Raw genomic sequence first — 115,343 nt, 5'->3', positions numbered from 1 at the left:
ACTCAATATTCTCTTTCAGAAAATCGTATCCAATCAGAATCACATCTTTTTTAGAGCTTTCAATAAAATGCGCGACCTTAGAGACTCTTGAATTAGTTACAAAAACGATCCTGATATCCTTGTTTTCATTAAAAGTATTGCTCAAATACTTCTCAATAGATTTAAGATCAGTATCTCTGATATCAATTTTCAAAATATTATCAGACTTTTTATGCTTGTCGAAATAAGCCCTGAATCCTTCTTCCTTTTTCAAAAGATGATGATGATTGTCGATCTCCCTCGATATATTTACTATTAGTATTTTTTCACCGTTTTTGACCAAATAACTCACCAGATGGGCAGCAAGATAGCCGCTGTGATACAGATTTGGACCGATATAACTCAGGCTGCCACCATTGGGAAGGTCTGAATCAATCAGAACATAAGGAATATTCAATTCCCTGCATTTATCTGTAAACCTGACTGACTCTTCAATAAATGAGGGTGCAAGTAAAATGCCATCAGGGTTACTTTCCAGAATAATTTTTGTTTGCTCTACAAAAGATTCAATCTTATTCTGATCGTAGAAATATTTATCAATTATAATTCCAAACTGCTTGATTTCTTTATCAGCCTGCTCTATTCCTTTCAAGGGGGCATCCCAAAAACTGGTTTCCTTTGAAATTTCGGGTATCAGGGTAGCTAAACGAAGAATTTTTCTGGAAGCAAGCCTTTGCGCAAGCAGGTTAGGCTCATAATTTAATTCCTCAATTATGCTGAGAATTTTTTCTTTGGTTTGTTTGGAAACCCCTTTTCTGTTATGAAGTACACGGTCGACGGTAGCAATTGAAACATTCGCTCTTCTGGCAATTTCTTTTACTCCCGTAAGTTCATTCACTCGTTTTTTCATAACAAATTTCAAAAATATTTTTTAGTGTATCTCTTACACAATAATAACTTTTATCCCTGGCTTTTCAAATCAAATTATTGGAAACATTTCATTTTTTTAATATATTCGTTAACGTACCCGTGAATCAGATATTAAAAAATATTAGCTTTTAAATCCTTCAAAAAAATATTGACTGAAATGAAAAACATATTCACTATTTCTCTCGTGTTAATTATACCATTTGGAGTTTCCGGAATTAAGATAAGTTCAGAAATCAAAATGAACTCAGGTTACAGGACAGATTCAATTGAAGTATCCAGAGCCAGGGCAGATATGCTGATCTCTAAGCTTCCTGAATCAGATCCATGGGATGCCAGACCGGATGGCAGTGCTTTGGCCTGGGGCGAAGCTGCTACACTTGAAACGCTCGTAGATATGTATGAGGCTACAGATGATCCGGCTTATCTGAAGGAGGTTGCACGCAGAGGTGATCGTATGATGACCCATCGTGATGATATTCGGGGTGTAAGTGATGGTTCAGGAAAAATCAGGCCTGCCTGGAGCATGGGATTAAAATATGTTGTTGCAAAAGGAGAATTGCTCAATGCAAGTGGCAATGTTGCAGTAAATATTCGCTCCACCACCTATGCAAACAATAACCTGACCATAGTTGAGTTGGTTCCGGATTCTAAAACTGGTCGTTTTAGTCTTAAGATAACTAACAGTTTTTGGAAAAGAAATGAGACCTATTCTAATCTGAGTATAAATCCGAATGATGAAAGATTCATTGAAAAAATAGTTAATGATCCATTGTCACCATATTCTACCCGTGCGGGAGATTTTTCAGGGGTTAAATCAAACCTGATCAGAGTTAAAGTCACGGGATCAACTTTACCTGTTGCACAAAATATTAGCTTAGAGCCTATAACACTAGCTTATTCAGGCTACCTGGGTATCATTTACCATCCCCTTCTCAGATTGGCTGAACTCGCAAGACAAAAAAGCGAATTGGCTGATCTCCGGCCCGCTGCTGAACGCTTTATAAAAGCTGCCGAAGAATCTTACCTTGATGCATCGGCCCACTTATGGCGAAATGGCCCAAATCAGGGTGAAGGTTATTATTTAACCTGCGAAAGAGGAGAATCATTTCCGGCGGACAATGTAGGACAACCTATCAATTTCCTGGGTATGCATACCAGCTCTCAACTTGTATTATATCGTTTAACTGGGAAAAAGGAATATCTGGAACGTTCTGAAAAGATGGCAAGACTGTTGAAAAATCGTTTGCAGTATAATCAGGATTCAAATCTTTATGTATGGACCTACTGGTATGAACCTATGACTACCGTCGGATGGAAACCCGAGGATATGCTTTCTTCAAATGTTATGATTTATAAAGGCTCCCCAAATGTGGAGGACAGTTCACATGGAGTACTTGATATTGCCATGGTAACTGCTGCCAACCGCGCCGGAATAGTATTTACAAAGGAGGATGTCCTGAGATTTTCAAATACCCTGTTAAAGAATGTGATTCTTCCCGACAGAAGCGGGATTCGCAGGGCTGTTGATGGAAAAGGTGGGGATCATGCTGCCTACTTCCCTATTCTTCATGGATGGCTGGAACTGGCAGCTTATAATCCGGAAGTGTATCAGGAGATCCGCAAAACCTATTTGAACAGGGCTGAAGAAAATCTTGCATTTACAGCAGAATTATTAAGGTGGGAACGCAAAATGAAAGCGATTTCATCAGCTTCTAAATAAGTCAGGAATAGCTTTTAACTCAGATATTTATTAAATTCAATTTTATCATTGATAATTATGGCTGCAAAAGATACATCAAGACGCGATTTTATTAAAAAAAGCTCATTGGGAGGACTGGGAACCGCATTAGGAATTGGAACAACGATTCCTGCAATTGCAGAACAAAGTCTGAATACATCTGAACATTCAATCAGTGATGAAAAGCTTCATGTTAAACCCAGATTTCATAACTGGATTGTGGATGAAGGTGAAGAATGGCTAGAACTTAATACCAAACAGGCAAATCTTAACTGGAATATTCCGGTTTCTCAATGTGCACTTGTTTTACTTGATGTATGGCAGCGGCATTATCTCAAGGAACCAGAAGAAAGGGCAGAAAAAATTATTAATGAGAAATATGTTCCATTGCTAAAGAGTTGCAGAGAATACGGAATGGAAGTAATTCATTGTCCTTCACCCCCAGTCGCAAAAACACATCCTAACTGGGTTAAACTGATGGCAGAGGCTGAACTAAAACCAGTTCCTGATAGCTGGCCACCAAAAGAATTCCGTAATTTAAGTGGTCCATATAATGCTTACAGACGTCCTTTTACACCAAAAGAAGCTGAACGTAATGCCCTCACGCCGCTGACCTTTCACCCCAAGGTTGTTCCCCAGAATAATGAGGCAGTTATTGCATATGGTGAAGAATTACATCGTTATTGTAAACAAAAAGGTATACTGTTCCTGTTCTTTGCCGGATTTAACACAAATGCCTGTCTGATTACCAGAGATTACGGTGCATTACAAATGAATTATCGGGGATATCAGGTGAGTGTAATCCGTGATTGCACAACTGGAATGGAATCCAGAGAGACTCAGGCTGGTTTGCTGCAAACCAATGGAGCCTTGCTCTTTTTCGAAATGTATGGTCAGTACACAGTGACTTCAAATGAAATAATCAGTGGATTTTCCAGAAAAGCCTGATTCATTTCAGTTGCCAGTTATCTATTACCTATTGTCAGTAATTTAGTTCATTGAAAATCAGATAATCATAGTACTCTATGATCAGTTAGTTGCTTTTAGCTTTTAGCTTCCTTCCCTCCGGAAGTTTCAATGACCAAACATCATTAACCAATGGAGGTGTCATACCCCCTGCTATCCATATTTTATCCTGAAAAACAAAGGCTGATTGCTCATGCCGGCCTTTCCATATATTTTCTGATTTAAACTCTTCCCAGGTAATTCCATCCTTGCTGCTCCAAACATCTGAATGATTTTTATATGGATTATTTGACCATCCGGCCATTACCCATATCCGGTCGCGATAGACTACAGACGAAAACCATAAACGCTCATGCCAGGGTGCAGCACTGCTAAGTTTCGTCCAGTGAATACCATCTTCAGAGCTCCAGACATCATTTTTGGCCTGATACTCAGGAGCATAATTTCCTCCCCCAAAGACGTAAATTTTTCCGTTCAAAACGGCAGTCTGGTGATATGCCCTGGGCGACCAGCCTGCATCTGCAGTAGCTAATTTCCAGTCCCGGCCATTTGAAGAATACCAGACATCATTCTTAAGACTGGTTTTGTCTCCAAAATAGTAGTTCTCAGTACCTCCAAGCAACCATAGTTTTCCCTTAAATTCTACTACAGCAGAGGCAATTCTCGGTGACCATGCCGCCTGATTGGTTTCAAGCTTCCAGTCCCTTCCATTTTTGGAGGTCCATACCTTATTACTTGCAGAATGGCCCTTAAGACGTCCATTATACCAGCCCCCCATCATAAACATTTTATTTTTGAAGCTAATGGACATCGACAGGTCGCTGTGTATCCATGGGGCTGAATTAGTCTGCAGTTTCCAGCTTTTACCATCCGAGGAGCTCCAGACATCACGTGGTGGTGCTTCCTGTGAATTAAACCAGCCTCCAAATATCCAGAGCTGGTTTTTGTATACCAGCTCTCCCTGCGAATCCCTGGCCTGCCATGCGGCATTTGGAGTTTCCATAACCCAGTCCCCAATCCTTTCTTGTGCCTGCACAATCGGAGTCATCTGAACAGAGAATAAGAATATTAAAACACTGATAACTCTCACAATATTTTGATCTTTAAAAATCATTTTATATAAATAATTAATTTAATTAAATAAGTATAATTTATTGATAAACAATTAAATAGATAGTGTTTTTTTAGCATTCCCAGACCTTAGCATTTCCTTAATTGTTTCATCAGCTTCTCCCGGACTTAATGATTCTATTCGCAGTAATCCGGTCAGATAATCCAGAATGGGTGAATGAGTCCCAAATGCAAACTTATCGGATCCATAGTTTTTCAAAAAGTCAGACATATTTGTTATCGTCCTGCCCGAAGTATCAAATAACAAATCAGTATTCTGAATCAGCGCCATTTCCTCAACATTCAATGTTGCTGCGTTGGCAAAGTTCAGAATCATATATTTTGCATCGGGAACAGCTTTTATTATCGGCAGAATATTCTTGAGATTCCATTCTCTGATCACATTATCCTCAACGTAAGCCGTATCAATCCAGGAACGCTGCCGGCTGTCGACCATCCTGAAATTAAAAGCAACTGGTAAACCATAATCACGAACCCGTTTTACAAGTTCAATACATGGCGGGTCCAGGATTTCGAAATCATGATATTTAGGATAGATTCTAACACCTTTAAACCCATATTTGTTAATACAAACCTCCAGGTCATTACGCCAGCCCGCATAAATCGGGTTGATGACAGCAAAAGGAATAAAACGATCGCGGAACTTGGCTTTTGATTTGATCCCTTCGAATAATTCTTCGTTTGCCGACTGGGTATTTTTATAAAAAATCCCATTTAGATTACTGATTACCGAAATATCCACACCAAATTTATTCATTCGTTCGTGTAGGGCATCACAAGTATTATGCTTTAGCTGCATAAATGGCCAGTGACCAACGTATGCATTAATATCAATCAACATTTCTTCCTGATTTTTTTAAAATAGTATTGTAATTATCAAAAAAGACCTTTTTCTTCTGGTTTTCAGTGAGATTTGAAGCCAGGATCTTTCCAACGCTCTGGTAATAGCAATTATCAGATCCAAAGAAAAGGCGGTCTTCTCCCAGGCATTTCACCGCAAAATCAATCATGTTCTCTGCATTATTACTCCCTGATGTATCCACGTAGATATTGGGATATTTTGCAAACATTTTACAGGCATATTCCCAGTCGCCCCCTCCCCCAATATGTGCATACTGAAACATTGCTTCAGGATACTTCTGAGCTATTTCTACAAAATCTTCCGGTATCGATGTTTGTGGTCTGATGCCGATATTATACTTCATCCTGTAACCACCCAGGCCAAGTTGAGCATAAGCATGCATATGAATGATCATCTTTAGGTCAATCATCTTTTCTATGATTGGATAAAACAATGGATCATTGATTTTTAACTGGGTATATACTTTTAACCCCACCATACCCAGATCCACACAGCGTTTTATTTCTTCCAATGACTCTTTTTTAAAAATGGCATTCAGGGTAAACTGTCCGACTAAACGATCGGGATATTGTTTCATACACTTAAGCATTAAATCATTGTAAGACCTGAATTCTTTGGGCGTTCCTTCTCCGCTGTAAGCCGGTAGGGAAATATACATCTTATCTATTCCCAAACGGTCGGCAAAGGAAACATTTCCTTCTGGTCCCCCATCAAATAGGTGGGCATGTACATGTGAGTCCAGTTTTCGGTATTTCATCACATCTTTCATCAGATTGTAAGATGAGACCGGAGTTTCAAAACTCATGGTATCCTCTGAGCTACCAGACCGGGATATGCCCATAATCTTCTCAGATACGAGAAGCCCGGCAGCAGATAATGCTGTTCTGCTAACAAATTTTCTGCGGTTGATATAGTCTGACATAAATGATTTTTACGGGAATTAAATTCAATAATCCAAGTTAATATTTTATACGGTTACGTACACGGGTAAACTTTCATTTTGCATAAATTAAATTCAATTAAATAGTATCCCATCAGCTCTATATAAAATGAATAAATGATAGGTTTTTGGCAAAAATGTATGATAAATGATGCTATTTTAAGGACAAATGATGTTGACTGAAATATTCGTATTATTGACATTATAAACCAGCAACAAAATCATAAAAGGGATATTGGAACATCCTTAAAATAAATATGACAAGAATTACTGAAGAATCATCAAATTACAGGCATTTGGAGAAGATGTCTGTTGAAGAACTTACATCAAACCTGAATAAAGAAGATAAAACTGTTGCATTGGCTATTGAAAAGGCTTTGCCCGAACTTAATACCCTGATTAAAACAATTGTATCTAAGATTGAACATGGTGGAAGATTGTTTTATGTTGGTGCAGGTAGCGGCGGGCGCCTATCCGTTCTTGACGTGATTGAACTGCCAACTACCTTTGGGGTTTCTCCCGATCTTTTTAATGTAATTCTTGCAGGAGGTAAAGAGCATCTGATAGAAGCTCTGGAAGAAAAAGAAGATGACGTGAATGCTGCCTGGTTGATGCTTCATGAAAAAAAAGTATCAGCAAAAGATATTGTCATTGGTATTTCGGCCAGTGGTACTACCCCATTCGTATTGTCCGGATTAAAGGAATGTAGAAAACAGGGAATCACCACTGCCTGCATTGTCAGTAATCCCGGATCTATAATCGCAGCAGAGTCTGATATTCCAGTGGAAGTAATCACCGGTCCTGAATTTGTTACCGGAAGTACCCGAATGAAATGCGGAACAGCTCAAAAAATGATCTTTGATATGATAAGTACCAGCACCATGGTTAAACTTGGTCGGGTGCTGGACAATCAAATGGTTAATGTTAAGTTAATCAATGATAAAATTGTGGACAGAGCCGTAAAAATGCTTATGAGCAATACTGGAATTACAGTTTACCATGAAGCTAAACAATTGCTTATTGAACATGGCAGTGTAAAACTAGCATTAGATCATTTTAGAGGTAAGAGGTTTTAGGTATGTGGTATCAGGTACAGCTAATTACTCATACCTGATACCTGACTACTAATGCACAGGTGATTTCGCGAGTCAGTAAAACGAAGACTTACGAATTTACTTAGACATCATGCAAGTTAAATTCGTCAGTCGCTGATCCGGATTGAAGACTAACCCAAATTTATAATTTCCAGGAGTGACTCGAAATCGACTTTCCGCTCGCCAATGTGATTTCACAAGTCGGAAACAGCCAATACCTCACTTATCGAAGTAAAGATAAAACACCTCAGCAAGCTGTTTTCCAAGGAGTTCCCAATCCTTACCCATGGGTGCTTTATTCAGACCGGCTATCCATTCATAGTTCAGTTCATATACAAAAGCATCAATTCCATACCGTTTAGCAAGTCCCTCACCAAATGAGCCCGGATTTTTTACATGAGATGGCCCTTCAGTAAACCAGGTATGTTTGTATAATAGATTTTCAATTCTTTTCATATTTGATACATACTGGCTATTCGCTGCAGAAGGAAGGTTAACATGAATATTCCCCCCCTGATCATTATGCAGATCAATTGCCAATTGGGGCTTCTTACCTTTAATGATCATCATTTCCAGCCAGCTCTCAAAAGCATATTTCTCAGGAGTTATAATCCCGTCTGCCGGACGATCCCACTCCCTGTTAAGGTCCTTACCATTGGTATTGAAACGGGTTCTGCCCCGTGCTACTCCATCTTTATTGGTCATTGGCATGATATACACAGAATAACGTTTCAAAAAAAGTGCAGCATCCTTTTCGAGCAGAGTGCGGATCAAACCCTGAACTACCCAGTTCCCGCCGGGTTCCCAGGAATGAGCCCTTGCCCTAAGAAATACACTAAATGGGGCATCCGGGTTTCCAATTCTGATTATTTCAAGAGGACGCCCTTCAGCTGTATTACCCACCTTCATAATTTCGACCTGTGGCTTCCCCTTGATTTCAATTAATAGTTTATCAAGATCACTGATTCTATATGGCTCAACACTGGCCACATAGATTTGATCACTATTCATCCAGACTTTGAACTTTAATCGATTTCCTGATATAAAGTCAGCCGGAATAACAGTCCAGTTTTTACCATCTTTTGAAATCAGACAATTCGTTTTTTCAGATACAGGAACACCTTTCATACCATTCCAAACATTCTCAAAATTTTTCAGGATTACAGTTACTTCAGAGCCGGAATCCGCCTCAAGTTTAAAATGCCAGTGCCCATTGGCACGATTCGGGGATGCGCGTTCATGGTCATAAATAAGACTCACATTAACAATACCCAAAGAGTCTACTTCCCATTCAAGTTGTGAAGCGTTTTCAAAATTTGTACTGATATATTTTAAACTGCTTTTCAGTGTGTCCGAAGACTGAGAATGGGAATTGCCATGTATATTAATCAGAGTAAATTCAGCAGCTGAACTATTTGGTGCAGAGATAAACAGGGATACTCCGAACAATAAAAAAGCAGTGATTTTTTTTCTCATCTTAAAATTCAATTAGTATTCTCAGGCACATTTACAGCCTATTTCTTAATTAATAGAGGAAGATTTCAATTTATTCAGGGTATAACATATCAGTTTATTATTCAGCGAATTACCTGTTGAAGTTTTAATGTCTCCCAAATTTAATTCATAAACGTAACCGGACTTTAGGGTTGCCAGAGTCAGTGATACTTTCTTACGGTCATTAGAAATTTTGATATCGGTAACAGGAACATTTTGAATATCAAACTGATCAGAACCATATTTACTTTGGTACTTATAATAGTAGTGTCTGAATTTAAAATTTTCAGAATTTGTAGCCGCCGATACCTCCAGGGGCTCTGTAAAGGTCAGATCAAAGCCCTTTTCAGTCAGATTCATACTATAGATATCTGCAGGCGTTTTGCCAGTAAAAATGATCCGCTGTATACCCTGATCACCGAGCCATCCGTGAGAATTTTGACCAATCCATAAACTGCCATCCGGAGCAAATACCAATCTGTTATTCCCCTTTCGCAGACCATTTCCTTCAAGAAAGGGAATACATGCACCCTGTAACTCACCACCAACACGCTCAAGCATTACCCTAACAATCCTTTCCTTATTCATCTCACCGATGATCAACTGTCCCGAGAAAGGGCCAAATTTACCTGCAGTGTTATCGCAGACAGGCTGGGTTGGTGAGTTTGCAATAATACCATGCGGAAATAAGACGGCTCCTCTGGTTCGCATACTATCCAAAACCGGTATTGGTAACAAAAATGGATTACCTCTATTCCATCCCTTTTGCCAAACCAGACTTCCGGGGTGACCATAGAACTTCCCTTCCTGTACATGATGCAAGGGACTGGTACCAACCCAATCGCCCTGATTATCGGTAGCAAACAAATTACCTTCAAGATCGAATCCTATTCCATTTGGAGAACGGAAACCAGAGGCAAAAGGTTGCAATTTACCATCCTTGCCTAACTTCATCATCCACCCACGATAAGGTAAATTCGAAAACATCTGCCCTTTGCTGCCACTCTCACGGCCGAGGGGATTTATCTGACCACGAACTTCTGACCTGATGTTTCCTCCGCCTGAAGAAGAATTCAGGGCGATGAACAGATTACCGTCTTTATCCTTAACCGGACCGTAATTGAATTCATGGTAATTACCCGAAAGCCCGAAATCATCCGTAACTTTTTCATACAGATCAGCAGTTCCATCACCATCAGTATCCTTTACTCTTGTCAATTCGGGACGTTGCATTATTAATAATTCAGAATTACTGATTACCAGAATCCCTAATGGATCATGGAGGCCTTCAGCGAATAATTTCCATTCCCTTGTTAAGGTATTGTAGATCATTACCTCACCTCTGGTAAAAGATGCAACAAGTCGGCCGTCTGGCAAAAATTCAACAGCACCGGTCTCACTTGTTAATCCATCAGGCATTTTGATGGTTTCAACCCTGTAAGAATCATTTGTTATCTGGGCAATAATGGATTCAAGGCAAGTAAAAAGCAACATTCCTGTCATGTAAATGGAAATCACTTTATATTTCATAATATTCCCCCCTCCTTAACACTCATAATAATGCTGAATCTTCTGGCCTCTTTTGATGTTAATTTCAATCTATTCCCTTCCCATGATCCTTTTAAAGCTTCATATTTAACTCCATCAGATTGATCGGTATTAAACCAGACAGTGCTTTTAACATTAGGGATCCTGAAGGTCCTGTTCAGACCTTTGCCATCAGCTTTAGGTAGAATCAGTTCATAAACATCAATTCCGTTTAGTGTGTAATGAAATTCAGGATAGCGGTTAATGAGTTTATATCCTTTGTAATCTAATTTTGGCACTTTGTTATCGGCACTAAATGAGAATGGAAATTGAGTTTTATCCCTAAAAAACACATTTCCTACAACTTTCGCCGATACATCGCCCTTACCTTTCCATAATTCAGAATTATCCAGGAAGCCACCGCTCCATGCAAAACGTAACTTACAGGTACCAGCATCCCAGCAATAGGATAAATCACCAGGGAGACTAACTGCAATTGCTGCAGGACTTGCCCCATAGATAAAAACCCGGTAAATATATGGCGATACAGGGGTGTAAGGATGTAAAGGTTTGATTTTTACCGGCTGAGGTTCTCCATTTAAGGGATGATTACTATGCTGATTACTTAACATAGTATTATCCTCTGCTTTTCGATTTGGAGGGATATTAGGATCATCTTTTAATTCAGGCATTCGACCATCTGCATTAACATACATTGCACCAAACATGATAAAGCCATGCCCCGGGATTGTACACACATAAGGATAAACTCCCTCCTGCTTAGGTGCTGTAAAACTTAGTGTTCTGAATTGATTGGGATTAACAACCGGGATTGACCATAAAACGGATAAGGAATTTGGAATATAGTCCATTTCTGGACCTTTTTGACCTAATTTAAGGGCCTCATTTACAACTTCCAGTCTTGTTCCGGGTTTTGTGATGAGAAGATTATGACTCATGTCATCACTGTTACTGAAAATCAGATTCAATTTTTCACCCGGCCTCACATTAAACCTCACCAGATCGAATTGAAGACCAACAAGTACATCAATTTTTATGGTTCTGACCGTATCTGTATTATTCTGTGCATACAGTTGTACAATTGATAGAAGAGCCAGCATCAAGGAAAATATCTTTTTAACAGGCTTCATCGATGCAAAAATTACAGAGTTATAAATTTAAAACATGGATTGATAATGATCTGAGGGATCAAATATACCCCCGCTCCTTTCATAAAAATCAGGACTCAGTTCAAAAACCCCATTTTGGGGAATCATCCAGGGAGCATGTGCGGCAGGATGATAATTAACCATGTTTTTCCAGTTTACGTAGTTCATATCCCCGTTTGTCTCCATCATGCCCATATTAATAACAGGAAATGGAGCAAGATGGGCTGCTAGATTTTTATTCCAATCAATTAAGATGGGATTAACTGTCAGATCAGCACACATGCACGGAACATTTCTATCTGCGGCAAGTTTGGCAATCTTTATCGACAGACTGAGTGTTTTTGCAATACCTTTCAGTACCATGACCTTATATCCCTGATCCAGACGCCTTATTGCAGATTGTTCATCATGTACGCTTTCGTCTGCACCGATCCTGAGATCAATATCTGCGACACTTTCTTCATTATTTTCATTCAAAGGCTCTTCAATTAGCAGAATCTGATCAAAAGCACCAATCTTACGCGCATGATCAAGATATTTTAAAAGGGTTTCCTTCTTCTCATACCGGGCATTGGCATCCATTGTATAGATCAATTTCCCGTTTTTGGTCTGTTCAGTACGAAAATCCTTAAGAGTTTGATGAATCAGACTTAATCTGTCAATATCTGCCTGAATCATCTCCGATTGAGAACCTGGCGCTCCTGTCTTAATCTTAAAAACAAAATATCCTTGTTTTACAGCATTTTTCAAATCCTCCATAGGCATGCCATATGGGATTTGGTACATGATGGCAATTTTTTTATTCCTGTGCGATAAAGCCTTTTTATATTGCTCCGGGATCATCGCCTCAAAAGTGCTGAACTTATTTTCAGCGGCATAGGTAAGCCAGGCAGCATTATCCACACCAACAAGGGCATTATAGACAAAATTGATGTTCAGATCCTGTTTTTGGGTAATTTTTTTTCCGTCCCGAATAACCCCTGGCAGAATTTTATCCAATAATTCGGGAGGTGTTCTGAATGGAGTGTTTTTTACATGTTCAAGAGATTTGTTGACCAAATCGTACATCATCGCATTCCCCTCCGTTTCTGAATGACGCGAAAATAAATCTGCGTCACCATAAAGTACACTTTGGGTCGCAATTCCGATTCGTGAAATATCCGATTCAGATTGCATTCTGGATGCAACCTGCCATAATTCAGTCAGATACCCGCCCTTAAATCCGAACGGACGAATGAGCTTTTCGCGTTCAAAATCCGACTGGGTCCGGACAATATTAATCAGCTTTAAAGTAGCAGGATCAGCAGCCAGAAGGTCAGAGAGATTCATAGAACTTAAGGCAGCCAAAGCGCCGGCACTTTTAACAAATCTTCTTCTGTCCATCTTGAAAATTATAAAAATTAATTAATCCCTGAAAAGCTATTTAGACAGAAATTCTGCCAGAAGAAGTTCTTTAACAAACTGATCATCAATAAGATGTGGGTAAGCTTTACATACTCGATCAATCTCTTCCATCTGACCATCTGATAATTCTTCTTTAGGATTCAGACACCAGCGACCTTCCAATAAACCCTGTCTCCGCAAAACCTCATGAATACCCGGAATGCATCCGTGGAAATTATTTGCGGGATCAAAGATTGCAGCATTCATATCCGTCACCTCAATTCCTTTCGTCAGTAATTCTGCAATACCCTTATTGCCATTGGCTTTGCAGGCTTTTATTTCTTCAAGCAATTTAACAGCGGCTCTTGTCCATACGGCCCAATGGCCAAGCAAGCCACCAACAAACTCCTTCTCAACCCTTTTACCGTTTATAGCGAAACTGTATTTGGTCAAAATATCAGGTATAATATTATCATCATTACCAGTGTATAGATCGATTTCATTGCATCTTGAGGATGCACACACGGCTCTGACTACATCGAGGGTCTGGTAACGGTTAAATGCGGCTACTTTAATTGCCTCTATATTTTTGATTTCGGCAAACTCCTGCCAGAAATCATACGTATAAATACGGCCACCAACAGAAGGCTGAAGATAAAATCCAATAACAGGCATAACAGCCGCCACATCACGTACTCGCTGTAGAATGGCTTTTTCAGTCCAAGTCTGAAGTCCGCCCATACTGAGCAGTCCAAGATCAAAACCATATTTACATGCTGTTTCAGCTTCCTTTACTGCCTGAGCAGTTGGTCCGCAAATTCCGGCAATTTTAATAAATGGTCTATCCGGATTTGAATTATCTATCTCTTCTGAGACGACCCTCAAAACGGTTTCAAATAAGTTAATTTCCGGATCCCTGATCTCAAACTGCGTTGAATGCACTGCAACAGCAAGACCACCGGCCCCTGTAGCAACATAATATCTGGCAAGCCCTCTTTGACGGGCCTCATCAAACTGCCGGGAAGAGTTTAAAGCCAGAGGAATTGCAGGTAAAACTGTTCCGCTTTGCAATAAACTTTTAAGTACCGGATCTAATGTTTTGGTTGACATATTTTTAATCAATTTATCTTCAAAAAATCTATTTAAAACTGACCTTTTCTTTCCTGGAAATGAGTAGGCTTATTAATCATTTTTCCCCCACCCTGAAGCCATGCTACGGTCATTTCAATCATATCACGTACTGTTACTCTTGGATAGCCAAATAGCTTGTGTGCTTTAGATGCGTTACTTAATAATGCATTTGGTTGAGAATCATTAGCAAACAATGGCTCTTTGTCCATTAAAAGTCCAAACTGCTCTGCTACCCATTTAACTGATAATGTCTCCGGCCCGGTTACATTCAGAATATTCGCCGGAACTTCGCAATGCAGCAATGAACGAATTGCAATCTCATTGGCATCACCCTGCCAGATCACATTCACACTGCCGGTTGTAAGATCAATCGCTCTTCCTTCATTTACAGATTTTGCTATCTCGAGCAAAACTCCGTAACGCAGGTCAATAGCATAGTTTAAACGGTAAATCAAGGTTGGAATCTGGTATCTTTCAGAGAAATACTGAAAAATACGTTCTCTGCCTAAACATGACTGACCATATTCACCTACTGGCGCCGGAACATGATCCTCAGAAAGACCACCTGAGCCAATTGGTGTGAAAGGGTAAACATTTCCTGTTGAAAAGGCTACAATGCGTGAGTTTTTATATCTTTCAGCAACACGACCCGGCAGATAAGAATTCATCGCCCATGTAAAAGGTTCTTTTCCTGTTGTTCCGAACTTGGTACCGGCAAGATAGATTATATTGGGTGCATCAGGTAAAGCAGCAAGGTCCTTTTCATTCAACAGGTCGGCAGATATCGTTTCAATACCATCAGCTTCAAGTTCTTCACGTGTACCTGCTTCCGAGAAACGCGAAATTCCAATAACTTTTTTATTGATTCCCGCCTGAGTTATAGCTCTGCGAGCTAATTTCGCCATACTCGGCCCCATTTTTCCACCTACACCCAACAGAATTATGTCCCCATCGATCTTTGCAATATCATTAATCAAAGCATCTGTCGGCTTTAATAATTCTTGTTCTAATACTTCTAAATCAGTCATTTTAAATCTTAATTATAAAACAATTCATTAACACCATCATCATTCCAGTGTGATGGTCAGGCAAAAAGAGTTTAGCTCCAGCCAGTGCTGAAAAATACAAAACTATTTTTGTAACCTATATTCTATCTCAATAAAGCTCTTCGGCTCAATTAAACCCTGTTAATATTCCTAATTTACTTTTTTGAAGCCATTTCTGCTGCCTTTGTAGTTGTGTAATATTTAGCAAGCATATTGGGTACTTCCCAGGCTGGAAGTTCTGTTCCTTTTAAATAAGTCAGGTAATTTTTTACAACTTCAGCAAAATGTTCTTCATGAGGTACTTTAAGCTTTTCAGGTATGATTAACTCCCATTCTTTGCCGGCTTTCTTCACAGCAAGGCCTGGATATAAAGCTTGCAACCTTCCTATTGCATCCATTAGTTGCTTTTCAGAATTTGGTCCTGAATTCAGTAATTCAAGATAAACTACCGGCTTATAGTTCTGTTCCTTACCCTGTCTGATTAATATATTGGCTTTGGTTCCCCTCATTTTTGAAAAATGTGTATCTCCCGATCCTTCAGGTGCTTCATAATTCCATTTTATCCCAACACGGGCATGAACACCTTTAATTGTATAATTCATTTCACCGTTTGACATTACATTCAATATTCCATTTTTGATGTATTTCTGAAGGTAATCAGGGAACTGGTCTTTTTTAGTTGATTTCTGAAACTGTTCCAGGTTGAGTTGAGTGGCCCATTCCTTTGCCGAAAGCATATTGATATCCTTCTTATAATCAAGAACTACATCAGGAAAACATTCCCACTGAATAAGATCTACCATATGTGTAGTTATATCCACCAATCCGCGACCCTCCTGTTCCACATCAAAGAACCATGCCGGTCTTACCAGGGGCTTACCGGAAACATTCTTATAGAAATGATGAACACTTTCCTGCATCACTGCCGGATTATCAGGAGTCCCATTTTCCAGGGAGCCAAAAAATACGGTATCCTGACTTAATGCACGCTGAAGAACATAATAAATATTATAGCGTTCTGTCATGATATCGTACAGAACAACGTTTTTCTCCTTTGCTTTTGCAAACGCATTTTCAAGGGACCTGAATCCATCCTGATTAATTGCCAATGGCTTATCAGCAAGTACGTTCATACCTGAATCAATTGCCCGGCTGATATAATTCGTCTTTAATTTATTGTTACCAGATATAATAACCACATTTCCCGCCTTATCACTGAACATTTTTTCGAGGTAATCAGGACCACGGTAAATTTCATGCTTCCATGATGTTGGATTCTCCTCCCTTGAATTATAACTATCCACCAGTTTCATGTGATTATCTAATTCTGATCCGTCAGGAGCATAGACGTGAACGACTGAATCAATTTCTTCATACATCGATTTTTGCAATAAGGCTGCATGGAAATGACCGGGGTCAAGAGTGATAATGCGAATTTTCTCCTCTTTCAGATCACTCGTAACCTGTTTATTGCCACAACTGCTACCTGTGAGCAAAATAGCTGTTCCAAGTACCAGGAACGAATTCCTGGCAAATGAGAAAGTTTGTTTGTTCTTCATAGATCTTTTTTTTAATGTTCAATTATTATAATTCCCTTATTTCAATATTCTTAAAGTATGCCTTATTTCCATGATCCTGAAGTCCTATCTTACCTTCCGGAGATAATCCATAATCGGGATATTCTTTCCATTTACCTTCAGATCTAAGCTTATTCCAGGTCTTAGTCCATGCTTTAAATTTAACAATCCTGATACCGTTGAGCCAATGCTCCACACGCCCCTTATTAAAGATAATTCGGGAAGTATTCCATTCCCCTACCGGTTTAAGTATCTTATTTTTACCTGCTGAATACATTGCATAATCGGCGCCGGCCTTTTGTGAATCTTCCAATTTAGCAGGGAAATTTACATCATCAATAATCTGATATTCAGGGGAAGTCTCTATTGCTCTTTTGTATTTTGGATCCTCCACAATATGATAGAAAACACCACTATTGCTGCCTTTGTCAACTTTCCACTCCCATCTTAGCTCAAAATTCCGGAATGAGCGATCGGTGATAATATCTCCGGATCCACTGGGGCCTTTTGCTCCCAAACATACCAGAGAGCCCTTTTCTATCTTCCAGTTTTTAATTTCTTTGGTATTGTTAAAGTGGTGCCAGCCATACAGACTCTTCCCATCAAAGAGACTGATCCATCCTTTCCCTGGATCAGCTATAGAAGTGTAAGTGATAAAAAAGAAGGCTAAAAGCAGCATTTTTTTTTCATTAAATTTTCCGTTTACGTACACGTAAATATAGGAGATTTCATTCTGAATTCTTAACCAAGAGTAATATAGTGCCTCGAAATAATAAAACAAGGATTTTGAATTATATGACCCGCTACCTGTTGACCCTTTTCTATTTCCTATTCCCTACTATCTATTCCCTATTCCATCCCTACTTACCATTTTTAATCAGACCGTTCTTCTCAGACAATTTAATTACCTCATTCAATATCCTTGTTTCGATACCTACCTGCCATTTGGAAGGCAGACCATAAACAGTGTGAGATTCTCCTTCGTAAGAGCCTTCCTTTAGCACAAGTGATGAAGGGACATAGGCCATTACATCGTTTGAATATCCATATACAAATGCATCAGCACCCAGCATTTGTTTAATTTTTATAGCATATTCAATGAGAAGTTCACCTCCGAGGCTCACAATGGGCTGATCACCAATGGACCATACCTGAACAGGATATGGGTAAGATCTTATTAATTTTTCTCCTGATCTGATCTTCCCCCTCATACGTTCGGCCCATCTCTTTTGGTAAGGAACAGTAGTAGAGCTTATGAATTTTGTATATTCTGCCTCAGTTGGTGGAGTTGCCAGCGGAAGGTCCAATTCTGAATAACTTGTAATCAAACCTGAAGGCAATTTTCTCATATCTTCTTCCAGTACCCGCTCCACTGCTGCAGCCAGTTCCTTTCCATATTGCTTAGCCAAAGGGACAGTATGTCTTGGCAAAGGATTCTGATCAGCGCCTGCACTTTGGAAAAAAAGCGCAGTGGCTCCCGGATAAGCTTTTTCAAGCTCTATCTGGGTAAATCCCGGATAATCACCCGACCAGTCATAACCACTTAAAACTGTTGGATGACAGGCATATCCAAAAGCAATTGCCTTGATATCCCCTTTTGCATTCATAACTTTGATAACCGGTACGGCATAATCATTAGGGCCTTGCAGTTCAGTAAGCTGAGTAAGTAAATTTGCTGCATTGTTCCGGCGGTTTACCTGAAATCGTGTAACCCCATTCTGAGCATAAAGCCCTGCAGGTTCCATATTCTTCAGAGCCTCACCAACCATATTTACAATCTGATCCTCCAAAATTTTGGTGTATTGTTTAATACTTTCAATCTGCTGATTATCAAGAACATAAATATCCATCAGAGCATCCCCAATTACAGGTCCTGAATGGGTATGGGAACTGTTAAGTAAAATTTGAGCACGATCTAATCCATATTTTGATTTTATCCGGTCTCTGATCCTGTCGGATACATCTTTAGGAAAACCCAAAAGATCAGAACTGATCATTACAGCCTTATTTCCTTTTGAATCTTCGAGAGCCAGAGCCTTTGCCCACAGCGGATGCAAAGTACCTTCTGATGAGTGGGTACGGGAAGCAAAACCTGCCATAGGCATTGCCATCTTCGGGGTAATATCTGCCTTGCCAACACCGGCTTTCCATTCAAGGCTAGCAGTATTTTGTGCCTGAACCGGATTTATGAGTGTCAATATAACTATAAGCAGATTAATGATTGAAATTTTCATTCTGAATGTTTTAAGGTATTTAGTAATTAAGAATTAACGTAAGCTTATGAAAGTTTGAATAGTTTTTGGGCGTTCCCGTAAAGAATTTTTCGCTCGATAGCTTTATTGGGAGCTAATTTACGGATAGCAAGTATGATATTAGCCCCAAGGCAGGATTTTCCGGTACCCTCTGAATCAGAGCAATCACTTCCAAAAAGCAATTTATCCTGATGACGTTCTAAAAATCCACGGGCATGATCCTCATCTCTGGTCAGAGAGCCTAATCCGGAACCTGCTGAAAAATCACCAAACATATTTGGATATTCAGTAAGCAGACGATCTGTAAGTCCGCCCCTGCTGACATTACCCTTAGGATATAAAATATTCTGATCGATGTGATTCTTATCGATATCTGCCCACCAGGTTTGCGCATGACCTATAAAATTCACTTTTGGATATTTCTTCAGCATGGTATGGAAACGTTCAATACCCCTATTATACATATTGTGCTGCCAGTGCATCAGAACAGGAACATTATAAGAAGTTGCCAGTTCATAAATACTTTGCATTGCCGGAGAATCACAATCGAGTCCGAATTTGAGCTCTCCGATAACAGGAGCACCAAGCTTCAGATATTTTTCAATTTCCTGTAATGCACCCGGCATATCCGGAACTTCATTTGCCCCGAAAATAAATTCATCAGAATGAGCTTTTGCAAATTGATAGCATACTTCATTACCGGTAGCTTTAGCCTGCAGTCCATTGCTATAGCCATAATAGGTCGAGCCATAACTAAGCGGACGACCTGCAGGCAATAGAATTGTTTTAGTTACTCCCATTGCACGCTGATGAGGTATCAGCAGATCATTTGATCTTCCACTATAATCTGTATGCTGGTGTATATCAATAATTGGCTCCGCAGCATTTCTAAGATCCAAAACCGCATTCTGATCCAGAGTATTTGCAATCAGGGAAGGAACATATCCCATAGTTAGGGCTGCACCGAGTCCAGCAAGTGAATTTTTGATTATAAATTCACGTCTTGAGTATTCTTTTTTAAGCATTCCGGAAGCTGATTATATTATTTAAATTCAGTATATCTGGGTGTATGACCCAGTATTTTATCAATAAAAGCATAGGCTTCTTTACGATTTTCGAGAGGAAAATCGTGTTCATCATCAGGATATCGTACCTGCAGTTTATCTAATGAATTGAGATTGCGGTAAATCGGTTCTACCAATGCAATTCCTGCCTGAACTCCTTTATAATCAAAATTAGCGTCCCTGCTTGGAGAAACTGAAAAGAATGCCCTTGGGGCTATTGCTGAAATCATCAGATTGAAATCGAAAGGAACCTTTTTATTTTCGAGATTATACTTTGTTCTCAATAATGGCATATAGCGGGTTTGAGCCCAGGGGCCAAGTCTTCCCCCATATTTCTTTTCAGCCTCGGCTCCAATATTGTAAAAATCAAGTTGTGTCCATCCGCAGCTGCTAACAGACACTTTTATGCGCTCATCCATGGCAGCCAGGAATATGGAATTATGTCCGCCAAGAGAATGCCCTAACACTCCAATATTATCGGAATCCACATCAGCTCTGCTTTGAAGCAAATCAATACAACGCATGTGGTTAAAAATACCTTTCATGGTACCTGATTTATAACGATCAGTATCGAAATTATAATCTTTAGTATCACCAAAGCTTGGGAAATCAGGAGCGATAACAATGTATCCCCGCTGAACAAGTTCTCTGGCATGTGAGCGATTAGCTTTATTTCCCTGTCCATCAACAGCCTTTCTTCCCAATGGATCAGTCTCATGTAAAACCAGCATAGCCGGCAATTTTTTTGGAGTACCTGTTTGTATCGGAACATACAGATATAAAGGAAGAACCTCATTATTTTCGACAGTAAAAAGGATATTATAACGAATGAAACTCGCCTCCTTAATACTGTCAATTACCTGGATATCAGAACGTTTAAAAGCTGTCCGCTTGGGTAATTTACCCATTACCTTCTGCATATTATGCAGTATTTCCTTTCTATACTTTTGATGATCTCCATGAACAATGTTTTCCTGAGCAATTGTTAAGGCAGGAAAGAGTAAAAAGAGAATGATAAAAATTGGTCTGATACCTGCAATTTGACGGCTTTTCGATTTTATCATAGGATGGAAATAATTTTAATAAATATATAATCAAAAAATTAGAAACTAATTACTTTACAGGGGCATATAATGGCGTATGTCCAAGCGTTCTATCTAAAAAGCCATAAACCTCTTTGCGATTTTCAACCGGAAAATCGTGACCAGCATCCGGATAACGCACCTGAAGCATATTCACTACTCCCAAATTATTGTAAACTTTTTCAGCCAGTGAAATACCCTCTCTCACCCCATTTACATCAAAGTTTGCATCCTTGAGAGGTGATACAGAGAAAAATACCCTTGGAGCAATAGCTGTTATAATATCATCAAAATTGAAGGGAATCAGTTTAGCATCCAGTTTATATTTTGTGCGTATGAGCGGCATATACCTTGTTTGAGCCCAGGGACCAAGTCTTCCACCATACTTCTTAGAACCTTCTTCTCCAATATAATAGTATTCAAACTGTGTCCAGCCACTGCTTGAAACAGCTACCTTTAAACGGTTATCAAATGCGGCAACAAACATGGCATTATGTCCACCTAGTGAATGACCGATGACACCGATATTTTCTGGATCTACATCCGGCCTGCTTTGCAGAAGATCAACACAACGCATATGATTAAATATGGCCTGCATCGTGGCTGATTCATATCTGTCGGTATCAAAATTATGATCCTTCAAATCACCAAAACTCGGGTAATCCGGTGCAATAACAACATAGCCACGTTCTGCAAGTTCACGGGCGTGTGCCCGGTTTGGGAGAGGCCCCTGACCATCTACAACACCTTTTCCTAGTATACTTGTTCCATGCAAAACAAGCATAGCCGGAATTCTTTGGATACTACCTCTTTGTTTTGGCACATACAGATAAACAGGTAATCGTTCCTTTTCGGCAACGACAAAACTAAGTGTATACCGGATAAATCTATTCTCCATTACACTGTCAATGATCTGAATATCAAAAGCGGGTAAATTTGAACGATCAGGAAGCTTGCCCATCGCCTTTTCCATATTTCGCAAGATCTGCTGTCTTATCTTTTCATGCGAAGCAGAACTTTTAGCTGGCAGATCCCTTATTTCTTTTACAAAATTTAATTCCTGCCAAGCCTGAGCTCGCCAAAAATTAAAAGTTAAAAACAGGATCAAAAGAAATTTTGAGATCAAAGTCATATCCTCTGATTTTAAATTTTCGGGATGTATTATAAAAATAAAAGGATTAACCCACAAATGCGGATTAATCCTTTTATCTGATTTAAATCAAATTAAGGAGTTATTGTAATTGTAATCTCCTTGGTTATAACTTTTTGCTGATCTATATTACCGTTAGCGGCAACAAAGGTAGCTTTATATGTACCGGCCTTTGCATAAGCATAACGGAACTCTGTTAAAACAGGATTGGTTAGACCTTTGATAGCTGATGACCAATCAGGTCCAAGATCAACCTTATCAATACTTATAGCTTTACTAACAGCCCAATGCTCACTTTCAGGATCATTGTTCGGACTTGCCGGATCAAAAGGCACAAATGGCTTAAAGACAGCAGTCGGTTGATATGCAGGATCGCGAGGATCATAGATTGGATTCTTAGGATCAAAAATTGGATTAGCCGGATCAAATTGAGGTAAACCTGCATGCAGATAAGTATTGGCCTGAAGGGTTAATCTGGTCGCTGTTATTGAAGATAAAGCAGGAGCTTTGTCTTTCAAATCGTCCACAATTCTAAATCCTGTGCTTGCCTGGTCTGCAATAGTCAAAGCAAGGGTATTATCAAGCAATTTTTTACTACTTAAAGTAAAAGACTGAATGAACCACTGACGGGCGATACCATTGATAGCCTGCTTCTTGGTATTATAGCGAAAAGCAAAATAGATTGGTTTACCTGCTACAATAAGATCAGATACATCAACTGTTCCTGAAGCAAGAAAAGCTGTTGTTGTACCAAGCTTAAATCGACTCGTAATATCAACCCAGGTTGCAGCCTTTAATTTAGCCACACTACTATAATCACCATTAAAATTTGTGGAAGCAAGAAGCGTGACCTGATTAGCCTGAGTTCCTAACTGCACACTGCTGGTAAAAGCCAGGGTTGCACCAGCTCCAGCTACATCAGCTACTCTGCCTGTTCTCGAAGCATAGTCTTTCAACAGTTCTCCAGAATAGAAGGATATAGTTTGAGCCTCACCTCCGGTAATCATAAATTTAACAGATTCACCAGCTTTATAGGTAGTTTTTTCGGCAGTTACATCAAATGCCGGCGCGTCTGCCTCAATTGCTGGCTTTTCACAGGACGCCATAATAAGCGCCACCGCGAGTATACTATATATTTTTAGTTTCATAATTTCTATTTTATATTAAATTATTCCCAACCCGGATTTTGAGTCATTTTTAAATTTGAAGACATCTCATTAATTGGAATTGGCATCAAAAGATCACGGGAGCTAACATTTGAGTAATACTTAACGAAAAATTGTCCCGGGCTTTGCTGTTGTAATTTATTACCCATATCCTGATGAACTTTCAGGAATATGCCCCAACGAAGCAGATCAGCCTTTCTTGTATTTTCAAAGTTAAATTCTCTCATTCTTTCATCCTGAATTGCAGCCAAGAATGCTTCCTTCGACGCAGGATTTAGATTTCCATCAGTTGCTCTGTTGATTGTTGCAGTTGCAGTTGCACCAGAGCCACCACCACCACTGATGGTAATTGTAGGAACTGTTGTGTATTTCCCTTCGTTAAAGAAAGTAACTGCCATAGGGTCACGGTCAAGGTTAATTGCAGTCACTCTGCCTCCTGCAATTGTTGCGGTTGCAGTAGCACCACCTCCTCCACTGAATGTAACGGTTGGAGCGGTGGTATAACCTGAACCTCCATTGGTTACTGCAATCGTTTTGATACCTGTTGACCAGGCTCTTCTTCTAACCTTATTGAATTGTTCAATTGCATCAGCAGTTGGACCTTTTAATTCATTCTCAGCTTCTGCATACATTAACAAAATATCAGAATATCTTAATAGAACCATATTGATTGGGGTAGTCGTCGGGCTTTTTGGTAATAAGGTCTCGTATTCCCTTCTCCATTTTCCAGGTTTCATAAGATTCATCGCATTTTCATTAACTGGCAATAGGCTCATCGTTTTAGCACCAGTCGCAGTATGAGTATAATGAGCGATACTAAACCATTTACGATTATCTCCAGGCTCAAATACATTATAAAACTCAGAAGTGATATTCATGTAAGCATCTGCTCTTCCTGTTGAAGAAGCGACTCCTGCAGCAGGACCGTTGATCCAGCCAATATTTCCGGTTTCAACATACTGGTCGGTACGGTTACCATAAAATTCAACTTCCCAAATACTTTCTTTGATATCATATTTATCACCAGCAAGTTTCATGAAGATGTCAGGATAACTTGGATTTAATGAGTGACCAGCTTCTGCATCATCAATTACCATTTTGGCCCATTTGCTTGCTTCTGCATAACGGGTTTTATCTTTAACCGGCTCACCTGCCATGTGCAAGTTTACTCTTGCCAAAAGACCGCGAACCGCTGATTTATTAACTGCTCCGCCAAAACCCAAAGTTTTGATGCCTGGAACAAGTTTCTCAGCGGCTTCCATATCTTTAAGGATTTGCACATATACATCTTTAGCAGATGCTCTTGTCGCATCTACATCAATAACAGATGAAGTTGGTTCAAGTTTCAAAGGAACACCACCGAAATATTGCACCAAAGTAAAGTAATAGTATCCTCTTAAGAATAAGCACTCCCCTTTGATAGCATCGCGCTTTGCTTGTGCAATCGCAGTATTCTTATCCACATTTTTGATTAAAACGTTAGCCTTATTTATTCCTGACCAAAGGTTATTCCATAATCCTGCATTATATTGATCTGCAGAAGAATAGAAATAGTTCCATGGACCAGTGGTCAATGTAGCTCTGTTCATATAACCTTCATCTGCGGTCCATGCCAGTAAATAACTTGCATAAGTACCATGTAAACCACCAGCACCCAGGTGATCATAGACACCTGCACGGGCAAATTGTAATTGGGCTTCAGTCTGATAATAATTATCCGGATTCAGGAAATCCGTTGGTTCTGTCGCCAGATATTTCTTACATGAGCCCAGACTCATTAAGAACAATGTTGCGAGTATATAGTGTTTAATTTTCATTTTTCTTTCAATTAATTTCGTTAAAATCCAGCTTTAATACCAAATGCAATGGTCGGTGATCTCGGGTAGGATGAATAGTCAAAACCCGGTGTTAGAGTATTATTACGGGTAGAAACTTCAGGATCCATTCCAGAATAATTTGTCCATGTAATCAGGTTCTGGGCAGAGACATTCACACTTAAATTACTCATATAGGCGGCCTTAATTAACTTTGCCGGTATGTTATAATTTAAAGAAACTGTCTTCATACGCAGGAAAGAACCATCTTCTACAACTCTGGAAGAGTGGAAACCAATTGGACCTTGTCCGCGGGTACGATAATTTTCATTTGTTGGATTGGTAGGCGACCAGCGATTTGAATAGCTTGCGAACTGATTGATATTCGCCCAACCATTACTGTTACCTTCAAGAATCAGCCTGTTGGCATTATAAATATCATTTCCATAAGACCACTGAAAGAACACATTCAGGTTGAAAGCCTTATAGGTGAAATTATTTGAAAAACCACCTGTGTGAATTGGCTGACCTCTTCCGATAAACGTTAAATCAGCGTCATTCATGATACCATCGCCGTTCATATCTCTGTATTTGATATCGCCAGGCAGAATTGTATTACGAACAGCACCATTAGTAGGAATAGAAGGCTTCAGGATGTAAACACCAGGAGAAGGATTGTCAAAATCCTCATACTGATAATTTCCTTCCCATATAAACCCGATCATCATTCCTGCTGGTTTTCCAATCTCTGCAACATACAATGGCTTATTAAACTGAGATACGTAAGAAGAATTACTATTCAGTGAACGCTGACCACGGGTAAGTTCCATTACTTTGTTTCTGTTGAAACTAATATTGAAATTACTTTCCCAGATAAAGTTCTTTGATTGAACATTTACCGTGTTCAAGGTTAATTCAAGACCATCATTTCTCAATTTACCAATATTTTTAACGGCAGAGGTAAATCCGGTTGATGGAGGCAAAATAGCGTTAAGTAACAGATCCTCAGTTGTTTTACGATATAAATCAACTTCGAATGTGATCCTGTCTTTCAATACACCAATTTCATATCCTAAATCGATAGTATTCACTTTTTCCCATTGAAGATCAGGGTTACCAACAGCAGAAACATAATTTGAAGCAATTGGAGTTGAATTATTAAATGAATAACCATTGATATTTTGTAATAAACGAGCATAGGTATCAAAATCACCTACCCTGTTATTACCATTACTACCGTAGCTGGTTCTAAGCTTGGAAGTTGAAATACCAGGGAATATCTTAGCAAAGAAGCCTTCCTTATGCATATTCCAGGCCAATGCTGCTCCAGGGAAATATCCCCAGTGATTGATGAACTTGGAAGAGCCATCTGCTCTGAAGGTACCGGTAACAATGTATTTTGATTTATAATTGTAATCTAAACGACCGGCATAAGATGCCATGGTGTTACGGCTTGAAGATGAATTCTGATTAAAAGCCAATCCTTCATCCAATCCATCCATTCCCAGATTTTCATTTGGTAATAACCTGCCGCCGTATCCCTTTCTGCTTGAATTTATACTATTAATTGCAAATAAGCCAAGTCCGGTTATGGTATGATCCTGCTTAAATGTTTTCTTATAATTCAGGGTTGTTTCGTTTGAGAAACTATTTGAGAAAATATTATCGATCGAACCATTAACACCATTTACATTATTCGGACTCGGTCCGCCCTGAGCTGTTTTTGAATTATAGAATCGTTCAAGGGTTAATTTATTATGACGAATACCTGCGGTTGATTTTAAGGTCAGGTCTTTATTGATATCATAACTGACATAACCATTTCCTTCAATAAGGTTAGTGATGTTGTATGAATACTGATTTTCAAGATCAATAAGCGGATTCACCCTGAAATCTGATGCATTCATGGCCTCATCATCCACTGCATCCTCCAAAAGATTATCATTTGGATTAGGTGTAATCGGACGATATAACCAGGCTCTTGCTAAGGCGAAGGCAGTTGGGTTACCATCTGTTAATGCCCCCTGGTTGATAATCTGACCATTCTGTTTAATTCCGCTGTAATTTGCAGTAACACCAGCCTTAATTTTATTACTGATGGTCTGATCTAGAGTTACCCGACCAGAATAACGATTAAAACCAGTATTGATAATTGAACCTGTCTGATCAAATAAAGATCCTGAAATTGAATACTTGGTCTGCTCTGTTCCTCCTCTTAATGCCAGATTATAGTTCTGAACATTACCCTGTTGCATCACATAATCCTGGAAATTAATTCCTTCAACATTTCTGTAATCTTCAAGAGTTTTGCCACCAGCGAAATATGCAGTAGTTGTAGCTGAGTTTGGATTTAATTCAGTCTGGTATTTAATAAACTCATATGGACTCATCACATCAACAAATTTCGGAACGGTCTGAATACCATAAGAGCTGGAAAAATTCACAGTCGATTTTCCAACTTTTCCACGTTTTGTCTGGATCAGGATTACTCCGTTTGCAGCTCTTGATCCGTAGATCGCTGTTGAAGAAGCATCCTTTAATATGGTCATCGATTCGATCTCCTCAGGATTGATAGATGCAGGATCCGGATCTTCTACCGGAAATCCATCAATAACGTATAAAGGAGATGTACTTTGAGTTAAAGAACCCGCTCCCCTGATTACGATATTAATACCACCACCCGGCTGACCATCGGCTGCATTAACCTTAACACCGGCCACACGACCAGCTAAAGCCTCAGCGAATGTTCCAACCGGAGCTTTCATCATATCATCCATTGGAACAACTCCAACTGATCCGGTAAGATCGGGCTTTGCAACTGTACCATAACCAATGACAACCACTTCACTTAAAGAAGAACTGGAAGCGAGTAATGTAACATCGATTGTACTGCGGTTACCTACAACAAGTTCCCTGGTTTCCATGCCAAGAAATGCGAAGACAAGTGTTTCAGTGCTTGCGGCCTGAATGCTGTATTTTCCATTTGCCAGAGTTGTTGTACCTCTGGTTGATCCTTTAACCCGTACTGTCACCCCGGGTAATGGCTGGCCTGCTTCGAGAACTGTGCCAGTTACAGTTTTTAATTGCTGGGAAAAAACCTGCTCAGAAAAACTGAGGAAAAGCATCAGCAGCATTACTATCCCTGCTCCGGAGGGATAATACCTTTGTTTTTTAAACTTCATCATGTAAATTTTTAGCATAGTTTATAATTAATAGTAAATAAATAGGTAATTAAACATAACGGGTGCGTACCCGAAAATATAAAAATCAAAAAAAATGTATTATAATCTTTAAAATAAGATAAGACGGTTAATAGTAGTTAGTTCAAGTAAAATCAACTATAAATTGATGTGGTAAAGTCTATAAAAATGAATAGCAAAAATTATAAAAAATGCAATTAATGTCGAAATAAGCAATTTAAAATAAATACATTTTCTGGTGCTGCAACAAGAGAAAACTACGGAACGGTTACGTACACTAATATATAAATAAATATAAAATTAGAGTATAATTTTTTAAGTTTTTTGAATCCGATCAATTAAATATTACAGTATAGACCTTTTAAAAGGATTAGCAATTTTTATGAGGTCGGTTCGTGTAATTCCATTTTCTGTAATCCTGGCTAGCGCATAAACTTCACCTCCCTTGCCAACGGCAATGGAATTTACGTATAAAGGACGATCTCCATTAGGATAAAAGATAGGACCATGATCCTGATATTTACCTTCCGGTATGTTATACGTGATTAAATGCAGATTTTCAAGGCCCTTTGCCGCACCTTTAGCAATTTCAGACTGACCCGCAACACGCTTACCATCAACATAAACCGGACCGCCTGTCAGGTAATAAATAGTCTTCCCATCAGGTCCAAGTTGAAAACCAAGGTAACCATAACTAAACTGATCGAACATACCGCTTTTAGCTGAAGGCTCTGAAGTAATGCGTCTGACAAGTTCAATTTTAGATTTTTTAGGATCGAACCGAAATAAATAACCGGAATTTCCATGAACTCCGTAAGCTAAACCCTCCAGATTATACCAGAAAATTTTCCTCCAGTTGTAACCCATACTACCAGGTCTGGTTGGATCGTATTTACCAAAATAATCAAGCCTGAGGTTTATATCTTCAAGTTTATTGATTCGGCCCTCTTCAGGATTATAGCTAAATATATCACCCTCTGAAGTAGAAAAATGCACAGTCCCGTCAGAAGGATCTACCACAAGAGAGCGGCATAATGAACGGAAATCGTCACCTGGCTCCCCTCCTTCACCATTTCCTGACGTCCGGCCCAGGTCTTTTAATTCCTTTTTATCGATATCATAATGAATAAAATTTCCTTTGGGCCAGGATATACCAAAAATTTGCCCACGGTCCCGATCCATTGTCATCGAAACCATACCTTCTCCATTGGGAACCAAAGCAAGGTTTTCGAACTTTCGGCTTTGCATATCATAAGAAAGAATTCGTCCACCCGGGTATAATTTATATCCGGAAGGAGGATTAACCGGAAGCCGATCCATTCCATTGATGAGTTCATAATAACCCACATGAGTTGAGAAGTAAAGTTTGCCATTCCTTTCAAAGAACCTTGCATGACTTTTACCCTGAGGGACGAACATCTGATCTTTTTCACCACATATTTCAGTCAGATCTCCCAGAAATTCTGTCTTATCAGTCCTGGGGTCATAGAGATACATTTTACCTCCTACATGGATCTGGTCTGAAGATAATACATAATAAATTTTACCATCACTGGCAGCTGATAATGCATTATAAGTATCGTGGGCTTCTTGAAATCCCGAATTATAAGTAGTTGCGGTCAGATGATTCTCTTCATCGTTTCCATTTATATACGTATCAGTCTTTAATTGATTCAACTCAACAATTCCATCTAATTTGTCCATGCAATATTATTTTGTAACAAAATATTCTCAACAAGACCATTGGTCTATATGTTTTTAAAATTTTATTTTTCCAATGATTTTTTTACTGTTTCTGCACTAGCCTGTATCTTGCTGATTGCATAAGCAATTGAATCCATATCTTCCCGACTGCCAAGAAGCAGATTCTGAGTGAACCATACCATTTCTGTACATAAAAGATCATTCTCAGGGCACTGATTTCGCTCCATATATTTATCATAATCGAGCATATCCTTGTGATACATCCTTTTAAAATTCTTTGTGGCAAAAGCTTCCTTCAAAAATTCCTGTTTGTTTAATGGCGTATAACCTCCAGAGCAAGGCACTCCCTCGGCACGCAAAGCTTGCAAAAATGCATTTCTGGATAAACCTTTAAAGTCCTCTTTCTTATATCTGAATGAAAACAAATGGAATGAAACCCTGGTTGCACTATCATATAATTTATAAGGTACTATTCCAGGAATATCCTGAATCTTTGATTTCAAATACTTCGCATTCTCTTCACGCACAGTAGTTTGTGCATCCAGCCTTTGTAACTGTGCTAAACCAATAGCAGCCTGATATTCAGTAATACGAACCTTGGTACCAATCCTTATGCTCCCAGCATTAAAAGTTCCAACCGCGGTACCAAAAGGCAAGCCGAGATTCTGAAAAGAAACGCAGCGATCCATAAAGGCAACATCATTACTCACAATTGCACCTCCTTCACCAATCGGAATATTTTTTGAGTTTTGAAAACTGAAACAACCCGCATTACCAATTGTACCTACCTTTTGATGATTGACTTCAGTTAATGGGGCCTGACAGGCATCTTCAACCACAAACAAATTGTGCTTTTTAGCAATTTCCATTATTCTCGGCATATCTGCCGGCATTCCTAAAATATGGACGGGCAAAATGGCTTTTGTTCGCGGTGTTATCTTTGCTTCTATTTTTGCAGGATCAATCTGATATGTTTCCGGATCGATGTCCACAAACACTGGCATAGCCCCATTCATAAGAATAGCCTGAACAGTCGATATAAAGGTATAAGGCGGAACAAGCACTTCATCACCACCTTTTATGTCTAGTTGATTTAATGCGACGATCAAAGCATTGGTACCGTTGTTTACAACCAAACAACGTTTAGCTCCATTGGCATTAGCCCAGGCTGCTTCAAACTCATTAACTACACCAGCACGCGACCAAACTCCGCTTCTGAGCACTTCTAGAACACGCTTTTCATCCGTTTCGGGTATCCAGATAGGCCATTTGACCCATTTGGCTTTATCCCACGCTGATGGGCCGCCTAAAATCGCCGGTCTTGCTGCGCTGTTTAAATCCCCGGCTAGCAGAGAAGGTGATAAACCCATCGTCAGCACAGTGCCCACTCCAGCCAGAGAGCTCTGCTTTAAAAACTTGCGTCTCGATGAATCAGTGTTTTTATTTTTCATGGCTATTTTTTTCAATTCAAATTTTGGCCTTGATATAAGGTTATTCAGCTATAATTTATGTTTAAAATTACAAGAGCGGTCCACATAATACCTGTCCGGAATCCTCCTGCTTTGATACCAGTCCGTCAGGCAGAAAAGATATAAGTGTACATTAACGTTTACGTACCCGAATATATAAATTATTTTTATTAAAACAATAGATTACGGTTAGAATTATTAAGGTAAATGAATCGGTAAAATAGAAATTGCCTACCTGATCACAACCCCGATCATATCAATAGAAACTCCGGCCTGAGGCTTGCCAACTTCTTTAACCATAGCCTTTGAGGCCGCTGGCGGACGAAGCGGGTCATAATATTTAGGGCGGATTTCATTTAATTTCGCACTATGAACATCATTGCCAACATAATAGGTTGCTTTGACAAGATGCCTGAAATCACTGCCCGTATTTTTCAATATGGTACCCATTAGATTGAAGATAGATGCCAGTTCAGAATCTGCATTGCCAGTTACTTGTCCGTATAATCCTGATATATAGACCTTTTGACCATAATTAATCCGGGTAACCTTACAATAAACAGGTGAAGCTGTCATTCCCGAAGGAGTAATAAAATCAAGCTGTTGGTTTGATTTAGATCCTGTATTTGGAGATGAAGCAATCAGTTCTATTTCGATTACCGGATCTTTGCTCGTCCATTCAACATTAACCATTGGTGGAATAGTACCACCTTTAAAGAATTTAGTGAACTCCTCCTCTACTACTTTCAGGTCAGACATTGGCCTTATAAAGGATTTAATCTGAACAATATCTTTTTTATCCAAACCCAACGAGACCAGTGTAGCCAGAAGTTGCTCTAAGGTACCTCGAGTTGCTTCAGCTAGTTCACCTTTCACAGCCTGACCTGAAACATAAACCACCGGACCCGCAGGTAAAATTGCAGCCCGGGCGACACCCTGAACCGAGGATAAATTCGCGGGCATCAAATAATTAACACCTTCCATTTTGCTTTTAGCTGAAACAGCAATAGCGTCCATTGAAATCAATGCATCAGAATGAGCAAGATCCCCGGCAACGAAACTTAAGGCAGGATTTTTACCTGATTTAAACCGTTTATTGATTTGTTCCCGAACTGCAGAGATCAGGCTTGAATTCCTGATATAGATATTAAGTTTAACGATCTGATCTGGTTTTGAACCAGCCATTTTCAAAGCAGAAGAAATATTCAGGAAAATCTGATTGATCTGTGCATTGATATCACCGGATCCAACAATATTACCGGATTTATCCAAAGGCAGAAATTGGTTGGTATGAACAAGCGGTACATCATCAACAATTACTGCATCCGAAACTCCCGGAAGATTCGAAGACCCTGAATATTGAATGTGTTGCCCTTTCTGAGCAAAACTGGAATAACCCAGAGATAAGAAAAAAATGCAGATCAGAGCTTTCATGTTTAGTTGTCTGTTGTTAGTTATCAGTTGTCTGATGTCTGATGTCAGGAATATCCTGCTAAATTTAAAATGAACAGGTAACAGTCATTATTCATTATTCCAGAAGATCATTTTTCAACGAAGTAAGATTTAGTCTTGATACTCAATACTCACTACTCTATACTCCCCTAATTATTAATCGGTGCCCAATATGCACAATATCCTTCGGCGCGGACAGGCCCTTTAAACAACATACAACCACCGCAAGGCTTGTCTTTAGCCGGCGGAAGGTAAAGTCCGCAATTACTGCAATGGCTATCTGGAATTGGCGTTTTGTTTACGTATGCGAGCTTTTTACGTTTTGCAATTTCATCTGCACTAACCCCGGTAAGATCGTCACAAGGATTTTTTTGTGCAGGCTGGGGAGCTTTTGGCTGTTGTTCTGAATCCTCTTCCTTAGCCATACTGTTAGCTGAACTGCCAGCAATCAATATTCCCGTTCCTAATGCAACTGAACCTGCAAGAATATACTTACCTATGAACCTTCTTCTTGAATATTTTTGCTTTTCCATCTTTCTAATTTTAACCGGGCAATTTTTATCTCAGAGTATCTTTAGTTTTTTCTAAGCAGTTGAAATCCTTCTTTCACTTCCTCAATTGAGCCCGCATTTAATTGCGCTGCAAGTTCTTTTGTGGACTCGTTTTTATTCAGTCCTGCCTTAAGCCCCTTTAAGGCTGCTTGCTGCACATTTGCAGCAGATAATGACTCAAGAGCTAGCGTATTCAAATACGCTGAAAACTGTTCCTTATTATACCTGGCTCCAATAATGTTTGACAAATCCTGAATAAAACTAAGTTTCCAGCTTTCTTCTTTGCCGAAAAATGCATTATCCTGTATTAGTGAATTTAAAATTTCAACTGAAGAACCGGCCTCTGAGCTTATAACTGCACTCCTGAACCAATCATTCTGTCCGTAATTCCTGATCACTTCAGCCAATGCAGCAATCACTTTTTTTCCTTTAAACTGTCCCAGACTAAGTGCAGCTTGCAAAGCAACGCGCTTAGATGGATCATTAACCATCGGAATTAACAGTTTACTGGTTTTAGGATATCTTTCTGCAAGTATGATGCCATTTTCCCGAACTCCAGGTTCAGAATCAAGCAATGATTTTTTAACGATTTTTTCAGTTAATGCATTCAAACCTTCAAGTACATAAAGTGCATGTAGTCTTGTTCTTGCGTCCTGGCTGTTTGAAAACAATGAAATCACAGCAGGAATAACAGTTTTATCCTGGCGTTCAAGTAGCAAACGCTGCGCATTACTGCGATACCAGCCATTTTTGTGCGACAGATAATCTACCAACTGAAGTCCGGTAGCATTCTTCAGGTCTACTTTTACTCCCTGATAAGTACCATTTTCAGGCAAAAGGCGATAAATCCTGCCCATATCACTGCCTGCCATAAAATCCATTTCGGCTTTAAGATCATCAGGAATTGAAACCGGTGTTTCAATATGCTGTCTGTAATAATCCAAAATATACAAATATCCGTCAGGGCCAATAGAAAAGGTTACCGGACGGAACCAGGTATCAGTGGAGTAGATAAATTCTCTGTTTTTTTCGGATTCAGCACGTTTTGCAACCAATACCGGACTTGTTTCACTTGGACTTAAAATATCTCTGTGAATCAGGCTTCCTGACACATCGGTTGTAAAAATATTACCATAAAATTCCTGTGGCAGGGCATCACCATTATAAATAGTACCTCCTGATGCTCCAGTAAAGTGATCTTCTGCCCATTCTATCCGATTAAGATTTGCTTCTTTGAACATCCTGTTTCTACGGGCACTCCTTTCAGATCTCCAATAGGCCGGCGGAATTTCCTGAAACATGATCTCTTCATGATCTGTAATAGTTACATTAAACTTGCTGCTTGGCATGAATGCATGCCGGTGAGTATATCTCCAGGGAATAACTGCCTGCTGTAAGTGAATTGAATTTTCAGTAAAGAAACGATGCCCCCAGTCGTCAATTGTTTGTCCAAACTGTCCCGGACCAGTCTCGAGTTCGAAAACATCACGGTCTAATCTGAAACGAAAATCAGCTCCCCTAACCTCAACAGGTGCTGCATCAGGAGACTTACTGTGAATTACTTTACCACTCTGACCACGATTATTTGCGTAAATCCAATTATCAATTCCTAATTTCAGACTGGTAACCTGAGCCTCAGAATTATTCTGAAAAAATCCAGAAAACAAAATTTCCCGGGTGTCTGATTTTCCATCCCCATTGGTATCCTTCAGATAAAGAATATTGGGTGCAGCAGTCACAATAAGTCCGCCTTTCCATGGCAACATACTGGTTGCTTCGGTTACATTTTCGGCAAAAATGATCGATTGATCGATCTTACCATCACCGTCGGTATCTTTCAATATCCTGATGCGGCCATGGCCTTTTCCGGGTTCAACCTCATAAGGATAATCAGGCATTTCAATCACATATGCATTTCCCTGCTCGTCAAATTCTAGCGATACCGGGTCAAAAACATGCGGCTCTGATGCAAACAAGGAAACTTTATAACCTTTTGCCACATTAAGTTTCTTCATTGACTCTTCCGGACTTAAAGGCCCGGGATAGCGCTGAGCCATGCTGTTTGCTGCTAATAAAATAAATGGCAATAATAATATGGCTGAGCGGCCATTGAAATTAGTCTTCATTCCCTGCTTGATTATGTATGATCTGGTAATTTATACATCCTCTTTCCTGATCAGATTGAGAAAGGCTGTTATTAAAATAATTATTTATCTTAATATTCTGATTTATCAACAGAATAATATTTTCCATTTACAAGAGTACGTATTAATTAAAAAAATCTTTCCGGGTACCGATAAATTTACATAACGGTAACGTACCCGAAAATTAGATATAAAATCGCAATATCCAAATTTTATTTATTCCCATTATGAAAATGATATGCTTTCATTTCAAAATGAACAAGCAGTTTCCAAATGAAGAAGAAAAATTATTTACTGGATTTATTGAAAACAGTATAACATACAGGTTCTGAATATTCATTAAGTGGGAAGGTATAAAAACGAACTTTTCCATCTTTATCCATTGAAAAACCAGGATCATTAACCAGTTCAATCACATTCCCTGAAATATGCTCAGCCGGAAAATACAAGCTCGATTTATCTGGAAAATCTAAACGAACGTGAGAAATATCTGGGTGAATAGAATCCAGTTCCAAATTCCACTTTCCGGCCAGGTTTTGAATACCTTTTAATAATCCGGATTGAGCTCTTCCTTTATCATACTTCCATCCGGCATCTGAAAGCAGACTGATTTCATCCCATTTCATGGTAATCTGGTCTTGAATATTTTTACCATTCAATTCATAATCAATCAGATAGGTATCACCATCAGCACGAACTGATTTTATCCATGGCTTGCTTTGAAAAGGTTCGTGAATGGAAACAAAACTCGATTTGCCACCGGTATGCCTTTGCATAATTCCAAGACGCATGAAATTCTCCAGTTTATTGTCATCTTCGGCCGCGAGCCTGACCGATGGTGCACGAAAACTGAATATCTCAGTATCTTTTTGGGGTATATGATGAGTACGCAAGCCTGAACTCTGATAATTCCATGTTGCAGTCCATGGTTTTGTGGCTGTGCCTGCCTTAATATCTTTCATATAAGAATATGCATGAATTTTCTTTCCAATAATATCCGAATCATACTGGTTCATGGGTACAGCAGTCCCTCCCCATTCAGGTACCAGCGTTTTAACCGCCCGATCCATAGAAATACTGGTCTCCAGTTTTCCTTCTTCTTCACACATGCCATGCAGAAACCAGTCATGTGTCTCCCCACCTTCTACATCAAAACGGTCAATTACATAATCCTTGCCTTCAGCTGCATGTACAAATATCAGTCTTCTCCTATATTCATTCGATGTAGAATAAGCTGGGGACGCATCAAGATCGACAACCTTAACATGAGGATTCTGATCATCGAAATACATTAAGCGGCCTGTTACAGGTTTTGCTACAGTTCCATGATCCTGTGCTTTCTGGTCTATAACAACCGTATTGTGCGATGCTGTATGTAAGGTCCATCCACGATACCTGGAATGTGTATAACCAATATCCGAAAGCAATTCTTCACCATTCGCAAATAAGATAATCGAAGCATTGTCATAATGCGAATGACCGTAATTACCGCTCCAGTTTACATTGAGCATCGTTTGATCTTTTCCGGTACCGGCAGCCAAAGCTGTATTCCCGAGCGATGGCCATAGGCGTGAAACAGCAATGCCATCGGTTTTTACTGGTTTTGCTCTATTTGCCCAGGTATCATTGAGCGGCAGTTTATGACCATTTGGAAATATTGCCTGCTGGCTTACATTTAAAGCACTTTTATAAAAAGGCATTGCATTGGTCAAATCAAGATTTTCAAAACGCTCACCCTTCCAGTCCGCTGGATCTGTATAACCCTTTGCCGCCTTTGCCACACTCTCCAGGCCCCCAATTGTCTGATCATGGTAAGAAACAGTACCCTCTTTCCACCAGCCATCTGCAAAAAAACCGAGTTTTAAAAATTCCCTGAAGCGATTCACTCCATCGTGTACAATGTCCGGCCTGTTAAGTATCCGGCCCACCCTCACCATATCCCTGTACATACCGGGAGACATATTGGTATAAATTTCCGGATTAGCGGCAGTAAATTCATAGCCCGAAATCAAAAGATCTTTTACGATTCTTTGATCTGTATCCTTGCCTATCTGCGAATCCATTCTGCTCCAGTTATAAGCTCCTTCCTGCAAGTTTTCATAAGCTATGGCAATCTGTACCGGAATATCACCATAAGCCCACCAATTCCATTTGGCTCCACGATAAGGAACCAGACCTTCGTAAGGCCATTTCTGATTTGCAGGAAAAAACTTTTTGGGAGCACTTGGATAATCGTATCGTATCGCATAATCAGGGAATAGCTCCGCAAAACGACCTGCAATCATTGCCGCCCTGTCGCCATAAGCAGGATCTTTTGTCTGGAACCATACCTGAGACAACTGGACAGCCATTTGCTGAATCCATTTCCAGCGATCAAACCAGGCATGTGCCTCATAATAATATTGAGTCCCCTGGGCATTCTGAAAATAACGGTAAACTTGTTTTGCGCCACTTGGTGCTATAATTACTTTTTCGCCGTTATGAGGATATTTTTCATTTGGGAAGGTCATACTGCAGAACTTACATTTTACCTGATCTCCCATACCAGGCTCCCAGTTTAATATCCCCATCTCCTGGGCACCCCCATTGCAATTCGGGCAACCGATAAAGAAAATACCAGATCCCGGTGGCACCAGGTTCTTCACATCCGTCAGAGACATTTTCATCAAGGGTTCTACAGATGCAATATGAGCTTCTAAGTTTTCAGCTTTCTGTTGTGCATTAACTAATGCAGGCATAAGAAATGCCAGATATAAAAATGCTTTGAATAATCTGTTAATCATGATCTGCCTTTATGTTGGGATTAAATAAGAATCGTGTACGTACCCGAATTTAACTATAATATTATGGATTTTGAAATCAGATCAATAAAATTTAAAGTAAAAAGTGATTGAGTTCATTCATCCTAAAAAAAACACTGTCCAATAAGCTCTAAAACAATGATTTAAATAAAAATTAAAAAAAAGAAATCCATCCTCTAAAACACTTCGTAATTCAGCCCAAATAACAAAAAGACAAATGAAAAAAATAATAATTCTGGCTGTTGCATTAGTAGCTTCTGTAATCAGCACAACAGGTTTTGCACAAGGAACCAAAATGGTAGGTGGTGCTGAGATGTACCCAGGTAAAGACATTGTTGACAATGCGGTAAATTCAAAAGATCACACCACATTGGTAGCAGCGGTAAAGGCTGCAGGACTTGTAGAAACATTAAAAAGCGATGGTCCGTTTACGGTGTTCGCCCCAACAAACGATGCCTTCAACAAACTTCCTGAAGGAACGGTTGGTACTCTTGTTAAACCTGAAAACAAAGCAATGCTGACAAAAATCTTAACCTATCATGTCATTTCAGGCAAATTTTCTGCCGGGGATGTTGTGAAAGCAATCAAAGCAGGTAACGGAACTGCAGTATTTACAACAGTAAGTGGTGGAAAATTATCTGCAATGATGAATGGTAAAAATGTAGTATTAAAAGATGAGAATGGTGGCACTGCTACAGTGACTATTGCCGATGTCAATCAAAAGAATGGGGTTATTCATGTTATTGACTCTGTTGTTCTGCCTAAGTAAATAATCAGCTAAATGTCAAAATATCCCCGGATATGTTCCGGGGATATTGTTTTTATATATTTGTCATACAGGTTTAAAACTGTGGTGAACATATCTGAACATTGAGCCCGAGAACAAAAATATCCTTATCTGAAGATGAACTAGTGCTGGCTCTCCGTAACAAGGAAAAAGCCGGAGCAGAAGCGTTATACGATATGTACTCATCTTCACTTTACGGTATAATTTTCAGAATTGTTCAGCATGAAGAAATCGCTGAAGATTTGCTGCAGGATACCTTCGTCAGAATCTGGAATTCCTTTTCATCATACGATGCCTCGAAGGGAAGATTATTCACCTGGATGGTTAATATTGCTCGAAATATTTCAATAGACAAAACCCGCTCAAAAGATTTTCGTAACAGTTCGAAAACCGAAGACATAGAAAATAACGTATTATCATTAGAAATGCAGTCAGGTAATGCTTTGAATCCTGAAACTATGGGATTAAAGGAACTTGTTGCTAAATTGAAGCCCGAACAGAAAATAATTCTTGACATGGTTTATTTCCGGGGATTTACTCATGCAGAAGTTTCGGAGGAACTTGAAATTCCATTAGGAACAGTCAAAACCAGATTAAGAAACGGGATAATCAGTTTAAGAAAGGTATTTAATTAAGTGGAAAACCTCAAATCATATTTAGAAAGTGGTATCCTTGAACAGTATGTTCTTGGTGACTTAAGCATTGAAGAGAGGCTTGAAGTAGAAAAAAACGCTCTAAAATATCCTGAGATCAAAGCAGAATTAATTGAAATTGAATCTGCTCTTTTAAGTTATGCGATGTCAAACGCTATTGAGCCTGCAGAAGCATTACGAAATAAGGTATTGAATTCCCTTGAAAAAGATGAAGCTGATGTACGTCCCATATATGCTGCATCACCAAAACCGGGACAATTTTATAAATATGCATTCGCTGCATCTCTCGCCCTGCTTTTCATTAGTGTTGTTTTACTGATTAACCTGAACAATAAACTAAATGATTCATACACCGAGATTGCAGTACTGCAAACTGGAAATCAGCGCTTTTCAAATCAGGTCAACTATATTGATGAAGAATTAAGGGATACCCGTAATGCTTTACACTTTTATCAAAATCAAGCTGCCTACAAGCTTGTAACACTCAAAGGCTCAGCTAAAGCTCCGGAAGCAAGCATGCTTGTTGCCTTCAACCCTAAAGAAGAAGAAGTCATGATTGATCTTTCTTCTCTTAAAATGCCTTCCAACGATAAAGAGCATCAATATCAATTATGGGCAATGGTAGATGGTAAGCCAGTAGATCTTGGAGTATTCGACTCAGAGGGCGACAGTACCGGAATGAAGAAAATGAAGTCTGTAAAAAATGCCCAGGCATTTGCTGTTACTCTCGAACTACGTGGAGGAAGTGCCAATCCAACTATGGATCAGATGATGGCTATCGGAAGTATCTGATAATCTGACCCCTCATACCATAATATCAGTATATTATTCTTTCAGAAAGCCGGGGATTTGTTTTGCAAAAAACGCAATTCAAAATTTTAGTCAATCCCAAAAAAAGGGCCGAATAACTAGTATTCGACCCTACATCTACCTATGAAAAACATGCCCTTTGGGGGGCAATTATTTAATACAATTTATATGCCATTTGGCGAACAATGCCAATCCCTCAAAATCAATGCCTTTACGGGACTGACATTCCCAAATTGAAGAGAAAATACCCCAATGTGTAGATATATTTCCCCGTAATGATGTTTTTTAAATCCTAAACTAGAGATACTTGCATTTGAGATTTTCAAAAAAAAGAAGGTGGCGGATGCTGAACCTATTTTTTAGGATCATACTTTATTTTCTTCTTGACCATGTTATAAAAGATCACAGCCAGTCGTCGCGCAACTGCTTTAATCGCTTTTTTACTTCCTTTACCTGCTGAGGGTCTTCTATACAAATGGCCAAGTATTCCTTTGTTTTGCCACATGGTTTGGGCTGCCATTCGGAAAGCCTGCGTCGCTGGGTTATTCGTAAAGCGCTTTTGATGACCAAGTACTTTTCCACCGGATATTTTTGGTCGTGCGGCCAGATTAAGCCAACTTGAAATGTTCTGCTGTCGGCCATTTTTCCATATTCAGACCCGTTATTGCAATAATGGTAAGACCCGTGTTTTCAGAGCTGTATTTGATATGTTCTAAGGTATTTCTAACAGCGAACAAAAGGAAACGGTTAGAAGCACCATGTTTTCGTTTTGCTATGCAGGTAAAGACAATAAAATTTTTCTATTTCTAAAGCGATTCAGCATATTCCGGATCCTACTGGTTCAGAATATGCAATTCAGGGAAGCTTACAATTGGGTACATTGCTTTAGACCCAGATCAGATGCTTAATGCTTAATTTAACTAGTGTAAGTTTAAAATATAAAAAAAAAAAACCTGATTGCGTGTAAAATATCTTTCAATAATTATACTTTACTCTCATTTTTAAACGTTCAATACTTTTTATTGCTTAATTTGCCATTAAACTCAGCTAAATGATAAATGAAGTTACCTGAAAGAATTTTAATACTTTCCCGGAACATAAAATCAACAATAGGATTTTCATTGATTTTTGTGTTTTTAGGATTGGGCTCTTGCCCGGTTAAAAAAGCCTTTCATGCATTTTTGGAAGAATTGTCCGGCAAAGAGCAAAATCAGGATATATTTAGCAGGACCAAGATTTCAGTAAATGTCAAGTGTAGTGCTGATGACAGTTTAACTCAAAAATTAAGTTTGCCAGAATGTGAGTTTACTCTTTCACATTCACCTTACTTTTTTCTACCCACCTTTCTAAGGTTTGACTTTCCCTCTTTTATAAAAGGATATAATTTAAAATATGATCTTGAAATAACTTCCAGTTATCCTGATGCTGTTCCTGTTTATTTAAGGAACAGAATCCTTCTTATTTGATCACCCATTTACCTTCCTCTTCCATGTTTCATGCTATTCCAAAATATAGCATGAGCATTCTTAACCATTTATATCTCAAACGCAAATTGAAAGGATAAAAAGTCTTTCTAATGAAATCGTCATGAGCTCTTTCGTTAACTGGCAAACCAGAATGAATATCTGACTCAATATAGCCTTGCTTATAGCAGGCGGGTTCATTATCATTTAAAAAATAAAATTAACAATGAAAAATAAAATTATTTCCACATCAGGTATTACACTTGGAGTTGTAATTCTCCTTGGATCTATACTTTTCATAAGTCCTGATGCTAAATCATTTATCATAAGTAATTTACCCGAAATTAATTTAATTAAACCGGATAAGAGAGAAGCGAAATCATTATCTGAAAAATCATCCTCCCAAGAAATGACCGATAGCAAAATGGCGAAGCCTGAATCCAAACTGGCACCTTCTGTTTTATTTAAAGACGGCGACGGAAAAACCATTGACATCTCAAAACAGAAAGGCAAAGTGCTGTTCATCAATTTTTGGGCTACCTGGTGTCCTCCATGCATAGCCGAAATGCCTTCAATTGCAAAATTACGGTCTGAGATTGGTGATAAGGATATTCTCTTTTTAATGGTAGATGTTGATAATAATTATAAAAAATCAAAAAAATTCATGGATAACCACAAGTATAACTTACCGGTTTATTCACCCGCTGGTTTAATCCCTTCCGATCTTCTTTCCGGGTCTATACCTACTACGGTCATTATAGATAAAGAGGGAAGAGTTGTTGGAAGACACGAAGGTGGCGGAGATTACTCCCGTCCGGAGGTAGTCAAATTCTTTAAAGAGTTAATCAATAACTAAATGATGTTTAGATATACCTGCAAAATTTAGCAGGTATATAATTATTACAAATACAAATCACATGAAAAAGCTAATTTTCCAGCAAAAGGTAAGTTTTTCAGAAGCTCCTGTAATGGTGAAGGGAAATATCGAATATATGGCATGTAATGATAAACAATGATGATGAAATGTTAACCAAGCCCCAGGGTGCGAATTATGATCCTGAAGCATTTGGAATATTTCTGAATTCAGGAAAAGAGCAGTTTCAATTGAATAATAAAAAATAATATGGACAATATAAATATTTTAATTCCGACCGATTTCTCCCCTCTGAGTGAACAGGCATTATTGATGGCCGATAAGCTTTCAGAAAAACTTCCTGTTAAAATTCATCTGGCAGCATCTGAAATCGAAGCTGATTTGGTAATCATGGGTACAAAGGCCAGCGATGATTTTACCAAATTCATATCAGGATGGGAAGCACAGCCTGTAATCGGAAATTATAAGGTACCGGTTATTAGGTTGAGGCCCGGAACTGATAACATGAAATTGAAATTGAAAAATATTCTCTTGATAACAGATTTTGAATATTTTGGTAAAGGCGTACAAATCAACCTTGTTAAAAGAATCGCAGAAGCTTTTAACGGTACCATCCACTTATTGCAAATAATAAAAGAATCAGATGAACGCTACATTGATATTATAGAAGCTCAAATGAAATTCTTTGCAGAAGAACATCATTTTGAACGCTTTGAAATACACCTTTATCGGGATTATCCAGTTTCGGGCAGTATTGAAAATTTTAGCAAAGAAGCGGAAATGGATATGGTCTGCATCAGAACTCAGGGCAGAAAAGGAATCGGGCATTTACTTTTTGGAAATATTGCCGAACGCATTGTCAATCATACATGTAGCCCCATATTAACATTTAGATTAAAACAATATGCTTGAACTATTTATTAGACAGCCTTAGGGAGGTATGCCTTTAATGGAATAGAGGCTTACAGTAAAAATCAATTTCACCGTAATACAGTCGAACCAAAAGAAAATATAATGGACTCTGGTTCTGTCATTCAAATTTTTGCTTTTAAAAACCTTAGCATTAAGAATGAATAATAGAAAATCTTATCCTTAAAAAAACAAAAAATATGAAAAAGTTATCAATCCTCTTAATTTTAGTTGTTTTAGCGATCCTGATTAAACCAGCTATAGCTCAACAACTGGCCACCCCTTTCACCGGAGCAAAAGCTTCGCTAAAGAATTACAAAGCCCTTTACGTCTTAAATAACGGGGATGAAAAAAAGATTTCTGGAACCTTGCGTAATATAAAAAATGCACTTGAAGATCCGCGTTTGAAAGGGAAGCTTGAAATAGAATTAATTGTATTCGGCGATGGAGTAAAGGTTTACGAAAAAACCGGTACTTTTGAACAGACTTTGAAAGATCTGCAGGCAAAGGGTGTAATTCTCGCTCAATGCGAAAATACCCTCAAGGAACGGCATATAGATAAATCTACTTTATTCCCCTTTATTTCTTTTGTTCCCAGTGCTAACGGAGAAATTATTATCCGGCAGTACCAGGGCTGGGCCATTGTACATCCTTAGTGGCTGTAATAAAAATTAAAGTTTATTTAAAAAATAGATCATGAAACATATACTTGAAAAATTATTTCTATCGTTAACATTCATCCTTATGACCATAACTGCTAAAGCGCAGGATCATCGCTATGATCCGCCCTGGAACAAACCGCCTGAAAGTAAGGTTCAGTTTACCGTACCCGGAGTTGATAATGTACCTGATCTGTACGGAGATATCAATAATCCTCAACTGGTGATATTTTTAGGGGGAAATCCATTTATGTTGTTGGATGACCTGCTTGCTGCTTTTAAAAAAGAACATCCGCAGTATCAACGGATTTTTGTTGAAACCCTTCCACCCGGAATTCTGGCTAAGCAAATTGAAAGCGGAAGTTTAGTCATCGGAAATATGAGAATAACTCTGAAGCCGGACATATACATTGCCGGCAAGGGAAGGATTGAGGAAACACCACAATGGTTTAGCAGAACCGAGATGTTCATGAAAAACCGCTTATCTATCATGGTGCAAAAAGGCAATCCCAAAAACATAAAAGGTTTAAAAGATTTGGGACGTAATGATGTAAGGGTAAGTATGCCTAACCCCAAATGGGAAGGAATTGGCAATCGTATTGAGGATTCATATATTAAAGCAGGCGGCGAAAGCCTAAAGAAAATGGTTATGGAAACCAAGGTAAAAGACAGTACTACATTTCTTACCCAGATTCATCACCGTCAATCGCCCATGCGGATTTTATATGATCAATCTGATGCGGCACCTGTATGGTACACTGAAGTACATTATCAGAAAATGATCGGAAATCCGGTAGAAGAAGTTGAGATCCCGGCCAGCGAAAATGTGGTCTCTCAAAATGTAGCAGGCCAATTAAAAAAGGCACCCAATGCCGTTGCTGCAAAGCATTTCATGAATTTTTTAATAAGCCCTGCGGCGAAAGCTGTTTATGAAAAATATGGATTTATCACTAATTAGAATATTTACTATGAAAACCTTAATTATCATCCTGATTGGCATTCTCCCCGCATTTGTTCAGGCCCAATCAAAACAAGACACCTTATATGTTTATGGCCCTGGTGGTCCGGGCGCCGCTATGGAGGAATGTGCCAAAGTGTTTTCTATGAAAAATTCCATACCCGTTAAGGTAACAGCAGGGCCGGAAGCAAAATGGATAGAACAAGCAAAACAAAATGCAGATTTAGTTTTCGGCGGGGCCGAATATATGCTTACCCAGTTTACTGCAGATCATCCTGAATTGATTGATGCTTCCGCCCGCACCGAGCTCTACAAAAGAGCCGCTGCTATTTTGGTGCGACCCGGAAATCCTAAAAATATCCGAAATATAAAAGATCTCACCAAACCCGGCATTAAACTTTTAGATGTAAACGGTGCAGGTCAATTTGGTATGTGGGAAGATATTGCAGGTAAACAGAACCTGATTGCTGAAATTCAACAAAATATAGGAAGGTCTTATGCCAATACTGCTTTAGGAATTGAAGCCTGGAAATCGGATAATTCATATGATGCCTGGATCTGTTATGCTTCCTGGTACAATAGTTTAAGGGATGTAACATATCTGGTTAAAATTCCGAAAAAACAAACGGTATACCGCGGTACACCCGTTGCTATAAGTGCCATTACAGATCAGAAAGAAGTCGCATCGGCTTTTATAACGTTCATGAAATCTCCCGCTGGTCATACTGTTTTTAAAAAGTGGGGCTGGGAATAACCTAATCTTATGAAATTATCAATCGCTTATTTAAATGATGTACATGGTTACATGGAGCCTCATCCTGAAGTTTTTTTTAATGCAGAAAATCGGGATATAAAAACAGCGGGCGGATACTCCCGGATCTACAGCATGATAAAGAGGATCCGAAAGCAGAATCCAAACACACTGGTTTTTGACGGTGGCGATACGTTTCATGGAACATTACCATTAGTCGAGTCAAAAGGCGAAGCTATTATACCGGTCTTAAACAAAATTGGATTTAATGCCATGGCTGGACACTGGGACTTTGCTTACGGCCCTGATCAACTGTTAAATCTGAACAACCAGCTTAGTTATCCGGTTTTAGGCATTAACGTTTATGGGACAGAAGGAAAACTTTTTCTTAAGCCCTATATTATAGTGGAAGTTGAAAATATCAAGATTGCTGTTATTGGGATATGCTCCAATATTATTGATAAAACAATGCCAGAACGGTTCAGTAAGGGATTAAAAATAACTGAGGGAACAGAAGAACTGCCTAAGTACATAGAGGAAGTTAAGGGCAAAGGAGCCAATCTCGTTTTTTTACTTTCTCACAACGGATATCCCCAGGATGTTAAAATGCTTTCCGGGATTAAAGGAATTGATGTTTGCCTTAGCGCGCATACCCATAATCGATTATTTGAACCCACTATGGTTAGTGGCACCATCCTTATTCAATGCGGATGCCATGGTTCATTTTTAGGTCATTTACAGCTTGAAATTTCAGACAATCGTATTCAAAACCATCAATACGAACTTATTCCGGTTTCGGAATCTGTTGAGCCCGATAAGGAAATGGATGAAATGATCGCGGTAATCATGAAACCTTATCGGGATTTACAGGCAGAAACAATAGGTCAAACTGGTATTTTATTAGACCGTTATAATACGCTTAACTCCTCAATGGATGATCTTTTATTGCATGCGATAAAGGATGTCGCCTCCGCTGAGCTTGCATTTTCAAATGGATGGCGATATGGAGTTCCGATCCCCCCGGGGCCCATCAGTAAATGGGACTTGTTTAATATAATACCCATGAATCCACCCGTTTCTATTGTGAAACTTACAGGAAGTGAAATCCTCAATATGCTTGAAGAAAACCTGGAACGCACCTTTTCTGCGGATCCAATGAAGCAAATGGGAGGTTATGTAAAAAGATGCATGGGTCTAACTGCTTATATCAGGATTGAAAATCCAAAAGAGCACCGAATACAGGATATCTATATTGGGAAGGAACGTTTGAAATCTGATAAAATTTACAAGGCTGCTTTTGTCACCCAACAGGGGGTACCAGCTAATTCAGGTGCTAACCGGATTGATTTACCTTTTACAGTAGTTGAAGCCTTAACACATTTTTTGCGAAAAAGTAATCCTTACCATCCGGATATGTCGCAGGTCTTCTCTTTAATTTAATAAGGATTAATAAGGAACCTGTTTTATGAAACAGAGGACTTACCCTTATAATTACTATCTTTACCCGGATTATTAATATGAATAACATGCCAATAAAAAAAGCAACATATCATTTCAATGCCAAACCGGCTTTGCTATGTCTGTTGCTATCGTTTTTTTTATTGACTGACTGTACCGTAAAAAAGAGCATTCAGGCTTTAGTTGACGGAAACAATTCTATTGAAAACACCAACCCTAATGCAAAAAGACAACTCGTAGTAAGTTCACAAACTTGTTTAAATCTTGCTCCATCCATTTTAGATGAAGTAGATTTACAGATTACACAATTTGCAAAGCCGGTTTTACCTTTAATCCCGATATTACTTTCCCATATACCGGCTTTTTCTTTTCAGAACCAGTATTATACCCCTACATCTTATTTCTCTAGAGCCGCTTTTTTACAGACGGGCACCCCTCTTTATCTCAGGAACAGAATCCTGTTGATCTGATTTTCTTTCCCGCTTAAACTACCTAAGCTATTTCATTTCCTCTTCTTTTAACAAAGAAGCATGGAGATCTCATTGAAAGAATTTTTTACAAATTAATAATCTAGAATTTTATGATAAAGTATCAGCTTTATCTGGCGATGACATTTTTACTGCTCGTCAGTACAAGATCTTACTCTCAAAACGATAAGCATATTTCTATTTCAGAGGCCTGGGATGCAGCATTTGCGAACTATCCGGGTTTAACAGAAAAGAAAGCACAAATCCGGGAATCTGAGTACCGGAAAACAGAAGTTAAAAACGGTTTTTTACCCCAGGTACAGGTTCAGTTACAAAATACGTACGGCAGCTATGCCGGTAGTTCCGGCGCTTTTTTCCCTCTGCCAGGCATTTTCAATGTAAGCGGAAATAACAGGTTGAACGGGCAGCCTGATGCTGCGGCCAACAGCTATGGTTCTGTCCTGATGGACTGGAAACTATATGAATTTGGAAAACAAAGAAAAGAGGTTGAAGCAGCAAAATATGCAGTAGAAGAAGCCGGAAGCAATTTCAATGTAGCAAAGCTTCAATTGCAAACAAAAGTTACAAAGTTATATATCAATATCCTGTATAACCAATCTAAGCTGGAGTGGGCAAAAGAGAATGTAACAAGGGTTAAGGAAATCCTCAATCTCTCTAAAAGCCTTTCCGAAGCTGGATTAAAGCCAGGAGCTGATACCTTACTCGCTTCTTCTTCGTACCTGCAAACACTGGCTGAACTGGATGACTGGAACGGAAAACTCTCTTCCAGCAGGATACAATTAACGGAGGTAGTACCATTACTGCCTGAAAGTATACTGCTTAGCACTAACCGTTTTTTAACAACCCTTGCGGGAATTACAGGAACGGATTCGGTAAGCAATGCACATCCTTATTTAGATGTAATAGGCACTCGAATACTGTATGACCGCACCCAGGAACAGATTGCTGCCCGTAAAATATTTCCCTCTGTTTCCCTTCTTGGCGGATTATCAAGCCGCGGCAGCGGTATTGGAAAAGATGGTACTGCAAGTACTGGTTGGTCATCCGGCTTTAATAATACGAGTAATAATTACCTGGTTGGTGTTGGGCTTACCTGGAATATAAGCAGTGCCTATAACAGTACTGTTGAAAGAAAAAGGGCCGGACAGAAACTTCTTGCCACCCGGTCGAGATATGATTTACAAGCCTTAGAACTAAATACCGGGTTCCAATCAGTTTCTACAAGAATTGATGAGCAGTTAAAGCAGGTTATGAAAACCACACAGGCTGTTCAGAATGCACGGAATGCTTATGATCTGTATTTATCCAGGTATGAAAGCGGTTTGATCAATCTCACCGAATTACTTCAGATCCAGCTTTTACTCCAACAATCAGAAAAAATAAATATAGAAGCTTATCAGCAATTATGGGAGCAGGAAATATTAAGGTCTGAACTTTCAGGCGATTTCAATAAAATCTCCAATCAATTTAAATAAAAAATTATACAATGAATATGATACGGTTTGCTTTACGAAAGCCCATCACGATAATGGTAGCGGTGCTGGCCATCGCTTATTTCTCATTTACAGCAGTCAGAAAAATCAACATCGATGTTTTTCCGTCCATTGAATCCCCTGCAATTTATATAGCTATGCCTTATGGCGGTCTTACGCCTGCTTTAATGGACGGCTTTATGGCCAATGAGTTTCAAAAGGTTTTAGTGTTTGTTAGTGGAGTAAAGGATATTGACTTCAAAAGCATTCAGGGATTTAGCCTGATGAAGTTAACTTTTTACCCCGGAACCGACATGGCGCAGGCAGCCGCTGAGGTTTCTACTCAGGTATCGAAGGCGATGGGATTTCTCCCAGCCGGGGCAGTTCCCCCGCAAGTTGTACGCTTTGACGGCAGTTCACTGCCTGTCGGACAACTGGTCTTCGAAAGCCCAAAAAGATCGATTACAGAATTGCAGAATCTGGCCATGACCCGAATCAGGCCCATGTTTGTGAATATAGAAGGAATCACGGCACCGGGTCCGTTTGGAGCAAATATCCGGACGATGGTTATAAAGGTTAATCCCGAACTAATGCAATCCTACGGTTTATCTGCTGAGGAAGTGACTACTGCAATAGCTCAAAACAATTTCCCTTCTCCTGCCGGGAATATACGTATCGGGGATCAGAACCTGATGAGCCCGGTAAATTCCATTGCTAAAGGTCCGGAAGAGTTCCTGAACATTCCTGTGCGTACAGGTTCGGGCACTACCGTCTTTGTTAGAGACATTGGAACCGTGGAGGATGCTTCTGATGCCACTACAGGCTATGCAATTATCAATGGTAAAAGGTCAGTTTATCTGCCGGTGATTAAGAAGTCAGATGCCTCGACACTCAAGGCTGTGGATAATCTGAAAAAAGCGTTACCGATGCTTAAAGATGCTTTACCAGAGGATGTAACTGTAAAATATGTATTTGATCAATCGGCATATATTAAAAGATCCCTTGATAACCTGATCCATGAAGGAATACTTGGAGCCTTGCTCACCGGATTAATGGTGCTGTTGTTTCTGGGAGATAAGCGGGGAGCATTGATTGTTGTGCTAACTATACCTATAGCTATACTTGCTGCTATCATCATGCTTTATATGTTTGGTCAGACCATCAACATTATGACGCTGAGTGGCCTGGCACTCGCAATCGGTGTTCTGGTTGATGAAGCCACCGTTACCATTGAAAATATCCATCAGCATTTTGAAATGGAAAAACCTAAAGAAAGAGCTATCCTGGATGCCCTTTTAGAAATATCCATCCCAAAGCTGCTCATATTACTATGTATCCTGGCTGTCCTCATCCCTTCATTTCTGATGACCGGGATCCCTAAAGATATGTTCCTCCCACTTTCATTAGCAGTTGCTTTCGCGATGATAGCGTCGTTCATTGCTTCCCAAACCTTTGTTCCCATCATGGCAAACTGGCTGATGAAAACGGATAAATTTCATCATCATCACACAAGTTTTCAAAAAAAGAAGCTTAACCGCTTTGAAAAATTCAAGCGCAGATATTTACTGTTCACCCGTAAGGCAAATAATAATAAGGGGAAAGTATTAAGCATTTATGCGATCGCTGTGGTTGCTATAGTTTTATGGGGAAGTTTGAAAATTGGTACTGATATTCTCCCGGCCGGGAACAGCGGTGATATACAGTTAAGAATTGCCGCCCCGCAGGGAACCCGCTTAGAAAAAACAGAAAAATACCTGAAGGATGTAACTGCACTTATTCAAAAAGAACTTCCTGACAGTGCGATTAATATCACCTCTGCCTTTGTAGGATTACAACCATCTGCCCTGGCCATTAACCCTATATTTTTATTTACAAGTGCATCGCACGAAGCTGTTCTCCAAATTTCAATAGACCAGGATATATATGACCGGCCTATTGATGAACTAAAAGAGCAGATCAGGAAAAAGGTGAATCAGCAATTCCCGGAACTCCAATTGACATTTGAACCTATGGAAATGGTTGAAAAGATTATGAGCCAGGGTGCAACAACTCCTATCCAGATTAATGTAGCAGCCGGGCCTCTAAAAGTAGCGGGGCAATATGCCGCTAAAATTGAAAAAGAACTTAAAAAGAACGCATTCTTAAAAGATGTCCATATCGCAGAGCCCCTTCAATACCCTGGTGTTCAAATAAATATTGATCGTGAACTTGCGGCACAATTTGGATTAACCATGCAGGATGTATCCAAAGCATTAACCATAGCAACCTCATCTACAAGGTTTACCAATAAAAATTTGTGGATGGACCCTAAATCCGGGCTGGTATTCCAGACACAGGTACAGATACCTGAGAAAGACATGCAGTCGCTGGATAACTTGCGGTCTTTACCTCTAAAAGCAGGCTCTGCACGACCGGTACTTGAAGATGTAGCCACTTTACAGTTGACGAAACTTCCGGGTCAGGTTAATCGGCAGGGCCCTAACCGGTATGTTACTGTTCTTGCCAACACTTATAAAAAAGACTTGGGGGCGGCATCAAAGGCAGTGAAAGAGGCTCTTAAGAACGCCGGGGAACCTCCCCGTGGGGTATTAGTGAAAACCGAAGGAACCCTGCAATTGCTGGATGAGACTTTAAGTGGTTTACAGACCGGCTTGCTTGTAGCTATCATCGTTATATTTTTAATGTTAGCAGGATTCTATCAATCATTTGCTTTATCAGCGGTTATCTTATCAGTAGTTCCGGCTGTACTTGGCGGCAGCTTACTCATGTTACTTTTATTTGGAAGTACCCTGAACCTGCAATCGTATATGGGGATCATTATGTCGGTGGGCGTTTCGGTCTCTAATGCTGTACTCATGATCAATCAGGCAGAATACAATCGTCTGAATAGAGGTTTAGATACCCCTATAGCTGCATTCTTAGCAGCCTCATCCAGATTACGTCCGATAATAATGACCACGCTGGCCATGATTGCCGGCATGATTCCTATGGCATCAGGTATCGGTGAGGGAGCAGAACAGGTTGCCCCTCTGGCCCAGGCTGTAATCGGCGGTTTAATTCTGTCTTCATTAACTACATTATTGGTTTTGCCCCATTTATTTGCGGCTGTTCGTAAAAAAACAGGCCGCCAAAGCAATTCCTTAGATCCTGATGATCCGGAAAGCCGTTTTGCCATTGATAAAAGCTTATTAGAATTACCTGTACTTAACAATTAATATAACCATGAAATTTCAAACAATATTTATTCTTACTACAACTGTCAGTTTAATTTTTTCAATAGCAGCCTGTTCCCCTAATGAAAAAGCGAAAGCAAATCAGGCACAGCCTTCTGCTAAAACGCCGGTTGTAGAAACTATCAGGGCTGTAAAGGACCGTCCTGTATATTCCCTTAGCTTACCTGGTGAATTAAAGCCTTATGAACAGGTAGACATATTTCCAAAAGCAAAAGGTTTTATTAAGAAGATTTACGTTGACCGCGGCAGCAAAGTAAAGAAAGGGCAATTGCTGGCTGCACTGGAAGCCCCTGAAGTTAGTCAGCAATATTTATCGGTTCAATCAGATCAGCGAAAGCTTTATGAAGATTATCAGTATAGCAGGCAGGCTTTTCAACGGTTAAAAAAGGCAGCTTTAAAAAATGGGGCGGTAGCTGAAATTGAGCTTGATAAAGTCAGGGCACAATTCCGAAGTGACAGTGCGGCCTATATTGCAGCAAAAGCTAAAACAAATGCATCCGGACAATTAGAGAAGTACCTTCGCATCCTATCGCCTTTCGACGGGACAATAACAGACCGGAATGTTTCTGTTGGGGCTCTGGTGGGAGAAAATAATCAAAAGCCATTGTTTTCAATAGCACAGCAGGAACACCTCCGTTTAACAGTAGCCATTCCAGAGAAGCATGCGCATTCTGTCAACGCCAATACCCCGGTTACTTTTACCGTTAGCGGACGGCCTGGTAAAGTTTACAACTCCAGATTATCCCGTAACGGCGGCCTTCTGAATCAAACAACCAGATCGGTAATGACGGAATTTGATGTAGAAAACAGCGCAGGATCCTTAAGCGGAGGGGAATATGCCCATGCAAAATTAAAACTGCAAAGGCCCGACTCTACATTATGGGTTCCGGTTACGAGTTTGATCCATACCCAATCCGGCATTTTTATTCTGAAGCTTAACAACGGCACGGTACAGCGTGTTCCGGTTATTGAAGGCAGCCGGAAAGATTCTTTTATAGAAGTGTTTGGCGATATTACTACAAAAGACCAGATCATAAAAAAGGGATCGGAAGAACTTGAAGAAGGCACCCCGGTAACAATCAAAAAGTAAAATAATTTTTATCCATTTTAAACCAAATAATCATGAACATTATAAAATCTATCAAATCCAATATTGGATTCATCATCGCACTTATTTTCTTTGCTATTATTGTCATTAATCCGGATGCTAAGGCGCTTTTAATGCGTGGCCTGATGAAAACGGGATTGTTTGCACCAGATGTAAGCAACCTGCAGCCCAAACCGGCCGGCACAACTACAGAGCCGGCGGGACCAGTGGCCCCGCCCGTTAGTTTTACTTCATTGGATGGAAAAACCTTAGACCTTGCCAGTTTAAAAGGCAAAGTGGTTTTCATCAATTTTTGGGCTACCTGGTGTCCCCCTTGTGTTGCAGAAATGCCCTCTGTCAATTCCCTATTTAACAAGATGAAGAACAACGATAATGTGGTCTTTATAATGGTGGATGTGGAAAATAAGTTAAAAAGCTCTGAAGCTTTTATGAAGAAAAATAAGTACGATCTTCCTGTTTATGCCCCGGCTGCTTACCTGCCTGAAGAATTATTTACGGGAAGTCTGCCCACTACCGTAATTATTAATAAAAACGGAGAAATTATATTTAAGCACGAAGGGATGGCAGATTACAATTCGGGGGAAACCGAGAAGTTACTGAATGACCTGTCTAAGTAAGTCCCTATTTGAAATCATAAAAAAAAGGATTTCCCATCATTCTTAAAATTGGTTGGCAGTTTTTACAATTATCCCAGTTGTTACGAAAGTTCCGTGGGAGTATCCGCATCTCGGATCTTATGGATAATGATTCGATTCCATTAGTACGTGCAGAGAAACTTTCGTACATTTCACTCGTTCCAATGATTTACAATTACAAATGATCCCATTTTTTATTTTTAAGTTAGCAAAAGCAAACCTAATGTACTTTAGTGTAAAATGAAAGACAGGCACTTGAAATGGGCAACAGCGTTAAGCCTGAACCTGTTATCGGTCATTGTAGCAGACGACAAAACCAAACGAAAAACTTTGATGGCTTAGGAGAATATTTCGACACCTTAATACATTCCCGGCTGAATGAAAATTTTAAAATCTATTATTAATCACTTTCGGACAAAATCATTTCGGCAATTGGTTGCTAATTTTAGAAACGAATATATCTCTAATGGCATCAATGAAGCCGACCTAAAAAGCAATCCAATTGACCAGTTTGAAAATTGGTTTAATGAAGCAGTTGACAATAAATTAAACGAGCCAAATGTAATGCACCTATCAACAGCAACGGCTGACGGAAAGCCATCTGGTAGGATAATGCTTTTAAAGGGATTTGATGAAAGGGGATTTATCTTTTTTACAAACTATGACAGCAGGAAAGGAAATGAATTAACCGAAAATAGTTTTGCTGCTATGACCTTTTTGTGGCTGGAATTATATAAACAAGTTAGAATCGAGGGAACTGTTCAACCTGTTTCGACCATAGAATCAGACAATTATTTTAACAGCAGACCGAGGGGAAGTCAAATCAGTGCTTGGATTTCATCTCAAAGCAAACCCGTAACAGACAGAATAGAGTTGGAAAAGAAAATTGACGAAATAGAAAAACAATTTCACAACAAACCTGTTCCACGACCTGGAAATTGGGGCGGATTTTGTTTATCGCCGGCTCTAATTGAATTCTGGCAAGGACGGGCAAATAGATTACACGACCGCATTCAGTATAAAATTGGAAAAGATAATATCTGGACAAAACAACGATTATCCCCATAAATTTAAACTGATCTACGGTAAGCGATGCTTACAACTGCATCTATAAGATTAATAACAAGTTAGACCCAAATAAAACGGGGCAAAATCCTTCTAAAAAGACTTTGCCCCGTGAAGGGTGGATGACGGTGCGGAATTCGAACCGTTTTGTGGGCGAATTGATTGAAATAGGCGATTTTTCAAAAATTCTTGAAGAATGATTAATCATACATTAGAGAGAATTTTACAATATCTACAGTAATAAGAATGGCGATGAATTGAAGTTTGAGATCTGGAAGGCTAATTTTGTATACCCAGTTGTATTTCAAGATATATTTTTAATGGATAGAATTAATACATTTTAATCCTTCAACTCTTTCGAAGTCACTTAAATTCCGAGTATAAATTTCAAGACTATGAACTAATGCTGTAGCAGCAATGAGACTGTCTCCTAATTTTAAGTTATATTTCTGACGAATCTCAATAGCGCGATCAAAAATATCCTGATCGGGAAGAATTATGGGTGCATACTCAAAAATATCCTCAAAATACTTTTCTTCCTCTTTCTTTAATCCATGATAGCCAAGTATTTCAACTCTGGAAATTTCTGATAATATGCAGGATTCATTAATAATTAACTCCCTTAAATATTCGTACTCATTTGAGTAAGAGTAAATGATAATATTACTATCTAGAAGAAAAGCCATTCCTATGAAAAAGGTAACTCACGATCAGAACGTTGGCGTTGCTCCCATTCTGCTGCATCACCAAAAGAAGAAGACCCTGAGGCTTTGAAATTAAGAATGCGGTTTTTGAGATTAACCCTGGCAGTCTTATTAAAGTCAGTATTCTTTCTTTCAATCACCACATTTAACTTCTTAGCTAAAGCAATAATCTTCGCAAGACTCTCCTCGTTATTTGATTTTAAAATGAGCTCCATAGTAGTTTGCTAATGTGGTATATACAAAAATAATGAAAATAAATAGCTTTCAGGAATGGATAAAACAAAAAGCAGCCCATTTTCAGAACTGCTTTTAAAACGGGTGGATGGCGGTGCAGAATTCGAACCGTTTTGTTGAAGAATTGATTGGGATTGGGAGATTTTGCAAAAATTATTGAGAATAGTAGAATAATGAGATCCTATTTTTTCAAAAGTTCAAATAGTTCCGTGTTGATATACAACGTCTCTTTCCAGATTTTTTTTGATTGCAATATTCCTACCTTTTCGAGACCGTTAAGGTATTTTGATGCTGTTACTCTAGATATCTTAAGTCTGTCTACTACAAATTCTATTTTACAGTAAGGCTGTTCGAACAACAGTTCTAATAATTCCTTATTATAAAGCTTAACTGCATTCTTTTTTATTTTATCCTGTAATTCCAAAAACAGTTTATTAATCGACCTAATTTGATCAGTAGTTTGTTTGGAAGTTTCCTCTACAGCCTTTAGTATAAATAATACCCATTCTTCCCAATTGCCTCTTGTCTTCACTTCTCCGAGTAGTCTGTAGTAGTCGGCTTTATGCTTTATAATGTAGTCGCTTAGATAAAGTACAGGGTTATCTAAAAGTCCATGCAAGCATAGATAAAGAACGTTAATAATTCTTCCTGTCCTTCCGTTACCGTCGTAAAACGGATGTATGCTTTCAAACTGATAATGTTGAACAGCCAATTTAATTAACGGGGAAAGTATATCAGTTTTGTTAATATATACTTCCAGATTCTTCATTAATTGAAGAATGGTATCATAGTCATCTGGAGGTGTATAAATAACTTCTCCCGTAGCAGCGTTTTTCAATGACGTTCCAGGCAATCTCCTCAAACCGGCTTTATTCTCTTCCAGAATTTCTTGTATCGTTACTATTCCATTTGTATTAAGAAACCCATTTTTTGTAATCATAGCAAATCCAGCAAGCATAGCTTCTCTATATCGCAGAACCTCTTTAGTATCATGATCTATTTGCGATCCCGTTGCAGATAAGGCCTGATAGAGTTTATCATGAGTCGTAATCACATTTTCAATCTCTGAACTCACTCGTGCTTCTTTAAGTATAACTGCATTTAGAAGTATCGAGGGATTGGGGAGTGTATATGCTATTCCTTTTAATTCTGCCAAGGCGATTGAAGAATGCACAACTTGTCTTAACACAGCTATTGTTTCTATTATTGCTTGATCAGGAGGTAATAGCGGCAATTCATTAAAAGGTATGTTGTTCTTATGCCCGGCTTGTTTTTTCATACAAAGTTTATTTACATGAGATGCTTATCATGTAAAGATAACTAATTTTTATTTACATGATAACTTAATCATGCAAAGAATGTTTATATGAGATTTCATAAGAGTATGATTGGAGATGACCTGGCTGGAAACAAAAAAAGCAGCCCATTTCAGAACTGCTTTTGATCCCTTTCGGGAGGGTGGCTGATGGGGCTCGAACCCACGACCCTCGGCACCACAAACCAATACTCTAACCAGCTGAGCTACAGCCACCATTTTATTTCTGCAAAACTAAGCATTTCGACAGAGATTGCAAATTTTTTATATTAAATTTCAATGCTGATAATCAGCATGATGACGTTCCAGAATCGATTGAGCTCATTTTACCTCTAATCATAACATGATGTTCCTGTCATATTTAGAACATTATATTCTGAGCTTATAAATATAGACTTCTTAAGTATTAAATTTGCGTACAGCCTCTAAAATACATGTTATGGAAAAAGAAGAATTGATTGAACTTCAGGTAAGCGGTATGCATTGCAATAACTGTGCACTATCAGTCCATAAATTATTAGAAAAAAAAGGCCTTCAGGATATCTATGTAGATTTTGCCAATGATGAGGTTAAATTCAAAACCAGTAAGCCTTCAGAAACTCCCCTAATTATCAAAGATATCGAGGGATTAGGTTATAAAGTAAGTGAGGAAAGTATCCCTATTCAGGAAAAATTTTATGAAAAAATAGAGAACAAATTCTATTTCAGTCTCATTTTTACTATTCCCCTCTTCTCCCATATGTTTCTGCCTTTCCATTGGCTACACAATCCTTTGGTTCAGTTAGGCTTATGTATTCCGGTTTATATTTTAGGATGTATCCATTTCGGAAAAAGTGCATTCAATTCATTAAAAAATGGTATCCCAAATATGGATGTCCTCATCTTTATCGGCTCCAGTGCGGCTTTTATTTATAGTCTGTACGGAACAGTTCAGAATTTAGGCCCCGATTTTCTGTTCTATGAAACTGCCGCGACTATTATCTCTTTGGTTCTATTAGGGAACGTTTTGGAAAAGAGATCTGTATCACAAACTACCTCTGCAGTCAAAGAACTGATGAAATTTCAGGAGGCAAAAGCAAATAAACTGGTAAATGGAGAAATAATGACCATAAATTCACAGGAAGTAGTTCCGGGAGATACACTGGTCATCAATTCAGGAGATAAAATTCCTGTGGATGGGGAGATCATCTGGGGCGAAGCCTCTGTCAATGAATCGATGCTTACCGGCGAGAGTCTGCCAGTAGAGAAGTCGAAATATGACCAGGTAATCGGTGGTACTTTGATCGAGAAAGGCAGCATACACATTCTGGTAACTAAAACAGGAAAACATACTATTTTATCACAGATCATTGATCTGATGAAAAAGGCACAGTCGGCAAAACCGCCTATTCAAAAACTTGGAGATCAGGTGGCTGCGATATTTGTGCCGGTAGTGGTTGGTATTGCTGTCCTAACCTTCGTCCTGGCCTATTATTCCTTCGATCTAAGCTTTCAAAAATCCATGCTAAATGCAATAGCAGTGTTGGTTATCTCCTGCCCCTGTGCTATGGGTTTAGCTACACCTACCGCGGTGATGGTGGGTTTGGGCAGGGCTGCTAAAAATGGCATTCTTATCAAGGGTGGAAATACTCTAGAAGAGATAGCGAAGCTAAAGTATATGGTCTTTGATAAAACCGGAACACTTACCACCGGAAATTTCAAAATCAAAAAAATTGACAGCATAAGTATTTCACAAAAGAAAGCTGAATCGATTATTTATGGTATAGAAGCCTATTCAAATCATCCAATTGCCCGCTCTCTGGTTTCAGAGCTAAGTGCCGGACCTCCTGAAAAAATAATATTCACAAAGGTATCAGAAGAAAAAGGTCTCGGAATGAACGGAACCGATTCAGAGGGTAATACCTATCAATTCGGGTCTAGGCAAATCTTAAATCCGGAAGAAGAACAGGGAGATTACAGCCTTTTTCTGAAAATGAACGGAACCCTTTTGGCGAGGATTGCGATTGAAGATGAGATCAAACCAGATGCATCCAGGCTGATCAATACCTTAAAAATTATGGGGATTCAACCGGTTTTACTGAGTGGTGATCTGAAAAAGAAATGTGAAGATCTGGCTGCTATTTTGGGTATAGAGGAAGTATATGCCGAAACCCGGCCACATCAAAAGCTTGAGATCATTGAAATGATTAAAGAAAGAGGTAAAACGGCAATGGTGGGCGATGGAATAAATGATGCCCCCGCCTTAACTACTTCAGATGTCGGAATTTCAATGAGTGATTCAAGTCAGATTGCGATCCAATCTGCTGAAGTGGTCCTGTTAAAGAATGAATTAGGGGTTATAGATCAGATGTTACGAATTGGGAAGCATACACTCTTAACGATAAAGCAAAATCTCTTCTGGGCGTTTTTCTACAATGTTGTAGCGATACCCGTAGCGGCATTTGGTTTTCTTAACCCAATGGTTGGAGCCTTAACAATGGCTTTTTCGGATGTTATTGTAATCGGCAATTCTATCCGCTTAAAAACTAAATCACTATAATTGCGCATTAAAAGCATTTTTAATGATCAATATTTATACTGACGGTGCATCGAGCGGGAACCCTGGTCCCGGAGGATTTGGAGTAATACTGCATTCAGGCAAGCATTATAAAGAAATTTCGGAGGGTTATCGTAAGACAACCAATAATCGTATGGAATTGCTTGCTGTAATCACCGGATTGGAAAGCATCAAAAATCCGGGGCAGGAGATTATGATCTATTCAGATTCTAAATATATTATTGACTCTGTTGAGAAAAAATGGGTATTTAACTGGGTAAGAACTAATTTCAAGGGTAAGAAAAACAAAGATCTCTGGCTGAGATTTCTCGAAGTATACAAACAGCATCATATTCGATTTACCTGGGTAAAAGGTCATAACGGTCACCCGGAGAATGAGCGATGTGATGAACTTGCAGTTCAGGCTTCGAAACAAAAAAATCTTCTCATTGATGTTTATTTTGAGAAAGAGGAACTTAAATTAAATCTTTAATCTACCCCTCCTACTATTCCGAACTTCTCCATGGTTGCTTCTGCTTTCTCATCAGGGGTTTTTGATGAATAAGTTTGCATCAATTCCTCAATCTTCAGGACCATGTTCTTTGATCCAATGAAAATTGCAGATCGCTGATGCAGGGAAGTGACATCTTTATCAAGTATTCTGTTAAATCCGTCAGTCGCCCGACCACCAGCCTGTTCAATAATAAAAGCCATTGGATTACATTCATAAACCAAACGAAGCTTACCATTAGGTGCTCCTGATGTGGTAGGATAAATAAATATTCCACCCTTAATCATGTTGCGATGCACATCTGCAACCATAGAACCAATATATCGTGAGGTATAAGGACGTGAAGTTTGTTCGTCCTCAACCTGGCAGTATTTCAAATATTTCTTCACTCCTTCAGGAAAATGAACATAATTCCCTTCATTAATTGAATATATAACACCATCATCAGGAACTTTCATTTTGGGATGTGAAAGGCAAAATTCTCCAATAGAGGGATCGAGAGTAAATCCATTGACTCCTTTGCCTGTCGTATAAACCAGCATGGTTGAGGATCCATAAATTATATAGCCAGCAGCTACCTGCTCAGTGCCTTTTTGAAGCACATCCTCAAGGGTAGCTTTCCCATCGGTTGATACCCTTCTGTAAATGGAAAAAATGGTACCTACAGCTACATTGACATCAATATTTGATGATCCATCCAAGGGATCCATAGCGACTATATATTTTGCATTTTTTGAAACTTCACCATCTATGTATACAAACTCATCATTCTCCTCAGAAGCAACGATACAACACTCTCCTCCACTCTTCAAAGCAGCAATAAATTGTTCATTGGCAAATACATCCAATTTTTTTTGTGATTCACCCTGTATATTGATCGTACCAACATCCCCAAGAATGTCCATCAGGCCCGCCTTATTTACTTCACGATTAACAATTTTAGCAGCAATCCCTATATCTCTTAACAATCGTGACAACTCCCCTTTTGCATATGGAAAATCGCTTTGCTTTTCAATTATAAATTGTCCTAATGTTAAAATGCCTTTCATATACTTAGTGTACTTTTTACGTTATCTATTTGCTAATTCTATGACGTCTAAGTTATAAATTTTTTCTCCTGAAATGCAAAACCGAAGCAATGTGCGAACTTTATGCCAGCCTTGTTTTCCGGCAGCTCCCGGATTTAAGTGTAAACAACTTATTTTTTTATCATAAATAACCTTGAGGATATGGGAATGACCGGTGATGAAAAGTCCCGGAGGATTCCGGTGTATTTCTTCCCTGATGCCAGGGGAATACCTTCCGGGATAACCTCCGATATGAGTGATCCAAACTTTTAATTCTTCACAATTGAATCTCAAATGCTCCGGATACTGTGACCTTATATCCTGTCCATCGATATTTCCATAAACTCCTCTTAGTGGTTTAAATGCATTCAATTGATCTGCAATTTCAATGGTACCGAAATCACCGGCATGCCAGATCTCATCACAGCTTTCAAAATGCTTGAAAACGGCCTCGTCCAGGTATCCATGTGTATCTGAAATTAGTCCTATAGTTTTCATTTCGGAATGTGCATTAAAAAATTGTAAGATAGTCCTTTAACAGATTTCTATAAACTGCGGAATAGACACCTTTGCTATCATAGATAACCAGGCTCTGCTCAACCGGAGCAAGGGTTTCAAAACCCATGACCATAATTGTACGATGTGGTTTTGACTCAGGAAATGAATATATCATAATTTCCTTCTGAACTTTTAAGCTGGAGATCATTTTTTTAACCAGGGCAGCCGTTTCGAGAGGAAGAATAATACAAAGATGTCCCGATTGGTTTAAATGTCTCACTGACTCTGTCAGTAATACATCAAAAAAAGAGATATCTGTATGTCGGGCAACACTTTTTTCCGGGTTTTGAGAACTTAGTGAATTAATAAAAAAAGGCGGGTTAGAAATAATCAGATCATACTGTTCATTATTATTTCTAAAATGATCATTGATTGAACTGTGGAATAATACGATCCTACTCGAAAATATAGAGTTTAAAAAATTCTCCTTAGCTGTATCAGCGGCATTCTGATCTATCTCAACGGCATGAACTATTGCCGAAGTATATTTCTGCGCAAGCATTAAAGCAATCAATCCGGTACCTGTTCCTACATCGAGTATTTTAGCAGGACTACTAAAATTGGCTAGTACAGCAAGCAGAACTCCATCGGTATTCACTTTCATTGCACAATTTGCCTGATCAATTCTAAACTGCTTAAAATGAAAAATAGATGCCATCAGCTCTCGTACAATTCTATAGGCAAACCATCGGGATCGGAAAAAAATACAAATTTCTTCCCGGTAAACTCATCTACTCTTATTTCCTCTGTAATCACTCCCTTTCTATTCAATTCATTTACAGATTGAGTCAAATCGTCTATTTGAAAAGCAATATGCCGCAAACCTCTGGCTTCCGGACCTGAAACCCGTTCAGGTGGATCAGGAAAAGAGAATAATTCGATCTGGTACCTGCCATTTACTGAAAGATCCAGCTTATAGGAATTTCGATTAGCCCTGTAAACTTCATTCAGTATTTTAAGACCTAATATTTCGGTATAAAAATGTTTAGAAACCTCATAATCGGAACATATTATTGCCAGATGGTGTATGGAATTTATTTTAAGCATCTATATTATCGATAAAATAAGGTAAAAGCAGCTGTTTTCAGAAAGTAAATCCATTTTTCTGAAATTCCTGATTCTCAAATATGCATAGTTTAACCAGCCTGAACTTTTACATGCAGGGAAATCCAAAATTAGAAAAAAGCTTTGCTTTCAATTGAATGATTATGAAATAGGATTTTTATCAGGATAATGAATAGACAGAAACTAAGTCTTTAAATTAACATACGCATACCTATTATTTATACAGGGCACTTTCTGTCTTCGCATAATAGAAATCGTTATTTTCAAGAGACTTTAGTCTAAAAGTAGAATATTTTCATAAAATTTGGATTTTTGATCGTATTTTTTGATTTTTTTATGATTTTTTTGACATTTTTTATGTTTTTATGCATCAAAACATTTATTTTTATCAAAATTTTAATCAAACCCAAGCAAAACGATGTCATCTTTAAGATTCCAAGCATTAAATGCGGTACTTTCCAGGACAATTCCTGAAGGAAAATCTCCATCATCAAAACTTTCTGATTTATATGGTGTAAATGTCTTCGACCAGAAAAAAATGAAGGACACTTTATCCAAAGAAGCTTACAACGGTATTATTGAGTCTATTAACTCGGGTACTCCGATTGACAGAAGTATTTCAGAGCAAGTGGCTTCTGCAATGAAATCATGGGCTATGTCAAAAGAAGCAACACATTATACTCATTGGTTTCAACCTTTGACAGGAAGCACTGCTGAAAAACATGATTCTTTTTTTGAACCCGGATCAGATGGTCATGGGATTGAAAAATTTTCAGGAGAAGCTTTATCACAACAAGAACCGGATGCTTCCAGCTTCCCTAATGGTGGCATCCGAAGCACTTTTGAAGCCCGTGGATATACTGCATGGGATCCATCATCACCTGCATTTATTATCGGGTCTACCTTATGTATACCAACTGTATTTATTTCCTATACCGGTGAGGCTCTTGATTACAAGGCTCCTCTTCTGAAGGCAATCAGCCTGATGGATAAGGCAGCAGTTGCTGTGGCTCAATATTTTGATAAAGGAATTGAAAAGGTTAATAGTTCCCTTGGAATTGAACAAGAGTATTTCCTTGTTGACATAGCTTTATTTAATGCCAGACCAGATATGTATCTGACAGGCAGGACTTTATTCGGTCACATGTCGGCTAAAAACCAGCAGTTGGATGATCATTATTTTGGATCAATTCCGGAGCGTGTTCTTGCATTTATGGAAGATCTGGAAATTGAAGCGATAAAATTGGGTATACCGCTAAAGACCCGTCACAATGAAGTAGCGCCTTCTCAATTTGAGTGTGCTCCATTGTATGAGGAGATGAACCTTGCTATCGACCATAATTCATTACTGATGGATTTGATGGATAAAGTAGCCAGAAGACATAACTTCAAGGTTTTATTACATGAAAAGCCATATGCAGGTATTAATGGCTCAGGTAAACACAATAACTGGTCGCTGATTACCAATACAGGCAAGAATCTTCTTTCTCCAGGTAAAACCCCGAAAAACAATTTGATGTTCCTTACATTCTTTGTGAATACAATAAGGGCTGTATATGAATATTCAGATTTGTTAAGAGCATCGATTGCTTCGGTTAATAATGACCACCGTTTGGGAGCCAATGAAGCCCCTCCGGCCATTATCTCAACTTTCCTTGGAAGCCAGCTAAGTGATTTACTGGATGAGATCGAAACATCAAGAGTAACTTCAAAAATGAAGCAGGATTCAGCATTGTGGACTAATATCCCGAAAATACCTTCTATCCTGCTTGACAATACCGACCGTAACCGTACCTCGCCAATGGCATTTACCGGTAATAAGTTCGAGCTTCGTGCAGTTGGTTCATCAGCAAATTCAGCAAATCCGATGACAATATTAAATGTTATCGTTGCTGATCAGTTGAATAAATTTAAAGCAGAAGCAGATAAACTGATCAAAAAAGGCGAAAAGAAAGATGTTGCAATCATGACTATCATTAAACGCTACATCAAGGAATCCAAAAACATCCGTTTTGAAGGAAATGGTTACAGCGATGAGTGGGCTAAGGAAGCTGAAAAAAGAGGTTTATCAAATATTAAGACTACTCCGAAAGCACTGGACGTCTTATTAGACCCTAAAACTGATAAGTTGTTTGAAGATACTGGTGTATTCAGCAAACGTGAATCACATGCACGTCATGAAATCTTACTGGAAAGCTATTTCAAAAAGCTTCAGATAGAAGCCCGTGTTATGGGTGATTTGATTGATAATATGATTATACCTACAGCAATCAATTATCAAACAACACTGATCGAAAACGTAAAGGGTTTGAAAGAGATCGGACTTGGAGAAGATACCTACAATGCTCAGCTTGAGATCATCAAAAAAATCTCGATGCATGTAAACTTTATCAGAACCTCAAATCTTGAAATGGTTAATGAGCGTAAAAAGGCTAATAACATTGAAGATATCAGAGATAAGTCGATCGCCTATGATGAGAAAGTAAAATCATACTTTGAACCAATCCGTTATCATGTTGATAAATTGGAACAACTGGTTGATGATACAAAATGGCCACTTCCTAAGTTCAGAGAGTTGTTGTTTATTAAGTAGTATTGAGATTTGAGTACAGAGTATTGAGATTTGAAAATTCTGTACTAAGTTCAAAAAGAGTCCTCCTTCTGGGGGACTCTTTTTATTTATAATGAATTAATATAATCCTGAATTAGCAGATTGCTTTTGATTAAAAGTTTATTACGAATAGTCAAAAACAAAATTTCTTATTTTGAGTACTAAATACTAAATACTCAATACTCAATACTCAATACTAAGTACTATTTTTGCATCGATGTCAGATCTAAAATATAACCAGCGGGGCGTTTCTGCCGATAAAGAAGATGTGCATAATGCCATCAAAAATATAGACAAAGGTATTTTTCCAAAGGCTTTTTGCAAGATTATCCCAGATATTCTGGGATCTGATGATGATTACTGCAATATCATGCATGCAGATGGTGCCGGTACAAAATCATCTCTTGCCTATGTTTATTGGAAAGAGACCGGTGATTTATCTGTATGGAGAGGAATTGCTCAGGATGCAATCATTATGAATCTTGACGACCTGCTTTGTGTTGGAGCCACAGATAATATTTTATTGTCATCAACCATTGGCAGAAATAAAAATCTTGTCCCTGGTGTGGTCATTGCAGAACTGATCAATGGAACTGAAGATATCCTGAGCGAATTACGCAAATTAGGAATAGGAATCTATTCAACCGGGGGTGAAACTGCTGATGTTGGCGATATTGTCAGAACAATCATTGTTGATTCTACAGTAACCTGCAGAATGAAAAGATCGGATATTATCTCGAATGATAAGATCCGAAAAGGAGATGTGATAGTTGGACTATCTTCCTATGGCAAAGCCAGTTATGAAACAGAATATAATGGAGGAATGGGCTCAAATGGTTTAACCTCGGCAAGACATGACGTTTTTCATAAATATATCGCCGGGAAATATCCTGAAAGTTATGATCCTGCTGTTCCCTATGAACTGCTTTTCTCAGGGAATAAAAAACTGACCGATTCTATTGATATTCCTGCAACAGAATTTAACGAAAGTTTAAGCATCAGTGCAGGCAAACTGGTTCTTTCCCCAACCCGCACCTATGCCCCTGTCATAAAGAAGATTCTGGATCAATACCGGTCTCAAATCCATGGTATGGTACACTGCAGTGGAGGTGCTCAAACTAAGATACTTCACTTTATTGATAGTCTGCATATCATAAAAGATAATATGATGGCTGTTCCACCACTATTTAGTTTAATTCAGGAACAATCAGGAACAGACTGGAAAGAGATGTATAAGGTTTTCAATATGGGGCATCGGATGGAATTCTATGTACCTTCAGAAATTGCAGATGATATCATTCAAATATCAAAGGAATTTAATGTGGATGCACAAATTATCGGCCGGGTTGAGGATTCAGAAAAGAAACAGGTGACAATTCGTTCGGCTTATGGGGAGTTCGTCTATCACTGAGATAGGAATAGGATTATAGGATTATAGGATTGTAGGATTAAAAAGGAAGGCTGACAGGGTTTGGAATCCTGTCAGCCTTCTTTATTACTTTAAGATCAGTTTTTCTTTCGGAACAGGTAGTTTGTTAGTACGGATATCCATTTCATTGATGAGGTTCTTTGCTCCTCCCAGAACATCAATACACCAAAGAACAAAGCGAATATCTACAGAAATTGTACGCTTATACTGCTTATCAAAGGCAATATCTCCGCTCATCGCTTCCCAGTTACCATCAAAGGCAATACCAATCAGCTCTCCGCTCCCATTCAGTACCGGAGATCCGGAATTACCCCCAGTAATATCGTTATTGCTGATGAAACCAACATTAAGCGTTCCATTCTCTGCATATTGCCTGAAATCACGTTTGGCATAAGCATCAATTAAAGATTGAGGAAGATCAAATTCATCATCACCAGGCTGATATTTAGCCATCATCCCATCAATGGTGGTGGTGATGTTATAAGTAATTCCATCTTTCGGACTATAGTTTTGAATCTGTCCGTAGCTGATACGCATTGTAGAGTTAGCATCAGGATAGATTAAAGCACCTTTATTTTTTGCCAATAAAGCCTTCAGGTACAGATTATCCAGTCGATTTTTCTCTGCCTGAAACTGACTGTATACTGTACCAAAGTTATTCTTCACATAGTCCTGAGGAACTAAATTAAGGGCATACTTATAAGCCGGATCATTTTGAAGTTCTTCCATTGATGGATTACTTAAAAATTTCTTCAGGCTTTCAGGCTCAATCAGTTTACTGTTTTTCCATAAATTGTCAGCATAGTTCTGGAAGGTAGCCTCTGCTGAACCTTTCCAAAAATCTTCGACAATTAGCGTAATGAACTTAGGATGCTGTGATTTGGGAACATCGTTATAAAAGGAACTTAATACCTGGGCAAAAATCTTCTTATCAGCAGTCTCATTATAAGTCTTCTGATAAGTATTGACCATAGCATTTAAATTCTGATTTAGCTGTGAAATATATGCTGCATCATCTTTACGGGCATTCATAGACTTGATTGTATTTCCAAGCTGGGATACATTTCTGACCCATGGCGAAGCAAGAAGGCCTTCATTGAGATATGTAAAATGAACTGCATAAGGCTCAAATGCAGAATAGGCATTTTTATATTGAGCCATTAAATTTGCATTTTCAGGTGATGATGCTGCCCATTGGGTGAAATCATTTTCCTGCTTTTGCTTTTCTTCAAATATTTTTAATCTCTTTAATTGCTCTGTCTGACCAATAAAATACTTCCAGTAATTTGCAATATTAGCATAGATTGATGAAAGGGCAAGCCGTGTGTTATCACTTTTATCCATCTCTTCTTTCCATGCTTTTAAGCGAATATCCCGCAGTTTAACAATTGTTGGGTTTGTTTTTTCAACAGCCATTTGAACCCCATAAGAGGTAAGGTAACGATCTGTACGTCCAGGAAAGCCATAAACCATTGAAAAATCACCATTATTTACCCCTTTGATAGAAATAGGAAGTGATTTTTTTGGGGTATATGGCTTATTATTTGCAGAATAAGTTGCAGATTTATTATTCTGATCTGCATAAACACGAAACACAGAAAAATCGCCGGTTTGGCGCGGCCATTCCCAGTTATCGGTATCTCCACCGAATTTACCAATTGACTGAGGTGGAGTCCCTACTAAACGGATATCATTAAATCGTTCATAAATAAAAAGCAGATACTGATTGGCTTTATAAACATCTCTAACATCTGCCTCCCATGTGCTACCTGCAGTGGCATCAGCACTGATAGTTTTACTGATCTCTGCAATTTTTGCAGCTTTATCCTTTTCCTCAACTCCATTTAAAGCAGTCATTATTTTTGGTGTAACATCTTCCATGCGTACAAGGAAACGTACAAAAAGCCCCTGAATAGGTTTCTCTTCCTGGAAAGCCTTTGCATAAAATCCATTATCCAGAATATTATTTTCTACCGTTGAATTGGAGGCAACGGCATCATATCCACAATGATGATTTGTTAAAATCAAGCCATTTTTTGATACAATTTCACCGGTACAGAAACCTCCAAATGATACAATCGCATCTTTAATACTCGCCTTATTCACACTGTACAAATCTTCAGGGGTCAATTTGAATCCCTGCTTTTTCATTTGATCGTAGTTCTTGCCGATAAGCATAGGCAGCCACATTCCTTCGTCGGCTTTAACAAGATTTCCAAAACCCATCACAAATGCCAGCAGCAGTGCTACGGCATAATTCACTTTTTTCATAAATTGAATTTTAATTAATTGGTTAAGGCAAATATACAGCCAAAATGACTGAAAACCTGATTGTTCCTTTTTTTTATTCAAAAAAAAAGCTCCGGATATTATCCGAAGCTTTTTTTAATTTATATCTGTTACTGGAAATTGTAACGGAATCCAAATTGCATATAATAGGTTGAAGCAAAAGTCTGAGTTGTTCCAAAGGTTGAATCCACAGGCTTGTTATCAAAGGTATTTAACCAGAATGTAGGCCTAATGGTACTACCTGGAGTTAGAGCTGCTACGTTCTGAGGTACTAGTATACCAGCAGATTTAACAAAATCTACATTACCCCAACTACTGTTTAACATATTTCCGAAGTTAATAATGTCCATAGTGAACTGGAAATTGTTTCTGCTCTTACCGAAGTTCTTGAAAATCTCCTGAGTTAATCTGATATCTACCTGATTTCTCCATGGCTGCTTTCCACCGTTACGCTCAGCATATTTTCCCTTATTTTTCTTCAGGTAATCATCCTGCTCGATATAAGCGAAGAACAAATCACTTTGCTGCTGTGCGGTATAAGCTACGTTACTTGTAGCTGATGAAGCAGGACGTGCTGCGAAAGTAATTTCACTAGGATCTCTTGGTATATAAATCAGGTCATTAGTCTGGCCATCACGGTTAAAGTCAGTAGAATAGGTATATGAGAACCTACCCTGATGTGAAGCCTCTAAGAACATCGATACTGAAGTTGCAAGGTTTTTGATATACTCTTTGCGGTATGACAGACCTGCAATAACACGATGAGGAATATTAAAATTTGAATAACTCAAACCTGGATTATTTCCTGTATTAGAAGTCTGTGTTAATGACCAGGTATTAAACAATTGATCACCATTTCCATCAAAAAGAACTTTCTGCTCACTTCTGGTATATGAAACCTGAGCTGATAAGCCTCTGCTGAACGATTTATTTAAAGATGCCGTAAGGAACCATGAATGGCCATCCTGAACGTTATCTAAAACTACGGGGTTTAATGCGCCTGTTCCGGTTACACTTGCCTGTCCGGTTGGAGTTAATTTATTGATAAACTTACTTACGTTTGCAGCTGGGTACATTGGGCGATTATCAGGATATCCTGAAACGTTTAATGCAGCCGGATCAACAAGATTTACATTAAACCCTTTAGCGATGTTAAGGTCTTTGTTGTAAATACCTTCTAAAGTACCTACAATTCCCCATGGCAATTTCGCATCTAAAGCTAAACTACTTTTCCATGTTTGTGGAAATTTGAAATCAGGGTCAATGGCACTGATAGTTGCTGGAATAGAAGTTCCAGCCGTTGGAGGTGTTGCAGGAAGGTATTTCCGGATATCCTGACTAAATGGTCCGGGAGTATTTGCAGTACCGTTAAAATTTTGAGTGAACTGAATCAAACCGGCATCACCAGATTGTGCAACAATCCAAACAAATGGCACTTTAGTGGTGAAAATACCTGTACCACCTCTTAACTGTAAAGAACGATCACCTTTAATATCATAGTTGAATCCAATTCTGGGAGATATCATGATTCTTTCTTTAGGTAACACCCCGGTGTCCAGTTTTCTGCCTTCAGAAAAAGTTAAAGGTGCGATTAAAGGATGAGTTTTAATTTCAGGTACGTCCGGGTATGTAGGTAATTCAAAGCGTAAACCTGCAGTAATATTCAGTTTCTCCCCTACACGGAAATTATCCTGGAAATAGGCTGAATACTGCTGGAATTTAAAGGTTGGGAAAGCCTGTGCATATCCCGGTGATAGGGAATAAGTGATCGCATAATCATTTGGTTTCACACCATTCACAAAATCATCCCAGGAATTGAAACGGTAAGCTCCAGTTCCAAAACGTTGGAAACCATTTTTGGTGGTACTGAAGTCCATTTGTAAACCAAGTGTTAGTTCATGATTTCCTAAACTCATGGTTAGGTTATCTGTGAAACTATAGGTTTGCACGTCTCTTAAGTTTCCATAGGTAAAAGGCTCATATCCAAAAGTTGTAAAAGCCGTACCATCTTTCATGATATCAACCAGTGGAAAAACATCGCTTTCTGAGCCTCTTGGATCATTCTGGTGTGTAAAACTTCCTCTTAGTGTATTTGAAAGTTTCGAACCTAATGAAGAGTTCAATTCAGCAGCCAATGAGTACTGGTTAGCTTCCTGAGTATAATTTGAATTGCTGAAATGTAGGTGACCAGGATTATTCCTACCGCCATTGTTCGGGAAATTATATCCGGTTCCTCCTGTTGAAGTACTAATAAAAGAAGGTGTTGCACTTTCAACCTGATTATAGCGGATATTGAAACGGTGATCTTTGTTAATATTCCAGTCCAATCTGGCTAAGATTTTATTATTATAGCTTTCATTTGCATATCCCTGATAGATTCCCGGATCATAATTGTAGGTTCTCATCAAATAACTGCGAATATTGTCCAGCTCAGTAGTCGTTGGACGAGCAATGTTTGGATTTGAACCAAAAGGTGCTGATGGTGAAGCAGCTACTCTACTCTGACCAGGTCTTACCTGCGCAGTCCGATCGATATTTGCAAAGAAAAAGAGTTTATCTTTAATGATTGGTCCACCTAAACTAAAGGCAAACTGAGTTTCATCAAGAGGTTGTAAAATAATGTTATTTCCACCAACTTTATTACCCTGATTGCTTTCATTTCTAAATCCAAAAAATGCATTTCCAAAAAACGTATTTCTTCCTGAGCGGGTTACTGCATTAATTGCACTACCTACAAAGCCAGACATTCTAACGTCATATGGTGTTACATTCACTGAAACTTCTTCAATCGCATCGATAGAGATTGGTGAACCACCTGCTGGTAAATTACTACCAATTCCGAATTGGTTGTTAAAATCAGAACCATCTACTGTGAAGTTGTTCTGACGATAATTTCCACCACCAATAGAAGCTCCGTTTGCCTGAGGAGTAAATTTTGTCAGATCATTTACACTTCTGGTTATGGTTGGAACACTTTGAATCTGAGCACGGCCAAGGTTGGTTGTTGAGCCTGTACGGTTTGCATTCAATACTGAATTTGGATCCTGAGCTGTAATCACAACTTCCTGCAGCTCTCTACCGGATGCAGTCAATAAAACATTTAAAACAAAGGGCTCACCCAGTTTTAGTATGACTTCACTGAACGACTCTGATTGGTAACCTACATAGGATACCACGATAAGATATGGACCTCCTACACGCATGTTAGGAATATTGAACCTTCCGTCGACGCCTGAAGAGGAACCGTAAACGGTACCTGTTGGCTGATGTGTGGCCTTTATCGTAGCACCAATAAGCGATTCCTTAGAATCGCGGATAGTACCCGACAAACTACTGGTTGTAACCTGTGCATTCAGATTAAATGCAATAAGTAAAACAACAACTGTTGAGAGTAAAAACTTCTTCATAAATTGTACTTTAAGTGAGACTGATTAATTGGTTTGTTATAATCTGCACAAAGATATGTACCCATTCTGAATATTAGGCAGTTCCAGTATTAACTTAATGTTAATTTTCAGGAATTTTTTCGACAATTTACACTTTTCAACATTCTTGAATTGAATCTGTGCTGATAGTCCGATCAAATATTTTCAACCCGATAAGTATTTTGTTAGATTTGCGCAGAATCTCTATTGTATTATTTATATAAAATATGAACTACGACATCATAGTTATAGGAAGCGGACCAGGCGGTTACGTGGCAGCTATTCGTGCATCTCAATTAGGCTTAAAAGTTGCCGTTGTAGAACGGGAATCTCTGGGAGGAATTTGTTTAAATTGGGGTTGTATTCCGACAAAAGCCCTGCTGAAAAGTGCTAATGTTTTTGAATACATAAACCATGCTGCAGATTATGGAATAAGTGTTAAGGATGCTGCAGCTGATTATGGTGCCATAATTAAGCGAAGCCGTGGTGTTGCTGACGGAATGAGTAAAGGAGTTCAGTTCCTGATGAAGAAGAATAAGATCGATGTGATTACAGGAACCGGAAAGATAAAAAAAGGCGGAAAAGTTGAGGTTAAGGGTCCGGATGGAACAGATAAAGAGTTCACAGCTAAACATATAATTCTTGCAACCGGAGGAAGATCAAGGGAATTGCCAAACCTAAAACAGGATGGGAAAAAAGTGATTGGATACCGTCAGGCAATGGTTTTACCACAACAACCTAAATCTATGGTTATTATTGGTTCAGGAGCAATAGGAGTTGAATTTGCATATTTCTACAATGCGATAGGAACTAAAGTTACGATTGTTGAATATCTCGACAATATAGTTCCTGTAGAGGACGAGGATATATCAAAACAATTACTGAGAAGCTTTAAAAAAGCAGGTATCAACGTTATGACCGGTACAAATGTTGAATCGGTAGACACTTCGGGCAGCGGATGCAAAGTGCTGGTAAAGACAGTTGTTGGTACTGAGACGATTGAGTGTGATATTGTGCTTTCTGCGATTGGGGTAAGTCCTAATATTGAAAATATCGGACTTGAAGAACTTGGTATCACAATAGACAAAGGACGTGTTCAGGTTGATGATTTTTACAAAACCAATGTCGATGGTGTTTATGCGATCGGTGATATTGTAAAGGGACAGGCTCTGGCACATGTTGCATCTGCTGAAGGCATTATTTGTGTCGAAAAGATTGCAGGTCATCACCCTGAACCTTTAAATTATAATAATATACCTGGATGTACATACTGCTCTCCTGAGATTGCATCAGTTGGTTATACAGAAAAGGCTGCAAAAGAAGCCGGATATGAGATTAAAGTCGGCAAATTTCCATTTTCTGCTTCAGGAAAGGCAAGTGCTGCCGGTGCTAAAGACGGCTTCGTAAAAGTAATATTCGATGCCAAATACGGAGAGTTCCTGGGTGCTCATATGATCGGTGCCAATGTAACTGAAATGATTGCTGAGGTTGTAGTAGCAAGAAAACTGGAGACCACCGGTATGGATATTGTAAAAACTGTACATCCTCACCCTACGATGAGTGAAGCGATCATGGAAGCTGCTGCTGATGCATACGGTGAAGTAATACACCTTTAATAATTGAGAATGGAGAGTTGAGAGTTGAAAATTACAGGTTCTCCATTCTCAACTCTCCATTCTCAACTCTCAACTAAATTCTATGGCCTGGATTTATCTCATCATCGGTGGCTTATTTGAAGTAGCCTTCACAAGCTGTCTGGCTAAAGCAAAGGAAGCTACAGGTATTGAGTTTGTTTTATGGATAACGGGCTTTCTGATCAGTGTATCTATCAGTATGTATCTTTTATTCCTAGCATCCAAAACCTTACCAATGGGTACCTCCTACGCTGTTTGGGCCGGAATTGGAGCTGCGGGATCGGTTATTGCGGGAATAATTCTGTTTAAAGACCCAACCGACTTCTGGCGGATGTTTTTCCTGTTTCTTTTAATATCTTCAATCATTGGATTAAAACTTTCAAGCAAAGTCTGAAATGAAATTATTTACCATAAACGCAGGATTTTTTAAGCTGGACGGTGGTGCTATGTTCGGGGTAGTACCTAAATCAATCTGGCAGAAAACCAATCCGGCTGACGAAAACAACCTTTGCAATTGGGCTATGCGCTGCCTTCTGATCGTAGATGGAGATCGTAAAATACTGATTGACAATGGAATAGGACAAAAACAGGATGAGCGTTTTTTAAAGCACTATTACCTGCATGGTGATGATACTCTTGAAAAATCTCTTGAAAATCACGGTTTTACCAAGGATGATATCACTGATGTATTTCTAACCCACCTTCATTTCGACCACTGTGGTGGCTCGATAGAAAAACTTGAAGATGGAAGTCTTGTGCCTGCTTTTAAGAACGCTAATATTTGGAGCAATAAGGTACACTGGGAATGGGCTGTTCATCCCAATGAGCGGGAAAAAGCGTCTTTTTTGAAAGAAAACATTCTGCCAATTCAGGAAAGCGGCAAGTTAAAGTTTATTGACACCACTGATGGTGTAGACTTTACCGATCATATAAAAATACGCTTTGCCTTCGGACATACCGATTCCATGATGCTGCCGCAGATCAGCTATAAGGGCAAGACTATACTTTACATGGCTGATATGCTTCCTTCCATCGGACATATTCCAATGCCTTATGTAATGTCTTATGATATGTTTCCGCTCAAAACCCTGAATGAGAAGAAGAAGTTTCTCACTGAGGCCCTTGAGAACGATTACATCCTCTATCTGGAACACGACCCAATAAATGAATGTTGTACCCTCCAGGAAACAGAAAAAGGCATCCGTGTAAAGGATACCTTTAAATTAACTGATATATTATAAGGCTGACAGGGTTTTAAAGGCTGACAGGGTTTTGAACCCTGTCAGCCTTAACTCAAGGAATTATAACCTGTGGTTTAGTTCCTGTAATTTCATCAATTTCCTGCATAATTTCATTTGTCAGCAAAGACACTACTTCAAGTGAAGTAAGGTTCTCTTTTAGCTGTGCAGCCTTCGAAGCGCCTAAAATGACGGTACTGACGTGAGGATTTTTTAAACACCATGCAATAGCGAGTTTAGCTAATGAGGTATTCAGTCTCTCGGCAACTGCCTGCAATAATTTAACTTTATATATGTTTGATTCTACCAGCAGTCTGTTTCTTAACCATTCAAGGTTATCCATGCTGAAACGGGCATCTTTTGGATCGGCGTTGTTGTATTTTCCAGAAAGTAATCCGGATGCCATTGGGCTCCAGATTGTGGTTCCCATTCCAAAATCCCTGAACAATAATAAAAATTCCATTTCCATTTTATCACGCCAAAGCATGTTATACTGAGGTTGTTCCATCACCGGTGGAACCAAATGGTTTTTTTCGGCAAAATAATGAGCCTGCATTATTTCAAGCGCACTCCATTCGGATGTTCCCCAATACAATGCTTTTCCCTGTTGGATCAATTGATGCATAGCCCAAACCGTTTCTTCTATCGGGGTTTCCTTATCTGGTCTGTGACAGTAGATCAGATCCACATAATCAAGCTGCAAGCGCTTAAGGGCATTATGAGTCCCCTCAAACAAGTGCTTTTTAGAAAGTCCGATCATATTCGGTTTCTTCTCCTCTGCACCAAAAAAGATCTTACTGGATACAATGTAGGAACTACGATCCCATTTTTTCTTCTTTAAAATGTTCCCCATAACAATTTCCGACTTCCCTCCTGCATAACCCTCAGCATTATCAAAGAAATTAACGCCACCTTCGTAGGCGATGTCCATTAATTCTTCAGCAACCTTATCCTCTATCTGCTGTCCAAAAGTTAACCAGCTTCCTAATGAAAGGGCACTTACTTTTAAACCGGATTTACCTAAACGTCTGTATTCCATAGTTTTATATAATTAAAATTCAATGTTCATTTCTTAGCTAAAAATACGTTTTGTAATCGTAAAAAATAGTTACGATTTCATTATTTATATTATTAATAGATATGGAGAATTTTATAAATTGAACCCTTAAAACTAATCATGATCCGCCCTGAGCGGAAAGAAGAAAATGCAGCTTACACAACTGGAAATTAAAGGTTTTAAAAGCTTTGGCGATAAGATCACGATCAATTTCAATGATGGTGTAACTGCTATTGTGGGTCCAAATGGCTGCGGGAAATCGAATGTTGTAGATGCAGTACGCTGGGTACTTGGAGAACAAAGTACCCGGATGCTGCGCTCTGAGAAAATGGAAAATATCATTTTCAATGGAACAAAAACACGCAAGCCATCTAATCTTGCAGAGGTATCCCTGACATTCGATAACACCAAAAATATTCTTCCTACTGATTTTACAAAGGTCACCATTACCCGTAAGCTATATCGTTCAGGCGAAAGTGAATACCGATTAAATGATGTGCAATGCCGTCTGAAAGACATTACAGATCTGTTTCTTGATACCGGTATAGGATCAGACTCCTACTCTATTATCGAATTGAAAATGATCGATGAGATCATTGCCAATAAAGACAATTCAAGAAGGGCTTTATTTGAGGAGGCTTCTGGAATATCTAAATACAAGCTTAGGAAAAAACAAACCTTCAATAAATTAAAAGATACAGAGGCAGATCTTAGCCGTGTAGAGGATCTTTTGTTCGAGATTGAAAAAAATCTAAAAACCCTTGAAAATCAGGCTAAAAAAGCAGAGAGGTATTACCGGCTTAAGGAACAATACAAGTCATTAAGTCTGAGCCTGGCCTCTTATCGGATCATCGGATTTAGAGAATCCCTGACTAAGCTTGAAGACAAAGAGCAGCAGCATTCTCTGGAGAGTAGCGGGATAAACACTGAAATCAGCAATCTGGAGGCATTTTTGCAGAAGTTAAAACTTGAAAACCTGAATCTGGAAAAGAATCTTTCCATTCAGCAAAAAGCTACCAATGAATTTATTGCTAAGATTCGAACTTATGAAAGTGATAAGAAATTAAAGAACGAGCAATTACGCTTTCTTGAAGATAAAAAAACCAGACTGAGCGATGAGCTTGAAAAAGATCAGAACCAACTTAACCATGTCTTTTACAATCAGAAGCGCTTAAATGAAGAACATTTACAGGAAAGTGAGGTTCTTGAGAAACTTCGTATTTCGACAGAAAATCAGCACCAGGGGATCATTGAACTAAGATCAGAACAGCAAAAATCAAAAGCAGCACTCGATACCATCAGCCTTGAAAATAATGAACTCCAAAATCAGGTCTATAAACTTGAAAAGGAGATTGCCATTTTGAATATTCAGAAAGAAGCACTTCATCAGGAAAGCAGTCGTAATATGGCTGATACAGAATCAAAAGAAGTTGAACTCAATGAATTTAACAAGGTTATTACTGAGTTAAAAGGCCAACTGGAAAGTAAACAAAAGGAATATATTCAGAATAAAGAGCTCGAGGATGAACTGGAACGACAAATTCGGCGCAGTACTGAACATCTGAAGGAACAAAAAGAAATTCTCAATCAGGAAAGCCGAAAACTCGATTCCAAACAGAATGAGTATAACCTAACCAAATCGATGGTTGATAACCTGGAAGGATTTCCGGAATCGATCCGTTTTCTGAAAAAAAATGCCGGCTGGACAAAGCAGGCACCACTTTTCTCTGACATACTTTTTTGCCGTGAAGAATACCGGATTGCCATTGAGAACTACCTCGAACCGGTGATGAATCATTATGTCGTAGAAACGCAGGCAGAGGCAGTACAGGCAATTCAATTACTGAGTGATTCGTCAAGAGGCCGGGCTAATTTTTTCATCCTTGATGCTTTAAATGTAGCAGGAAAACGACCTTCAGTAAATACTGAACGTAAGGACCTGATCCCTGCTTTAGAAATAATCGACACAAATGCCAAATATCGTCCGCTTTGTGAAATGCTGCTGTATAATGTTTATCTGCTGCAATCAGGAGAAGAAAATGAATTACGCTCGGCTTTGCCATCAGAACAGGTTGTTATCTTAAGTAAGACCGGGATGTTTACAAAAACCAGAACGGGAATGTCGGGTGGTTCTGTCGGACTTTTTGAAGGAAAACGAATCGGGAGGGCTAAAAATCTTGAAAAACTTTCAAAAGAAATTAATAGCGGAGAAACCTTAATTGTTAAATTAAAGAACTCCATTGCAGAAGAAGAGATCAAATTAAAAGATCTTATAGATTCTTCACAAAAAGATCTCCTACAGGAATCGCAACAGGAAATCAACAGATTGAGCAATGAATATACTTCTGTGAAAACCAAACAGGAACAATACCTTGCTTTCATTGAAAATAGTCTCAATAGAAAACAGGATATCGAGCAAAAAATAGCGAGTATAGGAAATGAATTAATTGCCGCAGAACCCCTTCTAATTGAGCTAAAAGTCAACAAGCAAATTAAGCAGGAGCAAGTTTTAAACGACCAGCAAAGCTATAATGAGCTTGCAGAAAGCTTAAATTCAAAATCGGCACTCTATAACCAGGAGAATATCCGCTTCCATCAGCAGCAAAACAAAGTATCGGGTATAGAAAAGGACCTTGAATACCGTGAAAGTCAGCAAAAAAACCTGGAAACTCGTATTGGTTTAAATCAGGCTGAACTTGAAAAAACACAGGCAGGAATTAAAGAAACACTTCAGCATGCAGATCATTCTGATGAAGATCTGATCGCGATGTACGTTCAAAAAGAGGAATTTGAAACGGCTGTTAATGAGGCTGAACAGAGCTATTATGCTTCCAGATTACTGATTACTGAGATAGAAGAAAAAATAAGCCTGCTACGCAGAAATAAGGAACAGGCCGAGCTAATCTCAAACGAATTAAAAGAAGAAAAAACAGCAATTAAACTGGAGTTAAATGCCTTAAAGGAAAGACTGTCTGTTGAATTCGATGTTGATATTTCTATATTACTGGATGAAGAATCTTACGAGCAAAGAACTGATAGTGAGCAGGATATTCGTGAAAAGACCGAGCGGATAAAAAGACAACTGGATGAATTTGGCGCAATAAACCCAATGGCCATGGAAGCCTATCAGGAAATGAATGAGCGCTATAACTTTATTCAATCTCAGAAAAAAGACCTGGCTGAAGCTAAATCATCTTTGTTACAAACTATTAAAGAAATTGATGATACAGCAAAGGAGAAGTTTATGGCAGCCTTCAGCGATGTCAGAACTCATTTTATACAGGTTTTCCGTTCTCTGTTTAATGAAGAAGATAGCTGCGATCTGGTATTGTCAGATCCTTCCAACCCGCTGGAATCAGAAATTGATATTATTGCCCGCCCGAAAGGTAAGCGGCCACTATCCATCAATCAATTATCCGGAGGTGAAAAAACGCTGACGGCCACGGCATTGCTCTTTTCATTATATCTATTAAAACCAGCCCCATTCTGTATTTTCGACGAAGTTGATGCACCCTTAGATGATACAAACATTGATAAATTCAATAATATCATAAGGGAATTTTCAGATCAGTCGCAGTTTATTATTGTTTCTCATAATAAACGAACCATCGCCAGTACAGATATTATTTATGGTGTAACTATGGCAGAACAGGGTGTTTCCAGGGTGGTGGCTGTTGATATTCGTGAAGTAGCATAAATCCAATATTCATTGGCAAATTTAAACCAGCCCGGTCGAATAGATTCGGAGCTTAACATTACAATTTTATCATAAAAAAGCTGTTTATAATCCTTGTCTTAACATCAATTTTTGATGCTAATGCACAAAATGTCGATCGGAAAATATTGCTTAATGATATAGAAACACTTTCATCCGACAAGTATGAGGGCAGGAAAACGGGCAGCCTCGGAAATTTCATGGCTGCTGAATATATCGTTAACAGATTCAAAGAAATTGGGCTTGATGCTTACAATAAGGACTTTAAGCATCCATTTACATTCAAAAACCGAAGGAACGAAGAAATCAATGGGGTTAACCTGATAGGATATATTAAAGGAAAGTCAGATCAGGTAATTGTAATTTCAGCACATTATGATCATGTGGGAATGAACAATTCTGAAATTTTTAATGGTGCAGATGATAATGCTTCAGGAATTGCTACAATATTATCAATTGCAAAATATTTCAAAGAACATAAACCAAAAAATACGCTTGTATTCATCGCATTTGACGCCGAAGAAATGGGTTTACAGGGAGCATATTCCTTTTTAAAGGTCCCTATCCCATCGAGGGAGCATCTAAAATTGAATATCAATCTGGATATGGTTTCGCATAATGACAAATCTGAACTTTATGCTGCCGGCACTTATAAAACCCCAATTCTGAGAGATGCCCTTAAGCATGCTGATAAGAATACTGGTATTAGTATCAAATTCGGGCATGATGAACCAGGGACAGGGAAAGATGACTGGACGATGCAAAGTGATCATGGACCATTTGCGAAGGAGAATATTCCTTTTGTTTATTTTGGTGTTGAAGACCATGATGATTATCACAAACCAAGTGATGATTTTACGAATATCAATCAGGATTTTTTCCATTCAGCGAGCATTGCAATCCTGAAAAGCGTCATCAGTCTTGACAAAAATCTTGTCCGCATAAACCCTAAATAACAAATCACTATCTTTGTAAAGCAAGCCGTTCTATCGCTCGCCCGCATTTGCGGGAGAGAGGAAAGTCCGGGCAACACAGAGCATCCTGCTTCTTAACGGGAAGGCTCCGCGAAAGCGGATACGGAAAGTGCCACAGAAAATATACTACCCCTAAACTTAGGTTTTGGGGAAAAGGTGAAAACGTGAGGTAAGAGCTCACGGTATTGTATGGTGACATGCAGTGCGGTAAACCCCAGGAGTTGAAAGACCAAATAGGTTCCGGACGTGAAGCTGCTCGCTTCCTTATCCCGTACCTACGGGGTTATCCGGAATGGGTAGGTCGTTAGATCTCGCAAGCAATTGCGCGACCAGATAAATGATAGAAGTCCCGCATTGCGGGAAAACAGAACCCGGCTTACAGGCTTGCATTTTTTTTATTTTTCAAAACCCCTGAATTATAGGGTTTTCGGCATCTTGTTTGTAATAAAAATTATGGTTATTATATTCGGTATTAAACCGATTTATATTAAAAATCTACTTGATACTTATGGCAAAAATATTAATCATTGATGATGAGAGGGCAATCCGAAATACTTTAAGAGAAATACTTGAATATGAGGAGTACCAGGTTGAGGATGTAGATAACGGAATCGATGCATTAGAACTGATCAGGAAAAATGAATATGATCTGGTTCTTTGCGATATAAAAATGAATAAAATGGACGGCCTGGAGGTTCTTACTGAAGGACTGAAAATTCAGCCTGATCTGCCATTTATTATGATTTCTGGTCATGGGACAATTGAAACAGCTGTAGAGGCCAGTAAAAAGGGAGCCTATGACTTTATTTCAAAACCACCTGATCTTAATCGCTTACTGATTACGGTAAGAAATGCATTAGAACGTAAAACTCTGGTAACAGAAACAAAAGTTTTAAAGCGTAAGGTCAGTAAGACCCGTGAGATGCTGGGTAATTCAGTAGCCATTGAACGAATCAAAGCTACAATTGAAAGGGTTGCCCCTACTGATGCAAGAGTACTTATTACAGGGGCAAATGGAAGCGGAAAAGAGCTCGTGGCTCGCTGGCTGCATGAAAAATCAAATCGTGCCAACTATGTACTTGTTGAGGTGAATTGTGCTGCAATACCCTCAGAGCTGATTGAAAGTGAGCTTTTTGGGCATGAGAAGGGATCTTTTACTTCAGCCATCAAGCAAAGAATAGGAAAGTTTGAACAGGCAAGCGGCGGCACTTTGTTTCTGGATGAAATTGGAGACATGAGTCTTTCAGCACAGGCAAAAGTTCTGCGTGCTCTTCAGGAAAATAAAATAACCCGGGTAGGCGGCGAAAAAGAGATTGATGTAGATGTCAGGGTAATTGCTGCTACAAATAAGGACCTTCAAAAGGAAATTGAAGCAGGAAATTTCAGAATGGATTTATACCATCGTTTAAGTGTAATACTGATACATGTACCACATTTAACTGAGCGGAAAGAAGATATACCACTTATTGCCCAAAATTTCTGTGAAGAAATCTGTAATGATTACGGAATGCCGGTTAAAAAAATCAGTGATTCGGCAATGATTGCATTACAGGAAATGAACTGGACCGGTAATATCCGGGAGCTTCGTAATATGATTGAGCGACTGATTATTTTGAGTGATAAATTAATTACAGAAGCTGATGTTACCAATTATGCAAATCCAGCTTCTTTTTCATTAGGATCTGAAAGCCCAGCAGCAGCACCTCAGCAAAATTTTGATCAGTTCACCAACTTTCAGGAGTACAAAGATTTTGCCGAAAGGGATTATATCAAATACAAACTGGAAAAAAACAACTGGAATGTGTCTAAAACAGCAGATGACATAGATATACAAAGAAGCCATCTGTACAGTAAAATTGAGAAATATGGACTGAAAAGAGCCGATTAAGCTTAAAGCACAAAGCCAAAAGCAGAAAGCTAACAGTTAATAGTTAAAGTAGAAAAGTAGAAATATATAAACGAATCCAGCTTTATCCTTTTAGCTTTAGGCTTTCAGCTTAGCTAGAGTGTTTTGATTTCAGTTACCAACTGCTGAAGCACTGATTTAGCATCTCCGAAAAGCATAGAGGATTTAGGCTGAAAGAAAAGCTCATTTTCGATACCCGCATATCCAGGGTTCATGCTTCGTTTATTAATAATCACGAGCTTAGAGAGTTCTACATCCAAAACAGGCATGCCATAAATTGGAGACCCAGGATCTGTTTTTGCTGCCGGGTTGACCACATCGTTGGCCCCCAAAATTAAGACAACATCAGTCATAGGAAATTCCTCATTTGCCTGTTCCATTTCAAGTAATCTCGCATAATCTACATCTGCTTCGGCAAGAAGAACGTTCATATGACCGGGCATACGTCCTGCAACCGGATGAATAGCATAATTAACCTCTACTCCTTTGTCACTCAGTAACTTTTCCAGCTCATGGCATACATGCTGAGCCTGAGCAACTGCAAGACCATAGCCTGGCACGATCATTACCCGTTTAGCATAGCTCATGACCACAGCAGAGTCGCTGATGCTAATTTCTTTGTAAGCTCCCTGCTCCTTCCCTGCAGATCCGGCAGAAGCACCGCCGAATGAACCTATCAAGACATTGCTAAGCGGACGGTTCATTGCTTTACACATCAGAATTGTCAGAATAGTACCCGCAGAACCAACCAGAATACCACCCGTTAACATCACCGGATTATCATACAGGAAACCACCAAATGCGGCGGCAACCCCGGTAAATGAGTTTAATAATGAAATAACAACGGGCATATCTGCACCTCCAATTGGAAAAACGAAAAAGAGTCCGTAAACGATCGACAAAGCAAATATGACATAGAATAATGTACTGGCTGCTGTATCTAGGGAAATTATCAGATAAGCAGAAAGCGCAATTATTACACCGAAAATGACCAGGTTTACGATATGTTGCCCATTGAATGAAAAGTCTTTGATTTTTCCATTTAATTTACCCCATGCAACCATACTACCTGCAAACGAAATTGTCCCGATGATCAATCCAGCAAAAATAATCAGTAATATTCCACGGTCAGCAGTAGCACCAGCCTGAACCAGATGCGAAAGGTGGTCAAATTCTACAATGGAAATCAGAGCGGCACAGGCCCCTCCCATTCCGTTAAATAAACTCACCATTTCAGGCATAGCCGTCATCATTACCCTCTTGGCGGCCATTGTACCTAAAATTGTACCAATGATTAATGCCGAAAAAATCCAGACATAGTTCCCCAGTCTTAGCCCCTCTTCCTCGTAAAGAAAGATTGTACCCAAAATAGAAACAGCCATACCAGCGGCGGCAATAAGATTACCCTTTCTTGCACTCTCCGGATGACTTAACATCTTTAAACCAATAATGAAGGTTACAGAACCAATCAGGTAACAAATAATCAAGATATTTAATTCCATTGTACTGTATTTCTGAATTTTATAAGGGTTGGATTAAAACTAATCTGATAGAAATCAGGTTTATTATTTCTTCTTTTTAAACATTTCAAGCATACGATCCGTCACTACAAAACCGCCCACAACATTTAAGGTACCCAGAATCACCGCAAGAAATCCCAGAATAAGGGCAAGCAAATTATCGCTTTCGGCCTTTCCCATTACAATAATAGCCCCTATTATAACCACTCCGTGAATCGCATTAGCACCACTCATTAATGGCGTATGTAAAACGCTGGGAACTCTGCCAATGACCTCAATTCCAAGAAATACACTCAGAATAACAATGTAAATAATCTGCTGATGCTGGTTAAGCCAGTTAAATATCTCGTCCATATTATCTATCAAATATTGTATTTCAGTGGTTTGAAACAGTTTTAAAACTTATCACTTACAACTTATTACTTAAAACTTACTACTTATTAACTGTCAATTCCTTCACCCTATCATTACACACTTCGCCATTATTGCTGATGCATGTACCTTTCACCAGATCATCTTCAAAATTTAAATTGAGTTGTCCCTCTTTCCCTATGATGAGCTGCAGAAAGTTTAAAATATTCTTTCCATATAACTTACTTGCATCAGATGGCATTGTGCCCTGCAAGTTTGAATTGCCAATGATTGTTACATTTTTATACACAACGGTTTCACGGTCTTTAGTACGGGTCGTATTACCTCCTGTGATCGAGGCCAGGTCGATTATAAGCGAACCGGCCTTCATATTATCCAAAATACTGTCGGGCAAAAGTATTGGAGCTTTTTTACCCTGAATCTGTGCGGTTGTAATAATTACATCAGCTTTAGTTGCAACCTCAGCAATCCTTGCCTGTTGCTTTTGTTTATATTCTTCGGTCTGGTCAACTGCATAACCACCGGCCTTTGAAGCATCAAGAGCACCTTCCACTTCTATAAACTTGGCACCCAGACTCATCACTTCTTCTTTAACAGCCGGACGGGTATCAAAAACTTCAACAACAGCACCCAAACGTTTGGCTGTCGCAATTGCCTGGAGTCCGGCAACTCCTGCTCCCAGTATCATCACTTTTGCCGGAGCAATACTTCCTGCAGCGGTCATAAACATCGGAAAATACTTGGGAAGTTGCATAGCAGCCAGAATCACAGCTTTATAGCCTGCAATATTAGCCTGAGAACTCAGTATATCCATACTCTGCGCTCTGGTTGTACGGGGCAGCATATCCATACTAAAGGTCGTAAATCCACATTCCGCCCATTTCTTAATTAATTCAAAATTGGCCAGCGGATTAAAAACACCCAATATTACAGCTGATTTTTTGACTTTGTTAAGATCATCCTCCGTTAGGGGATGAATACTCAATAAAATATCTGAATTTTTTAAAACATTCTCTCTTGAACTGATCTCGGCACCCTGTTCAGAATAGAGTATGTCAGGAGCAAATGCCTTTGCACCACAATTGCTTTCGGCTAATACATTTATATTTTGTTTCTTCAGGACTGAAATATGTTCGGGAATTAATGATACCCGTGTTTCCGGGATGGGCTCAAGCAAAATACCAATAGTCATGAATTCTTGTAATGTTTATAAAGTGATTATTTCCCAAAATAGAAAAAAAAATTAGCTATAAAGAAAGCTGCATTAAAAAAATTACAAATATTTTCAAGGCAAACATTAAGCTTTTGGCGCTTAGCTAATCAGGATCATGAATTCATTTATTGGAATAAAATTTGAGCTTAATAAACTATATTTGCGCCTCAAATGAAGTATATACGTAACTTTTGCATAATTGCTCATATTGATCACGGTAAAAGCACTCTGGCTGACCGTCTTCTGGAGTATACTAATACAATCACCCAGCGTGAATCCCAGGCTCAACTGCTTGATGATATGGATTTGGAACGTGAGCGCGGAATTACCATTAAGAGTCATGCAATCCAAATGGATTACATTCAGGATGGTCAGCCCTATGTTCTTAATCTGATAGACACACCGGGTCACGTGGATTTTTCCTATGAAGTTTCTCGCTCGATTGCTGCCTGTGAAGGTGCATTACTAATCGTGGATGCTTCGCAGGGAATACAAGCACAGACCATATCTAATTTGTACCTGGCACTTGAGCACGACCTGGAGATTATTCCAATTTTGAACAAGATGGACCTTCCGGGAGCTATGCCTGAAGAAGTGAAAGACCAGATTATTGAACTGATTGGTTGTAAACGCGAAGAAATTATTCCGGCATCCGGCAAAACCGGTTTAGGTGTAGATAGTATTTTAAGAGCCATAATTGAACGTATTCCTGCTCCAAAGGGCAATCCTGATGGGGAATTACAGGCTTTGATATTCGACTCTGTTTTTAATTCATTCAGGGGTATTATTGCATATTATAAGGTACTTAATGGCGAGATCCGTAAGGGAGATAAGGTGAAGTTTGTAGCGACAGATAAGGATTATATCGCAGAGGAAGTAGGAACCTTAAAGTTGACCCAGAAACCAAAAGATGTGATTAAAACCGGGGATGTAGGTTATATCATTTCGGGGATAAAAGAAGCACGTGAAGTTAAGGTCGGAGATACGATTACACATAAAGATAAACCAAGTTCAGAACCGATCAAAGGTTTTGAGGAAGTAAAACCAATGGTATTTGCCGGTATATATCCGGTTGACACGGATGAGTACGAGGAACTTCGTGAAAGTATGCACAAACTGCAGCTTAATGATGCTTCTATCGTATTCGAACCTGAATCATCAGCGGCTTTGGGATTTGGTTTCCGTTGTGGTTTCCTGGGTATGCTCCACATGGAGATTATTCAGGAGCGACTGGAAAGAGAATTCGACATGACAGTGATTACCACTGTTCCGAATGTATCCTATAAAGCATTTACTTCCAAAGGTCTGGAGATCGATGTACATAACCCCTCCGATCTGCCTGATCCAAGTAAACTGGATCATGTTGAAGAACCTTATATTAAGGCCAATATTATCACTAAATCTGAATTTGTAGGGCCAATCATGTCGCTCTGTATTCAGAAACGTGGCACGATAGTCAATCAATCCTACCTAACCTCCGACCGGGTTGAGCTGATCTTTGAAATGCCGATGGGTGAAATTGTATTCGATTTTTATGATCGTTTAAAAACAATTTCCAAAGGTTACGCATCATTCGATTATCATCAGATCGGTTACCGGCAGTCTGACCTGGTTCGTTTGGATATACTCTTAAACAGTGAACCTGTTGATGCCCTTTCATCATTAATTCATAGAACAAACTCCTATAATTTTGGGAAAAAGATCTGTGAAAAACTTAGAGAACTGATTCCGCGCCAGCAGTTTGAGATTATTATTCAGGCATCCATCGGAGCGAAAATTATTGCCCGCGAAACTGTAAAGGCCCTGCGTAAAGATGTAACTGCGAAATGCTATGGTGGTGATATTTCAAGGAAACGTAAGCTTCTTGAAAAACAGAAAAAGGGTAAAAAGCGAATGAGACAGGTAGGCAATGTGGAAATACCTCAAACAGCCTTCATGGCAGTCCTGAAATTAGATTAATTTAACTATTTCGCATTACGCGAATTGCGAAATTAACATGTTAATAAGCCACTAAATGTTAATAAATACTATATTTCAATAAAAATGCAGTTACTCGACGGAAAATTTGTTTCAGAGAAACTAAAAGAAAGAATCGCAATTGAGGCAGCCGAAATTTTAAAGAATACTGGCCGTAAACCCCATCTGGTAGCCATACTTGTTGGGCATGATGGGGGTTCAGAAACCTATGTTGCCAGTAAAATAAAAAACTGTGAAAAGGTAGGTTTTAATTCAACCTTGTATCGCTTTGAGAATACAATCACTGAAGAAGAATTACTCCGGAAAATTGATGAAGTAAATAAAGATCCTGAAACAGATGGTATCCTTGTTCAGCTTCCTCTTCCAAAACATATCTCTGCAGATAAAGTTACTGAAAAAATATCTCCTGAAAAAGATGTGGACGGCTTCCATCCGGTTAACCTTGGTAGGATGCAGCGTAACCTTCCCTCCTTTTTACCGGCAACTCCTTATGGTATTTTACTGATGCTTCAGGAATATGGAATCGATACTGCCGGTAAACATTGTGTCGTTGTTGGCAGAAGTAATATTGTGGGTTCACCGATGAGCATATTAATGGCAAGGAATACAAATCCTGGAAATTGCACTGTTACCATCTGCCACAGCAAAACTCCTGATATTAAAAAATATAGCCTGGATGCTGACATATTAATCGTTGCAATAGGTAAAAAGAATTTCATTACCGCCGACATGGTTAAAGAAGGTTCTATTGTCATTGATGTTGGTATGAATCGCGAGGTTTCCTCTGAGACCAAATCAGGTTTCAAACTTTACGGAGATGTAGATTTTGAAAATGTAGCACCAAAAAGCTCATGGATTACTCCTGTTCCTGGAGGTGTGGGTTTGATGACCATCGTAGGCTTACTGAAAAATACCCTGGCTTCTGCAAAAAAAGAAATTTATTAAAATTATACGTAAAAATACTAAAAGATATACGTAAAAAATATTATTTTTGTGTAAAAACAGAGAGGAGTTTATTTATGAATGCTAAATTAACGCTTAGCTTTAATGAAGATGTCATCAATAAAGCAAAAAAGTATGCAGATGAAAACGACATTAGTCTATCAAGGCTCATAGAATTTCTTTTAACAAAAGTTACTTCAACAGATTACCAATCCCTCGAAGAATACCCCATAGCTGATTGGGTAAATCTGATTGCCGAAGGCAAAGCTGAATATCAGACTAAACAAAGTAGAAAATCAGCTAAAAAGGAATTTTTCGATTCAAGAAAATGAATATTTTTTTGGATGCCAACATTCTGGTTTCTGTATTGAACAAGGAATATCCCACTTTTACAAATTCAGCGAGAATATTGAGTCTGGCCGGAAACAAAAAATTCTGTTTACTGACTTCACCGATATGTCTGGCTATTGCCTATTATTTTGCAGAAAAAAAGCATAAGAGCAGTGTTGCAAAATCCAAAATAAAAATACTTTCAGAGCATATTAGCATTGCAACAAATTCATGTGAAGCTGTTTTGAAATGTATAGCGAATCCTTCCATTCATGATTTTGAAGATGGACTTGAATATTATGCTGCCCTGGAAAGTAAGTGTGACTGCATCATTACTGAAGATAAAACAGATTTCTATTTTTCTGAAATCGAAATACTGAACAGTGAAGAATTCTGTAAAAAATACCTTTTCAAATAAGATTAGAAATTTACCAGAACTTCCACCAGGGTTTTGAAATTCCGATATAAAATCCATCTTCTCTCAGCTCAACCGGATAGGTATCAATATAATTACCTTGTCCTTCGGCACCACGGCCAGTTTTAAGATCAAATTCATGCCGGTGGTAAGGACATATCAGTTTACCAGAGACACACCATCCATTACTAAGTTCAGCACCAGCATGGGGGCATTTGCTCTGTACAGCATAAAATTCATTTCCTGTCTTCACTATACACAGTTTTCTTCCCGATACCTGTACAGTTCTGATAAAATCTTCAGAAGCTGTGATGCTCGCGGGAAGTATATTAATCCAGTTCATATTAAAATTGAATTGTCAGAATTGCGTCTCTATCTGTTTTGCTCAAGGTTGATCTCTTAAACTTAAGTATATTTGCGCTCTAAATTACAAAATGGCACACCAAATTCCAGCCGACGGCACCTTATTACCATTAATGGAAGAGTTCTACACCATACAGGGTGAAGGATTTCATTCCGGAAAAGCAGCCTATTTTATTCGTTTGGGCGGTTGCGATGTGGGTTGTCACTGGTGTGATGTGAAAGAAAGCTGGGATGCAGAATTGCATCCATTGACAGATTCAGATCAAATCGTGAAAAATGCCGAAAAATACCCCGGTAAAGCAGTTGTAGTGACTGGTGGTGAACCTCTTATCTATAACCTGGATTATCTTACCTCAGAATTACAGCAAAGAGGAATTAAAACATTTATTGAAACATCAGGTGCCTATCCCCTTTCCGGCACCTGGGACTGGATTTGTCTTTCACCAAAAAAATTCAAGGCCCCGCGTCCGGATATAGCTCCACTGGCCGGAGAATTAAAAGTGATTGTCTTCAACAAAAGTGATTTTAAATGGGCAGAGGAATATGCCGCTACAGTATCCGAAGGATGTAAACTATACCTGCAGCCTGAATGGTCAAAATCAGCAGAAGTGATCCCGTTGATCATTGATTATGTTATGGAGAACCCAAAGTGGGAAATCTCTCTGCAGACTCATAAATATCTTAATATTCCCTGATTCTTTTTTCATTTAGATTATTGGCGTTTAATTCGGAATAAATCCATCCCGGAATTTTATTATTCCTGCTTAATTAATCGGTAGGCTTAATACAGAATATTTTCTACCTTCATACAAAGGGAAAGCCTCATAAGAATGAAAATATTACTGCTGTTATTATGTCTATTACCTTGTATTTGTTTAGCACAAAAACAAACTTCCTCCCCGGTTAAACAGGCACAAAAATCATATAATCTGGCAAATCAATATTTAAGCTACAGATTATATGATAAGGCAATAGCTGAACTGAGTCAGGCGGTTATCCTGGATAAAAATTTCACTGCTGCCTATCAGCAGCTAGGGGATATTTATCGAAAGTCCGGAAATTATAGTAAAGCCCTGATCAGTTACAAAAAGGTTCTTGAAATAGATCCTGAATTTTTACCACTAACTTATTTTGGTCTTGCCGAAAGCGAATTAAATACGGGCAATTATGCCAATGCATATGAACATTTCAATAAATATCTTTCGTATCCCGGCCTGAGTGCAGAAAGCAAACAAAAAACAGGTAAATATGTTGCAGATTGTAGTTTTAGCCTTGATGCAATCAAGAATCCGGTAAGCTTTAAACCTGTCAATCTGGGTCCCGGAATTAATTCAAAAGAAGAAGAGTATCTGCCTGTAATTACTGCCGATGAGAAAATGATCATATTCACTCGTCAGACTAACAGAAACGAAGATTTTTTCAAAAGTGTCAAACGTGACAGCCTCTGGGCTACAGCTGAGTATCTGAGCAAAGAGATTAATACGTTTAATTATAATGAAGGAGCTCAATGCATTTCGCCTGATGGGAATTATTTGTTTTTCACAGGTTGTAACCGTCCGGATGGCTTAGGGAGATGCGATATCTATATTTCCAGATGGGAAGGAAATGGCTGGAGTAAACCCTTTAATATAGGTGGGCCAATTAATACTCCTGGCTGGGAATCTCAGCCATCTATCAGTGCCGATGGCAGAACCTTATACTTTGTAAGTACCCGAAATGGAGGATTCGGTGGCTATGACATCTGGAAATCAGAACTTAATAATGATGGATCATGGGGTATTCCATTAAATCTAGGACCAGAGATAAATACCTCGTACGACGAACAATCGCCATTTATTCACCCCGATGATGAAAGCCTTTATTTCTCTTCAAATGGTTGGCCGGGACTGGGAAACAAGGATCTTTTCATTAGCCGAAAACTTTTTAAGGATGAAGTTCAAGCAGGCTGGAAAAGGCCTCAGAATCTGGGATATCCGATCAATACTTTTGGTGAAGAAAGTGGCTTAAGTATCAGCAGCAATGGCAAACTTGCTTTCTTTTCTACCAACCAGAAAGGCGGGTTTGGCGGACTTGACATTTACTCTTTCGAATTGCCGGAAGCCATGAGACCCAATACTGTAACCTATGTTAAGGGATTGGTTTTTGACAAAATCACAAAAGAAATTCTCGACGCGAAAGTCGAAATTATTAATCTTAAAGACGGGAAAGCTATTTTTGACGATGTTACCGATCCCGAAACAGGTGAGTTTCTGGCGACCATAATGGCAGGTAAGTCTTTTGGGTTAAATGTCTCTAAAGATGGGTACCTTTTCTATTCACAAAACTTCACGCCTGATCTGAACCTGATTAATAAACCATTTATTTTGGAAATTCCTTTAAAGAAAATAGAGGTTGGCGGACTGGTAATACTTAATAATATCTTTTTCGAGAGCGGCAAATATAATCTCCTCCATGAATCGAAAACCGAATTACAACATTTGATTCGTTTTATGAAGGAGAATCCATCAGTCTCTATCGAAATTGGCGGGCATACAGATGATGTCGGTGATGAGAAGTCAAATCTTGAGCTTTCTGAAAACCGGGCCCGTACTGTTTATGATTATCTCCTAAGTAACCATATTTCTGCAGATAAGATAAGTTATAAAGGCTATGGCGAAGGGCTTCCGCTTAATGATAATTCATCTGAAGAAAACAGAAAAAATAACAGGAGAACAGAATTTAAAATCACAACGAAATAAAATGGAACAAAATTTCAAAAATCACACACGCTTTATCACAAGTTATCACAGAATACTTGCTTTATTTTTAATATCAGGATCAATTGGATCATCTGTCAATCTTGTTGAATCTTTTGGGACTGATAATTTATACGCTGCAAGTCTGCTGCTGCTCTTATTTGTATGTTGTATCATGCTATACTGGTTCGTTCGGGTTTTTCCACTCAAGGCTCAGGACAGAGCCATACGTGCAGAAGAAAATTTCAGGCATTTCATTCTGAGCGGCAAACCTCTTCCGGCAGGATTGCGAATTAGTCAGATTGTGGCGCTTCGTTTTGCATCTGATGTAGAGTTTTTGGAACTTGTACAAAAAGCACTTGCAGAGAATATGACAAATAAAGCCATTAAATTATTGATCAAAAATTGGAAACCTGATTATCACAGAGTTTAAACAGTGTATTTTATACAAATGCTATAAAAAATAATTATCTTTTGACTGGCTTTATCTAGGATAACAATCATAACATTTAATCAGTTTTTTAAATATGGATAGCAAAAAAGATCAAAACATATTTGACCGTCGTGAAGCATTATAAATGCTCGGCATAGGTTCAAGCGCAGGAATTCTAGGTATGTTTGGCTCATCATCTACTGCCAGAGCCTCTGAAAAAGAAGCACCATCCTACACACGTGGAATGGCTCCTGTTAAGATTACAAGTGTTAAGGCTATTGCCTGCGCCCCGGCTGGATCCAACCTGATCGTTGTAAAAGTTGAGACCTCTGAACCTGGCTTATATGGATTGGGCTGTGCCACATTCACCCAAAGAGCGATGGCTGTGGTCACTGCGATCAATAGTTACCTGAATGATTTTTGTGTTGGAAAGGATGTAGACAATATTGAAGATATGTGGCATGGAGTCTATGTCAGCTCATACTGGCGAAATGGCCCTGTGTTGAATAATGCACTAAGTGGATTGGATCAGGCCTTGTGGGATATTAAGGGGAAACGTGCAAACATGCCTGCATATCAGCTTCTTGGTAGAAAGGTAAGGTTTGCTGTACCCTGTTATGCCCATGCAAGTGGAAGCACTCCTGAGGAAGTAGCAGATAATGTCCAGAAGTTTATGGATGAGGGATATAAGTACGTCAGGATACAGCAAGGAGGCTATGGTGCCTGGCACGGACCTGGCGATGTTTCACCTGTAGGTCATGCAGCAAATGCACACATCGACCTTGCGGTCTGGAATTTTGGAATCCAGGAGTCGATTCGTTTTTCGGATAAAATGAAAGAGGTATTTTCAGGATGCCCTACGATGAAAAACGGCTATATGTATGTGAATGAGGTGCCGGGATTGGGTGTGGATATTAATGAAAAAGAAGCTGCAAAATATCCGATAGGTACAAAATCAAACTGGCAGGTGCGTAAAGCAGATGGTACACTGATCAGACCATAACCCTGATTTTTAAAATAAACTATAAATATTAATCATAATGCTAAAACAGATTTTAACTGTATGTCTTCTACTTTCCTGCTTGCAGGTCTCTGCTCAATATCCTGAAGCCAGGATTTCAAATGTAGAAATTGAAGCCAGATTATACTTACCTGACGTAAAAGAAGGATTTTACCGCGGTACCAGGTTTGACTGGGCTGGTGTAATTCCAAGTCTTAAATATAAGGGTCATGAATATTTCGGAGAGTGGTATGCAAAACATGATCCCAAAAGACACGATGCGATTACTGGCCCTGTAGAGGCTTTTGATCCGATTGAATATGATTCAGCCGCTCCGGGTGAAACCTTTATTAAAATTGGTATTGGAACAGTTAAAAAGATAAATAACAATCCATACCGCTTCAATGCTCCTTTTGAACTTGTCAATACTGGAACATGGAAAGTTCGTAAAAAAGCTGACAGGATTATCTTTACTCATAAACTGAATGATGGTAAAGGTTATTCATATACCTATACTAAAACGGTAAGATTATTAAAAGGCAAACCTGAACTGGTACTAGAGCATAATTTAAAGAACACCGGTCAGAAATCAATTAATACGAGTGTTTTTAACCATAATTTCTTCGTGATCGACAATCAGACCACCGGATCCGATTTTACAGTTACACTTCCCTTCAAAATTGAAAATAAACCAACAGGTAAGAAACTGATGGATTTCAGTGAAAACAAAATGACTTATTTAAGGGATCTCAAAAAAGGTGAAAGTACAATGGAGTACCCAACAGGATATTCAGGTGATAAAGTTGAAGATTATGATTTCAGAATCGAAAACAAAAAAACCGGTGCTGGTGTCAGAATAACTGCCGACAGGGCCTTGTCAAAATTCATGTACTGGTCTGTTCCCACCACACTGAGTCCTGAGCCTTTTATTAAGGTTGATGCTGACCCGGGTAAAGAATTCAACTGGGCTATCAAATATCAATTCTACAATACAAAAAAATAGTCATCAAATAAAAAATATATGATCAATAGAAGATCTTTCCTTGAAACCTCAGGGATCATTGCATTAAGCAGTGCTTTACCTGTATGGGCTAATTCAATAAATGGTTACCCTGCACTCAAATATCCCCCATTTGGTTTACAGGTATATACATTAAACAGCATAATTAATGCGCCGGGCGCGGATACAAAAACTGTTCTTAAACAAATTGCAGACCTTGGAATCAGGGAACTCGAAACGGCCACAGGGACCGGTGGCTTATATTACAGACATTCAGCGAGGGATTTTGCGGCAATGGTAAATGATTTGGGTTTAAAATGGATAGGTAATCATGTGGGCGGCTTACCCCGTACTACTCAGGTAGCCGCGGGCTCACGAAATCTGAGAGATAATTTGCAGCAAATCGTAGATGAATCAGCCGAAGGTGGCTGTGGCTGGGTAATTTGTTCAAGTTCATCAATCAATAATCTTGATGAGATTAAAAAAACCACTGAAATCTTTATTAAGGCAGGTGATGCCGCCGCAAAAAATAAAATGAAATTTGCCTACCATAACCATCAGTCGGAGTTTACTGTCATTGAAGGTACATCTGCTTTCGATTATGTTTTAGGCAATACTGATAAAAATAAAGTGTTCATGGAACTGGATCTTGCCTGGGCAACAGCAGCGGGTATGGATCCGGTGGCATTGTTCAAAAAATACCCAAACCGATTCCCCTTATGGCATGTTAAAGACCTTGACAAAGCTACTGGCAAGCCTTGCCCGGTGGGAAAAGGCAAGGTTGATTTCAAACATATTTTTGAAAATTCACGACTTTCGGGTGTTAAGCACGCCTTTATTGAACAGGATGGTGCAAAGATTATTGATGATCCGGCATCAAGTGTGGAATGGCTAAAAGCTAATATTTACAACAAATCTTAAGTTTTCTACTTACTTGTCTGATCCTCTAGTATGTCACCCTGCAATTTACTCAGGATCAGTCAATTGCCTGTCTTATCCTGATTAATTTGATCAGCAGGTCTTCCAGATTATCCAGGTGAAGCATATTTGCCCCATCTGATTTGGCATTGGCCGGGTCAGGATGGGTTTCTATGAATAATCCATCTGATCCGACGGCTATGGCAGCTTTTGCAATAGTTTCTATCAGGGCAGGCTTTCCTCCGGTTACACCGCTGGCCTGATTGGGTTGCTGCAATGAGTGTGTACAATCCATCACTACCGGCACTCCAAAGGATCTCATTTCTGGTATGCCCCTGAAATCAACTATCATATCCTGATATCCGAAAGTGTTACCCCGATCGGTTAGGATCACGTTCGGATTACCCGAATCCTGAACCTTATCTACTGCAAAACGCATTGCTGAGGCAGACAGAAACTGCCCTTTTTTTACATTAATTGTCTTTCCGGTCTTAGCAGCAGCAATCAAAAGATCGGTCTGACGGCATAAAAAAGCAGGAATTTGCAATACATCCACATACTCAGCGGCCATTGCAGCTTCATGACTTTCATGAATATCTGTTACCGTAGGTACAGCAAATTCACGACTGACCCGTGATAATATTTTAAGCGCTTTTTCATCCCCAATTCCTGTAAAAGAATCAAGACGTGAACGGTTTGCCTTTCTATATGAACCCTTGAATATCAATGGGATAGCTAATCTGTCTGTAATATTTACAATCCGATCGGCTATTCTGAGAGCCATTTCTTCACTTTCTATTGCACAAGGACCAGCCATGAGAAAAAAATTGCCTGAGCCGGTATGTTTTATTTGCGGGATATTATTGATCATTAATTTCCTAATTCTGATATAAATTTGATACGCATCAGTTGTACCTCTTCGCGTGTATAATCATCTGTTCCAAGTTCAGCTATTGCGGTATCAATGGAATCCGTTTCTGTCGACCTGAAATAATCGTAAACCTCATCCTGCCTGTCCTCCTCTATCAATTCATCAATATAATAATTGAGGTTTAGTTTAGTCCCGGAGTTTACGATGGTTTCCAGTTCTTTCAAAATATCATCGTAGGTAATTCCTTTGGCAGATGCTATATCTTCCAATGCGATTTGTCTGTCGATATTTTGTATTATTGACACTTTGAGAGCAGATTTATTGGCAGCACTCTTTATAACAAGATCTACTGGTCGGTCAATATCATTATCATCAACATATTTTTTAATGAGTTCAATAAACGGCAGACCAAACTTCAAAGCTTTTCCCGAACCAACACCATGAATCTGTTTAAGTTCCTCAATGGAAACCGGATAGTGGATACACATTTCATCCAGCGATGGATCCTGAAAAACCACAAATGGAGGTAAATTTTTCTGTTTGGCGATCTTTTTCCGCAGATCTTTAAGCATCTGTAAAAGCTGGGTATCCAGTGCTCCGCTCTGCTGCTGAGATTCTTCAACCTCATCTTCAGCCTCATCCATCAAATAGTTTAATATAAACTTCAATGAATGCGGGTTTTCAATAAATGAATTGCCGGATTTGGTTAGCTTTAATAATCCATAATTATCAATATCCTTTTGAACATAATTATTAAGAACAGCCTGCCGCAATAAGGATTTCCACAAAATTTCACCCTGTTCCTTTCCGGAACCAAAAAGAGGATGTTTGCTATGTTCATAAGAAGCGATTTGGGCATTCTCTATACCCATCATAATATTGATGAAATACTGATCATCAAATTTTTCTCCTAACTCTCTTATTAATTTTAATACGCTATGTAATGGAGCCTCAGCATCGAAATATTTTTTTGTGTGACGGCAATTATCACACATACTATTGCAACCCGTTTCGTTGAAGTTCTCACCAAAATAATGCAATATCTGTTTACGCCTGCATACAGAAGATTCGGCATAATCAATCACTTCCTTAAGTATCTGAGTCCCTATTTCTCTTTCAGAAACAGGTTTATCTTTCATAAACTTGGTGAGCTTATCAATATCTTTCTGTGAGTAAAAAGCAACACAAATACCTTCACCCCCATCCCTTCCTGATCGACCGGTTTCCTGGTAATAACCTTCCATGCTCTTTGGAATATCATGGTGAATGACATAACGAACATCCGGCTTGTCGATACCCATACCAAAAGCAATGGTTGCAACAATCACATCAACATCTTCCATCAGGAAATTATCCTGTGTTTCAGCCCTTGTCTTCGGATCAAGTCCGGCATGGTATGGAAGAGCCTTAATTCCATTCAGTTTTAATGCTTCTGCAACCTCCTCTACCTTTTTACGGCTCAGGCAATAAACAATTCCCGATTTGCCGGAATTCATTTTCGCATACCTGACAATTTCCTTAATGACATTCCGCTTGGCGCGTACTTCATAGAATAAATTGGGACGGTTAAAGGATGATTTAAAGAGAGCAGCATTATTCATCTGCAGGTTTTTCTGAATATCCTGCTGAACCTTAGGAGTTGCGGTAGCTGTAAGCGCAATAATTGGAATATTGTCTCCAATATTATCAATTACCTGACGAATTCTACGATACTCCGGTCTGAAATCATGACCCCATTCTGAAATACAATGCGCTTCGTCAACTGCTACAAATGAAATGGATATCCCGCGCAAAAAATCGACATTCTCTGGTTTGGTAAGTGATTCAGGAGCTACATATAGTAATTTGGTTTCCCCATTGGTTACATCTTCCTTAACTCTGGAAATCTCAGATTTATTTAAGGAGGAATTTAAAAAATGAGCAATGCTGTCAGTGCCACCAAAAGCCCGTAACTGATCAACCTGATTTTTCATCAGCGCAATTAGAGGCGAAATGACAATTGCCGTACCTTCACTCATCAGGGCTGGTAACTGGTAACAAATTGATTTGCCACCACCAGTTGGCATTATGACAAAGGTATCTTTCTTTTGAAGTATACTGGTTATTATAGCTTCCTGATCACCTTTAAAGTTATCAAAGCCGAAAAAATTTTGTAAATTATCAAACAGGGATTTGTTTATTTCCATTGCCTGGTTGGAAAAAATTGAAAATGGATCATAATAATATTCAAAATAACATATTTTTGCGATTAATTATCTATTTATTAAAAAAAAATCTCATTGAAAAGCAATGCTGAAATATTAGAAATCGCAAGAAAAACGCTTCAAATTGAAGCAGAAAGTGTAAAACGACTTGCAAATCAATTAAATGATAATTTTTCAGAATTAGTACATCAAATTCTGTACCTAAATGCCAGAGTCATAGTAACTGGCATAGGAAAAAGTGCGATAATAGCTCAAAAAATTGTTGCGACTTTCAATTCTACCGGAACTCCCTCTATTTTCATGCATGCAGCAGATGCCATTCATGGTGATTTGGGAATGATTCAAAAAGACGATCTCGTGATTTGCATCTCAAAAAGCGGAAATACCCCTGAAATTAAAGTTCTGATCCCATTATTGAAACAGGGAGGTAATAAACTGGTTGGAATGGTAGGCGATAAAGACTCTTTTCTGGCCCGACAATCGGACTGGATACTGGATACCTCGGTTGAACATGAAGCTTGCCCGCATAATCTGGCTCCAACAAGCAGTACGACTGCCCAATTGGCTATGGGTGACGCCTTGGCAGTTAGTTTGCTTGAATGTCGTGAATTCAGTAGTGCTGATTTCGCAAAATATCATCCGGGAGGTTCATTAGGGAAACGACTCTATCTGAAAGTAGCTGATCTGGCTGCACAAAACGAAAAACCGCTAGTACCTTCGAATGCCAGCGTTAAAGAGGTAATCATCGAAATCACAAAGAACCGTTTAGGTGCAGTTGCCGTTGTTGATCATGGAATTTTAAAAGGCATTATAACAGATGGTGATATACGCCGGATGTTAAATAAAAATAGTACCATTGAGGGACTTTGTGCAGCAGACATTATGACAAGCTCACCAAAGTACATAGATAAGAACGAACTTGCTGTTAACGCACTTGAAATACTCCGTGAAAATAATATTACTCAGATACTTGTAGGAACAGGCACAAAATTTGAAGGCTTTATCCATCTTCATGACCTTTTGAAAGAAGGAATCATTTAAAAGCATAAATCTATATGAAAAATTATTATGCCCTGATAATGGCAGGAGGAATTGGCAGCAGATTTTGGCCAATAAGTCGGACTGCCCATCCAAAACAATTTATCGATATACTAGGTACAGGAAAAACACTAATTCAGCAAACCTATGATCGATTTTTAAAGATCGTACCCAAAGAAAATATCTTTATTCTGACCAATGAATCCTATATTAAACTAGTAAAAGAGCAGTTACCTGATCTTGACGATTCTCAGATACTTGCAGAACCAGTAATGCGAAATACCGCTCCCTGCATCGCATATGGAAGTCATAAGATTCTTAAACTTAACCCTGATGCCTCGATTGTCGTTGCGCCTTCCGACCATCTTATCATGGATTCAGAAGAATTTACCCGTTGCATAAAAAAATCTCTTGAAACTGCTTCAAACCACGATTGCCTCATCTCATTGGGTATTAAGCCTTCCCGACCTGATACTGGGTATGGTTATATACAATTCAATACAAAAAAAATTGGAGATGATTTCTTTATGGTTAAAACGTTTACTGAAAAACCAAATAAAGAATTAGCCAAAACCTTCGTTCAAAGCGGCGATTTTTTATGGAATGCCGGAATATTTGTCTGGTCGGTGAAAAGTATCCTCAATGCTTTTAAAAAATATCTGCCCGAGATGAATGATATATTCAGGGAAGGTGAAGCAATATACAATACCCCTGAGGAGCAAGAGTTTGTTCATTCTGCATTTTCCCAGTGCACCAACCTTTCTATTGATTATGGAATCATGGAAAAAGCTGAAAATGTCTACGTACTCCCTTCAGAATTTGGCTGGTCAGATCTTGGAACCTGGGCCTCTGTTTATGATTTATCCGAAAAGGATTATGTGGGTAATGCTGTAATTCCTTCCGAAATGGTTATCATGTATGATTCATCCAATTGTATGGTTAATGTCCCAAAAGGAAAACTGGTGATCATGCAAGGTCTGCACGACTTTATTGTGGTTGAGGATAACAACACATTACTCATCTGCCCTAGAAGCGAGGAACAGGAAATTAAACAAATTGTAGGTGATGTAAAACAGCGATTTGGACCGGAGTTTATTTAAGAGCAAACTTTTGTCTGACAGCTTCATAAAGCAAAATACCTGCAGAAACCGAAACGTTTAGTGACTCAATCTCTCCATACATTGGTATTTTTGCGAGATGATCAGCTATCCTGATAAGATCAATAGAAATACCATTTTCTTCCGAGCCCATTATGATTGCAGTAGGAACAGTATAGTCCGGCTGATAAAGATAATCATTTGTTTTTTCGGTACATGCAACAAGCTGTAAACCAGATTCCTGCAAAAATTTAGCTATTTTAAACAAACTATCATGACGGCATACCGGGATCTTGTATAAGGCCCCTGCGGATGTTTTTATTGCATCAGGATTAATTTGTGCTGATCCTTTTGCCGGAACAATCAGGGCATGTACTCCTGCACATTCTGCAGTCCGGGCAATAGCACCAAAATTCCTTACATCGGTAATACCATCCAGTATTAATATTAATGGCACTTCTCCCTTCTCATAAATAGCTGGAACTATATTTTCAATCTTATCATAGCTGATAGGAGAAATGAATGCAACTGCCCCCTGATGGTTCTTGGGTGTTAAACGGTTTAGCTTTTCTACAGGTACCAACTGAAATCCGATCTCCTGCTCATTTATCAAGGAACGAAGTTCCAATATTATACCCCCGGTAAGCCCACGCTGCAGATAGAGATTCTCAATTTCCTTTCCACTCTTTATTGCCTCAATAATCGCCCGGATTCCGAATACCATTTGGTTAGACTCATGGCTTTCATTATCCCTTCTTCTTTTAAAAGAGTTAGTGTTCATTTCTATAGATTATAGTAAGCAACGAAGTTAGATATTATTTCCATTTTCATATAAATGACATATTTTTTTTGAATTAAATCGAAGTTTATCCACATCCCAAAAAGTTATTAACAATTATCATTTATGGATTTGAAAGCTGATTTATCAAAAAATCAATAATTTTTAAACATTTTATGTTAATAAAAAAGTGATTTGGACAGCTTAAAGCAAATAGTGTCCATTGCTAAAAAAAATCAGTGTGAAAAACTAAAAAATTTCCGCTTCATTTTTTGTATACTTTTGTTGTTATGAGTTTAGAAAAAGACCAGGAATTTAATAAAAGTAACAAAAATACATTTTCATCTGAGCGTCGTAACAGATTGAGTACGATCGCAAGCGGATTGGGAAAATTACCTCCTCAGGCACTGGATTTGGAAGAGGCCGTTTTAGGTGCCCTGATGCTTGAAAAAGATGCGCTGTCTGCTGTTATTGATATATTAAAACCCGATGTTTTTTACAAGGATAGTCATCAAAAAATTTTTGAGGCTATACAGACACTTTTCCAAAAATCATCCCCAGTTGATATATTAACTGTTACAGCTCAATTGCGTCAGCAGGGCGACCTTGAAATGATTGGTGGAGCATACTATATTACTGAACTCACCAATCGTGTTGCATCAGCGGCAAACATCGAATATCATGCAAGAATCATCTCACAAAAATTTATTCAGCGTGAGTTGATCAGGATTTCGACTGAAATCATAAGTAATGCCTATGAGGATACTACAGATATTTTTGATCTTCTGGATCATGCTGAAAAGAACCTGTTTGATATTGCCCAGAACAATTTAAGGAGAGATTCAAGAAAGATGGATGACATCATCAGAGAATCACTCGAAAATCTGGAAAAAATCAAAGATAAAGTAGACGGTTTAACAGGTGTGCCATCAGGCTTCACTGCTCTTGATCGCATTACCTCAGGCTGGCAACCTTCTGATCTGGTAATTATTGCGGCGAGGCCTGCAATGGGTAAAACCGCCTTTGTATTAAGTTGTGCCCGTAATGCTGCCGTGCAATTCAATAAACCTGTGGTCTTTTTCTCACTGGAAATGTCTTCAGTTCAATTAGTAAATCGTCTGATTTCAGGAGAAACGGAAATTGAACAGGAAAAAATTAGAAAAGGTCATTTGGCAGAATGGGAATGGCAGAAACTTCATTCCAAAATCGGAACTCTAACCGAAGCTCCATTATTTATTGACGATACACCAGCATTGAACATTTTTGAGTTCAGGGCCAAATGCAGACGATTAAAAGCACAGTACGATATCCAAATGATCATCATTGACTACCTGCAGTTGATGCATGGTAAAAATGATGGTAAAGGCGGCAACCGTGAGCAGGAGATTGGTAGTATTTCGAGAGCTTTAAAATCAGTGGCAAAAGAACTAAACGTACCTGTTATCGCTTTGTCACAGTTGAGCAGGGCAGTAGAAACCCGGCCAGGAGCAGCTAAAAAGCCTATGCTATCAGATCTTCGTGAATCGGGATCTATTGAACAGGATGCGGATATGGTTCTCTTCCTTTACCGTCCGGAATATTACGGGCTAACCGAAGATGAACAGGGGCGTTCAACCATTGGTATAGGTGAAGTGATCGTGGCAAAACATAGAAATGGTGAAACAGGCACGGTTCCATTGCGATTTGTTGGTAAATATGTGAAATTCGTTGATTTGGAAGAGGACTTCAGTAATGCTTCTGCAAGTAATCCTAATCCATTTGCCGGTATCAGTCCTTCTCAGGATTTTGAGAAACCGAATAACTTTATTATCCGTCCTTCCAGAATGGATGATATGGATGATGAACAACCTTTTTAAATAAGGGCCTAATAGGAGTTTTCTTAAAGAAACAAACCCAATAACACTGCTGCCAGAATGATCAGTGGGGTTCTGATTTTGGTGAAGGCCAGTAAAAGGAAAGTGCTTACAATCAGACCTACTGAGAGGTAATTTATTCCGACAGGATGTATCAATAGCAGAAATGCCGCACCCATAAATCCAACAGAAACTGCATTTATACCCGATAAGGAATTCTTGATTCTGGTTATTTTCTTCAGATCATTCCAGAAAGGGACGATAAATAAGATGAGTATCAAACCCGGAAGGTTTATTCCAAGGACCGCAATTATACTACCCATAATCTGACCATAAATACTCGCGCCTGAATTTTTCATGGTCATGCCGCCTACAAAGGAAGTAAATGAAAAAGTTGGCCCTGGCAAAGCTTGCTGAAAAGCATATCCTGAAAGAAATTGGTCGGAGCTAAGGTAACTTTTCATCTCCACGAATTCGGTATACATAAATGGTACCAGAACCTGTCCTCCTCCAAAAATCATAATCCCGTTACGGTAAAAATTCTCAAACAATCGAATCGGCAAACTGAAAGGTGAAGTACGGTTAATGAGCGCTCCCAATCCGGCAAACAAAAGCAAAACACCTATGAAATAAGCAATCTTTTTAGGATTTATGTTCGAGAACAGTCTGACTCTCAGATTATTCTCTTCAACTTCTTTGTTGATGCTGGATGAGACGATACCCCCAATCAAAATCAGGATTGGAAATGCATACGCATTTCGCAATAGCAATGTGGCGAATAATGAACCTGCAGCTAGCCAGAATGATGTTTTTGATTTCAAAACCTTCTCTCCGAAAGAATAAGCTGCATAGGCTACAATACCAACAGCTACCGGCTGAACGTAATGAAGTACCTGAGTAAATTTTTCCTTTTGCCCAAGTAAGGTATAACTTAACACCGCAAGGCACATCAATACCGTTGAAGGTAATATCCAGATAATGAAAGCGCTGATTGCGATTGGAAGTCCGCCAACCTTATAAGCAATTCCAATCAGTGTTTGTGTCGAAGAAGGTCCCGGAAGGATTTGAGTCAGAGCATTTAATTCTAACAACTCATTTTCAGAAATATACTGACGCTTTTTGACAAAATTTTTGAGCATCATGCCGATATGAGCCTGCGCTCCGCCAAATGCTGTCAGTGTAAACCATATTACATCAGTAAGAAAAATAAGCTGACGTTTTCTGAGCATAAAATTTAGTCGTCTTCGTAATCTAAACCATTTGCAGAGTTAAATACCGTCTGTAACTCTGAAAATGCATGCATGTCCCCTTTTTTCCTGGCAACCTCCATCCCCTTTCTGTAAATATCTATTGCTTCAGGCTTTCTGTCAATTATTTCATATAATTTACCCAAATGATAATAAGTTCCAACATAATCAGGATGATTAGTGATCAGATCTTCAAAATAAAACAAAGCTTTTTCATGGTCATTGACATTAAAATACTCTGTAGCAAGTGCATATTTTAAAAAAGGATCTTCAGGTTCATTTTTAAGAAAATCCAAAAGCTTTTGTAAACGGATATGATGCATTTTAATTTGGCTTTTTTGAGTAGATTTGCAAAAACAGAAATCTATATGAAAGTATTAGTTTGTGTCAGTAATGTTCCAGATACTACAACAAAAGTAACTTTTAGCGGCGATAATACCCAATTCAATACTGCAGGTGTTCAATATATTTTGAATCCTTACGATGAAATTGCGCTAGCCCGTGCTATCGAGTTAACTGAAGGTGGAAAAGGCACGGTGACCATCATACATGTTGGTGAAATTAGTTCTGAACCAACCATAAGAAAAGCTCTTGCAATTGGTGCTGATGACGCTGTACGTGTCAATTCAGCTCCAAGGGACGCTTATTTTGTAGCAGCTCAGATTGCTGATTATGCAAAAGACAAAGGCTTTGAAATGATCCTTACCGGCAGAGAATCAATTGATTATAACGGATCTCAACTTGCTTCAATGATTGGCGAGTTTATGGATATCCCATCGATTTCGATTATCAAAAAATTAGATATTGATGGTAATCAAGCCAGTCTTGTTCGTGAAATTGAGGGTGGTAAGGAAATGCTGAAAGTCTCATTCCCTTTTGTTGCAAGTTGTGCTGAGGGTGTGGCTGAGCCTAAGATTCCAAATATGCGTGGAATTATGTCGGCAAGAACTAAACCATTGGAAATTATTGAAGCTTCGTCGGTCGAAAAGCTGCTAGATTTCAAATCCTATTCAATACCAGCTCCCCGTGGCTCAGTAACGATGCTTGGGGTAGATGAAACAGAGAAACTGGTTGACCTTTTACATACCAAATCCAAAGTTATTTAAAGCTATAATAAATTCATTAAGCCCGTTAAGGCTATAAAGAAGAGAATATGTCAGTTTTAGTATATGTAGAGAATGCAGAGGGGAAATTCAAGAAATCTATCTTTGAAGTGGTTTCCTACGCCGCTGCTATTGCAGAACAGTTAAAAACAGAATTGATCGCTATTTCAATAGGCAATGTAAATCAGGCTGACCTGAGCAGTCTTGGAAAATACGGTGCTACAAAAGTGCTCAATGTATCAAATGATAAATTAAAGTCCTTTGTCAATCAGGCGTATGCATCAATCATTGCTGAAGCCGCCCAAAAAGAAGGTTCTACACTTGTTGTTTTCTCAAATACATTCAGTGCTAAGGGCCTTGCCCCTCGTGTAGCTGTAAAACTTAAGGCCGGACTTGCCGATTCAGCTGTTGAATTACCTGAAATGGACAATGATAAGTTTTTGATAAAGAAAACAGCATTTTCAGGAAAGGCATTCGCCATTGTTGAACTGGTTTCTCCTATTAAGGTTATCACACTAAATCCAAATTCATATCAACTTAAAGAAAGTGGATCAACCGGTAAAGTAGAAGATTTTACACCTGAATTTAAAGAATCTGACTTTCGCACGATGATTACCGAGATTGTAAGAGCAAGTGATAAAATTGCACTTCCAGATGCTGAACTTGTTGTTTCGGCAGGTCGCGGAATGAAAGGACCTGAAAACTGGGGTATGATTGAGGAGTTGGCATCTGTACTGGGAGCAGCAACGGCCTGTTCTAAACCTGTTTCTGATGCGGGATGGCGCCCTCATGAAGAACATGTTGGCCAGACCGGAATCGCAGTAAGTCCTAACCTCTACATTGCCATTGGTATTTCCGGCGCAATACAGCATCTTGCAGGAGTTAGTTCATCTAAAACTATTGTAGTAATCAACAAAGATCCTGAAGCTCCCTTTTTTAAGGTTGCAGATTACGGAATTGTGGGAGATGCATTTGAAGTGATTCCTAAATTAATTGAGGCGATAAAGGCTTATAAATCAAATTCCTAATCTCCGGCGCGCTTATTTGAGCTCCATTGATTTTTAGCTAATTTAATGAAGAAGATAAAATTAGATATTGTAGGCCTTTCTTACAGCCAAACTCAATCGGGGGCTTATGCACTCGTATTGGGGGAAATAAATGGGCGAAGAAGACTTCCTATTATTATTGGGGCTTTTGAAGCCCAGGCTATTGCAATTGAGATTGAGAAGATGACGCCAAGCCGTCCACTAACCCACGATCTATTCAAATCGCTCGCAGGTTCATACAACATTAACATACAGGAGATTATAATTTATAATCTGGTTGACGGAATATTTTTTGCCAAACTGATTTGTTCTGACGGTAAAAAAACTTCCGAGATTGATGCCAGAACTTCTGATGCCATTGCTTTGGCGGTACGTTTTGATTGTCCGATTTATACCTATGAATTTATCTTAGCTACAGCGGGAATAGTAATTGAGGGTAATGAATTTGTATTTCTGGAGAATATCGAAGCTCCCGCTGAAGAAAAGGCAGTTTCTACGACAATCAATTTCAGCTCCCTTACAGAAGATGAGCTAAAAGCAAAACTTAAAGATGCCCTGGCTGATGAAGCCTATGAAAAAGCTGCAAAACTACGTGATGAACTTTCGAGAAGAAAATCTTCATAATTTTCTTTAAAAAGTATTAATTCTAATTCTTATTTCTAAATTTCACGTTTTAATCAGAATCTAATATTCTTATGGAGAGATTTACCGGACTGATTGGCGTTGTATTGATTTTTGCAATTGCCTTTCTTATGTCCAATAATAGAAAGGCAATCAATTACAAATTGGTATTTTCCGGTTTAGCGATACAAATCTCTCTTGCAGTGTTCATACTTAAAATCCCTATAGGCAAAAGTATTTTCGCCTGGCTTGGTGATGCAGTTACAAAAATTCTGAACTTTTCACAGGCTGGAGCAGCATTCGTATTCGGCCCATTGGTGAATACGGCCAATATGAGTAAGGCATTTGGTAATGGTAACGAATTTATCTTCTTCTTCAACATAATCCCAACCATCATTTTTGTTGCAGTATTAGTTAGTGTTGCCTATTATCTTGGAATCATGCAGCGCATTGTAAAGTTCATAGCCTATATCGTTTATAAATTAATGGGAGTTTCGGGTTCTGAAGCGCTTTCTAATGTGGCCAGTGCATTTGTTGGGCAAGTTGAGGCACAGATTATGATCAAACCTTATTTAAAGGGCATGACCATGTCAGAATTATTAGCCTCTATGACTGGTAGCATGGCTTGTATCGCCGGTGGTGTCATGGCAGTTTATATTGCTCTGGGTGTGCCGGCAGAATATCTCATAGCAGCAAGTTTAATGGCCGCCCCTGCCGCATTAGTCATTTCCAAGATCGTATGGCCTGAAACAGAAATCTCAGAAACTAAAGGAAGGGTTTCTTTAGAAATTAAGAAAACAAATGCGAATCTGGTCGATGCGATCTCCCATGGTGCAAGTGATGGATTAAAAGTAGGTTTAAATGTTGTGGCCATGCTAATCGGGTTTATAGCTATCATCGCACTGGTTGATTTTGTACTTGGAAAAATTGGATTTGGACTTCACAGTCTGGGATTAACCCTTTCTTTCATTGGGATCAATTTACAGACACTCAGTCTAAACCAAATTCTGGGATCGCTTTTCTCAATATTTGCATACGCAATGGGCGTTCCGGGCAAGGACATTCAAATAGCAGGGTCCTTAATGGGTACTAAAATGGTAATCAATGAATTTGTTGCTTATCTCGACCTTGCAAAGATCAAAGAAACCCTGGATCCGAAAACTATACTGATTACCAGTTTTGCTTTGTGTGGGTTTGCAAATTTCAGTTCAATTGCTATTCAGGTTGGTGGAATTGGTGAGTTATCCCCTGAGAGAAGAACCGACCTTGCCAAGCTTGGAATGAGGGCGCTGATCTGCGGTACTCTTGCCTCCTATCTTTCTGCAACTATCGCAGGAATTTTGATGTAGGATTAAATTAACCTGAGTTCGACGATATAAGGAAGAGCAAAAAATACGGTTATAATTGGTCAGATAAGGCTCTTGAACCTCAATGATTTGATTTTGAAAATCAATACCTGTGTGTCATAGGCTGGTTCAGCCCTTTCCTTCGGAGTATTTCCGGCAAGAAATTGCGTTCTATTTCAAATTACGAATAGCCGGAAGATACCTCCTCCGGCAAGGTTTATTTTATCCGGGGCTGTTTTTCATCGGAAGGGAAAGCCCGGCAATAGGACCATCTGCCATTTGAAATAAACCCGGCTGGCTGATGTAGCTTTTTTGAAACACGAAATTTCATGATATATACTGAACTGCTACAAAAATAAAGCAGAACACAAGACTGTCGCGACTGAAGAATCACATACCTTACTTTCTAAAACAAAAGAAAATCTTCAATCTAATTAGTCTCGCAAGATTTTATATTGAACTCAGGATAAATAAATAGTTTTCAAGTTGTTCTCAATAAATTTGAGCTCTTCTATTTGTCAAAAAAAACTCCTATGGATTTTAGCCCAAGGAGTTTTTCTATAATTTTAGCAGCGAATTAACGATTCTTTAAATCTACATACGTACGCACTGTCTCACCTATAAATATCTGTCTTGGTCTGCCAATTGGTTCTTTATTTTCACGCATTTCCTTCCATTGAGCAATCCATCCCGGTAAACGGCCTAAAGCAAAAAGTACAGTGAACATATCCGTTGGAAAGCCTAATGCCCGATAGATAATACCAGAATAGAAATCTACATTGGGATAAAGTTTACGATCAACAAAATAAGGATCGTTCAAAGCTGCAGTTTCAAGTTTCTTAGCAATATCCAGAACCGGATCATCAATACCCAGTTTATCAAGAATTTCATCACATGCTTTCTTAATAATTTTAGCCCGTGGGTCAAAATTTTTGTAAACGCGATGGCCAAATCCCATAAGCCGGAAGCCATCGTTCTTATCTTTTGCTTTATTGATCCATTTATCAGTATCACCACCATCATTTTTAATCTCCTCAAGCATCTCAATTACTGCCTGGTTGGCACCACCATGAAGTGGACCCCAAAGTGCTGAAATACCTGCTGAAATTGAAGCGTATAAATTACAGTCTGATGAACCAACCATACGAACAGTTGAAGTTGAACAGTTTTGCTCATGATCAGCATGGAGAATGAATAAAACATTCATTGCCTTCACCACTACAGGATCAATTTGGATCTCTTCTGTACGCTGACCAAAGGTCATGTTCAAAAAATTACTTACGTAATCCAGATTATTCTGTGGGTATATGATCGGATGTCCGAGTGATTTTTTATAAATCCAGGAAACCACAGTAGTCATTTTTGCAAATAACTTGATAATCGTCAGATTTTGCTCTTCAGGCGTTTGCTTTGCATTTAATGATTCCGGATAAAAAGAAGATAGGGAGCAGATTAGGGAAGAAAGCTGACCCATGGGATGAGATTTTGAAGGAAATCCATCAAAAAATTTCTTCATATCCTCATGAACCAGAGTATGTCTTGAAATACTCGACTGAAAGGCGTCAAGTTGTGTTTGATTTGGTAATTCGCCATAAATCAACAGATAGGCAACTTCGATAAAAGTAGATTTCTCTGCTAATTCTTCAATACCATAGCCTCTGTATTTTAATATCCCATCTTCCCCATCCAAAAATGTAATGGCACTTTTTGTTGCGCCTGTATTTTTATATCCAGAATCAAGAGTTATATATCCGCTTGCGTCCCGAAGTTTAGAAATATCAATGGCCTTTTCACCTTCAGTACCAGTAATGATTGGCAGTTCGTAAGTTTGTTCTCCTATTTTTAGGGATGCTGATTCTGACATAAAATTCTAATAGTTGATTCACAAAACTAATAATTATGTGCGCTTTTGACCTAATTTTGGTAAAAGCTTTTGCAATATTTTTGTTAAAAAATCAAAAAAGTATACAAATAGTGAAAGATTGGCTGGTATTTATTGAATTATAACTAAAAAAATTAAAGCTTAAAACAGATGCGAATTATTTCTTTGCTATAGTTTCTTTCACCTCACCACAATGAAGCATCTCATCACCATAATAAGGGTTCATTATTTCCTCCTGTGAAGAAAGCCAGTATCCACCTTCTCCTTCGTTGGCCATCGGACAATATTGAATATAAATACTACCGGAAGATATCTCAGATTGTTTAAACAAAGTAATCACATCATTACTTAAAGCAGTGAAACTGGTACGCTGCTCTGAGAGATCAGTACTGGCGGCAATTTTATCGGCTAAAACTGCGGTATTTTCAGATCCTTTAACCTTACGCAAAGCGGCTCCAAGCTCTGCAGCAGCTATCCGGGCTTCAGATGCGTTTGATGTAACAAGTACATCCTTAAGATCTACATAACATTTATAAGCCTGGTTGATTGATGTGTCTCTTAATTCAACTGCAACTACAGGTACCGTTACAAGCGAATCACTTGCAGGAGTCTCTTTGCTTTCCTGAGTCTGGTTGCAGGCTACAAGCAAAGCCGCCAATGCAAAAATTGAAATACTAAGTTTTATATTATACATGATAATTGGGTTTTATAGCTCAAATATCGAAATTTTATTGAAAGAAGATAAGAACCGGGGCTATCAAAGCAAAAGAAGGTCTGTTCTGATTAGAGAACTATGAATTATTTACCTTTTAAGTATAAGATAACCTCTGTTCATATTTTTGGTTCTAACACCATCATTTGTTATGAATGTATTAACGATATAGAAATAGACTCCATCAGTAAGGGGCGCCTCAGAATTGACAAGCAGGCCTTTATTCGCATAACCTTTAAATGTCCTGTCACTGCTATTGTATGACTTAATATTGAATAATTCATTACCCCATCTGTTGAATATAATGACCTCATTATCAGGATACTCTTCAATATTATTGATAGTGAAATATTCATTTCCAAGACCGTCGCCGTTTGGTGACAGAAGCGGATCAATCTCTATATCCTGATTAACAAGTTCTACACCAGGAACGTCAGTTATTGGTGGAGGTGGATATACATCATTAATCGTAACCAGAGCTCCATTTCCTATTTTAACTGCAGGATTTGAGACTGTCTTAATCTTTATTTTGATGTCCTCAATGCCCTCCTCAAATGCATCATTTACCACGGCAATTGTAATTTTATCAGTTGTTGAAAGTGAACCTTTGGGTATTTTTAAACCCTGATAATTATCCAGAACCAAATAATCTTTTTCCTTTTCTGCTTTTCCACTGTATTCGAGAGTAACGAACACATCTTCAGTAAATGTTTGCCTTAATCTGGCTGTAATATTGACCTTTCCGCCCTCTTTAACTGAAGAAATTTCAGGGCTAAGACTTACAAGAGAAACAGGAGTCACAGTTATTTGCACCTTAGCTGTTTGACAATTTCCGCTGATATTACAAATCTGATAAGTAAAACTAGTCTGTCCATTAAAACCACTATCCGGCTGGAAACTGAATTTTCCATCCTGATTAAAGACAATCTTTCCATTGCCGGGTTCTGACAATTTAAGGAAGGTCAAATTTTCATTATTAGGATCAGAATCATTTGGAGACACATCACCCGTAAAAGGGACCTGCTGCTCCGTTTTAAAGCTATCATCCAGTGCAATTGGCGAACAATCTCCATATAAAATCTCAGTTTCAGTTTTGAGGGAACATCCATTTGAATCTGTAATTAGGAGAGTATATTTACCCGTCTTTACGTTCTTTATTTCAGGATTTTTAAAATCTTTATTCTCATTCCAGATCAGACTGTATGGTGCCTTCCCTCCTATTATATTTGCAATAATGCTACCATCGGAAGTATTCATACATGAAGCATTTTTGACTATTAGTGAAACGGACATTCGCTCGGGCTGGCTTATCGAAATTTCTAATTTTTTAGTACAGGATTTCGCATCTGTCACTGTTACGAAATAGCTTCCAGATTTTATTCCACTTAGATCCTCTGTCGCCTGCCCTGAACTCCAGCTGTAAGAATATGGTGCAGTTCCACCCAAAACTGTCAGATTGATTGCGCCGGTGCTCTCACCGAAGCAATTGATATTGGTTTGAGTACTGCTTATTGCAAGTATTGCAGCAGGTTGAGTAATCTGAATCGTTTCTGTAGCGGTACATCCTTTCGAATCTGTGACGGTAACGGTGTAAGAACCTGCTGCTAAAGCATTGAGGTCTTTGGCAGTTTGACCTGAACTCCAGGTGTATGAATAAGGAGCAGTGCCCCCCGAGACTGTCAGGTTAATTGCACCGGTACTCTCACCGAAGCAATTGATATTGGCTTGAGTGCTGCTTATTGAAAGAATAGCAGTGGGTTGAGTAATCAAAATAGTTTTTGTAACGGTACATCCTTTCGAATCAGTCACTGTAATGGTATAAGAACCTGCTGTCAAAGCACTCAGGTCTTCCGTTGCCTGACCAGAACTCCAGGTGTATGAATACGGTGCAGTTCCACCGGAAACCGTCAGATTGATCGC

The 115,343-nt window shown here is 38.8% G+C and carries 94 protein-coding genes, 1 tRNA gene and 1 other RNA gene (1 of these 96 running past the window's edge); 46 read left to right on the top strand and 50 right to left on the bottom strand.

The window, feature by feature from the left end; genetic code table 11:
- On the bottom strand, positions 1–889 hold the 5' portion of the coding sequence (locus Q8M41_RS16115) for a LacI family DNA-binding transcriptional regulator (RefSeq protein WP_305366321.1). The gene continues 173 nt to the left of window position 1, outside the view; the window shows 889 of its 1,062 coding nt (coding positions 1–889); it begins with the start codon at positions 887–889; the stop codon falls past the left edge of the window.
- A gap of 177 nt (positions 890–1,066) precedes the next feature.
- Here Q8M41_RS16115 and Q8M41_RS16110 point away from each other — a divergent pair, with 177 nt between their 5' ends.
- Positions 1,067–2,629, top strand: coding sequence for a hypothetical protein (locus tag Q8M41_RS16110; protein WP_305366320.1), 1,563 nt, complete (start codon positions 1,067–1,069; stop codon positions 2,627–2,629).
- 57 nt (positions 2,630–2,686) lie between these two features.
- On the top strand, positions 2,687–3,595 hold the full coding sequence (locus Q8M41_RS16105) for an isochorismatase family protein (protein WP_305366319.1): 909 nt from the start codon (positions 2,687–2,689) through the stop codon (positions 3,593–3,595).
- A gap of 85 nt (positions 3,596–3,680) precedes the next feature.
- Here Q8M41_RS16105 and Q8M41_RS16100 read toward each other — a convergent pair whose 3' ends face one another.
- The 3 genes from Q8M41_RS16100 to Q8M41_RS16090 are packed head-to-tail and all read right to left on the bottom strand — an operon-like array spanning position 3,681 to position 6,528.
- A complete protein-coding gene (locus Q8M41_RS16100; RefSeq protein ID WP_305366318.1) occupies positions 3,681–4,727 on the bottom strand; it encodes a hypothetical protein in 1,047 nt (348 codons plus the stop codon).
- Positions 4,728–4,778: 51 nt separating this feature from the next.
- The gene (locus Q8M41_RS16095; protein WP_305366317.1) at positions 4,779–5,585 is read right to left on the bottom strand and encodes an amidohydrolase family protein; all 807 of its coding nucleotides are present in this window, start codon (positions 5,583–5,585) and stop codon (positions 4,779–4,781) included.
- A complete protein-coding gene (locus tag Q8M41_RS16090) occupies positions 5,575–6,528 on the bottom strand; it encodes an amidohydrolase family protein (RefSeq protein WP_305366316.1) in 954 nt (317 codons plus the stop codon). The genes Q8M41_RS16095 and Q8M41_RS16090 overlap by 11 nt, the downstream gene beginning before the upstream one ends.
- A 275-nt stretch (positions 6,529–6,803) precedes the next feature.
- Between Q8M41_RS16090 and Q8M41_RS16085 the strand changes: the two genes are divergently transcribed.
- Positions 6,804–7,622 carry an N-acetylmuramic acid 6-phosphate etherase gene (locus Q8M41_RS16085; protein WP_305366315.1) on the top strand — a complete coding sequence of 273 codons (819 nt, stop codon included), beginning with the start codon at positions 6,804–6,806 and terminating at the stop codon, positions 7,620–7,622.
- Between the two features lie 237 nt (positions 7,623–7,859).
- Here the strand turns inward: Q8M41_RS16085 and Q8M41_RS16080 are convergent, their stop codons facing one another.
- From Q8M41_RS16080 to Q8M41_RS15980, 21 genes are all read right to left on the bottom strand, one after another.
- A complete protein-coding gene (locus tag Q8M41_RS16080; protein ID WP_305366314.1) occupies positions 7,860–9,116 on the bottom strand; it encodes a M14-type cytosolic carboxypeptidase in 1,257 nt (418 codons plus the stop codon).
- A 45-nt stretch (positions 9,117–9,161) separates the two neighbouring features.
- Positions 9,162–10,664: a hypothetical protein gene (locus tag Q8M41_RS16075; RefSeq protein WP_305366313.1), complete on the bottom strand. Its 1,503-nt coding sequence runs from the start codon at positions 10,662–10,664 to the stop codon at positions 9,162–9,164.
- Positions 10,661–11,812, bottom strand: a complete 1,152-nt coding sequence (locus Q8M41_RS16070) for a plastocyanin/azurin family copper-binding protein (protein ID WP_305366312.1) — start codon at positions 11,810–11,812, stop codon at positions 10,661–10,663. Before Q8M41_RS16070 ends, Q8M41_RS16075 begins: the two co-directional genes overlap by 4 nt.
- Positions 11,813–11,839: 27 nt before the next feature.
- Complete coding sequence (locus tag Q8M41_RS16065) at positions 11,840–13,213, bottom strand: L-alanine-DL-glutamate epimerase (protein WP_305366311.1); 1,374 nt, start codon at positions 13,211–13,213, stop codon at positions 11,840–11,842.
- Positions 13,214–13,249: 36 nt separating this feature from the next.
- Positions 13,250–14,323 carry a dihydrodipicolinate synthase family protein gene (locus Q8M41_RS16060; RefSeq protein ID WP_305366310.1) on the bottom strand — a complete coding sequence of 358 codons (1,074 nt, stop codon included), beginning with the start codon at positions 14,321–14,323 and terminating at the stop codon, positions 13,250–13,252.
- A 32-nt stretch (positions 14,324–14,355) separates the two neighbouring features.
- Positions 14,356–15,372, bottom strand: a complete 1,017-nt coding sequence (locus Q8M41_RS16055) for an NAD(P)-dependent oxidoreductase (RefSeq protein WP_305366309.1) — start codon at positions 15,370–15,372, stop codon at positions 14,356–14,358.
- Between the two features lie 173 nt (positions 15,373–15,545).
- Positions 15,546–16,949: a putative oxidoreductase C-terminal domain-containing protein gene (locus tag Q8M41_RS16050; protein WP_305366308.1), complete on the bottom strand. Its 1,404-nt coding sequence runs from the start codon at positions 16,947–16,949 to the stop codon at positions 15,546–15,548.
- 25 nt (positions 16,950–16,974) lie between these two features.
- On the bottom strand, positions 16,975–17,646 hold the full coding sequence (locus tag Q8M41_RS16045; protein WP_305366307.1) for a DUF1080 domain-containing protein: 672 nt from the start codon (positions 17,644–17,646) through the stop codon (positions 16,975–16,977).
- A gap of 181 nt (positions 17,647–17,827) precedes the next feature.
- Positions 17,828–19,201 carry a neutral/alkaline non-lysosomal ceramidase N-terminal domain-containing protein gene (locus Q8M41_RS16040; protein ID WP_305366306.1) on the bottom strand — a complete coding sequence of 458 codons (1,374 nt, stop codon included), beginning with the start codon at positions 19,199–19,201 and terminating at the stop codon, positions 17,828–17,830.
- A gap of 44 nt (positions 19,202–19,245) precedes the next feature.
- Positions 19,246–20,244: an amidohydrolase family protein gene (locus Q8M41_RS16035; RefSeq protein WP_305366305.1), complete on the bottom strand. Its 999-nt coding sequence runs from the start codon at positions 20,242–20,244 to the stop codon at positions 19,246–19,248.
- A 17-nt stretch (positions 20,245–20,261) separates the two neighbouring features.
- Positions 20,262–21,347, bottom strand: coding sequence for an alpha/beta hydrolase (locus tag Q8M41_RS16030; RefSeq protein ID WP_305366304.1), 1,086 nt, complete (start codon positions 21,345–21,347; stop codon positions 20,262–20,264).
- Positions 21,348–21,396: 49 nt separating this feature from the next.
- Positions 21,397–22,497, bottom strand: a complete 1,101-nt coding sequence (locus Q8M41_RS16025; protein ID WP_305366303.1) for an alpha/beta fold hydrolase — start codon at positions 22,495–22,497, stop codon at positions 21,397–21,399.
- A 92-nt stretch (positions 22,498–22,589) separates the two neighbouring features.
- On the bottom strand, positions 22,590–23,663 hold the full coding sequence (locus tag Q8M41_RS16020) for a DUF5017 domain-containing protein (protein WP_305366302.1): 1,074 nt from the start codon (positions 23,661–23,663) through the stop codon (positions 22,590–22,592).
- Between the two features lie 20 nt (positions 23,664–23,683).
- Positions 23,684–25,498 carry a RagB/SusD family nutrient uptake outer membrane protein gene (locus tag Q8M41_RS16015; protein ID WP_305366301.1) on the bottom strand — a complete coding sequence of 605 codons (1,815 nt, stop codon included), beginning with the start codon at positions 25,496–25,498 and terminating at the stop codon, positions 23,684–23,686.
- Positions 25,499–25,518: 20 nt separating this feature from the next.
- Positions 25,519–28,695 (bottom strand): TonB-dependent receptor, encoded by a 3,177-nt coding sequence (locus Q8M41_RS16010; RefSeq protein ID WP_305366300.1) that lies wholly within the window; start codon positions 28,693–28,695, stop codon positions 25,519–25,521.
- A gap of 345 nt (positions 28,696–29,040) precedes the next feature.
- Positions 29,041–30,399, bottom strand: coding sequence for a hypothetical protein (locus Q8M41_RS16005; protein WP_305366299.1), 1,359 nt, complete (start codon positions 30,397–30,399; stop codon positions 29,041–29,043).
- 62 nt (positions 30,400–30,461) lie between these two features.
- Positions 30,462–31,850 (bottom strand): DegT/DnrJ/EryC1/StrS aminotransferase family protein, encoded by a 1,389-nt coding sequence (locus Q8M41_RS16000; RefSeq protein WP_305366298.1) that lies wholly within the window; start codon positions 31,848–31,850, stop codon positions 30,462–30,464.
- A 249-nt stretch (positions 31,851–32,099) separates the two neighbouring features.
- A complete protein-coding gene (locus Q8M41_RS15995; protein ID WP_305366297.1) occupies positions 32,100–33,302 on the bottom strand; it encodes a Rid family hydrolase in 1,203 nt (400 codons plus the stop codon).
- A 167-nt stretch (positions 33,303–33,469) separates the two neighbouring features.
- Positions 33,470–33,853: a high-potential iron-sulfur protein gene (locus Q8M41_RS15990; RefSeq protein WP_305366296.1), complete on the bottom strand. Its 384-nt coding sequence runs from the start codon at positions 33,851–33,853 to the stop codon at positions 33,470–33,472.
- 41 nt (positions 33,854–33,894) lie between these two features.
- A complete protein-coding gene (locus Q8M41_RS15985; RefSeq protein WP_305366295.1) occupies positions 33,895–35,997 on the bottom strand; it encodes a PVC-type heme-binding CxxCH protein in 2,103 nt (700 codons plus the stop codon).
- 305 nt (positions 35,998–36,302) lie between these two features.
- On the bottom strand, positions 36,303–38,798 hold the full coding sequence (locus tag Q8M41_RS15980) for a heparinase II/III family protein (RefSeq protein ID WP_305366294.1): 2,496 nt from the start codon (positions 38,796–38,798) through the stop codon (positions 36,303–36,305).
- A 235-nt stretch (positions 38,799–39,033) separates the two neighbouring features.
- On the opposite strand from Q8M41_RS15980, the gene Q8M41_RS15975 reads away from it, so the two are divergent.
- From Q8M41_RS15975 to Q8M41_RS15965, 3 genes are all read left to right on the top strand, one after another.
- Positions 39,034–39,585, top strand: a complete 552-nt coding sequence (locus Q8M41_RS15975; protein ID WP_305366293.1) for a fasciclin domain-containing protein — start codon at positions 39,034–39,036, stop codon at positions 39,583–39,585.
- A gap of 101 nt (positions 39,586–39,686) precedes the next feature.
- Positions 39,687–40,238, top strand: a complete 552-nt coding sequence (locus Q8M41_RS15970; RefSeq protein ID WP_305366292.1) for an RNA polymerase sigma factor — start codon at positions 39,687–39,689, stop codon at positions 40,236–40,238.
- Positions 40,239–41,048, top strand: coding sequence for an anti-sigma factor (locus Q8M41_RS15965; protein ID WP_305366291.1), 810 nt, complete (start codon positions 40,239–40,241; stop codon positions 41,046–41,048).
- 370 nt (positions 41,049–41,418) lie between these two features.
- On the opposite strand, the gene Q8M41_RS15960 is transcribed toward Q8M41_RS15965, so the two are convergent.
- Positions 41,419–41,571, bottom strand: a complete 153-nt coding sequence (locus Q8M41_RS15960) for a hypothetical protein (protein ID WP_305366290.1) — start codon at positions 41,569–41,571, stop codon at positions 41,419–41,421.
- Between the two features lie 1,184 nt (positions 41,572–42,755).
- Here Q8M41_RS15960 and Q8M41_RS15955 point away from each other — a divergent pair.
- From Q8M41_RS15955 to Q8M41_RS15905, 11 genes are all read left to right on the top strand, one after another.
- The gene (locus tag Q8M41_RS15955) at positions 42,756–43,385 is read left to right on the top strand and encodes a TlpA disulfide reductase family protein (protein ID WP_305366289.1); all 630 of its coding nucleotides are present in this window, start codon (positions 42,756–42,758) and stop codon (positions 43,383–43,385) included.
- Between the two features lie 267 nt (positions 43,386–43,652).
- Positions 43,653–44,315 (top strand): universal stress protein, encoded by a 663-nt coding sequence (locus Q8M41_RS15950; protein WP_305366288.1) that lies wholly within the window; start codon positions 43,653–43,655, stop codon positions 44,313–44,315.
- A gap of 197 nt (positions 44,316–44,512) precedes the next feature.
- Entirely contained in the window at positions 44,513–44,968 is a 456-nt protein-coding gene (locus tag Q8M41_RS15945) for a DsrE family protein (RefSeq protein ID WP_305366287.1), read from the top strand.
- A gap of 40 nt (positions 44,969–45,008) precedes the next feature.
- On the top strand, positions 45,009–45,929 hold the full coding sequence (locus tag Q8M41_RS15940) for a substrate-binding domain-containing protein (RefSeq protein ID WP_305366286.1): 921 nt from the start codon (positions 45,009–45,011) through the stop codon (positions 45,927–45,929).
- Positions 45,930–45,939: 10 nt separating this feature from the next.
- Positions 45,940–46,683 carry a substrate-binding domain-containing protein gene (locus Q8M41_RS15935; RefSeq protein WP_305366285.1) on the top strand — a complete coding sequence of 248 codons (744 nt, stop codon included), beginning with the start codon at positions 45,940–45,942 and terminating at the stop codon, positions 46,681–46,683.
- A gap of 9 nt (positions 46,684–46,692) precedes the next feature.
- Entirely contained in the window at positions 46,693–48,120 is a 1,428-nt protein-coding gene (locus Q8M41_RS15930; RefSeq protein WP_305366284.1) for a bifunctional UDP-sugar hydrolase/5'-nucleotidase, read from the top strand.
- Between the two features lie 86 nt (positions 48,121–48,206).
- The gene (locus Q8M41_RS15925; RefSeq protein ID WP_305366283.1) at positions 48,207–48,608 is read left to right on the top strand and encodes a hypothetical protein; all 402 of its coding nucleotides are present in this window, start codon (positions 48,207–48,209) and stop codon (positions 48,606–48,608) included.
- A 110-nt stretch (positions 48,609–48,718) separates the two neighbouring features.
- Entirely contained in the window at positions 48,719–50,101 is a 1,383-nt protein-coding gene (locus Q8M41_RS15920; RefSeq protein ID WP_305366282.1) for a TolC family protein, read from the top strand.
- An 11-nt stretch (positions 50,102–50,112) separates the two neighbouring features.
- On the top strand, positions 50,113–53,313 hold the full coding sequence (locus tag Q8M41_RS15915; RefSeq protein WP_305366281.1) for an efflux RND transporter permease subunit: 3,201 nt from the start codon (positions 50,113–50,115) through the stop codon (positions 53,311–53,313).
- A gap of 7 nt (positions 53,314–53,320) precedes the next feature.
- Positions 53,321–54,421 (top strand): efflux RND transporter periplasmic adaptor subunit, encoded by a 1,101-nt coding sequence (locus tag Q8M41_RS15910; RefSeq protein ID WP_305366280.1) that lies wholly within the window; start codon positions 53,321–53,323, stop codon positions 54,419–54,421.
- 32 nt (positions 54,422–54,453) lie between these two features.
- Positions 54,454–55,056, top strand: coding sequence for a TlpA disulfide reductase family protein (locus tag Q8M41_RS15905; protein ID WP_305366279.1), 603 nt, complete (start codon positions 54,454–54,456; stop codon positions 55,054–55,056).
- A 4-nt stretch (positions 55,057–55,060) separates the two neighbouring features.
- On the opposite strand, the gene Q8M41_RS18250 is transcribed toward Q8M41_RS15905, so the two are convergent.
- Positions 55,061–55,240 carry a hypothetical protein gene (locus Q8M41_RS18250; protein ID WP_370870525.1) on the bottom strand — a complete coding sequence of 60 codons (180 nt, stop codon included), beginning with the start codon at positions 55,238–55,240 and terminating at the stop codon, positions 55,061–55,063.
- Between the two features lie 212 nt (positions 55,241–55,452).
- Between Q8M41_RS18250 and pdxH the strand changes: the two genes are divergently transcribed.
- Positions 55,453–56,142 (top strand): pyridoxamine 5'-phosphate oxidase, encoded by a 690-nt coding sequence (gene pdxH / locus Q8M41_RS15900; RefSeq protein WP_305366278.1) that lies wholly within the window; start codon positions 55,453–55,455, stop codon positions 56,140–56,142.
- A 314-nt stretch (positions 56,143–56,456) separates the two neighbouring features.
- Here the strand turns inward: pdxH and Q8M41_RS15895 are convergent, their stop codons facing one another.
- From Q8M41_RS15895 to Q8M41_RS15880, 4 genes are all read right to left on the bottom strand, one after another.
- Positions 56,457–56,825: a type II toxin-antitoxin system VapC family toxin gene (locus Q8M41_RS15895; RefSeq protein WP_305366277.1), complete on the bottom strand. Its 369-nt coding sequence runs from the start codon at positions 56,823–56,825 to the stop codon at positions 56,457–56,459.
- 2 nt (positions 56,826–56,827) lie between these two features.
- Positions 56,828–57,058, bottom strand: coding sequence for a hypothetical protein (locus Q8M41_RS15890; protein WP_305366276.1), 231 nt, complete (start codon positions 57,056–57,058; stop codon positions 56,828–56,830).
- A 200-nt stretch (positions 57,059–57,258) separates the two neighbouring features.
- Positions 57,259–58,356 carry a Fic family protein gene (locus Q8M41_RS15885; RefSeq protein WP_305366275.1) on the bottom strand — a complete coding sequence of 366 codons (1,098 nt, stop codon included), beginning with the start codon at positions 58,354–58,356 and terminating at the stop codon, positions 57,259–57,261.
- A gap of 178 nt (positions 58,357–58,534) precedes the next feature.
- Positions 58,535–58,608 (bottom strand) — tRNA-His (locus Q8M41_RS15880).
- Positions 58,609–58,831: 223 nt separating this feature from the next.
- Here Q8M41_RS15880 and Q8M41_RS15875 point away from each other — a divergent pair.
- Both Q8M41_RS15875 and rnhA read left to right on the top strand, forming a co-directional pair.
- Positions 58,832–60,931, top strand: a complete 2,100-nt coding sequence (locus Q8M41_RS15875; protein ID WP_305366274.1) for a cation-translocating P-type ATPase — start codon at positions 58,832–58,834, stop codon at positions 60,929–60,931.
- Positions 60,932–60,953: 22 nt separating this feature from the next.
- Positions 60,954–61,421, top strand: a complete 468-nt coding sequence (gene rnhA, locus Q8M41_RS15870; RefSeq protein ID WP_305366273.1) for a ribonuclease HI — start codon at positions 60,954–60,956, stop codon at positions 61,419–61,421.
- Here rnhA and fbp read toward each other — a convergent pair.
- The 4 genes from fbp to Q8M41_RS15850 are packed head-to-tail and all read right to left on the bottom strand — an operon-like array spanning position 61,418 to position 64,111.
- Complete coding sequence (fbp, locus tag Q8M41_RS15865) at positions 61,418–62,488, bottom strand: class 1 fructose-bisphosphatase (RefSeq protein WP_305366272.1); 1,071 nt, start codon at positions 62,486–62,488, stop codon at positions 61,418–61,420. The two genes, rnhA and fbp, sit on opposite strands and share 4 nt — an antisense overlap.
- Before the next feature lie 21 nt (positions 62,489–62,509).
- Positions 62,510–63,004: a metallophosphoesterase gene (locus Q8M41_RS15860; protein ID WP_305366271.1), complete on the bottom strand. Its 495-nt coding sequence runs from the start codon at positions 63,002–63,004 to the stop codon at positions 62,510–62,512.
- A gap of 13 nt (positions 63,005–63,017) precedes the next feature.
- Positions 63,018–63,722 carry a tRNA1(Val) (adenine(37)-N6)-methyltransferase gene (locus Q8M41_RS15855; protein ID WP_305366270.1) on the bottom strand — a complete coding sequence of 235 codons (705 nt, stop codon included), beginning with the start codon at positions 63,720–63,722 and terminating at the stop codon, positions 63,018–63,020.
- On the bottom strand, positions 63,722–64,111 hold the full coding sequence (locus Q8M41_RS15850) for a VOC family protein (protein ID WP_305366269.1): 390 nt from the start codon (positions 64,109–64,111) through the stop codon (positions 63,722–63,724). The genes Q8M41_RS15855 and Q8M41_RS15850 overlap by 1 nt, the downstream gene beginning before the upstream one ends.
- Before the next feature lie 436 nt (positions 64,112–64,547).
- Between Q8M41_RS15850 and Q8M41_RS15845 the strand changes: the two genes are divergently transcribed.
- Complete coding sequence (locus Q8M41_RS15845; RefSeq protein ID WP_305366268.1) at positions 64,548–66,722, top strand: glutamine synthetase III; 2,175 nt, start codon at positions 64,548–64,550, stop codon at positions 66,720–66,722.
- A 235-nt stretch (positions 66,723–66,957) separates the two neighbouring features.
- Entirely contained in the window at positions 66,958–68,151 is a 1,194-nt protein-coding gene (locus tag Q8M41_RS15840) for an AIR synthase related protein (RefSeq protein WP_305366267.1), read from the top strand.
- A gap of 84 nt (positions 68,152–68,235) precedes the next feature.
- Here Q8M41_RS15840 and Q8M41_RS15835 read toward each other — a convergent pair whose 3' ends face one another.
- Both Q8M41_RS15835 and Q8M41_RS15830 read right to left on the bottom strand, forming a co-directional pair.
- A complete protein-coding gene (locus tag Q8M41_RS15835) occupies positions 68,236–70,440 on the bottom strand; it encodes a S46 family peptidase (protein ID WP_305366266.1) in 2,205 nt (734 codons plus the stop codon).
- A gap of 128 nt (positions 70,441–70,568) precedes the next feature.
- Positions 70,569–73,865 (bottom strand): carboxypeptidase regulatory-like domain-containing protein, encoded by a 3,297-nt coding sequence (locus Q8M41_RS15830; protein WP_305366265.1) that lies wholly within the window; start codon positions 73,863–73,865, stop codon positions 70,569–70,571.
- Between the two features lie 245 nt (positions 73,866–74,110).
- Here Q8M41_RS15830 and lpdA point away from each other — a divergent pair, with 245 nt between their 5' ends.
- From lpdA to Q8M41_RS15815, 3 genes are all read left to right on the top strand, one after another.
- Complete coding sequence (gene lpdA / locus Q8M41_RS15825; RefSeq protein ID WP_305366264.1) at positions 74,111–75,499, top strand: dihydrolipoyl dehydrogenase; 1,389 nt, start codon at positions 74,111–74,113, stop codon at positions 75,497–75,499.
- An 82-nt stretch (positions 75,500–75,581) separates the two neighbouring features.
- Complete coding sequence (locus Q8M41_RS15820) at positions 75,582–75,911, top strand: multidrug efflux SMR transporter (protein ID WP_305366263.1); 330 nt, start codon at positions 75,582–75,584, stop codon at positions 75,909–75,911.
- 1 nt (position 75,912) lies between these two features.
- Positions 75,913–76,758: an MBL fold metallo-hydrolase gene (locus tag Q8M41_RS15815; protein ID WP_305366262.1), complete on the top strand. Its 846-nt coding sequence runs from the start codon at positions 75,913–75,915 to the stop codon at positions 76,756–76,758.
- 52 nt (positions 76,759–76,810) lie between these two features.
- Here the strand turns inward: Q8M41_RS15815 and Q8M41_RS15810 are convergent, their stop codons facing one another.
- Positions 76,811–77,794, bottom strand: coding sequence for an aldo/keto reductase (locus Q8M41_RS15810; RefSeq protein WP_305366261.1), 984 nt, complete (start codon positions 77,792–77,794; stop codon positions 76,811–76,813).
- A gap of 166 nt (positions 77,795–77,960) precedes the next feature.
- Between Q8M41_RS15810 and smc the strand changes: the two genes are divergently transcribed.
- The 4 genes from smc (at position 77,961) to Q8M41_RS15790 (ending at position 84,389) form a co-directional block, all read left to right on the top strand.
- Positions 77,961–81,509, top strand: a complete 3,549-nt coding sequence (gene smc / locus Q8M41_RS15805) for a chromosome segregation protein SMC (RefSeq protein WP_305366260.1) — start codon at positions 77,961–77,963, stop codon at positions 81,507–81,509.
- Positions 81,510–81,655: 146 nt separating this feature from the next.
- The gene (locus tag Q8M41_RS15800; RefSeq protein WP_305366259.1) at positions 81,656–82,483 is read left to right on the top strand and encodes a M28 family peptidase; all 828 of its coding nucleotides are present in this window, start codon (positions 81,656–81,658) and stop codon (positions 82,481–82,483) included.
- A gap of 17 nt (positions 82,484–82,500) precedes the next feature.
- An RNA gene (gene rnpB, locus Q8M41_RS15795) (RNase P RNA component class A) lies at positions 82,501–82,896 on the top strand.
- Between the two features lie 113 nt (positions 82,897–83,009).
- A complete protein-coding gene (locus tag Q8M41_RS15790; protein WP_305366258.1) occupies positions 83,010–84,389 on the top strand; it encodes a sigma-54 dependent transcriptional regulator in 1,380 nt (459 codons plus the stop codon).
- 113 nt (positions 84,390–84,502) lie between these two features.
- Here the strand turns inward: Q8M41_RS15790 and Q8M41_RS15785 are convergent, their stop codons facing one another.
- From Q8M41_RS15785 to Q8M41_RS15775, 3 genes are all read right to left on the bottom strand, one after another.
- Positions 84,503–85,909, bottom strand: a complete 1,407-nt coding sequence (locus Q8M41_RS15785) for an NAD(P)(+) transhydrogenase (Re/Si-specific) subunit beta (RefSeq protein ID WP_305366257.1) — start codon at positions 85,907–85,909, stop codon at positions 84,503–84,505.
- Positions 85,910–85,972: 63 nt separating this feature from the next.
- The gene (locus Q8M41_RS15780) at positions 85,973–86,281 is read right to left on the bottom strand and encodes an NAD(P) transhydrogenase subunit alpha (protein WP_305366256.1); all 309 of its coding nucleotides are present in this window, start codon (positions 86,279–86,281) and stop codon (positions 85,973–85,975) included.
- A 79-nt stretch (positions 86,282–86,360) separates the two neighbouring features.
- A complete protein-coding gene (locus tag Q8M41_RS15775) occupies positions 86,361–87,491 on the bottom strand; it encodes an NAD(P) transhydrogenase subunit alpha (protein WP_305366255.1) in 1,131 nt (376 codons plus the stop codon).
- Between the two features lie 192 nt (positions 87,492–87,683).
- On the opposite strand from Q8M41_RS15775, the gene lepA reads away from it, so the two are divergent.
- From lepA to Q8M41_RS15755, 4 genes are all read left to right on the top strand, one after another.
- The gene (gene lepA / locus Q8M41_RS15770; RefSeq protein WP_305366254.1) at positions 87,684–89,471 is read left to right on the top strand and encodes a translation elongation factor 4; all 1,788 of its coding nucleotides are present in this window, start codon (positions 87,684–87,686) and stop codon (positions 89,469–89,471) included.
- An 84-nt stretch (positions 89,472–89,555) separates the two neighbouring features.
- Positions 89,556–90,434 carry a bifunctional 5,10-methylenetetrahydrofolate dehydrogenase/5,10-methenyltetrahydrofolate cyclohydrolase gene (locus tag Q8M41_RS15765; RefSeq protein WP_305366253.1) on the top strand — a complete coding sequence of 293 codons (879 nt, stop codon included), beginning with the start codon at positions 89,556–89,558 and terminating at the stop codon, positions 90,432–90,434.
- 74 nt (positions 90,435–90,508) lie between these two features.
- Positions 90,509–90,763 carry a DUF6364 family protein gene (locus Q8M41_RS15760; protein ID WP_305366252.1) on the top strand — a complete coding sequence of 85 codons (255 nt, stop codon included), beginning with the start codon at positions 90,509–90,511 and terminating at the stop codon, positions 90,761–90,763.
- Positions 90,760–91,179 (top strand): PIN domain-containing protein, encoded by a 420-nt coding sequence (locus tag Q8M41_RS15755; protein WP_305366251.1) that lies wholly within the window; start codon positions 90,760–90,762, stop codon positions 91,177–91,179. The genes Q8M41_RS15760 and Q8M41_RS15755 overlap by 4 nt, the downstream gene beginning before the upstream one ends.
- Before the next feature lie 10 nt (positions 91,180–91,189).
- Here the strand turns inward: Q8M41_RS15755 and Q8M41_RS15750 are convergent, their stop codons facing one another.
- Complete coding sequence (locus Q8M41_RS15750; protein WP_305366250.1) at positions 91,190–91,519, bottom strand: Rieske 2Fe-2S domain-containing protein; 330 nt, start codon at positions 91,517–91,519, stop codon at positions 91,190–91,192.
- Positions 91,520–91,610: 91 nt separating this feature from the next.
- Between Q8M41_RS15750 and Q8M41_RS15745 the strand changes: the two genes are divergently transcribed.
- The 6 genes from Q8M41_RS15745 to Q8M41_RS15720 all read left to right on the top strand — a co-directional run bounded on the left by Q8M41_RS15745 (position 91,611) and on the right by Q8M41_RS15720 (position 97,628).
- The gene (locus Q8M41_RS15745; protein WP_305366249.1) at positions 91,611–92,234 is read left to right on the top strand and encodes a 7-carboxy-7-deazaguanine synthase QueE; all 624 of its coding nucleotides are present in this window, start codon (positions 91,611–91,613) and stop codon (positions 92,232–92,234) included.
- Between the two features lie 135 nt (positions 92,235–92,369).
- The gene (locus Q8M41_RS15740) at positions 92,370–94,277 is read left to right on the top strand and encodes an OmpA family protein (protein ID WP_305366248.1); all 1,908 of its coding nucleotides are present in this window, start codon (positions 92,370–92,372) and stop codon (positions 94,275–94,277) included.
- A gap of 1 nt (position 94,278) precedes the next feature.
- A complete protein-coding gene (locus tag Q8M41_RS15735; protein ID WP_305366247.1) occupies positions 94,279–94,707 on the top strand; it encodes a DUF6526 family protein in 429 nt (142 codons plus the stop codon).
- Between the two features lie 145 nt (positions 94,708–94,852).
- The gene (locus Q8M41_RS15730) at positions 94,853–95,710 is read left to right on the top strand and encodes an enolase C-terminal domain-like protein (protein WP_305366246.1); all 858 of its coding nucleotides are present in this window, start codon (positions 94,853–94,855) and stop codon (positions 95,708–95,710) included.
- A gap of 37 nt (positions 95,711–95,747) precedes the next feature.
- Entirely contained in the window at positions 95,748–96,710 is a 963-nt protein-coding gene (locus Q8M41_RS15725; RefSeq protein ID WP_305366245.1) for a hypothetical protein, read from the top strand.
- 18 nt (positions 96,711–96,728) lie between these two features.
- Positions 96,729–97,628, top strand: a complete 900-nt coding sequence (locus tag Q8M41_RS15720; protein WP_305366244.1) for a sugar phosphate isomerase/epimerase — start codon at positions 96,729–96,731, stop codon at positions 97,626–97,628.
- A gap of 55 nt (positions 97,629–97,683) precedes the next feature.
- Here the strand turns inward: Q8M41_RS15720 and kdsA are convergent, their stop codons facing one another.
- Both kdsA and recQ read right to left on the bottom strand, forming a co-directional pair.
- Complete coding sequence (gene kdsA / locus Q8M41_RS15715) at positions 97,684–98,496, bottom strand: 3-deoxy-8-phosphooctulonate synthase (RefSeq protein WP_305366243.1); 813 nt, start codon at positions 98,494–98,496, stop codon at positions 97,684–97,686.
- Complete coding sequence (gene recQ / locus Q8M41_RS15710; protein WP_305366242.1) at positions 98,496–100,682, bottom strand: DNA helicase RecQ; 2,187 nt, start codon at positions 100,680–100,682, stop codon at positions 98,496–98,498. Before recQ ends, kdsA begins: the two co-directional genes overlap by 1 nt.
- 93 nt (positions 100,683–100,775) lie before the next feature.
- Between recQ and Q8M41_RS15705 the strand changes: the two genes are divergently transcribed.
- Both Q8M41_RS15705 and Q8M41_RS15700 read left to right on the top strand, forming a co-directional pair.
- Positions 100,776–101,741, top strand: a complete 966-nt coding sequence (locus Q8M41_RS15705) for an SIS domain-containing protein (RefSeq protein ID WP_305366241.1) — start codon at positions 100,776–100,778, stop codon at positions 101,739–101,741.
- Between the two features lie 14 nt (positions 101,742–101,755).
- Positions 101,756–102,838: a mannose-1-phosphate guanylyltransferase gene (locus Q8M41_RS15700; protein ID WP_305366240.1), complete on the top strand. Its 1,083-nt coding sequence runs from the start codon at positions 101,756–101,758 to the stop codon at positions 102,836–102,838.
- Here Q8M41_RS15700 and rlmB read toward each other — a convergent pair.
- Entirely contained in the window at positions 102,831–103,616 is a 786-nt protein-coding gene (gene rlmB / locus Q8M41_RS15695; RefSeq protein ID WP_305366239.1) for a 23S rRNA (guanosine(2251)-2'-O)-methyltransferase RlmB, read from the bottom strand. The two genes, Q8M41_RS15700 and rlmB, sit on opposite strands and share 8 nt — an antisense overlap.
- A gap of 287 nt (positions 103,617–103,903) precedes the next feature.
- Here rlmB and dnaB point away from each other — a divergent pair, with 287 nt between their 5' ends.
- On the top strand, positions 103,904–105,469 hold the full coding sequence (gene dnaB, locus Q8M41_RS15690) for a replicative DNA helicase (protein ID WP_305366238.1): 1,566 nt from the start codon (positions 103,904–103,906) through the stop codon (positions 105,467–105,469).
- 23 nt (positions 105,470–105,492) lie between these two features.
- On the opposite strand, the gene chrA is transcribed toward dnaB, so the two are convergent.
- Complete coding sequence (gene chrA, locus Q8M41_RS15685) at positions 105,493–106,695, bottom strand: chromate efflux transporter (protein WP_305366237.1); 1,203 nt, start codon at positions 106,693–106,695, stop codon at positions 105,493–105,495.
- 5 nt (positions 106,696–106,700) lie between these two features.
- Positions 106,701–107,036 carry a heme biosynthesis protein HemY gene (locus Q8M41_RS15680; protein ID WP_305366236.1) on the bottom strand — a complete coding sequence of 112 codons (336 nt, stop codon included), beginning with the start codon at positions 107,034–107,036 and terminating at the stop codon, positions 106,701–106,703.
- A gap of 45 nt (positions 107,037–107,081) precedes the next feature.
- Between Q8M41_RS15680 and Q8M41_RS15675 the strand changes: the two genes are divergently transcribed.
- The 4 genes from Q8M41_RS15675 to Q8M41_RS15660 all read left to right on the top strand — a co-directional run bounded on the left by Q8M41_RS15675 (position 107,082) and on the right by Q8M41_RS15660 (position 110,832).
- Positions 107,082–107,819, top strand: a complete 738-nt coding sequence (locus tag Q8M41_RS15675; protein ID WP_305366338.1) for an electron transfer flavoprotein subunit beta/FixA family protein — start codon at positions 107,082–107,084, stop codon at positions 107,817–107,819.
- Between the two features lie 47 nt (positions 107,820–107,866).
- The gene (locus tag Q8M41_RS15670) at positions 107,867–108,844 is read left to right on the top strand and encodes an electron transfer flavoprotein subunit alpha/FixB family protein (protein WP_305366235.1); all 978 of its coding nucleotides are present in this window, start codon (positions 107,867–107,869) and stop codon (positions 108,842–108,844) included.
- Between the two features lie 45 nt (positions 108,845–108,889).
- Positions 108,890–109,486, top strand: a complete 597-nt coding sequence (locus tag Q8M41_RS15665) for a bifunctional nuclease family protein (protein ID WP_305366234.1) — start codon at positions 108,890–108,892, stop codon at positions 109,484–109,486.
- 71 nt (positions 109,487–109,557) lie between these two features.
- Entirely contained in the window at positions 109,558–110,832 is a 1,275-nt protein-coding gene (locus Q8M41_RS15660; RefSeq protein WP_305366233.1) for a NupC/NupG family nucleoside CNT transporter, read from the top strand.
- A 574-nt stretch (positions 110,833–111,406) separates the two neighbouring features.
- Here Q8M41_RS15660 and Q8M41_RS15655 read toward each other — a convergent pair.
- The 3 genes from Q8M41_RS15655 to Q8M41_RS15645 all read right to left on the bottom strand — a co-directional run.
- Complete coding sequence (locus tag Q8M41_RS15655; RefSeq protein WP_305366232.1) at positions 111,407–112,693, bottom strand: citrate synthase; 1,287 nt, start codon at positions 112,691–112,693, stop codon at positions 111,407–111,409.
- A 175-nt stretch (positions 112,694–112,868) separates the two neighbouring features.
- A complete protein-coding gene (locus Q8M41_RS15650) occupies positions 112,869–113,405 on the bottom strand; it encodes a DUF3347 domain-containing protein (RefSeq protein WP_305366231.1) in 537 nt (178 codons plus the stop codon).
- A gap of 108 nt (positions 113,406–113,513) precedes the next feature.
- On the bottom strand, positions 113,514–115,343 hold a 1,830-nt coding region (locus Q8M41_RS15645; RefSeq protein ID WP_305366230.1), incomplete at its 5' end, for a gliding motility-associated C-terminal domain-containing protein.

The organism is Daejeonella sp., from assembly GCF_030684675.1.
Classification (GTDB): domain Bacteria; phylum Bacteroidota; class Bacteroidia; order Sphingobacteriales; family Sphingobacteriaceae; genus Daejeonella.
The sequence above is the reverse complement of the archived record's forward strand: the minus strand, read 5'-3'. Positions and strand labels throughout refer to the sequence as shown.

What these genes read in the sequence shown, in the direction of transcription:
- Q8M41_RS15945 (WP_305366287.1), top strand. Translation starts at nt 44,513, where the DNA reads ATGAAAAAGTTATCAATCCTCTTAATTTTAGTTGTTTTAGCGATCCTG.
- Q8M41_RS15650 (WP_305366231.1), bottom strand. Translation starts at nt 113,405, where the DNA reads ATGTATAATATAAAACTTAGTATTTCAATTTTTGCATTGGCGGCTTTG.
- Q8M41_RS16025 (WP_305366303.1), bottom strand. Translation starts at nt 22,497, where the DNA reads ATGACTTTGATCTCAAAATTTCTTTTGATCCTGTTTTTAACTTTTAAT.
- Q8M41_RS15910 (WP_305366280.1), top strand. Translation starts at nt 53,321, where the DNA reads ATGAAATTTCAAACAATATTTATTCTTACTACAACTGTCAGTTTAATT.
- Q8M41_RS15920 (WP_305366282.1), top strand. Translation starts at nt 48,719, where the DNA reads ATGATAAAGTATCAGCTTTATCTGGCGATGACATTTTTACTGCTCGTC.
- Q8M41_RS15780 (WP_305366256.1), bottom strand. Translation starts at nt 86,281, where the DNA reads ATGGACGAGATATTTAACTGGCTTAACCAGCATCAGCAGATTATTTAC.
- Q8M41_RS15660 (WP_305366233.1), top strand. Translation starts at nt 109,558, where the DNA reads ATGGAGAGATTTACCGGACTGATTGGCGTTGTATTGATTTTTGCAATT.
- Q8M41_RS16055 (WP_305366309.1), bottom strand. Translation starts at nt 15,372, where the DNA reads ATGACTGATTTAGAAGTATTAGAACAAGAATTATTAAAGCCGACAGAT.
- Q8M41_RS15855 (WP_305366270.1), bottom strand. Translation starts at nt 63,722, where the DNA reads ATGGCATCTATTTTTCATTTTAAGCAGTTTAGAATTGATCAGGCAAAT.
- Q8M41_RS15670 (WP_305366235.1), top strand. Translation starts at nt 107,867, where the DNA reads ATGTCAGTTTTAGTATATGTAGAGAATGCAGAGGGGAAATTCAAGAAA.
- lepA (WP_305366254.1), top strand. Translation starts at nt 87,684, where the DNA reads ATGAAGTATATACGTAACTTTTGCATAATTGCTCATATTGATCACGGT.
- Q8M41_RS16080 (WP_305366314.1), bottom strand. Translation starts at nt 9,116, where the DNA reads ATGAGAAAAAAAATCACTGCTTTTTTATTGTTCGGAGTATCCCTGTTT.
- recQ (WP_305366242.1), bottom strand. Translation starts at nt 100,682, where the DNA reads ATGGAAATAAACAAATCCCTGTTTGATAATTTACAAAATTTTTTCGGC.
- Q8M41_RS16105 (WP_305366319.1), top strand. Translation starts at nt 2,687, where the DNA reads ATGGCTGCAAAAGATACATCAAGACGCGATTTTATTAAAAAAAGCTCA.
- Q8M41_RS15885 (WP_305366275.1), bottom strand. Translation starts at nt 58,356, where the DNA reads ATGAAAAAACAAGCCGGGCATAAGAACAACATACCTTTTAATGAATTG.
- lpdA (WP_305366264.1), top strand. Translation starts at nt 74,111, where the DNA reads ATGAACTACGACATCATAGTTATAGGAAGCGGACCAGGCGGTTACGTG.
- Q8M41_RS16040 (WP_305366306.1), bottom strand. Translation starts at nt 19,201, where the DNA reads ATGAAAATTTCAATCATTAATCTGCTTATAGTTATATTGACACTCATA.
- Q8M41_RS15675 (WP_305366338.1), top strand. Translation starts at nt 107,082, where the DNA reads ATGAAAGTATTAGTTTGTGTCAGTAATGTTCCAGATACTACAACAAAA.
- Q8M41_RS16030 (WP_305366304.1), bottom strand. Translation starts at nt 21,347, where the DNA reads ATGATAAAATCGAAAAGCCGTCAAATTGCAGGTATCAGACCAATTTTT.
- Q8M41_RS16060 (WP_305366310.1), bottom strand. Translation starts at nt 14,323, where the DNA reads ATGTCAACCAAAACATTAGATCCGGTACTTAAAAGTTTATTGCAAAGC.
- Q8M41_RS15845 (WP_305366268.1), top strand. Translation starts at nt 64,548, where the DNA reads ATGTCATCTTTAAGATTCCAAGCATTAAATGCGGTACTTTCCAGGACA.
- Q8M41_RS16005 (WP_305366299.1), bottom strand. Translation starts at nt 30,399, where the DNA reads ATGGACAAATTAGATGGAATTGTTGAGTTGAATCAATTAAAGACTGAT.
- Q8M41_RS15730 (WP_305366246.1), top strand. Translation starts at nt 94,853, where the DNA reads ATGCTCGGCATAGGTTCAAGCGCAGGAATTCTAGGTATGTTTGGCTCA.
- dnaB (WP_305366238.1), top strand. Translation starts at nt 103,904, where the DNA reads ATGAGTTTAGAAAAAGACCAGGAATTTAATAAAAGTAACAAAAATACA.
- Q8M41_RS15960 (WP_305366290.1), bottom strand. Translation starts at nt 41,571, where the DNA reads ATGTGGCAAAACAAAGGAATACTTGGCCATTTGTATAGAAGACCCTCA.
- Q8M41_RS15940 (WP_305366286.1), top strand. Translation starts at nt 45,009, where the DNA reads ATGAAACATATACTTGAAAAATTATTTCTATCGTTAACATTCATCCTT.
- Q8M41_RS15775 (WP_305366255.1), bottom strand. Translation starts at nt 87,491, where the DNA reads ATGACTATTGGTATTTTGCTTGAGCCCATCCCGGAAACACGGGTATCA.
- Q8M41_RS15760 (WP_305366252.1), top strand. Translation starts at nt 90,509, where the DNA reads ATGAATGCTAAATTAACGCTTAGCTTTAATGAAGATGTCATCAATAAA.
- Q8M41_RS16020 (WP_305366302.1), bottom strand. Translation starts at nt 23,663, where the DNA reads ATGAAACTAAAAATATATAGTATACTCGCGGTGGCGCTTATTATGGCG.
- Q8M41_RS16100 (WP_305366318.1), bottom strand. Translation starts at nt 4,727, where the DNA reads ATGATTTTTAAAGATCAAAATATTGTGAGAGTTATCAGTGTTTTAATA.
- Q8M41_RS15665 (WP_305366234.1), top strand. Translation starts at nt 108,890, where the DNA reads ATGAAGAAGATAAAATTAGATATTGTAGGCCTTTCTTACAGCCAAACT.
- Q8M41_RS15720 (WP_305366244.1), top strand. Translation starts at nt 96,729, where the DNA reads ATGATCAATAGAAGATCTTTCCTTGAAACCTCAGGGATCATTGCATTA.
- Q8M41_RS16070 (WP_305366312.1), bottom strand. Translation starts at nt 11,812, where the DNA reads ATGAAGCCTGTTAAAAAGATATTTTCCTTGATGCTGGCTCTTCTATCA.
- Q8M41_RS16010 (WP_305366300.1), bottom strand. Translation starts at nt 28,695, where the DNA reads ATGCTAAAAATTTACATGATGAAGTTTAAAAAACAAAGGTATTATCCC.
- Q8M41_RS15750 (WP_305366250.1), bottom strand. Translation starts at nt 91,519, where the DNA reads ATGAACTGGATTAATATACTTCCCGCGAGCATCACAGCTTCTGAAGAT.
- Q8M41_RS16065 (WP_305366311.1), bottom strand. Translation starts at nt 13,213, where the DNA reads ATGGACAGAAGAAGATTTGTTAAAAGTGCCGGCGCTTTGGCTGCCTTA.
- Q8M41_RS15785 (WP_305366257.1), bottom strand. Translation starts at nt 85,909, where the DNA reads ATGGAATTAAATATCTTGATTATTTGTTACCTGATTGGTTCTGTAACC.
- Q8M41_RS15840 (WP_305366267.1), top strand. Translation starts at nt 66,958, where the DNA reads ATGTCAGATCTAAAATATAACCAGCGGGGCGTTTCTGCCGATAAAGAA.
- chrA (WP_305366237.1), bottom strand. Translation starts at nt 106,695, where the DNA reads ATGCTCAGAAAACGTCAGCTTATTTTTCTTACTGATGTAATATGGTTT.
- Q8M41_RS15890 (WP_305366276.1), bottom strand. Translation starts at nt 57,058, where the DNA reads ATGGAGCTCATTTTAAAATCAAATAACGAGGAGAGTCTTGCGAAGATT.
- Q8M41_RS16050 (WP_305366308.1), bottom strand. Translation starts at nt 16,949, where the DNA reads ATGAAGAACAAACAAACTTTCTCATTTGCCAGGAATTCGTTCCTGGTA.
- Q8M41_RS15950 (WP_305366288.1), top strand. Translation starts at nt 43,653, where the DNA reads ATGGACAATATAAATATTTTAATTCCGACCGATTTCTCCCCTCTGAGT.
- Q8M41_RS15850 (WP_305366269.1), bottom strand. Translation starts at nt 64,111, where the DNA reads ATGCTTAAAATAAATTCCATACACCATCTGGCAATAATATGTTCCGAT.
- Q8M41_RS15765 (WP_305366253.1), top strand. Translation starts at nt 89,556, where the DNA reads ATGCAGTTACTCGACGGAAAATTTGTTTCAGAGAAACTAAAAGAAAGA.
- Q8M41_RS16095 (WP_305366317.1), bottom strand. Translation starts at nt 5,585, where the DNA reads ATGTTGATTGATATTAATGCATACGTTGGTCACTGGCCATTTATGCAG.
- fbp (WP_305366272.1), bottom strand. Translation starts at nt 62,488, where the DNA reads ATGAAAGGCATTTTAACATTAGGACAATTTATAATTGAAAAGCAAAGC.
- Q8M41_RS15895 (WP_305366277.1), bottom strand. Translation starts at nt 56,825, where the DNA reads ATGGCTTTTCTTCTAGATAGTAATATTATCATTTACTCTTACTCAAAT.
- Q8M41_RS15935 (WP_305366285.1), top strand. Translation starts at nt 45,940, where the DNA reads ATGAAAACCTTAATTATCATCCTGATTGGCATTCTCCCCGCATTTGTT.
- Q8M41_RS16075 (WP_305366313.1), bottom strand. Translation starts at nt 10,664, where the DNA reads ATGAAATATAAAGTGATTTCCATTTACATGACAGGAATGTTGCTTTTT.
- Q8M41_RS15700 (WP_305366240.1), top strand. Translation starts at nt 101,756, where the DNA reads ATGAAAAATTATTATGCCCTGATAATGGCAGGAGGAATTGGCAGCAGA.
- Q8M41_RS16110 (WP_305366320.1), top strand. Translation starts at nt 1,067, where the DNA reads ATGAAAAACATATTCACTATTTCTCTCGTGTTAATTATACCATTTGGA.
- Q8M41_RS15975 (WP_305366293.1), top strand. Translation starts at nt 39,034, where the DNA reads ATGAAAAAAATAATAATTCTGGCTGTTGCATTAGTAGCTTCTGTAATC.
- Q8M41_RS15790 (WP_305366258.1), top strand. Translation starts at nt 83,010, where the DNA reads ATGGCAAAAATATTAATCATTGATGATGAGAGGGCAATCCGAAATACT.
- Q8M41_RS15810 (WP_305366261.1), bottom strand. Translation starts at nt 77,794, where the DNA reads ATGGAATACAGACGTTTAGGTAAATCCGGTTTAAAAGTAAGTGCCCTT.
- Q8M41_RS15835 (WP_305366266.1), bottom strand. Translation starts at nt 70,440, where the DNA reads ATGAAAAAAGTGAATTATGCCGTAGCACTGCTGCTGGCATTTGTGATG.
- rnhA (WP_305366273.1), top strand. Translation starts at nt 60,954, where the DNA reads ATGATCAATATTTATACTGACGGTGCATCGAGCGGGAACCCTGGTCCC.
- Q8M41_RS16015 (WP_305366301.1), bottom strand. Translation starts at nt 25,498, where the DNA reads ATGAAAATTAAACACTATATACTCGCAACATTGTTCTTAATGAGTCTG.
- Q8M41_RS15955 (WP_305366289.1), top strand. Translation starts at nt 42,756, where the DNA reads ATGAAAAATAAAATTATTTCCACATCAGGTATTACACTTGGAGTTGTA.
- Q8M41_RS15985 (WP_305366295.1), bottom strand. Translation starts at nt 35,997, where the DNA reads ATGAAGACTAATTTCAATGGCCGCTCAGCCATATTATTATTGCCATTT.
- Q8M41_RS15875 (WP_305366274.1), top strand. Translation starts at nt 58,832, where the DNA reads ATGGAAAAAGAAGAATTGATTGAACTTCAGGTAAGCGGTATGCATTGC.
- Q8M41_RS15735 (WP_305366247.1), top strand. Translation starts at nt 94,279, where the DNA reads ATGGAACAAAATTTCAAAAATCACACACGCTTTATCACAAGTTATCAC.
- Q8M41_RS15995 (WP_305366297.1), bottom strand. Translation starts at nt 33,302, where the DNA reads ATGAAAGCTCTGATCTGCATTTTTTTCTTATCTCTGGGTTATTCCAGT.
- Q8M41_RS15815 (WP_305366262.1), top strand. Translation starts at nt 75,913, where the DNA reads ATGAAATTATTTACCATAAACGCAGGATTTTTTAAGCTGGACGGTGGT.
- Q8M41_RS15820 (WP_305366263.1), top strand. Translation starts at nt 75,582, where the DNA reads ATGGCCTGGATTTATCTCATCATCGGTGGCTTATTTGAAGTAGCCTTC.
- Q8M41_RS15755 (WP_305366251.1), top strand. Translation starts at nt 90,760, where the DNA reads ATGAATATTTTTTTGGATGCCAACATTCTGGTTTCTGTATTGAACAAG.
- Q8M41_RS15655 (WP_305366232.1), bottom strand. Translation starts at nt 112,693, where the DNA reads ATGTCAGAATCAGCATCCCTAAAAATAGGAGAACAAACTTACGAACTG.
- Q8M41_RS15915 (WP_305366281.1), top strand. Translation starts at nt 50,113, where the DNA reads ATGAATATGATACGGTTTGCTTTACGAAAGCCCATCACGATAATGGTA.
- Q8M41_RS15905 (WP_305366279.1), top strand. Translation starts at nt 54,454, where the DNA reads ATGAACATTATAAAATCTATCAAATCCAATATTGGATTCATCATCGCA.
- Q8M41_RS16090 (WP_305366316.1), bottom strand. Translation starts at nt 6,528, where the DNA reads ATGTCAGACTATATCAACCGCAGAAAATTTGTTAGCAGAACAGCATTA.
- Q8M41_RS16045 (WP_305366307.1), bottom strand. Translation starts at nt 17,646, where the DNA reads ATGCTGCTTTTAGCCTTCTTTTTTATCACTTACACTTCTATAGCTGAT.
- smc (WP_305366260.1), top strand. Translation starts at nt 77,961, where the DNA reads ATGCAGCTTACACAACTGGAAATTAAAGGTTTTAAAAGCTTTGGCGAT.
- Q8M41_RS15740 (WP_305366248.1), top strand. Translation starts at nt 92,370, where the DNA reads ATGAAAATATTACTGCTGTTATTATGTCTATTACCTTGTATTTGTTTA.
- Q8M41_RS15980 (WP_305366294.1), bottom strand. Translation starts at nt 38,798, where the DNA reads ATGATTAACAGATTATTCAAAGCATTTTTATATCTGGCATTTCTTATG.
- kdsA (WP_305366243.1), bottom strand. Translation starts at nt 98,496, where the DNA reads ATGATCAATAATATCCCGCAAATAAAACATACCGGCTCAGGCAATTTT.
- Q8M41_RS16085 (WP_305366315.1), top strand. Translation starts at nt 6,804, where the DNA reads ATGACAAGAATTACTGAAGAATCATCAAATTACAGGCATTTGGAGAAG.
- Q8M41_RS16035 (WP_305366305.1), bottom strand. Translation starts at nt 20,244, where the DNA reads ATGCTTAAAAAAGAATACTCAAGACGTGAATTTATAATCAAAAATTCA.
- Q8M41_RS15725 (WP_305366245.1), top strand. Translation starts at nt 95,748, where the DNA reads ATGCTAAAACAGATTTTAACTGTATGTCTTCTACTTTCCTGCTTGCAG.
- Q8M41_RS15680 (WP_305366236.1), bottom strand. Translation starts at nt 107,036, where the DNA reads ATGCATCATATCCGTTTACAAAAGCTTTTGGATTTTCTTAAAAATGAA.
- Q8M41_RS15830 (WP_305366265.1), bottom strand. Translation starts at nt 73,865, where the DNA reads ATGAAGAAGTTTTTACTCTCAACAGTTGTTGTTTTACTTATTGCATTT.
- Q8M41_RS15925 (WP_305366283.1), top strand. Translation starts at nt 48,207, where the DNA reads ATGCCAATAAAAAAAGCAACATATCATTTCAATGCCAAACCGGCTTTG.
- Q8M41_RS15860 (WP_305366271.1), bottom strand. Translation starts at nt 63,004, where the DNA reads ATGAAAACTATAGGACTAATTTCAGATACACATGGATACCTGGACGAG.
- Q8M41_RS15930 (WP_305366284.1), top strand. Translation starts at nt 46,693, where the DNA reads ATGAAATTATCAATCGCTTATTTAAATGATGTACATGGTTACATGGAG.
- Q8M41_RS16000 (WP_305366298.1), bottom strand. Translation starts at nt 31,850, where the DNA reads ATGAAAAATAAAAACACTGATTCATCGAGACGCAAGTTTTTAAAGCAG.
- rlmB (WP_305366239.1), bottom strand. Translation starts at nt 103,616, where the DNA reads ATGAACACTAACTCTTTTAAAAGAAGAAGGGATAATGAAAGCCATGAG.
- pdxH (WP_305366278.1), top strand. Translation starts at nt 55,453, where the DNA reads ATGAAAATTTTAAAATCTATTATTAATCACTTTCGGACAAAATCATTT.
- Q8M41_RS15745 (WP_305366249.1), top strand. Translation starts at nt 91,611, where the DNA reads ATGGCACACCAAATTCCAGCCGACGGCACCTTATTACCATTAATGGAA.
- Q8M41_RS15990 (WP_305366296.1), bottom strand. Translation starts at nt 33,853, where the DNA reads ATGGAAAAGCAAAAATATTCAAGAAGAAGGTTCATAGGTAAGTATATT.